The sequence below is a fragment of the Streptomyces sp. NPDC079167 genome (assembly GCF_040686735.1).
Lineage (GTDB): Bacteria > Actinomycetota > Actinomycetes > Streptomycetales > Streptomycetaceae > Streptomyces.
In genome coordinates, this window is the sequence record NZ_JBFBLO010000001.1 from 223154 (window position 1) to 333902 (window position 110749).

The 110749-nt window shown below is 71.1% G+C and carries 112 protein-coding genes, 1 tRNA gene and 1 pseudogene (2 of these 114 cut by a window edge); 69 read left to right on the forward strand and 45 right to left on the reverse strand.

Annotated features, from left to right (window positions below; all coding sequences use genetic code 11):
* On the forward strand, positions 1–447 hold the 3' portion of the coding sequence (locus AB0P41_RS01065) for a hypothetical protein (protein ID WP_365929289.1). 393 nt of this gene lie to the left of the window's left edge; the window shows 447 of its 840 coding nt (coding positions 394–840); the start codon falls outside the window, past its left edge; it ends in the stop codon at positions 445–447.
* Between the two features lie 63 nt (positions 448–510).
* Here AB0P41_RS01065 and AB0P41_RS01070 read toward each other — a convergent pair whose 3' ends face one another.
* Entirely contained in the window at positions 511–1290 is a 780-nt protein-coding gene (locus AB0P41_RS01070; RefSeq protein WP_365929291.1) for a maleylpyruvate isomerase family mycothiol-dependent enzyme, read from the reverse strand.
* A gap of 41 nt (positions 1291–1331) precedes the next feature.
* Entirely contained in the window at positions 1332–1883 is a 552-nt protein-coding gene (locus tag AB0P41_RS01075; RefSeq protein ID WP_365929293.1) for a hypothetical protein, read from the reverse strand.
* 140 nt (positions 1884–2023) lie between these two features.
* Here AB0P41_RS01075 and AB0P41_RS01080 point away from each other — a divergent pair, with 140 nt between their 5' ends.
* Positions 2024–2317: a hypothetical protein gene (locus AB0P41_RS01080; RefSeq protein WP_356707481.1), complete on the forward strand. Its 294-nt coding sequence runs from the start codon at positions 2024–2026 to the stop codon at positions 2315–2317.
* On the opposite strand, the gene AB0P41_RS01085 is transcribed toward AB0P41_RS01080, so the two are convergent.
* From AB0P41_RS01085 to AB0P41_RS01095, 3 genes are read right to left on the reverse strand one after another with little or no spacing between them, the layout of a single operon-like run.
* Entirely contained in the window at positions 2314–3402 is a 1089-nt protein-coding gene (locus tag AB0P41_RS01085; RefSeq protein WP_365929295.1) for a prenyltransferase, read from the reverse strand. The genes AB0P41_RS01080 and AB0P41_RS01085 overlap by 4 nt on opposite strands.
* Positions 3399–4130: a class I SAM-dependent methyltransferase gene (locus AB0P41_RS01090; protein ID WP_250287468.1), complete on the reverse strand. Its 732-nt coding sequence runs from the start codon at positions 4128–4130 to the stop codon at positions 3399–3401. The genes AB0P41_RS01085 and AB0P41_RS01090 overlap by 4 nt, the downstream gene beginning before the upstream one ends.
* Positions 4131–4182: 52 nt before the next feature.
* A complete protein-coding gene (locus AB0P41_RS01095) occupies positions 4183–5496 on the reverse strand; it encodes a glycosyltransferase family 4 protein (RefSeq protein ID WP_365929297.1) in 1314 nt (437 codons plus the stop codon).
* Positions 5497–5729: 233 nt separating this feature from the next.
* On the opposite strand from AB0P41_RS01095, the gene AB0P41_RS01100 reads away from it, so the two are divergent.
* Complete coding sequence (locus tag AB0P41_RS01100) at positions 5730–6335, forward strand: TetR family transcriptional regulator (RefSeq protein ID WP_365929299.1); 606 nt, start codon at positions 5730–5732, stop codon at positions 6333–6335.
* Between the two features lie 37 nt (positions 6336–6372).
* On the opposite strand, the gene AB0P41_RS01105 is transcribed toward AB0P41_RS01100, so the two are convergent.
* The 3 genes from AB0P41_RS01105 to AB0P41_RS01115 form a co-directional block, all read right to left on the reverse strand.
* On the reverse strand, positions 6373–8349 hold the full coding sequence (locus AB0P41_RS01105) for a GAF domain-containing protein (RefSeq protein WP_365929300.1): 1977 nt from the start codon (positions 8347–8349) through the stop codon (positions 6373–6375).
* 41 nt (positions 8350–8390) lie between these two features.
* The gene (locus AB0P41_RS01110) at positions 8391–9167 is read right to left on the reverse strand and encodes a 3-hydroxybutyrate dehydrogenase (protein ID WP_356707486.1); all 777 of its coding nucleotides are present in this window, start codon (positions 9165–9167) and stop codon (positions 8391–8393) included.
* A 141-nt stretch (positions 9168–9308) separates the two neighbouring features.
* Entirely contained in the window at positions 9309–9815 is a 507-nt protein-coding gene (locus AB0P41_RS01115) for a hypothetical protein (RefSeq protein ID WP_365929302.1), read from the reverse strand.
* A 271-nt stretch (positions 9816–10086) separates the two neighbouring features.
* Between AB0P41_RS01115 and AB0P41_RS01120 the strand changes: the two genes are divergently transcribed.
* From AB0P41_RS01120 to AB0P41_RS01140, 5 genes are read left to right on the forward strand one after another with little or no spacing between them, the layout of a single operon-like run.
* On the forward strand, positions 10087–11346 hold the full coding sequence (locus tag AB0P41_RS01120; protein WP_365929304.1) for a prenyltransferase/squalene oxidase repeat-containing protein: 1260 nt from the start codon (positions 10087–10089) through the stop codon (positions 11344–11346).
* Positions 11343–12023 (forward strand): SCO2322 family protein, encoded by a 681-nt coding sequence (locus AB0P41_RS01125; protein WP_365929307.1) that lies wholly within the window; start codon positions 11343–11345, stop codon positions 12021–12023. The genes AB0P41_RS01120 and AB0P41_RS01125 overlap by 4 nt, the downstream gene beginning before the upstream one ends.
* Positions 12020–13165 (forward strand): energy-coupling factor transporter transmembrane protein EcfT, encoded by a 1146-nt coding sequence (locus AB0P41_RS01130; RefSeq protein ID WP_356707490.1) that lies wholly within the window; start codon positions 12020–12022, stop codon positions 13163–13165. Before AB0P41_RS01125 ends, AB0P41_RS01130 begins: the two co-directional genes overlap by 4 nt.
* A complete protein-coding gene (locus tag AB0P41_RS01135; RefSeq protein ID WP_365929309.1) occupies positions 13162–14877 on the forward strand; it encodes an ATP-binding cassette domain-containing protein in 1716 nt (571 codons plus the stop codon). The genes AB0P41_RS01130 and AB0P41_RS01135 overlap by 4 nt, the downstream gene beginning before the upstream one ends.
* Positions 14874–15692, forward strand: coding sequence for an ECF transporter S component (locus tag AB0P41_RS01140; RefSeq protein WP_356707492.1), 819 nt, complete (start codon positions 14874–14876; stop codon positions 15690–15692). The genes AB0P41_RS01135 and AB0P41_RS01140 overlap by 4 nt, the downstream gene beginning before the upstream one ends.
* Positions 15693–15954: 262 nt before the next feature.
* On the opposite strand, the gene AB0P41_RS01145 is transcribed toward AB0P41_RS01140, so the two are convergent.
* Both AB0P41_RS01145 and AB0P41_RS01150 read right to left on the reverse strand, forming a co-directional pair.
* Entirely contained in the window at positions 15955–18000 is a 2046-nt protein-coding gene (locus AB0P41_RS01145) for a bifunctional glycosyltransferase 87/phosphatase PAP2 family protein (protein WP_356707493.1), read from the reverse strand.
* A 175-nt stretch (positions 18001–18175) separates the two neighbouring features.
* Complete coding sequence (locus tag AB0P41_RS01150; RefSeq protein WP_365929312.1) at positions 18176–19303, reverse strand: serpin family protein; 1128 nt, start codon at positions 19301–19303, stop codon at positions 18176–18178.
* A 28-nt stretch (positions 19304–19331) separates the two neighbouring features.
* Between AB0P41_RS01150 and AB0P41_RS01155 the strand changes: the two genes are divergently transcribed.
* A complete protein-coding gene (locus tag AB0P41_RS01155; RefSeq protein ID WP_356707495.1) occupies positions 19332–19808 on the forward strand; it encodes a GNAT family N-acetyltransferase in 477 nt (158 codons plus the stop codon).
* A gap of 17 nt (positions 19809–19825) precedes the next feature.
* Here the strand turns inward: AB0P41_RS01155 and AB0P41_RS01160 are convergent, their stop codons facing one another.
* On the reverse strand, positions 19826–21877 hold the full coding sequence (locus AB0P41_RS01160; RefSeq protein WP_365929314.1) for an MDR family MFS transporter: 2052 nt from the start codon (positions 21875–21877) through the stop codon (positions 19826–19828).
* A 132-nt stretch (positions 21878–22009) separates the two neighbouring features.
* Between AB0P41_RS01160 and AB0P41_RS01165 the strand changes: the two genes are divergently transcribed.
* Complete coding sequence (locus tag AB0P41_RS01165; RefSeq protein WP_365929316.1) at positions 22010–23011, forward strand: peptidoglycan-binding domain-containing protein; 1002 nt, start codon at positions 22010–22012, stop codon at positions 23009–23011.
* A gap of 184 nt (positions 23012–23195) precedes the next feature.
* Positions 23196–23861, forward strand: a complete 666-nt coding sequence (locus tag AB0P41_RS01170) for an HAD-IA family hydrolase (RefSeq protein WP_356707498.1) — start codon at positions 23196–23198, stop codon at positions 23859–23861.
* A 61-nt stretch (positions 23862–23922) separates the two neighbouring features.
* Here the strand turns inward: AB0P41_RS01170 and AB0P41_RS01175 are convergent, their stop codons facing one another.
* A complete protein-coding gene (locus AB0P41_RS01175; protein WP_356707499.1) occupies positions 23923–24657 on the reverse strand; it encodes an ABC transporter permease in 735 nt (244 codons plus the stop codon).
* A gap of 210 nt (positions 24658–24867) precedes the next feature.
* On the opposite strand from AB0P41_RS01175, the gene AB0P41_RS01180 reads away from it, so the two are divergent.
* The 4 genes from AB0P41_RS01180 (at position 24868) to AB0P41_RS01195 (ending at position 28716) form a co-directional block, all read left to right on the forward strand.
* Positions 24868–25512, forward strand: a complete 645-nt coding sequence (locus AB0P41_RS01180) for an HNH endonuclease family protein (RefSeq protein WP_356707500.1) — start codon at positions 24868–24870, stop codon at positions 25510–25512.
* A gap of 90 nt (positions 25513–25602) precedes the next feature.
* Complete coding sequence (locus tag AB0P41_RS01185) at positions 25603–27279, forward strand: alkaline phosphatase D family protein (protein ID WP_365929320.1); 1677 nt, start codon at positions 25603–25605, stop codon at positions 27277–27279.
* Positions 27280–27391: 112 nt separating this feature from the next.
* Entirely contained in the window at positions 27392–27850 is a 459-nt protein-coding gene (locus AB0P41_RS01190) for a DoxX family protein (protein ID WP_365929322.1), read from the forward strand.
* A gap of 206 nt (positions 27851–28056) precedes the next feature.
* Positions 28057–28716, forward strand: coding sequence for a VTT domain-containing protein (locus AB0P41_RS01195; protein ID WP_356707503.1), 660 nt, complete (start codon positions 28057–28059; stop codon positions 28714–28716).
* Between the two features lie 15 nt (positions 28717–28731).
* Here the strand turns inward: AB0P41_RS01195 and AB0P41_RS01200 are convergent, their stop codons facing one another.
* From AB0P41_RS01200 to AB0P41_RS01220, 5 genes are all read right to left on the reverse strand, one after another.
* Positions 28732–28953 carry a DUF2277 domain-containing protein gene (locus tag AB0P41_RS01200; protein WP_104785181.1) on the reverse strand — a complete coding sequence of 74 codons (222 nt, stop codon included), beginning with the start codon at positions 28951–28953 and terminating at the stop codon, positions 28732–28734.
* 42 nt (positions 28954–28995) lie between these two features.
* Complete coding sequence (locus AB0P41_RS01205) at positions 28996–30381, reverse strand: DUF1254 domain-containing protein (RefSeq protein ID WP_356707505.1); 1386 nt, start codon at positions 30379–30381, stop codon at positions 28996–28998.
* A 1-nt stretch (position 30382) separates the two neighbouring features.
* A complete protein-coding gene (locus AB0P41_RS01210; RefSeq protein WP_356707506.1) occupies positions 30383–30817 on the reverse strand; it encodes a hypothetical protein in 435 nt (144 codons plus the stop codon).
* 129 nt (positions 30818–30946) lie between these two features.
* Positions 30947–31291: a hypothetical protein gene (locus AB0P41_RS01215; RefSeq protein WP_365929324.1), complete on the reverse strand. Its 345-nt coding sequence runs from the start codon at positions 31289–31291 to the stop codon at positions 30947–30949.
* Positions 31292–31296: 5 nt separating this feature from the next.
* On the reverse strand, positions 31297–31512 hold the full coding sequence (locus tag AB0P41_RS01220) for a hypothetical protein (RefSeq protein WP_356707508.1): 216 nt from the start codon (positions 31510–31512) through the stop codon (positions 31297–31299).
* A gap of 238 nt (positions 31513–31750) precedes the next feature.
* On the opposite strand from AB0P41_RS01220, the gene AB0P41_RS01225 reads away from it, so the two are divergent.
* Both AB0P41_RS01225 and AB0P41_RS01230 read left to right on the forward strand, forming a co-directional pair.
* The gene (locus tag AB0P41_RS01225) at positions 31751–32314 is read left to right on the forward strand and encodes a flavoprotein (protein WP_365929326.1); all 564 of its coding nucleotides are present in this window, start codon (positions 31751–31753) and stop codon (positions 32312–32314) included.
* A 55-nt stretch (positions 32315–32369) separates the two neighbouring features.
* The gene (locus tag AB0P41_RS01230) at positions 32370–32915 is read left to right on the forward strand and encodes an MOSC domain-containing protein (RefSeq protein WP_356707510.1); all 546 of its coding nucleotides are present in this window, start codon (positions 32370–32372) and stop codon (positions 32913–32915) included.
* A gap of 12 nt (positions 32916–32927) precedes the next feature.
* Here the strand turns inward: AB0P41_RS01230 and AB0P41_RS01235 are convergent, their stop codons facing one another.
* Positions 32928–33404: a DUF6194 family protein gene (locus AB0P41_RS01235; protein WP_356707511.1), complete on the reverse strand. Its 477-nt coding sequence runs from the start codon at positions 33402–33404 to the stop codon at positions 32928–32930.
* A 63-nt stretch (positions 33405–33467) separates the two neighbouring features.
* Here AB0P41_RS01235 and AB0P41_RS01240 point away from each other — a divergent pair, with 63 nt between their 5' ends.
* Positions 33468–34193, forward strand: a complete 726-nt coding sequence (locus tag AB0P41_RS01240) for a MerR family transcriptional regulator (protein ID WP_356707512.1) — start codon at positions 33468–33470, stop codon at positions 34191–34193.
* Positions 34194–34286: 93 nt separating this feature from the next.
* On the opposite strand, the gene AB0P41_RS01245 is transcribed toward AB0P41_RS01240, so the two are convergent.
* Together AB0P41_RS01245 and AB0P41_RS01250 are read right to left on the reverse strand one after the other, a co-directional pair.
* Positions 34287–35573, reverse strand: a complete 1287-nt coding sequence (locus AB0P41_RS01245; protein WP_365929329.1) for an LAETG motif-containing sortase-dependent surface protein — start codon at positions 35571–35573, stop codon at positions 34287–34289.
* Positions 35574–36038: 465 nt separating this feature from the next.
* Positions 36039–36617, reverse strand: a complete 579-nt coding sequence (locus tag AB0P41_RS01250) for a dihydrofolate reductase family protein (protein ID WP_365929331.1) — start codon at positions 36615–36617, stop codon at positions 36039–36041.
* Between the two features lie 619 nt (positions 36618–37236).
* Between AB0P41_RS01250 and AB0P41_RS01255 the strand changes: the two genes are divergently transcribed.
* Together AB0P41_RS01255 and AB0P41_RS01260 are read left to right on the forward strand one after the other, a co-directional pair.
* Complete coding sequence (locus AB0P41_RS01255; protein WP_365929333.1) at positions 37237–37821, forward strand: hypothetical protein; 585 nt, start codon at positions 37237–37239, stop codon at positions 37819–37821.
* A gap of 264 nt (positions 37822–38085) precedes the next feature.
* Positions 38086–38457, forward strand: coding sequence for a hypothetical protein (locus AB0P41_RS01260; protein WP_365929334.1), 372 nt, complete (start codon positions 38086–38088; stop codon positions 38455–38457).
* A gap of 461 nt (positions 38458–38918) precedes the next feature.
* Here AB0P41_RS01260 and AB0P41_RS01265 read toward each other — a convergent pair whose 3' ends face one another.
* Positions 38919–39584 carry a YdcF family protein gene (locus AB0P41_RS01265; RefSeq protein WP_365929336.1) on the reverse strand — a complete coding sequence of 222 codons (666 nt, stop codon included), beginning with the start codon at positions 39582–39584 and terminating at the stop codon, positions 38919–38921.
* Positions 39581–40375 (reverse strand): GntR family transcriptional regulator, encoded by a 795-nt coding sequence (locus AB0P41_RS01270; protein WP_365929338.1) that lies wholly within the window; start codon positions 40373–40375, stop codon positions 39581–39583. Before AB0P41_RS01270 ends, AB0P41_RS01265 begins: the two co-directional genes overlap by 4 nt.
* A 158-nt stretch (positions 40376–40533) precedes the next feature.
* Between AB0P41_RS01270 and AB0P41_RS01275 the strand changes: the two genes are divergently transcribed.
* The 9 genes from AB0P41_RS01275 to AB0P41_RS01315 all read left to right on the forward strand — a co-directional run bounded on the left by AB0P41_RS01275 (position 40534) and on the right by AB0P41_RS01315 (position 46508).
* Positions 40534–40866 (forward strand): hypothetical protein, encoded by a 333-nt coding sequence (locus AB0P41_RS01275; RefSeq protein WP_030701162.1) that lies wholly within the window; start codon positions 40534–40536, stop codon positions 40864–40866.
* A 2-nt stretch (positions 40867–40868) separates the two neighbouring features.
* A complete protein-coding gene (locus AB0P41_RS01280; RefSeq protein ID WP_365929340.1) occupies positions 40869–42233 on the forward strand; it encodes an FtsK/SpoIIIE domain-containing protein in 1365 nt (454 codons plus the stop codon).
* 5 nt (positions 42234–42238) lie between these two features.
* The gene (locus AB0P41_RS01285; protein ID WP_030592913.1) at positions 42239–42916 is read left to right on the forward strand and encodes a DUF2637 domain-containing protein; all 678 of its coding nucleotides are present in this window, start codon (positions 42239–42241) and stop codon (positions 42914–42916) included.
* A gap of 20 nt (positions 42917–42936) precedes the next feature.
* Positions 42937–43125, forward strand: coding sequence for a mobile element transfer protein (locus tag AB0P41_RS01290; protein WP_365929342.1), 189 nt, complete (start codon positions 42937–42939; stop codon positions 43123–43125).
* Positions 43126–43140: 15 nt separating this feature from the next.
* Complete coding sequence (locus AB0P41_RS01295) at positions 43141–43473, forward strand: SpdD protein (protein ID WP_365929344.1); 333 nt, start codon at positions 43141–43143, stop codon at positions 43471–43473.
* A 92-nt stretch (positions 43474–43565) separates the two neighbouring features.
* A complete protein-coding gene (locus AB0P41_RS01300; protein WP_365929345.1) occupies positions 43566–43748 on the forward strand; it encodes a hypothetical protein in 183 nt (60 codons plus the stop codon).
* A 5-nt stretch (positions 43749–43753) separates the two neighbouring features.
* Positions 43754–45166 carry a replication initiator protein RepSA gene (repSA, locus tag AB0P41_RS01305; RefSeq protein ID WP_365929347.1) on the forward strand — a complete coding sequence of 471 codons (1413 nt, stop codon included), beginning with the start codon at positions 43754–43756 and terminating at the stop codon, positions 45164–45166.
* Entirely contained in the window at positions 45163–45351 is a 189-nt protein-coding gene (locus AB0P41_RS01310) for a helix-turn-helix domain-containing protein (RefSeq protein ID WP_093693932.1), read from the forward strand. The genes repSA and AB0P41_RS01310 overlap by 4 nt, the downstream gene beginning before the upstream one ends.
* Positions 45351–46508: a site-specific integrase gene (locus tag AB0P41_RS01315; protein WP_365929348.1), complete on the forward strand. Its 1158-nt coding sequence runs from the start codon at positions 45351–45353 to the stop codon at positions 46506–46508. Before AB0P41_RS01310 ends, AB0P41_RS01315 begins: the two co-directional genes overlap by 1 nt.
* Positions 46509–46576: 68 nt before the next feature.
* Here the strand turns inward: AB0P41_RS01315 and AB0P41_RS01320 are convergent.
* Positions 46577–46651 (reverse strand) — tRNA-Val (locus tag AB0P41_RS01320).
* A 206-nt stretch (positions 46652–46857) separates the two neighbouring features.
* Between AB0P41_RS01320 and AB0P41_RS01325 the strand changes: the two genes are divergently transcribed.
* The 4 genes from AB0P41_RS01325 (at position 46858) to AB0P41_RS01340 (ending at position 50062) form a co-directional block, all read left to right on the forward strand.
* Entirely contained in the window at positions 46858–47631 is a 774-nt protein-coding gene (locus AB0P41_RS01325; protein WP_365929351.1) for a DUF4097 family beta strand repeat-containing protein, read from the forward strand.
* Between the two features lie 70 nt (positions 47632–47701).
* Positions 47702–49069: a hypothetical protein gene (locus AB0P41_RS01330; RefSeq protein WP_365929353.1), complete on the forward strand. Its 1368-nt coding sequence runs from the start codon at positions 47702–47704 to the stop codon at positions 49067–49069.
* A gap of 177 nt (positions 49070–49246) precedes the next feature.
* Positions 49247–49831: a DUF4383 domain-containing protein gene (locus AB0P41_RS01335; RefSeq protein ID WP_356707520.1), complete on the forward strand. Its 585-nt coding sequence runs from the start codon at positions 49247–49249 to the stop codon at positions 49829–49831.
* 9 nt (positions 49832–49840) lie between these two features.
* A complete protein-coding gene (locus tag AB0P41_RS01340) occupies positions 49841–50062 on the forward strand; it encodes a zinc ribbon domain-containing protein (RefSeq protein ID WP_356707521.1) in 222 nt (73 codons plus the stop codon).
* Positions 50063–50098: 36 nt separating this feature from the next.
* Here the strand turns inward: AB0P41_RS01340 and AB0P41_RS01345 are convergent, their stop codons facing one another.
* The 4 genes from AB0P41_RS01345 to AB0P41_RS01360 are packed head-to-tail and all read right to left on the reverse strand — an operon-like array spanning position 50099 to position 55321.
* Complete coding sequence (locus AB0P41_RS01345) at positions 50099–50758, reverse strand: O-methyltransferase (RefSeq protein WP_365929355.1); 660 nt, start codon at positions 50756–50758, stop codon at positions 50099–50101.
* 56 nt (positions 50759–50814) lie between these two features.
* Positions 50815–51687, reverse strand: a complete 873-nt coding sequence (locus AB0P41_RS01350) for an HAD family hydrolase (RefSeq protein WP_365929357.1) — start codon at positions 51685–51687, stop codon at positions 50815–50817.
* Entirely contained in the window at positions 51684–54152 is a 2469-nt protein-coding gene (locus AB0P41_RS01355; RefSeq protein WP_365929359.1) for a phosphoribosyltransferase, read from the reverse strand. Before AB0P41_RS01355 ends, AB0P41_RS01350 begins: the two co-directional genes overlap by 4 nt.
* A gap of 8 nt (positions 54153–54160) precedes the next feature.
* Positions 54161–55321 carry an HpcH/HpaI aldolase/citrate lyase family protein gene (locus AB0P41_RS01360; protein ID WP_356707525.1) on the reverse strand — a complete coding sequence of 387 codons (1161 nt, stop codon included), beginning with the start codon at positions 55319–55321 and terminating at the stop codon, positions 54161–54163.
* Positions 55322–55533: 212 nt separating this feature from the next.
* Between AB0P41_RS01360 and AB0P41_RS01365 the strand changes: the two genes are divergently transcribed.
* Positions 55534–56448 (forward strand): TerD family protein, encoded by a 915-nt coding sequence (locus AB0P41_RS01365; RefSeq protein WP_365929361.1) that lies wholly within the window; start codon positions 55534–55536, stop codon positions 56446–56448.
* Positions 56449–56481: 33 nt separating this feature from the next.
* Here the strand turns inward: AB0P41_RS01365 and AB0P41_RS01370 are convergent, their stop codons facing one another.
* From AB0P41_RS01370 to AB0P41_RS01395, 6 genes are all read right to left on the reverse strand, one after another.
* A complete protein-coding gene (locus AB0P41_RS01370; protein ID WP_356707527.1) occupies positions 56482–57216 on the reverse strand; it encodes a Tellurium resistance in 735 nt (244 codons plus the stop codon).
* Between the two features lie 140 nt (positions 57217–57356).
* Complete coding sequence (locus AB0P41_RS01375) at positions 57357–58490, reverse strand: DUF475 domain-containing protein (protein WP_356707528.1); 1134 nt, start codon at positions 58488–58490, stop codon at positions 57357–57359.
* Between the two features lie 71 nt (positions 58491–58561).
* Positions 58562–59137, reverse strand: coding sequence for a TerD family protein (locus AB0P41_RS01380; protein ID WP_356707529.1), 576 nt, complete (start codon positions 59135–59137; stop codon positions 58562–58564).
* Between the two features lie 140 nt (positions 59138–59277).
* Complete coding sequence (locus AB0P41_RS01385; protein ID WP_356707530.1) at positions 59278–59853, reverse strand: TerD family protein; 576 nt, start codon at positions 59851–59853, stop codon at positions 59278–59280.
* Between the two features lie 194 nt (positions 59854–60047).
* On the reverse strand, positions 60048–60506 hold the full coding sequence (locus AB0P41_RS01390) for a peroxiredoxin (RefSeq protein ID WP_356707531.1): 459 nt from the start codon (positions 60504–60506) through the stop codon (positions 60048–60050).
* A gap of 166 nt (positions 60507–60672) precedes the next feature.
* Positions 60673–61110, reverse strand: a complete 438-nt coding sequence (locus AB0P41_RS01395) for a DUF3052 domain-containing protein (RefSeq protein ID WP_356707532.1) — start codon at positions 61108–61110, stop codon at positions 60673–60675.
* Positions 61111–61599: 489 nt separating this feature from the next.
* Here AB0P41_RS01395 and aceE point away from each other — a divergent pair, with 489 nt between their 5' ends.
* Entirely contained in the window at positions 61600–64341 is a 2742-nt protein-coding gene (aceE, locus tag AB0P41_RS01400) for a pyruvate dehydrogenase (acetyl-transferring), homodimeric type (RefSeq protein ID WP_356707533.1), read from the forward strand.
* A gap of 63 nt (positions 64342–64404) precedes the next feature.
* Here the strand turns inward: aceE and AB0P41_RS01405 are convergent, their stop codons facing one another.
* Both AB0P41_RS01405 and AB0P41_RS01410 read right to left on the reverse strand, forming a co-directional pair.
* A complete protein-coding gene (locus tag AB0P41_RS01405; RefSeq protein WP_356707534.1) occupies positions 64405–64833 on the reverse strand; it encodes a peptidase inhibitor family I36 protein in 429 nt (142 codons plus the stop codon).
* Between the two features lie 265 nt (positions 64834–65098).
* Entirely contained in the window at positions 65099–66709 is a 1611-nt protein-coding gene (locus AB0P41_RS01410) for an MFS transporter (protein ID WP_356707535.1), read from the reverse strand.
* 193 nt (positions 66710–66902) lie between these two features.
* Here AB0P41_RS01410 and AB0P41_RS01415 point away from each other — a divergent pair, with 193 nt between their 5' ends.
* From AB0P41_RS01415 to AB0P41_RS01445, 7 genes are all read left to right on the forward strand, one after another.
* Positions 66903–67517: a TetR family transcriptional regulator gene (locus AB0P41_RS01415; RefSeq protein ID WP_356707536.1), complete on the forward strand. Its 615-nt coding sequence runs from the start codon at positions 66903–66905 to the stop codon at positions 67515–67517.
* Between the two features lie 234 nt (positions 67518–67751).
* Positions 67752–68963 carry an alpha/beta hydrolase gene (locus AB0P41_RS01420; protein WP_365929365.1) on the forward strand — a complete coding sequence of 404 codons (1212 nt, stop codon included), beginning with the start codon at positions 67752–67754 and terminating at the stop codon, positions 68961–68963.
* Positions 68964–69080: 117 nt separating this feature from the next.
* Entirely contained in the window at positions 69081–70001 is a 921-nt protein-coding gene (locus tag AB0P41_RS01425) for a DUF4429 domain-containing protein (RefSeq protein ID WP_356707538.1), read from the forward strand.
* 107 nt (positions 70002–70108) lie between these two features.
* Positions 70109–71458: a sensor histidine kinase gene (locus AB0P41_RS01430; RefSeq protein ID WP_365929368.1), complete on the forward strand. Its 1350-nt coding sequence runs from the start codon at positions 70109–70111 to the stop codon at positions 71456–71458.
* Complete coding sequence (locus AB0P41_RS01435) at positions 71455–72135, forward strand: response regulator transcription factor (RefSeq protein ID WP_356707540.1); 681 nt, start codon at positions 71455–71457, stop codon at positions 72133–72135. Before AB0P41_RS01430 ends, AB0P41_RS01435 begins: the two co-directional genes overlap by 4 nt.
* 207 nt (positions 72136–72342) lie before the next feature.
* Entirely contained in the window at positions 72343–73386 is a 1044-nt protein-coding gene (locus AB0P41_RS01440; protein ID WP_365929370.1) for an alpha/beta hydrolase, read from the forward strand.
* A complete protein-coding gene (locus AB0P41_RS01445; RefSeq protein WP_356707542.1) occupies positions 73383–74591 on the forward strand; it encodes an acyltransferase in 1209 nt (402 codons plus the stop codon). The genes AB0P41_RS01440 and AB0P41_RS01445 overlap by 4 nt, the downstream gene beginning before the upstream one ends.
* Positions 74592–74615: 24 nt before the next feature.
* Here AB0P41_RS01445 and AB0P41_RS01450 read toward each other — a convergent pair whose 3' ends face one another.
* From AB0P41_RS01450 to AB0P41_RS01460, 3 genes are all read right to left on the reverse strand, one after another.
* On the reverse strand, positions 74616–75392 hold the full coding sequence (locus tag AB0P41_RS01450) for a glyoxalase (protein ID WP_365929373.1): 777 nt from the start codon (positions 75390–75392) through the stop codon (positions 74616–74618).
* Between the two features lie 180 nt (positions 75393–75572).
* On the reverse strand, positions 75573–76592 hold the full coding sequence (locus tag AB0P41_RS01455) for an aldo/keto reductase (RefSeq protein WP_356707544.1): 1020 nt from the start codon (positions 76590–76592) through the stop codon (positions 75573–75575).
* A 4-nt stretch (positions 76593–76596) separates the two neighbouring features.
* Complete coding sequence (locus tag AB0P41_RS01460; protein ID WP_356707545.1) at positions 76597–77058, reverse strand: MerR family transcriptional regulator; 462 nt, start codon at positions 77056–77058, stop codon at positions 76597–76599.
* An 87-nt stretch (positions 77059–77145) separates the two neighbouring features.
* On the opposite strand from AB0P41_RS01460, the gene AB0P41_RS01465 reads away from it, so the two are divergent.
* Complete coding sequence (locus tag AB0P41_RS01465; protein WP_365929376.1) at positions 77146–77973, forward strand: serine hydrolase domain-containing protein; 828 nt, start codon at positions 77146–77148, stop codon at positions 77971–77973.
* Between the two features lie 2 nt (positions 77974–77975).
* Here the strand turns inward: AB0P41_RS01465 and AB0P41_RS01470 are convergent.
* A pseudogene (locus AB0P41_RS01470) lies at positions 77976–78350 on the reverse strand (ATP-binding protein); the annotation flags it as partial.
* A gap of 116 nt (positions 78351–78466) precedes the next feature.
* On the opposite strand from AB0P41_RS01470, the gene AB0P41_RS01475 reads away from it, so the two are divergent.
* The 5 genes from AB0P41_RS01475 to AB0P41_RS01495 all read left to right on the forward strand — a co-directional run bounded on the left by AB0P41_RS01475 (position 78467) and on the right by AB0P41_RS01495 (position 83255).
* A complete protein-coding gene (locus tag AB0P41_RS01475; protein ID WP_365929378.1) occupies positions 78467–79315 on the forward strand; it encodes a helix-turn-helix transcriptional regulator in 849 nt (282 codons plus the stop codon).
* Positions 79275–79541: a DUF397 domain-containing protein gene (locus AB0P41_RS01480; protein WP_365929380.1), complete on the forward strand. Its 267-nt coding sequence runs from the start codon at positions 79275–79277 to the stop codon at positions 79539–79541. Before AB0P41_RS01475 ends, AB0P41_RS01480 begins: the two co-directional genes overlap by 41 nt.
* 3 nt (positions 79542–79544) lie before the next feature.
* A complete protein-coding gene (locus AB0P41_RS01485; protein WP_365929382.1) occupies positions 79545–80051 on the forward strand; it encodes an HAD domain-containing protein in 507 nt (168 codons plus the stop codon).
* Positions 80052–80652: 601 nt separating this feature from the next.
* Positions 80653–81426 (forward strand): ABC transporter ATP-binding protein, encoded by a 774-nt coding sequence (locus AB0P41_RS01490; protein ID WP_365929384.1) that lies wholly within the window; start codon positions 80653–80655, stop codon positions 81424–81426.
* The gene (locus tag AB0P41_RS01495; RefSeq protein WP_365929386.1) at positions 81411–83255 is read left to right on the forward strand and encodes a hypothetical protein; all 1845 of its coding nucleotides are present in this window, start codon (positions 81411–81413) and stop codon (positions 83253–83255) included. The genes AB0P41_RS01490 and AB0P41_RS01495 overlap by 16 nt, the downstream gene beginning before the upstream one ends.
* 216 nt (positions 83256–83471) lie before the next feature.
* Here the strand turns inward: AB0P41_RS01495 and AB0P41_RS01500 are convergent, their stop codons facing one another.
* Both AB0P41_RS01500 and sigJ read right to left on the reverse strand, forming a co-directional pair.
* Entirely contained in the window at positions 83472–83645 is a 174-nt protein-coding gene (locus AB0P41_RS01500) for a hypothetical protein (protein WP_365929388.1), read from the reverse strand.
* Positions 83646–83672: 27 nt separating this feature from the next.
* Entirely contained in the window at positions 83673–84572 is a 900-nt protein-coding gene (sigJ, locus tag AB0P41_RS01505) for an RNA polymerase sigma factor SigJ (protein ID WP_365929390.1), read from the reverse strand.
* Between the two features lie 100 nt (positions 84573–84672).
* Between sigJ and AB0P41_RS01510 the strand changes: the two genes are divergently transcribed.
* A complete protein-coding gene (locus tag AB0P41_RS01510) occupies positions 84673–85035 on the forward strand; it encodes a hypothetical protein (RefSeq protein WP_365929392.1) in 363 nt (120 codons plus the stop codon).
* Between the two features lie 21 nt (positions 85036–85056).
* On the opposite strand, the gene AB0P41_RS01515 is transcribed toward AB0P41_RS01510, so the two are convergent.
* Complete coding sequence (locus tag AB0P41_RS01515) at positions 85057–85635, reverse strand: 1,4-alpha-glucan branching protein (protein WP_356707553.1); 579 nt, start codon at positions 85633–85635, stop codon at positions 85057–85059.
* A 188-nt stretch (positions 85636–85823) separates the two neighbouring features.
* On the opposite strand from AB0P41_RS01515, the gene AB0P41_RS01520 reads away from it, so the two are divergent.
* Genes AB0P41_RS01520 through AB0P41_RS01530 form a run of 3 tightly spaced genes read left to right on the forward strand, consistent with a single transcriptional unit; the run spans position 85824 to position 89860 of the window.
* Positions 85824–88019 (forward strand): MMPL family transporter, encoded by a 2196-nt coding sequence (locus tag AB0P41_RS01520; RefSeq protein WP_365929394.1) that lies wholly within the window; start codon positions 85824–85826, stop codon positions 88017–88019.
* Between the two features lie 4 nt (positions 88020–88023).
* Positions 88024–89208 carry a sensor histidine kinase gene (locus AB0P41_RS01525; RefSeq protein WP_365929395.1) on the forward strand — a complete coding sequence of 395 codons (1185 nt, stop codon included), beginning with the start codon at positions 88024–88026 and terminating at the stop codon, positions 89206–89208.
* Position 89209: 1 nt separating this feature from the next.
* A complete protein-coding gene (locus tag AB0P41_RS01530; RefSeq protein WP_356707556.1) occupies positions 89210–89860 on the forward strand; it encodes a response regulator transcription factor in 651 nt (216 codons plus the stop codon).
* 2 nt (positions 89861–89862) lie between these two features.
* Here the strand turns inward: AB0P41_RS01530 and AB0P41_RS01535 are convergent, their stop codons facing one another.
* Complete coding sequence (locus tag AB0P41_RS01535; protein WP_356707557.1) at positions 89863–90534, reverse strand: pirin family protein; 672 nt, start codon at positions 90532–90534, stop codon at positions 89863–89865.
* A gap of 78 nt (positions 90535–90612) precedes the next feature.
* On the opposite strand from AB0P41_RS01535, the gene AB0P41_RS01540 reads away from it, so the two are divergent.
* From AB0P41_RS01540 to AB0P41_RS01580, 9 genes are all read left to right on the forward strand, one after another.
* Positions 90613–91812, forward strand: a complete 1200-nt coding sequence (locus AB0P41_RS01540) for a helix-turn-helix domain-containing protein (protein ID WP_365929398.1) — start codon at positions 90613–90615, stop codon at positions 91810–91812.
* A gap of 89 nt (positions 91813–91901) precedes the next feature.
* Complete coding sequence (locus AB0P41_RS01545) at positions 91902–92816, forward strand: ACP S-malonyltransferase (protein WP_356707559.1); 915 nt, start codon at positions 91902–91904, stop codon at positions 92814–92816.
* Positions 92817–92829: 13 nt separating this feature from the next.
* Complete coding sequence (locus AB0P41_RS01550; protein ID WP_356707560.1) at positions 92830–93861, forward strand: ketoacyl-ACP synthase III; 1032 nt, start codon at positions 92830–92832, stop codon at positions 93859–93861.
* 63 nt (positions 93862–93924) lie between these two features.
* Positions 93925–94173: an acyl carrier protein gene (locus AB0P41_RS01555; RefSeq protein WP_028439857.1), complete on the forward strand. Its 249-nt coding sequence runs from the start codon at positions 93925–93927 to the stop codon at positions 94171–94173.
* A gap of 79 nt (positions 94174–94252) precedes the next feature.
* Positions 94253–95515, forward strand: coding sequence for a beta-ketoacyl-ACP synthase II (gene fabF / locus AB0P41_RS01560; RefSeq protein ID WP_365929399.1), 1263 nt, complete (start codon positions 94253–94255; stop codon positions 95513–95515).
* Positions 95516–95792: 277 nt separating this feature from the next.
* Complete coding sequence (locus AB0P41_RS01565; protein ID WP_365929401.1) at positions 95793–96272, forward strand: hypothetical protein; 480 nt, start codon at positions 95793–95795, stop codon at positions 96270–96272.
* A gap of 70 nt (positions 96273–96342) precedes the next feature.
* Positions 96343–97773: a hypothetical protein gene (locus AB0P41_RS01570; RefSeq protein WP_365929403.1), complete on the forward strand. Its 1431-nt coding sequence runs from the start codon at positions 96343–96345 to the stop codon at positions 97771–97773.
* 12 nt (positions 97774–97785) lie between these two features.
* The gene (locus tag AB0P41_RS01575; protein WP_365929404.1) at positions 97786–98397 is read left to right on the forward strand and encodes a hypothetical protein; all 612 of its coding nucleotides are present in this window, start codon (positions 97786–97788) and stop codon (positions 98395–98397) included.
* Positions 98398–98418: 21 nt separating this feature from the next.
* Positions 98419–99264 carry a histidine kinase gene (locus tag AB0P41_RS01580; RefSeq protein WP_365929406.1) on the forward strand — a complete coding sequence of 282 codons (846 nt, stop codon included), beginning with the start codon at positions 98419–98421 and terminating at the stop codon, positions 99262–99264.
* Between the two features lie 240 nt (positions 99265–99504).
* Here AB0P41_RS01580 and AB0P41_RS01585 read toward each other — a convergent pair whose 3' ends face one another.
* Positions 99505–99999 (reverse strand): DUF3145 domain-containing protein, encoded by a 495-nt coding sequence (locus tag AB0P41_RS01585; protein ID WP_356707563.1) that lies wholly within the window; start codon positions 99997–99999, stop codon positions 99505–99507.
* 361 nt (positions 100000–100360) lie between these two features.
* Here AB0P41_RS01585 and AB0P41_RS01590 point away from each other — a divergent pair, with 361 nt between their 5' ends.
* The 3 genes from AB0P41_RS01590 (at position 100361) to AB0P41_RS01600 (ending at position 104315) form a co-directional block, all read left to right on the forward strand.
* A complete protein-coding gene (locus AB0P41_RS01590) occupies positions 100361–101257 on the forward strand; it encodes an SGNH/GDSL hydrolase family protein (protein ID WP_365929408.1) in 897 nt (298 codons plus the stop codon).
* Positions 101258–101268: 11 nt separating this feature from the next.
* Complete coding sequence (locus AB0P41_RS01595) at positions 101269–102261, forward strand: aldose epimerase family protein (RefSeq protein ID WP_365929410.1); 993 nt, start codon at positions 101269–101271, stop codon at positions 102259–102261.
* A 125-nt stretch (positions 102262–102386) separates the two neighbouring features.
* Positions 102387–104315: an FAD-dependent oxidoreductase gene (locus AB0P41_RS01600; protein ID WP_365929412.1), complete on the forward strand. Its 1929-nt coding sequence runs from the start codon at positions 102387–102389 to the stop codon at positions 104313–104315.
* Positions 104316–104354: 39 nt separating this feature from the next.
* On the opposite strand, the gene AB0P41_RS01605 is transcribed toward AB0P41_RS01600, so the two are convergent.
* Entirely contained in the window at positions 104355–105146 is a 792-nt protein-coding gene (locus AB0P41_RS01605) for an EI24 domain-containing protein (RefSeq protein WP_365929414.1), read from the reverse strand.
* A gap of 111 nt (positions 105147–105257) precedes the next feature.
* On the opposite strand from AB0P41_RS01605, the gene AB0P41_RS01610 reads away from it, so the two are divergent.
* The 5 genes from AB0P41_RS01610 to mmsA form a co-directional block, all read left to right on the forward strand.
* Entirely contained in the window at positions 105258–106412 is a 1155-nt protein-coding gene (locus AB0P41_RS01610; RefSeq protein ID WP_356707568.1) for a mandelate racemase/muconate lactonizing enzyme family protein, read from the forward strand.
* On the forward strand, positions 106409–107428 hold the full coding sequence (locus tag AB0P41_RS01615) for an alcohol dehydrogenase catalytic domain-containing protein (protein WP_365929416.1): 1020 nt from the start codon (positions 106409–106411) through the stop codon (positions 107426–107428). Before AB0P41_RS01610 ends, AB0P41_RS01615 begins: the two co-directional genes overlap by 4 nt.
* 111 nt (positions 107429–107539) lie before the next feature.
* On the forward strand, positions 107540–108523 hold the full coding sequence (locus AB0P41_RS01620) for a hypothetical protein (RefSeq protein WP_365929418.1): 984 nt from the start codon (positions 107540–107542) through the stop codon (positions 108521–108523).
* A gap of 131 nt (positions 108524–108654) precedes the next feature.
* Positions 108655–109764 (forward strand): multiple monosaccharide ABC transporter substrate-binding protein, encoded by a 1110-nt coding sequence (chvE, locus tag AB0P41_RS01625; protein WP_356707571.1) that lies wholly within the window; start codon positions 108655–108657, stop codon positions 109762–109764.
* 32 nt (positions 109765–109796) lie between these two features.
* Positions 109797–110749: the 5' portion of a multiple monosaccharide ABC transporter ATP-binding protein gene (gene mmsA / locus AB0P41_RS01630; protein WP_356707572.1), read on the forward strand. The gene runs 598 nt beyond the window's last position; the window shows 953 of its 1551 coding nt (coding positions 1–953); it begins with the start codon at positions 109797–109799; its stop codon lies beyond the right edge, outside the window.

Genomic DNA, 110749 nt, shown 5'->3' on the forward strand with positions numbered 1-110749 from the left:
GTTCCCGCGCTGCAGGCCCCCCTCCTGGGCGCTCCGCGCCCGGCGCAGGTGCAGCCGGCGTACGGCCAGCAGCCCGGCCAGGGCTACGGCTACCCCGGTGGCCAGCAGCCGTTCGGCGCGCAGCCGGGCCAGCCCCAGCCGTACGGCGCCCAGCCGGGGCAGCAGGGACAGCCCGCACAGCAGGGACAGCCGGAGCACCAGCAGCAGGCCGCGCAGCAGGCTCCGCAGGGTGGTGCGGCACCGGCCGGTGACTTCACCCCCTTCTGGTTCGCGGTTCCGGTGGCCCGCCCGCTGTACGGCGAGGACGGCTCCCCCAACCCGATCGCGGAGCTCGCGCCGGGTACGTGGTACCTCGCGGTCGAGCAGCGCGGCCCCGGGCTCATCGCCCAGACGCAGGACGGCCGTCGTGGCGTCCTCCAGGACACCACGGGCATCCAGCGCGGCTGAGCGGTCCGAGACGCGAGTGGCCCCCGCCCTTCCGGGTGGGGGCCACTCGCGTGTCCGGGCCTCTCAGCCGAAGGACGACCTCTCCAGCCAGAAGTCCAGCAGCCCCCGGTCCCCCAGGACCTCCAGTCCGCCCTCGTCCGGCTTCTGCCTGCGGTTGAACGCCAGCATCAGAGCGGTCAGCGGGCCGCGGAGGGCCACGGTCGCCTTCTCGTGGGCGTGGCGCCAGGTGAAGCCCTCCTCGCCGAATTCGATGAGCCACTCCGCGCCGGGGACATCCGTGGCGTGCAGGTGCAAGGACCGCCCTCCACCGCGCAGTTCGGCTGCTTCCGGGTCGCCCTGTGCCTGGGCGGAGGCGACGATCTGGAGCCACTCGGTGATCGTGTCGGCGGCCAGGCCGGGTGCGACCTCGACGGCCGTCCCCACGGCGAGGGCCGCGTCCGCGCCGTGGACGGCGGTCTCGTGGGCCATGCGCCGGGCCCAGAAGGCGGTCCGGCGCTCCCACCCCCAGGTCCAGACCTCGGTGTCGGGGCCCGCCTCGCGCAGGGCGTCCACGGTCGCGACGGCGCCCGCCGTCAGCCATTCCGCCAGAGTGGCCGGGTCGTCGCCGGCCGGCCCCGCGGCGTCCGGGACCTGGTCGTCGGGGATCGCGTCGGCGGCCCGGCTGCGGACGATCTCACCGGCCCAGCGGTGCGCGCCGCCGACGTGGACGACGAGTTCGCGCAGGTTCCAGTCGGGGCAGGTGGGGACGCGCAGGGTCAGGTCCGCGCCCCTGACCAGCGCGCCCAACCGGTCGGTCTGGGCGAGGATCTCGTCGCAGTAGCGCGCGTGCGTGAGGAGAGTCATCCGCGCACCCTATGCGGCGTACTGACGTCCGTTCGACTGGTTTATCCGCCCAGCTGTGAGGTCGACGGGACCTTGTTCTTCACCTCGGCGCCCGCGCTCTTCCCGGCGTCCTTGACGCTGTTGATGACACTCTCGAAGGCCCCCACGCCCGCCGCGTCGCCCTTGCCCATCTGCTTCGCCGCGTCCTTGAGCGAGTCGATCCCGGCGGTCAGCGGTGCGACGGCCTTCGACAGGAGCGGGTCGCCCTTGGCGTTGTCCGCGGCGGCCTTGAGCCGGTTGTACGCGAAGGCGCCCGCGACCCCCGCCTTGACCATGGTGACGGTCCGCCCGTCCGCGCCCTTCTTGAACTTGCCCGCCCTGTAAGGCTTCACGATCCACTGGTACGTGGCCCCTGCCGCGAGGCCCGCGTTGGCCACGAAGCGCGTCTTGGCCCACTTCTGTTTCTGCGCCGACGTCGTGGGGCTCGGACTCGCGGAGCTGCTGGCGGCCTGGCTGCCTCCGTCGTCGTCACCGCAGGCGGTGGTCCCCACCAGGACGGCGCAGGAGAGCAGCAGCGCCACGACGAGCCGGTGGAGCGGTGCGGAACGGGACACGGAGGGCCTCCCTGACCGGGTATGTCACGGTGAGTGACGCAGCTCGGCACTCCTCGTCAGGCTCGCCCGTACGGGAGCGGCCCGCCACCCGGCGCACGCCGTACGGGTTTCACTCTCGGTAAAGCGGCAATCCGGAGAACATGTCTCCCAGAACAGGCACAGGAAGCAGCACCGCAGCACGTGTCATAGCCGTCGTCGCGGACATCATGGCGTTCATCATCATTCTGTGGATCCTGATGTACCTGCTCGACGCCAACCGGGGCAACGACCTGGTCCAGTGGGTCCAGGACGCCGCACGCTGGCTCGCCGGCTGGTCGCACGACCTGTTCACCTTCGACGAGGCGTGGGCACGCGTCGTCACGGGTTACGGTCTGGCCGCCGTGGTCTACCTGTTCATCGGTCACGCCGTGGCGGGCCGGGTCCGCCGCTTCTAGAGGACGTCCCTCGTACGGCAGCAGTCCGGCTCCAGCCCCGCCGGCAGCCGTTCGCCGCTGAAGACCGCGGTGGTCGCCTCGTCCCCCCCGAGCGCGGCCACCGCCAGCAGCAGTGATCCGGCGGTCCAGGTGGTGAGTTCCTCCGGCCATATGGCCGGCTCGCCCTCGAAGACGTACCCCGTCCAGTAGAGGCCGCCCTCGGCCCGCAGGTGCTGGATCGACTGGAGAATTTCCAGGGCGCGGTCCGACTCCCCCGTCACCCAGAGCGCCAGGGCCAGTTCACAGCTCTCGCCGCCCGTCACCCACGGGTTGGGGAGCACACAGCGCACACCGAGTCCGGGGACGACGAAGGCGTCCCAGCCGTCCTCGATCCGCCGCGTCGCGTCGGTTCCGGTGACCGCGCCGCCGAGGACCGGGTAGTACCAGTCCATCGAGTAGCGGCTCTTGTCCAGGAAGCGCTCGGGGTGGCTGCGGATCGCATGGCCCAGGGCCCCGGCCGCCAGCTCCCAGTCCGGCTGGGCCTCCTCGCGCTGCTCCGCCAGTGCCAGTGCGCAGCGCAGCGCCTGGTACACGGAGGAGGAACCGGTCAGCAGGGCGTCGGTGACGGGGGTGCCGTCGGCCTCCCGCTTCCAGCCGATCTCCCCGCCGGGCTGCTGGAGCCGCAGCACGAACTCGACCGCGGCGAAGACCGTCGGCCACATCCGGTCGACGAACGCGTCGTCGCCGGTGGCGAGGTAGTGGTGCCAGACGCCGACGGCCACGTAGGCGCAGAAGTTGGTCTCGCGCCCCAGGTCGGTCGGCCTGCCGGGGTCGCCGTCGTGGTACGCGGCGTACCAGGAGCCGTCCTCGTTCTGGTGGCGGGCCAGCCACGCGTAGGCGCGGGCGGCGGCGTCGTGCTCACCGGCCGCGTCCAGCGCCATCGCGGCCTCGGTGTGGTCCCACGGGTCGAGGTGGTGGCCGCGGAACCAGGGCAGTGCCCCGTCCTCGCGCTGCACGGCGAGCAGGGCGGCCACGGTCTCGGCGGCCTGTCCGGCGGTGAGTACGCCCGGCAGGACGAGGTGTTCGGTCTGCTCCGGCGTGCTCACGCCTCGGCCTTCGGCAGGTGCGGCTTGGTCGCGTACGCGACGAAGCTCTTGCCGACGACCGGGTTGAGCAGCTGCTCGGCGACCCGGGTGGCCAGGGGCTTCTTCATGATGTCCCAGACCAGCAGCTTGTGGTAGGCGCGCACCGGCAGCGCCTTCTCGTTGTCCACGCCGAAGGCGCACTTCAGCCACCAGTAGGGGCTGTGCAGCGCGTGCGCGTGGTGGGTGCCGTAGGGCTTGAGCCCGGCCTCGCGGATCCTGCCGAGCAGCTCGTCGGCCTTGTAGATGCGGATGTGCCCGCCCTCGACCTCGTGGTACGCGTCGGAGAGCGTCCAGCAGACCTTCTCGGGGCCGTAGCGGGGCACGGTGATCGCGATCCGGCCGCCGGGCTTCAGCACCCGGACCATCTCGGCGAGGACACCCTTGTCGTCGGGGATGTGCTCCATGACCTCGGAGATGATGACGACGTCGAAGGAGGCGTCGGGGAACGGCAGGTTGAGCGCGTCGCCCTCCATCGCGGTGGCCGTCGCGCCCGCGGGTGCCTCACCGGCCTCCTTCATCGCGGCGAACCACTTCGCGACCTCGCGGATCTCCTCGCCGTTCTGGTCGAGGGCCACCACCTGGGCGCCGCGCCGGTAGCACTCGAAGGCGTGCCGGCCGGCGCCGCAGCCCAGATCGAGCACCCGGTCGCCGGCGGCGAGCGGGAAGCGGGTGAAGTCGACGGTCAGCACGGGGGCCTGCCTTCGAGGTCGGAGGTACGGATTCCGGGAGCCACGGGGGTCGTCACCTGCGGGCCCCCCGGGCTGCGATCGACTGACGGTACAGCTCCACGGTGCCCAGGGCGGCCTTGGCCCAGGTGAAGTTGGCCAGTACGCGGGCGCGGCCGGCCTCGCCGAGGCGGGCGCGCAGTTCGCGGTCGCCGAGGAGCCGGCCGAGGGCTGCGGCGAGTGCCCCCGGGTCGCCGGGCGGCACGGCGAGGCAGGTCTCCCCGTCGGGCCCGGTGACCTCCGGGATGGCGCCGCCGGTGGTGGCCACCAGCGGGGTCCCGGTGGCCATGGCCTCGGCGGCGGGCAGCGAGAAGCCCTCGTACAGGGAGGGGACGCAGGAGATCTGGGCGCTGCGGACCAGGTCGACGAGTTCGGCGTCGCTGATGCCCTTGACGAACTCGACGGCGTCCTGGAGCCCGTGGCGCGTGATGGCCTGGGCGACGGGGCCGCGTTCGGCGCGCTTGCCGACGACCACGAGGTGCGCCTGCGGGTTCTCGGTGCGGAGCTTGGCGAGGGCCTCCACGAGGTGGACGAGGCCCTTGAGCGGGACGTCGGCGCTGGAGGTGGTGACGATCCGTCCGGGGACCTCGGCGATCGAGGGGTCGGGCGACCAGAGGTCGGTGTCGGCCCCGATGTGCACGACCTGGATACGGTCCCGGCGCACCCCGAGGTGCTCCACGATCTCCTGCTGCGACGAGCCGGAGACGGTGAGGACGGACGGCAGGCGGCGCGCGACGCGCTTCTGCATGCGGGTGAAGCCGTACCAGCGGCGCACGGCGAGCCGGCGGCGCGCCGATCCGGCGGCGTCGAGGTCCAGCCGGCGGTCGACGGTGATCGGGTGGTGGATCGTGGTGACGAGGGGGGCGCCGATGTCGCCGAGCAGGCCGTAACCGAGCGTCTGGTTGTCGTGCACGACGTCGAAGTCCCCGCGCCTGGCGAGTAGGTGACGGCGTGCCCGCAGACTGAAGGTGAGCGGCTCGGGGAAGCCGCCGGTCCACATGGTGGCGACCTCGGCGACGTCGATCCAGTCGCGGTACTCGCCGCGTCCCGGGGTGCGGAACGGGTCGGGCTGGCGGTAGAGGTCGAGGCTCGGCAGCTCGGTGAGCGGGACACCCTCGTCGAGCACCGGATAGGGCTGGGCGCCGATGACTTCGACGCTGTGGCCGAGCCGGGCCAGCTCGCGGCCGAGGTGGCGGACGTAGACCCCTTGGCCCCCGCAGAAGGGGTTGCCCTTGTAAGTCAGGAGTGCGATGCGCAGTGGCCGGTCACTGTCGGTGCCCGACGTGTCGCCGCCCGCGAAGGGGCCCGTCTCTATGGCCTCAGCGGTCACACTCGGCCCCCTTCTCACTACGTTCGCCGGAGCGTAACCGGTCGCGCTAATCTAGAACAAGTTTCAGACTGGGTGGTTCAACCCGCACCGAATCTACCGGCAGGTAGCGTCGGCGTGACGGCCGCATCAGGTGATTCGCACCACGACTGCCACCCTGGCATGCTGTGCGCGCCCGGAAACAGACGCCCGGCCGGACAGGGAACCGGTTCTCCCTTTTTGGATGGGGACAGCAGATGACAGCGGAAGCCAGGCCCGCGGAGCCTCCCCTGACGGAACGCCAGGAGGCCCGCCGCCGGAGCATTCTGCAGGCCGGCGCCCAGCTCGCGGGGCGCGGCGGTTTCGAGGCCGTGCAGATGCGTGAGGTGGCGGACGCCGCCGGGGTCGCCCTGGGCACGCTGTACCGCTACTTCCCGTCCAAGGTCCATCTGCTGGTGGCGCTCATGCAGGACCAGCTCGGGCATCTGCACCACGCGCTCCGCAGACAGCCGCCCGCCGGGGACGACCCGGCCGAGCGGGTCGCGGCGGCCCTGATGCTGGCCTTCCGGGCACTCCAGCGCGAACCCCATCTGGCGGACGCCATGGTGCGGGCGCTGACCTTCGCGGACCGGGGGGTGAGCCCGGAGGTGGACGCCGTTTCCCGGCTGACGACGGCGATCGTCCTGGACGCGATGGGGGTCGAGGACCCCACGCAGGAACAGCTCTCCGTGGTGCGCGTCATCGAGCACACCTGGCACTCGGCGCTGATCACCTGGCTGTCGGGGCGGGAGTCGATCGCGCAGGTGAGGCGGGACATCGAGACGGTGTGCGGGCTGATCGGCCTTCCGGCGGACATCGGCTGAGCGGCCCTCATGGCGGGTGTCGCAGCCGGGGCCGGGCTCAGCCCTCCCGGCCGCCCGACAGGAGGTGCAGCCGCAGGGCGAGCTGGAGCTCCAGCGCGCGGTCGGGCTCGTTCCAGTCGCGGCCCAGCAGCACCTGGATCCGGTCGAGACGCTGCACCACCGTGTTCACATGGACGTGCAGTTCGTCCTTGGCCCTGATCAGGCTGCCGCCCGCGCCGAAGTAGGCGCGTAGCGTCCGTACGAGATGGGTGCCTCGCCGCTCGTCGTAGCGCAGCAGCGGGCCCAGGACCGCTGTCACGAAACCGTCCACGTCCTTCGCGTTGCCCAGGACCACGCTCAGGAAGCCGAGTTCGCCGACCCCGGCGCCCTCGCCCACGCGTCCCAGCACCCGCATGGCGCGCAGACAGCGGGCGGCCTCCGCGTAGGCGGCGGCGAGTTCGCGCGCACCGCGCGCCGGGCCCGTGCCGGCGACGGTGACGGGCTCCTGGACGAGGTGGCCGAGCTGCGTGGCCGCCGCGCGTGCGGCGGCGCCCGCCGGGGTGCCGTCGGCGTCGCAGTCGATCAGCAGCACGACCGTGCCCGCGTGTTCGGCGCTCACCCCGTGGATGTCGCCGCCGAACAGATACCGCATCGCGGCGCCGCCGAGTCTCTCCCTGGCGGACGCCTCGGCGACCAGCACCAGATGCGGCCGGTCCAGGTCGATGCCGAGTCTCCGGCCCCGCTCGGCCAGCCCGGCCGGATCGCGGTCCGGGTCGCCGAGCAGGTCGCTGATCAGCTCGCCCCGTATCCGGTTCTCGGTCTCGGCGACCGTGCGGCGCAGCAGCAGGAGCAGGCCGGTGACGACGGCGGCGCGTTCGAAGAGCCGCCGGTCGGAGTCGTCGAGCCGGTCCGGGCGGTGCAGGACCAGGCTGGCGAGGAGCTCCTGGCCGGCGAGCACGGCACAGATCCACCGGCCGTCGCGGTGCACGGCGCGCGCCCCGTGGCGGGACTCGTCCGCCGTGCCGGCGAGCCACCCGGCGTCCGGGCCGCCGGCGGCGAACCCGGTCCCGTCGGGCCGTACGGCGGCCAGCGGGCGCCCGCCAGGGTCGTGGATGGTGAGCGGGCTGTCGAGCAGTCCGGCGACGGACACGGCGACGTCCTTCACGTCACCGCCGCGCAGCACCAGGTCGGTGAGCCGGTCGTGGGCCTCCTCGGCCCGCCGCATGGCGGCCGAGTGCGCGCGTACGGCGGCGTTGGCCTCGGCCAGTTCCGCGTTGGCGCCGGCGAGTTCCGCGAGGGCGGTCCGGGTGTCGTCCAGGGCCCGGGCGGTGTCGATCGCGATCGCGGCGTGCGCGGCGAGCGAGCAGAGCAGGGCCACCTCGTCGGGACTGAAGACCCGCGCGGCCCGGTCGGCGGCGAAGAGCACCCCGATGACCTTTCCGGTGCCGCCCCGGCTGGAGCCGAGGAGCAGCGGGACGCCCAGGATCGCGACGAGACCTTCGTCCAGCACTCCGGCGTTGATGTTGCGGGTGTGGTGGAAGCGCTCGTCGCTGCGGTAGTCGGGGGTGGCGTACGGGCTGGCGGTCTGTGCGACCAGGCCGCCGAGCCCTTCGCCCAGTTCGAGCCGGAGCCGCTGGAAGAGCACGGACACCGATCCGTCGGTGACCCGCATGTAGGTGTCCCCGGCCTCCTCGTCGGGGAGCGTGAGATAGGCGGTGTCGGTGCCGAGCAGCATCCTGGCCCGCCGCACGATCGCCTTCAGCACATCGTCCAGGTCCCGGGAGGCGGCGAGGTCGCCGGCCGTGTCGAAGAGGGCGGTGAGCTGGAGCTCCCTGCGCCGGTGCTGGCGCAGGGCGCCCCTGATCCGCAGGGCGGCGGCGGCCGCCCGCTCCACCTCGGCCAGGTCGGCGGCGGGCACACCGGCGGCCCTCGCCTCCGAGGCGACGGCACCGAGCTCCTCGGCGGGCGCGTCGTCGGCCAGCAGGTCCAGGAGGCGCCCGAGGAGGGGCGCGGCGGAGGGGGGCGGTTCAGACATGGGCTGCCATCGTTCTTCCGGCTTCCGTGGGCGGTCGGGCGTCAGTTGGCGGTCCAGCCGCCGTCCATCGTGAGGGAGCTTCCGGTGATGTGCGCCGTGCCGGTCCCGCACAGCCACAGGACGGCCCCGGCCACGTCACCGGGCTCGATCAGCGACTTGAGGGCACTGCGTTCCAGCAGGACCCGGCCCACCACCTCCTGTTCGGAGACGCCGTGGCTGCGCGCCTGGTCCGCGATCTGGTCCTCGACCAGGGGGGTACGGACGTAACCGGGGCTGACGCAGTTGCTCGTCACGCCGTGCGGCGCCGCTTCGAGTGCGACCACTTTGCTGAGCCCCTCCAGTGCGTGCTTGGCCGAGACGTACGCCGACTTGTACGGGCTGGCGCGCAGCCCGTGCACGGACGAGATGTTGACCACGCGGCCCCAGCCGCGTTCGTACATGCCGGGGAGCGTGCGGCGCAAGATGCGGAACGGTGCCTCCACCATGACGCGGTGGATCAGCGCGAAGGTGTCCGGCGGGAACTCGTGCACCGGCGCCACGTGCTGCAGCCCCGCGTTGTTGACCACGATGTCCGCGTCGGCGGGCAGCCCGTCCACCGCCTCGGCCACGGAGAGGTCGGCCACCCAGGCCGTTCCGCCGATCCGTTCGGCCAGGCTCTCGGCGGCTTCGCCCGCCTTGTCCACCACGTGCACATGGGCTCCGGCGGCGGCGAGCGCCTCCGCGCAGGCCAGTCCGATGCCGCTCGCGGCCCCGGTGACGAGGGCGGTGCGTCCGGCGAGGGCGGGGGGATCGTGCTGGGGCGCCAGGGAAGTCTGCATGGGCGTCACCGTAAGGACGTCACCGCCCGCTTCCCATGGGCCTGGTCCACACACCCCTGGGCGGCCGCATGGTGGCGGCGTACGTGGGGAGGGTGGCGGACTCGGCGCGCACCGGCCCTTCGTGGTCGCCGGCGCCGGCTGTCAGGCCGGGTCCTCGTATGCGCCCCTGACCTTCTCCGGCATCCGGCAGTCGTCCTGGAGGGCGGTGAGGGACACGGTCCGTCCGGCGTTCTCACCGGCGTGGTACCGGGCGTACAGCTTCCAGCCCCGCTTGGCGAGGGTGCGGTAGGTGACGTCCCGCTCGGCATGGCTGGAGACGATCTCCCAGTCGTGCTGCCGCAGCCGCATCACCGTCGCCTCGAAGGCGCCTGCGGCGTCCGCCGCCGGCGCGTAACCCGTCCAGGGCGCGACGCACCCGTGCCAGTCGCCCTTCGGCAGCCGGGCCGTGGAGGTGTCGCCGGGCGGCAGGCCCGCGGCCTCGGCGAAGCCGGCTATCTCGTCGGCGACCGTCCGCGTGGTGAAGGAAGGAGTGGGATCCGGGGAAGGGGACGGGGCGCCCTCGCTGTCACTGATGAGCCCGCAGCCCGCGGTCAACGTCATGAATCCGGCCGCCACGGCGGCGACGGCCGCCGTCCTTCGTCTGCGCACTGGTGCTTCCCACCGGTCGTCCCAACCCCACGAGCACGCGCCCGTGTGACCCCCGCCGGAGTTTCGCACGGGGTCTGACCTGCTGGGAAGGCCCTTCGCGCCGGGAGTGCGGCTGTCCGCCCGGAGAGGTCGGGGGGCGCCCCGGTAGAGTGGGCGGATCGTCATCATGCCCGTACAGGGGGAAGCCGGTGCGAATCCGGCGCCGACCCTTCCCCGAGCGCTCGGCCAGCTCGAGCAGGGGAGAAACCCCATTCGAGAGGCCCAGTCCGCCATGTCCGTACGCCGCCGCGCGGCAGCGCTCGCGATCACCGCCGTGCTCTGTGGAGCGGCCGCCCCGGTGGCGGTCGCCGCGCCGAGTCCGACCCCGTCCCCCTCCACGCCTGACCTTCCGGCGGGGCTGTACGGCACCAAGGACCCGACGTACGACGGGGTGTGGCGCCAGTCGCTCGCCTTCCTCGCCCAGAAGATCGAGCTGGTCACGCCCGCCACGCAGTCGGTGGACTGGCTCGTCGGCCAGCAGTGCGACAGCGGGGCCTTCCCCTCCTACCGCGACGCGTCCGAGCCCTGCGACGCGAAGACGGTCGCGGACACCAACGCCACCGCGGCCGCGGTCCAGGCCCTGGTCGAGCTGGCCGCGCACCGTGAGGCCGTGGACAACGGCGTCAGCTGGCTGAAGTCCGTACAGAACGACGACGGCGGCTGGGGCTACAACCCGGGCAGCCCGAGCGACGCCAACTCCACCGGCGTCGTGGCCGGGGCGCTGGCGCGAGCCGGGGTGCCGCTCGCCGAGATCACCAAGAAGGGCGGCAAGTCGCCGTACACGGCGCTGCAGACCTTCGCGCTGCCCTGCGGGGGCGAGGACGGCGGGGCTTTCGCCTACCAGCCGGACAAGAAGGGTGAGCTCACCGCCAACGCGGACGCCACGGCGGCCGCGGTCCTCGGCGCGATGGGCAAGGGCATGGCCTCGGGAAACTACAACGCGGCGAAGGCACCCGTCTGCGTCGAGGGCTCGGATCTCACGCCCGAGCAGTCCGCGCAGAACGGCGCCTACTACCTGGCGAAGACCCTCGCCGGGTCGGGTCATCTGGACCTGCCGCCCATGCCGGGCGCCGAGGAGTCGGCGCCGCAGCCGGACTTCGGCAACACGGCCGACGCCGTCGTGGCGCTCTCGGCGGCCGGCCACAAGGACAAGGCGGCCGGAGCGGTCGCGTATCTGGAGAAGCACGCCCAGGACTGGGCGAAGGAGGGCGGCCCCGCCGCCACCGCCCAGCTGGTGCTCGCCGCCCACGCGACCGGCACCGACGCGCGTGACTTCGGCGGCGTCGACCTCGTGAAGCAGCTCAACGCGACGGGCCCCGCCCCCGCGGCGACCGCCGTGCCCTCGCCGACCGCGACGGCACCGGAGAAGCCGGCGGACACGAGCAGCGACGACGAGGGACTCGGCCTCTGGTGGATCATCGGCATCGGGCTCGCCTTCGGCGCCGGCATCGGCTTCCTGCTCAGCGGACGCCGGAAGAACCAGCAGCTGTGAGCCGCCCGCTGCGAACGGCGGCGGTGCTGCTCCTCGTCGGCGCCGTCCTGGCCGTGCTCGGCGCGGGGAACGCGCAGGCGGCCGGTTACCGCTACTGGTCGTTCTGGGAGAGCGACGGCGGGAAGAGCTGGACGTACGCCACCCAGGGGCCTTCCGTGGTCCGGCCGGACGACGGCGCGGTGCAGGGTTTCCGCTTCTCGGTGAGCGCGGATTCGCAGGACTCCGCGCAGCCGCGCCGCGCGCCCGATTTCGGAACCGTCTGCGCGGACACCCCGGCGAAGGACGGCCGTAAGCGGATCGCGCTGGTCATCGACCCGGGCACGGCGGCGGACGCGCCGGACGGCGAGAAGCCGCCCGCGCCGCGTACCGCCTGCGCCCAGGTCACGCCGGACGCGAGCACGGCCGAGGCCCTCGCCTCGGTGGCGAAGCCCCTGCGGTACGACAGCGCCGCGATGCTCTGTGCGATCTCGGGCTATCCGGAGTCCGGCTGCGGTGAACAGGTCGACGGGGGCTCCGGCGGGCCGGAGTCCAGCGTTCCGGCCACCGCGTCCACCTCCGGCGACGCGACGGCCGGTGGTTCCGACGGAGGCGGCCCGTCGGTCGGCGTGCTCACCGGCGTCGGCGCGGTCCTCGTCCTGGGTGTCGCCGCTGTGCTGCAGGCCCGCCGCCGCCGATGACCCGCTCCACCGGCCCGGCCCGGCTCCACCCTGCCCTGCGCGCCCCCGGGGCCGCCCGGGGCAACGCGCTGCCGGCCGGGGCCTGGTGGCTGTGGGCGCTCGGCCTCGCGACCGCCGCGTCCCGTACGACCAACCCGCTGCTGCTGGGGCTGCTGGTGGGCGTCGCCGGCTATGTGGTGGCGGCCCGCCGCACGGACGCGCCGTGGGCCCGTTCGTACGGGGCGTTCATCAAGCTGGGGCTGGCCGTCGTCGCCGTACGGCTGGTGTTCTCCGTCGTCCTCGGCTCCTCGGTGCCCGGCACGCATGACCTGTTCACGATGCCCGGGGTGCCGTTGCCCGACTGGGCGCAGGGGATCAGGATCGGCGGCCGGGTCACGGCGGAGCAGGTGGTGTTCGCGCTGTACGAGGGCGCGAAGCTGGCCACGCTGCTGATCTGTATCGGCGCGGCGAACTCGCTGGCCAACCCGGCCCGGCTGCTGAAGTCGCTGCCCGGCGCCCTGTACGAGGTGGGGGTCGCCGTCGTCGTGGCGATGACGTTCGCGCCGAACATGGTCGCCGACGTGGCGCGGCTGCGGACCGCCCGCAGGCTTCGCGGCCGTCCGACCGGCGGGGTCCGGGCCGTGCTCCAGATCGGGCTGCCGGTGCTGGAGGGGGCGCTGGAGCGTTCGGTGGCCGTCGCGGCGTCCATGGACGCGCGGGGGTACGGGCGCACCGCGCAGGTCCCGCCCGCCGTCCGCCGCACCACCCATGTGCTGACGCTCGGCGGGTTGCTGGGAGTGTGCGCGGGGACGTACGGGCTGCTGGCCGCCCAGGGCGCCGTGCACGGGCTGCCGTTGCTGCTGGCCGGGCTGCTCGCGGCGCTGGCCGGACTCAGGCTGGGCGGGCGCCGCTCGGTGCGTACCCGCTACCGGCCGGACCGCTGGGGCGTACGCGCCTGGCTCGTCGCCGCCTCGGGCGCGGCCGTCGCGGCGGTGATGATCCGGGCGGGCGCCGTCGCCCCGGACGCCCTGCGCCCGGGCGTCGTCCCGCTCACCGCGCCTGTACTCCCCCTGTGGCCGGCCGCCGCCGTGCTGATAGGGCTTCTGCCCGCCGTGGTGGCGCCGCTGCCCCCTTCCCCCTCGGACTCCAAGGAGCGCTCATGATCCGGTTCGAGAACGTCTCGGTGCGGTACGAGGGCGCGGAGCGCCCCACCCTGTCCGGGGTCGACCTCACCATTCCCGAGGGGGAACTGGTGCTGGCCGTCGGCCCTTCCGGTGTCGGCAAGTCGACACTGCTGGGTGCCGTGTCCGGTCTCGTGCCGCACTTCACGGGCGGGACGCTGACCGGCCGGGTCACCGTCGGAGGCCGGGACACCCGCACCCACAAGCCCCGTGAACTCGCCGACCTGGTGGGCACGGTGGGCCAGGATCCGCTCGCCCACTTCGTGACGGACACCGTCGAGGACGAGCTGGCGTACGGCATGGAGTCGCTGGGCCTCGCCCCGGACGTGATGCGCCGCCGCGTCGAGGAGACGCTGGATCTGCTGGGGCTGGCGGAGCTGCGCGACCGGCCGATCGCCACGCTCTCCGGGGGCCAGCGGCAGCGGGTCGCGATCGGCTCGGTCCTCACCCCGCACCCCAGGGTCCTCGTCCTCGACGAACCGACGTCCGCCCTGGACCCGGCGGCGGCCGAGGACGTGCTGGCGGTCCTCCAGCGGCTGGTGCACGACCTGGGCACCACGGTGCTGATGGCCGAGCACCGCCTGGAGCGTGTCGTGCAGTACGCCGACCAGGTCCTCCTGCTGCCCGCGCCCGGTGCCGCCCCGGTGATGGGCGCGCCCGCCGAGATCATGGCCCTCTCGCCCGTCCGGCCTCCCGTGGTCGCGCTGGGCCGGCTCGTGGGCTGGGAGCCGCTGCCGCTGTCGGTGCGCGACGCCCGGCGCCGCGCGGTGGACCTGCGGGAGCGGCTCGCCGAGGTGGAACCGCCGGCGCGCGAGACCCCGGCGGAGGCCGTGGTCGCCCCGCTCCCCGCTCCGTCCGCCGCCCGCGCCGGTCTCCTGGGCAGGCTGTTCGGCCGGCGTCCGGACGCGGCTCCCGCGGCGCCCCCGGTCCCCGGCCCCGTCGTCCGGGTCGAGGGGCTGGGGGTGCGGCACGGGCGGGTCCAGGCGCTGCGCGGGGTGACGCTGTCCGTCGCGCCGGGCGAGACCGTGGCCCTGATGGGCCGTAACGGCGCGGGTAAGTCGACCCTGCTGACGACCCTGGTCGGGATGACCGAGCCGACCACGGGGTCCGTCCTGGTCGGCGGCCTGCACCCGTCCCGTACGCCGCCGCGCGACATGGTGCGCCGGGTCGGGCTCGTTCCGCAGGAGCCGCGCGACCTGCTGTACGCGGACACGGTCGCCGCCGAGTGCGCGGCGGCCGACTCCGACGCGGGCGCGCCCGCGGGGAGCTGCCGGGCACTGGTCTCCGAGCTGCTGCCCGGGGTGCCCGACGACATCCATCCCCGTGATCTCTCGGAGGGCCAGCGGCTGGCGCTCGCCCTCGCCCTGGTGCTCACCGCCCGGCCCCCGCTCCTCCTCCTGGACGAGCCGACGCGGGGGCTGGACTACGCGGCGAAGGGGCGGCTCGTCGGCGTACTGCGCCGTTTGGCCGCCGAGGGCCACGCGATCATCCTGGCCACGCACGACGTGGAGCTGGCGGCGGAGCTGGCCGACCGGGTGGTGATCCTGGCCGACGGTGAGGCCGTCGCCGACGGTCCGACCCGGCAGGTCGTGGTCTCCTCGCCCGCGTTCGCCCCGCAGATCTCGAAGATCCTGGCGCCACGGGAGTGGCTGACGGTGTCGCAGGTACGCAGGGCTCTGGAGGGTCTCGCATGACGGCCCGGCCCGCCCGCCCGGTGCGGCTCGGTCCGCACGCCGTCGCCGCGCTCGTCCTGGTCAGCGCGGTCGGGCTCGTCGGGTTCGGCTGGCCGTTGCTGGCGGGGGCGGACTCCGGTCTCGCCCATGCGCAGGACGCGCCGTGGCTCTTCGCCGTCCTTCTGGTGCTGCTCGTCGGGGTGGTCCTCGCGACGATCGCGGACTCCGGTCTGGACGCGAAGGCCGTCGCGATGCTGGGCGTCCTCGCCGCGGTCGGTGCGGCGCTGCGCCCGCTGGGCGCGGGGACGGCCGGCCTGGAGCCCATGTTCTTCCTGATGGTGCTGAGCGGCCGGGTGCTGGGGCCGGGCTTCGGCTTCGTGCTGGGCTCGGTCACGATGTTCGCCTCGGCGCTGCTCACGGGCGGGGTCGGACCGTGGATGCCGTTCCAGATGCTGTCGATGGGCTGGTTCACCATGGGCGCGGGCCTGCTGCCGGGCCCGGACCGGCTGCGCGGCCGGGGCGAGCTGCTGATGCTGGCGGGGTACGGCTTCGCGGCGGCGTTCGCGTACGGCACGGTCATGAATCTCTACGGCTGGACGATCGTGCCGGGGCTCGGCTCGGGCATCTCCTTCGTCCCGGGCGACCCCCTCGCCGAGAACCTGGTCCGCTTCCTCGCCTACTGCACCGCCACCTCGATCGGCTGGGACCTGGGCCGCGCCGTCCTCACGGTCGTCCTGACGGTGACCATCGGTCCCACGCTGCTGAGAGCCCTGCGCCGGGCCACCCGCCGCGCCGCGTTCGACGCGCGGGCGGACTTCGAGGCGCTCCCCGACTGATCAGCCGGCCAGTGCGTGCTGCGCGGCGAGCCCGACGGGGGCGTTCGTGGCGCCGTACCCGTCGTATCCGCCGACGCGCGGACGACCTGATCCCCCGCTCGGCGCCGCCCGGCGCCGAGCCGTCCGAGTGGCGGGCCCGCTGCACCGGACGGACCCTGGGGGGACGCGGCGATCCACGCCGGAGGGGTGCGGGGCCGGCTCGGGAGGGCACCCCTGCGGGGCCCGGGAGGGCCGCCCCGCACCCCTTCGGCCCGTGCCGGTCCTAGGCTTTGCTGTCCGCCGGTTCGGGCGCCGGCTCCACGGCCGCGTCACCGGCCTCGCGGTCCGCCCGCCCGACCGCCCTGGGAACGACGGCCTGAAGCCGGCGTGGCCCCGACAGGGCGTACGTCAGCCCGAAGCCCGCGGCCACCACCGCTCCCCCGCCGACCGCGTCCAGCACCCAGTGGTTGCCCGTGGCGATGATCGCGGAGACCGTGAACAGCGGGTGCAGCAGCCCGAGGGCCTTCATCCACGCCTTCGGCGCGAGCAGGGCGATCACCACGCCGCACCACAGCGACCAGCCGAAGTGCAGGGACGGCATCGCCGCGTACTGGTTGGTCATCGCGGTCAGTGCCCCGAAGTCGGGGCTGTCGAGGTCCTGCACACCGTGGACCGTGTCGATGAAGCCGAGCCCCGGCATCAGACGGGGCGGTGCCAGGGGGTAGAGCCAGAAGCCGACGAGGGCGAGGACCGTGGCGAAGCCGATGGTGCTGCGGGCCCAGCGGTAGTCCGGGGGCCGGCGCACGTAGAGGACACCGAGGATCGCGAGCGGCACGATGAAGTGGAACGTCGAGTAGTAGTAGTCGAAGAAGTCCCGCAGCCAGGGGATGCCGACGACGGTGTGGTTGGCCCAGTGCTCGATGTCGATGTGCAGCCACTGCTCCGCGGAGTGGATCTGCCGGCCGTGTTCCTCGGCGGTGGAGCGCCCCGCGGTGGCCGCCAGCCTGACCTTCGCGTACGCGGAGTAGACGACCCTGATGAGCAGGAGCTCCAGCAGCAGGTTGGGGCGGCTGAGCACGCGCCGCCAGAACGGCAGCAGCGGCACCCACGCGTAGCGCGCCGGCACCGGTTTCGCGTAGTCCGTGGGGATCGGCCGCTGCCAGTGGGGCGAGGTACGGGACAGGAACGGCACGGCGCAGGCCGCGCCGAGCGCGGCGACGAGCAGCACGTTGTCCCGCACGGGCAGGACCACACCGACGTTCGGCAGCAGCATCTTCCCGGGCAGGGTGAGGACGAGCACCACGACCGCCGGCCAGACCAGCCGGTCGGAGGCCCTGGTGCCGGCCCGGCCGACGACGGCGAGCAGCACCCAGAGCAGCTGGTGCTGCCAGGCGGTGGGAGAGACGGCGACGGCGACGCAGCCGGTGATCGCGACGGCCAGGAGCAGCTGGCCGTCGCGGGCGTAGTGCGCCGCGCGGCGCAGTCCGACGAAGGCGACGGCGGCGGCGAGGAGGAGGAACAGGGCGATCTCGGACGGGCCCTGGAGCCCGAACCGCAGCAGCGCGCCGTGCAGCGACTGGTTCGCCAGGCTGTCCGGGCGGTCCCCGAGGCCGGCCCCCGCGAGATGGTGCACCCAGTACGCCCATGAGTCACGCGGCATCACCGCCCAGGCCAGCGCCGTGCAGACGGCGAAGGTGGCACCGCCGGTCGCGGCGGCCCTGCGTCTGCCGGTGAGCCAGAACAGGACGGCGAAGAGCAGGACGGCGGGCTGGAGGGCCGCGGCGACACCGGTGAGCACGCCGGGGAGGCGCTCACCGCGCACCGCGAAACAGGCGAGGAGCACCAGCAGGACCGGCAGGATGCTGGTCTGGCCCAGGTGCAGGGTGGTGCGGACGGGCAGCGACACCATCAGCAGGGTGATCGCGACGGGCGCCGCGAGGAACGCCGTACGCCTGCTCACCGGGGCGGGCAGGGCACGGACGGCGACGAATCCGAGCGCCACGACGAGCAGCAGCGAACCGAAGGTCCACACGACACCGAGGGCCTGCTGGGCGGAGACCGTCAGCGGCTTCAGCACCAGCCCGGCGAACGGCGTTCCCGTGAACCGGCCCGGGTCGTACAAGGACCCCGCGATGTGCAGGACCCCGGTCGCACCGGTCCAGGTCTCCAGGTCGGTGAGGCGTTCACCGGGCGGCCGCCGGAGCACCACCGCCACCTGCCGTACCGCCAGGGCACCGACGAGCAGCCAGAGGACGGCCCGCGCCGCAGCGGCCCTCGTCCCCGGATCCGCCGCCGCGTCCCCCCGCACACTGCGCTCCACATCTGTCACGCTGCGCCGACCCTCCCGTTTCCATGCACTGTCCCCTCGGCCCGGGTATGTGCGGATGAAGCCTCGCATTGCCCTAGGGGATAGACACCATCAACCCCCACTTAGCCTGACTGTCACCACTGATTTGCCGAAAGAATGCCCGATTCCGGCCTGGCCGGAGGCCCGCGTGCCCGGGTCAGCCCTCGTACTCGGGGATGTCCGCCTGCCAGCCCGCGAAGAGGGGGACGTCCGAGGAGCCGTCCAGGACGACGATCCCGAAGGGCCGGTCGAAGGCGATGTGCCGCACCGTCCGCGGTACGGCGCCGGCGGCCCGTGCCGCCACGACCGTGACCGCCGCGGCCTCGACGCCCTTCTCGGCGATCTTCACCACCGCTTCCTGGACCACGTCCGAGATGTGGAGGGGCACCGGCGACAGGCCTGAGAGGTCCGCCGCGGCGACGTCGGTCGCGAGGCGCACGCCGAGCGCCGGCAGCTGAGCGGTGATTCCGATCCTTGTCCGCAGGGTGAAGCGCGGCAGGGCCCAGGTCACCGCGTCCGCGTCCACCGGGTCCCGCGACGCCTCGGGCGCCCACGCCAGGGGCAGCACCCGGGCGGCGTCCTCGCCCGGCTCCCCGAGCACGAACCTGACCCGGGCCGGCGCCGGACCGCCCGGCTCCGCGCGGCAGCGCAGCTCGACGACGTACGCGCCCGATGTGGTCCACGCGTCCCCGCGCGGGACCGGGGCGTGCATCGTCGGCACGTGCACGCTCGTGCCCGCCGCGTCGGTGAAGGGGACCTCACGGGTGCGGGACATGGGGAACGGCAGCTCCCAGAGCGCCTTCAGGGCCAGCACGTTGACCAGGACGAGCGCGATGTCGCCGCCGGTGTCCAGCGGCAGCCGCTCGATCAGGCCGCCCGTCCGCTCGCAGACCCACGCGTCGATCTCCGCGGCGTCGACCGGGCCGAACCCGACGTCGGGCAGCGACGCCTCGTACTCCGGGCGGAGCGGCACGCTGTTCCACACCCGGGTCGCCACATTCAGCGCCTCGGTGCGCTCCCAGTCCCGCGCCGCCTCCGTCACCACGGCCGCGGCCTCGTGGTCCGCCACGCCGAGCAGGGTGCGCAGCTCGGCGGCCGTCTCCGTACGCGCCCCCGCGGCGACGGCCGTCAGGGCCAGCCACAGTCCGGCGGGCGAGCACACGAAGCCGCCCCCGCCGGGCCGCGCCAGCTCCCGTATCCACTGTTCCCCGAGCCGCTGGACGGCTGCCGTCCTGGTGGTGTCCCGCATGTTCGCTGCCTCCCGCGCGCAGTAATGGTTCGTCATCCCGTCCCACCCTGGACAGAATGTACGAATGACATGGACCGTGACCCCCGAACACTTCGGCAGCCCAGAGGCGACCCTGCTGCGGCGGGACTACTACGACGAGGTGGCGAGCCGCTACTGGGGCCGGCCGGCGACCACGGCGGAGATCGACGACGGGCTGCGGGACGACGGCGTCGACCGCCTGGCCCCGCCCACCGGGGAGTTCCTGGTGGGCCGGTACGAGAGCAAGCCGGCGAGCTGCGCGGGTCTGCGCCTGGTGGACGCGGCGACGGCGGAGCTGACCCGGGTGTACGTCAGGCCCGCCTTCCGCTCGACGGGCGGAGGCGGCCTGCTGCTCGCGGGCATCGAGAGCGCCGCGCGGGCGTACGGGGTGCGGCGGATCCGGCTCGACACCCGTGACGACCTGGTGGAGGCACGCGGGCTGTACGCGAAGCACGGTTACACGCAGATCCCGGCGTTCAACCAGGGCCCCTACGCGGAGCACTGGCTCGCCAAGGATCTCTGAGCCCCTCCGGCGGACCGTCAGCCCACCGAGTGGTCAGGGCGCGGTTCGGGCATGTGCGGCCGCTCCCTGCTGGACCCGCTCACCTCGGACGACAGTTCCGTCACCAGCCGGATCAGGTCGGTGGGCCGGTCCGGGCCCCACCAGTCGCCCAGGAGCTCGGCCAGGGACTCCTCGCGTGCCTGCGAGAGCTTGACCACGGCCTCCGCGCCCTTCTCGGTGAGCACCAGCTGCATGCCCTCGCGCCGGGCGTAACCGCTCCCCTCCACCTGGCGGGCGGCCGAGGTGATCACCCTCAGCGGCACGGGCGCGACCTCGGCCAGCCGGCCGGGCTCGACGGTGCCGTGGCGTCTGATGCGCAGCAGCAGCCAACTGGCGGCGGGCTGCAGGTCGTATCCGGCCTTCTCGGTGATCTTCTCGTAGATCTCCCGGCGCCCCTCACGCGTGGCGAGCACCGACAGGGCGCGGGCGCATTCGTCGTACGAGGAGCGCTGGACCGGGTTGGAGGCCAGGGTCTCGCTGGTGTCGGGCGCCGTCACCGATCCGCGCAGGGGTTCCTCCTTGAGGAACCAGGCGAAGACGAACGCGACGAGGACGACGGGGGCGGCGTAGAGGAAGACGTCGGTGATCGACGTCGAGTAGGCGCTCAGAACCGAGGGGCGCAGATCGGCCGGGAGCCGGCCGATGGCCCGGGGGTCGGCGGCCAGTGCCCCGGCGTCGACACCGGGCGGCAGGGAACGGCCGCTGAGCGCCTCCTCGAGTTTGCCGGAGAGCCGGTTGGTGAAGATGGTGCCGAACACGGCCACGCCGAAGGACGCTCCGATGGAGCGGAAGAAGGTGGCCCCCGAGGTGGCGACGCCGAGGTCCTCGTAGCCGACGGAGTTCTGCACGATCAGCACGAGCACCTGCATGACGAGGCCGAGCCCGGCACCGAAGACGAAGAAGCAGAGGCTCATCGTCCAGGTGGAACTGTTCTCGGAGAGGGTGTGGAGCAGCAGCAGGCCGACCACGGTGAGGGCGGTGCCGGCGATCGGGAAGACCTTCCAGCGGCCTGTGCGGCTGACGATCTGGCCGGAGCCTGTGGAGGTGATCAGCAGCCCGAGGACCATGGGCAGCATGTGCACACCGGACATGGTCGGGGTGATGCCGTGCACGACCTGGAGGAACGTCGGCAGGTAGGTCATGGCGCCGAACATGGCGAAGCCGATGACGAAGCTGATGACGGCGACGAGGGTGAAGGTCCGTTTCCGGAAGAGCTTCAGCGGCAGCACCGGTTCGGCCGCCCGCCGCTCGGCGGCGACGAACGCGACGAGCAGCACCACCGCGAGGACCGCGAGGACGATGATCTGCGGGGAGGTCCAGGCCCAGGTGGTCCCGCCGAGCGAGGCGACGAGGACCAGGCAGGTGGCGACGGAGGCGATGAGGAAGGTGCCCAGGTAGTCGATGGTGTGCTTGGTGCGGCGGACCGGGATGTGGAGGGCGCCGGCGATGACGAGCAGCGCGATGACGCCGATGGGCAGGTTGATGTAGAAGACCCAGCGCCAGCTGAGGTGCTCGGTGAAGAAGCCGCCGAGCAGCGGGCCCAGCACGCTGGTCACCCCGAACACCGCTCCGAACAGGCCCTGGTACTTGCCTCGCTCACGGGGGGTGACGATGTCGCCGACGATGGCCATCGACAGCACCATGAGTCCGCCGCCGCCGAGCCCCTGGAGGGCGCGGAAGCCGATCAGCTGCGGCATGTTCTGGGCCATGCCGCAGAGCGCGGAGCCCACGAGGAAGATGACGATGGCGGTCTGGAAGAGCTTCTTGCGCCCGTACTGGTCGCCGAGCTTGCCCCAGAGCGGGGTCGCCGCGGTCGCCGCCAGCATGTAGGCGGTCACCACCCATGACAGGTGGTCCAGGCCGCCCAGTTCGCTGACGATCGTGGGCAGGGCGGTGGACACGATGGTCTGATCGAGTGCGGCGAGCAGCATGCCGAGGAGCAGTGCGCCGATGGACACCAGGACGTTCCGCCGGGACCGCCCCCCGCCTTCCGCCAGGGGTGGCGGGCTCAACTGCTGGGCCATGAGCATCTCCTCGGGTCCGCTTCCCCCTATCCTGGCCGTTCTGTACCGTTATGGCCTGCCGAGCAGTGGTACGGGCGTTGGGCTTCCCTGTGGGTGCCTGCATAATCGCAGGCAGTTCGATGGGGAGGGGAACCCACAATGACCGGACCTGTGTGCCCGGAGTGCGGTGGCGAGCGGAGCGCGAGACCGGGGGCGGGGTGCGCCTGCGGAGCGCGTACGGCCGAGCGGGACGCCCGGTCGGCCGAGATCGCGGCGGCCGAGGACTTCGACCCGCTGCGGATCCGGCCGTACGTGACGCTGAGCAGCGACGACGCCCGTGACTCCGGCGCCCCGGCGGCGGAGACGACGATGCCGCTGTTCCTGGACGGCGTGGGGGACGACGCGGTGGGCGGGGCGCCGGGGGCCGGGGCCTCGCCGGGCGACGGGGCGACGGGGGTCGGGGTCTCGTCCGGCGCGGTCGCCCCGGACGAGACCCGTCGGCGTACGGCCGCCGCCTATGCGGGCGGCGGCCCCGACCCGGTGCAACCGCGCCGCCGGCGGCCGTTCGCCGTTGCCGCCGTGGGGGCGGCGGTGGCCGCGGTGGTGGGCACGGCCGCCTTCGCGAGCGGGCTGTTCGACGACGAGGACCGCCGGGACACGGCGTTGCCCGAGGTCACGACGAGCGCGCCGGCCATGAACGACGAGCCTGCCGCGTCGGTGTCGGAGTCCCCGTCCGCGTCACCCTCGGCCACGCCGTCCGGGTCGGCGTCGGCTTCACCCTCGGCGTCCGCCTCGCCGTCGGGGAGCCCGTCGCCGTCGCATTCGGCCGCCGCTTCGACGTCACCGTCGCCCTCCGTGTCCGCGACGAAGGCGCCCCCCGCCCCCACCACGGCCGCGGCTCCGCCGCCCGCCGAGGAGGCGTCCGGCGGCACGCTGCGGCGCGGTGACCGCGGCCCGGAGGTCACCGAGCTCCAGCGGCGGCTGCAGGAGATCTGGGTCTACCGGGGGCCGGACGACGGCGACTACTCGGAGCGGGTGGAGGACGCCGTCGCCGAGTTCCAGAGGTGGGCCTCGGTCGAGGACGACCCGTCGGGCGTCTACGGCCCGGAGACCCGCCGCGCCCTGGAGGAGCGGACGAGCGGCAACGGGCGCCGGTCCTGAGTCTCTCCCCGCGCGGGGGCGTTTCGGCGCACGATTGGCGTTTCGGGGCAGGTTTTTGTATCGTGGTGGAACAAAGTAGCCTCCGCTCGTTCTCCCTGACCGGCGGGCGGGGCTACTTGTTTTCCTCACCGCAATCTTCCTCACCGCAGCCACGAGCTGTTCCCCCGCGCTCTGGAGCATGCCGATGCCGGCCACCGTCCTCGAAGCCCGCGCCCTCCTGCTGGACATGGACGGCACCCTCGTGAACTCCGACGCGGTGGTGGAGCGCTGCTGGCGTCGCTGGGCGATCGCACAGGGGCTCGACCCCGAGGCGGCGCTCAAGGTGGTCCACGGCCGGCAGGGTTACGCCACGATGGCCGCCCTGCTCCCGGACCGCCCCATGGAGCAGAACTACGCGGAGAACCGGATCATGCTCGCCGAGGAGACCGCCGACACGGACGGGGTGGTGCCCATCGGCGGCGCCACCGCCTTCATGGAGTCGATCGCCGGCCTCCCCCACGCACTGGTGACCTCTGCCGACGAGGCGCTCGCCCAGGCCCGGATGACGGCCGCGGCGCTGCCGGTGCCGGAGACCCGCGTGACCGCCGAGATGGTCGGTGCCAGCAAGCCCGACCCCGAGGGCTTCCTCAAGGGCGCGGCCGAGCTGGGCTTCGACCCTGCGGACTGCGTCGTGTTCGAGGACTCCGAGGCCGGCATCGCGGCGGGCCGTGCGGCCGGCATGCGCGTCGTGGGCGTCGGCCCGCGCGCGGCGGCACTCTCCCCCGACGCCCATGTCGAGGATCTGACGCGGCTCCGCGTGGAGGCGGGCACGGACGGCTCGATCCGCCTGCACATCGAGGACTCCCTGTAGCCCCGCGCCCCTTGAGAACGGCCCCGCTCGGCACACAGCCCGGAGCGGGGCCGTTCTCGTCTCACTCCCGGTGCAGCACTCCCCGGGCGACGAGTTCCAGCACCAGCGCGACGGCGACCGCCTGCACCGCCATCAGCGCCACCAGGACGAAGAGCTGAACGGCGCCCGCCTCCACGGGTGAGGCGCCGCCCAGCAGCATGCCCACGAAGGCCCCGGGCAGGGTGACGAGCCCCACGGTCCGGGTCTGGTCCAGCCCCGGCAGCAGGGCGTCCGAAGCGGCGGGGCGGGCGATCTCCAGCCGGGCGTCCCGGTCGGTCAGCCCGAGCGCCATCCCCGCCTCCACCTCCCCGCGCCGCACCTCCAGCTCGTCCAGCGCGCGCCGCCCGCCGAGCACGGTCGCGGTGAGCGCGCCCCCGACGAGGATGCCGGTGACCGGGATCAGGACGATGCCCCGCGCCGGAAGGATCCCGGCGAGCAGCAGCGCCGTCACGACCGGCGCGACGCCCGCCGCGATCGGCACGGCGGCCCACCACCAGGTCCGGTTACGGGTGATCCGCCGGCCGGCGGTGCGCACCGCGACCGCGAACATCAGCGCCAGGAACCCGAGCAGGGGCCCCAGGGAGCGCACCACCCAGCCGATGAGCAGGGAGACGACGGCCAGCTGGACCGCGGCCCGGAGCCCGGCGACGGCGATCTCACGCGACCTGCCGAGCGAGGCCCACGCCGCGACGGCGGTGGCGCACACCAGGAGCACGGCGAGCGCGACACCGAGGGCAGGACCGACCGGAAGCAGCACGCGGCCACCCTAAGGGCCGCCGCCCCGTCAACCCGCGTACTCGAACAGCCTTCGGACGGGACGTCAGACCGACCGCCCTACCCCTTGATGTGACGTGCGCATGTCGTCACTCTGTTACCTGGCGACCACCCCACCGAAATTCGGCGCCGCCACGATGGTCCGGCTCGACAGGTCGCCCGCTCAACATCCCCCCACACCAAGGGAGTTCAGATGTCCGGTATCTACGCGCGTCGCATAGCCGTCGTCGCAGCCTCGGCCGCGCTCGCCGCCACCACGGGTCTGCTCACGGCCCCGACCGCCCAGGCCGCGATGCCCACCCCGGTCAGCGCCTCGACCGCCCGTACGTATCTGGGTCAGCTCACCGTCTCCACCGAGGGCTCCTCGTCCGGCTACAGCCGCGACAAGTTCCCCCACTGGATCACCCAGTCGGGAGCGTGCAACACCCGCGAGGTGGTGCTGAAGCGTGACGGCACCGGCGTCGTCCAGGACTCCTCCTGCGCAGCGACCAGCGGCAGTTGGTACTCCGAGTACGACGGCGCCACCTGGACCGCCGCGTCCGACCTGGACATCGACCACATGGTCCCCCTCGCCGAGGCCTGGCGCTCCGGGGCGAGCGGCTGGACCAACGCGGAACGCCAGTCCTTCGCCAACGACCTGTCCCGCCCGCAGCTCATCGCGGTCACCGACAACGTCAACCAGTCCAAGAGCGACCAGGACCCGGGTGAGTGGCTTCCGTCACGCACCGCCTACCGCTGCACCTACGCCCGCGCCTGGGTGCACGTGAAGCACTACTACGACCTCACCGTCGACTCCACCGAGAAGAGCGCCCTGCAGTCCGTCCTGAACGGCTGCTGACCCTCCCGCCCCCGGCGGAACCAACCCGCCCTCCTCCGTCGTTCCGTACCCTACGGAGCCATCGACGACGGCGACGCGAGGAGGGCACACATGGCCGGGCTACGCCTGGGACCGCTGCTGAGGTACGTCGACTGGGAGTCCGGCTCCCGGGCGACGGTCTGGGTGGAGGCGACCAGGCCCTGCACGGCGGAGGTCCGCTGCGCGGACGGGGCGGGCGGGGCCTCCCCCACCTTCGCCGTCCAGGGGCACCACTACGCCCTGGTGGTCGTGACGGGCCTCACCCCGGGCTCGACCACGCCGTACGAGGTGCTGCTCGACGGCCACCGCGTATGGCCGCCCGAGGACTCCCGCTTCCCGCCGAGCACCATCGGTACGCCCGCCGTGCACCGGCCGGACGACATGGATCCGGTCCGGGTCGCCTTCGGGTCCTGCCGATGGGCGGCCCCGCCCGCCCACGGGCACGACGCCATCGGCCCCGACGCCCTCGACGCGCTGGCCACCCGCCTCGCAGCCGACCCCGGCGCCGTACGCCCGGACGTCCTCCTGCTCCTCGGCGACCAGGTGTACGCGGACGAGACCTCGCAGGCCACACAGAGACGGCTCGCCGCCCGCCGGGATCTCGACGAGGCCCCCGGCGCGGAGGTCGCCGACTACGAGGAGTACACCCACCTCTACGACGAGTCCTGGCGCGACCCGGACGTGCGATGGCTGCTCTCCACGGTCCCCAGCTGCATGATCTTCGACGACCACGACGTCATCGACGACTGGAACACCAGCGCCGCCTGGGTCCAGGACATGCGCCGCACCCCGTGGTGGCACGAGCGCATCGTCAGCGGGCTGATGTCGTACTGGGTCTACCAGCACCTCGGCAACCTCTCCCCCGACGCCCTGGAGGCCGACCCGGTCTACGCGGCGGTGCGCGCCGCCCCGGACGGCACCGAGACCCTGCGCGACCACGCGGCGGCCGCTGACGCCGACCCCACGCGGACCCGCTGGAGCTACCGGCGTGTTTTCGGACGAGTACGGCTGCTGATGGTCGACACCCGGGCGGCCCGGTCCCTCGACGAGCGGCAGCGGTCGATGCTGCGCGAGGAGGAGGAGCGGTGGCTGCGCGAGGAGGTGCTCGCGGACCCCGGCGCGTACGACCATCTGCTGATCGGCACCTCTCTGCCGTGGCTGCTGCCGCCTCTCATACACGAGGCGGAGACGTGGAACGCCGCGCTGTGCCGAGGGGACCGCGGCGAGCGCTGGGCGCGCCGTGGGGAGAAGGTGCGCCGGGCCGGTGACCTGGAGCATTGGGCCGCGTTCCCGGAGTCGTTCCGCCGTCTGTCGGAGCTGCTGAGGGAGGCGGGCAGCGGACCGGACGCGCCTGCGACGGTATGCGTGCTCTCGGGCGATGTGCACCATGCGTACATCGCCGAGCCCCAGTGGCCCGGTTCCGCCCCGGACGGCACTCCCGCCGCTCACGTCCTGCAACTGACCTGCTCTCCCGTCCACAACTCCATCCCGGCGTACGTGCGCGCCGGCTTCCGTTTCGGCTGGAGCCGGGTGGGCCGGTGGCTCGGGCGCGCGCTGGCGCTCCACGGGCGGACGGGAGGCCCGCCGATGCCCTGGCGCAAGACCGGGGGGCCGTGGTTCGGCAATCAGCTGATGACCCTCACCCTGCACGGCCGGAAAGCGGCACTGACATTGGTTCAGGCCAGAGCCAGGCCCACGGGAGCACAGCTCGAGACCGTTCTGGAGCGCTCCCTGACCTCGAACGAATGACCAATTTTCAGCCACTCGACAGAATGTTGAACTTGCAAGCAATAGTGAGGTCACCCTAACCTGAGGGGCCCCGATCGGTTCACGTCCCCAGACCGAAGGAGCCCCACCCCCCATGTTCATATGTCTGAACCGGGCCCAGCCCTACGCCCTCGGCCTTTTCCGCATCGTCATCGGCTTCCTCTTCGCCTGCCACGGCGCCGCCTCGCTCTTCGGAGTCCTGGGCGGCTCCATGGGCGGCGGCACCGTCCCCGCCGGCACCTGGCCGGGCTGGTACGCCGCGGTGATCCAGCTCGTCGGCGGCATCCTGGTCGCGCTCGGCCTCGGCACCCGCGTCGCCGCGCTCGTCTCCTCCGGCTCCATGGCCTACGCGTACTTCAAGGTGCACCAGCCCGAGTCGCTGTTCCCCCTGCAGAACGGCGGCGAGGCCTCGGCCGTCTTCTGCTGGGCCTTCCTGCTGCTGGTCTTCACCGGCCCCGGCGCCATCGCCCTGGACCGGCTGTTCTCCTCGCGCGGCGGCTCCGCGAGCGAGAGCGAGCCCGCCCGCGAGAAGGCCCGGGCCGTCTCGGTCTGACCTCCACGCTCCCCGCACCCCGGCCCCCCTCCTCCCGAGGGGGGCCGGGGTCGTACGTGACCTGCGCGACATCGGCCGCCGAGCCGGTGAATACCAGGTGAACCGCGTGAACAGCAGGCGTACGCTGTACAGCTGGCCCTGCCGCTCCTGCCGCTCCCCTGCGACGTCGCGGCGTTGACACGGAACACGGGAACGGGGAGTAGAAAGTGCTCGAGAGTGTGGGTGCGCTGACCGGCAGCCCATGGATCTACGCGGTGGTCGCCCTCTCGGTTCTCCTGGACGTCTTCCTGCCCGTCCTCCCCAGCGGCGTCCTGGTGATTACCGCGGCCACCGCCGCGGCCGCGAGCACGACCACCGTCACCGCCGTGGCCGGGGAGGCCACCCGGCACGTGCCCTCGCTCCTCGTGCTGACCCTCTGCGCCGCCAGCGCCTCCGTCCTCGGCGACCTCGTCGCCTACCGCCTCGCCTGGCGCGGTGGTGCACGCCTGGACCGTGCCATCGCCCGGTCCCGCCGCCTCACCTCCGCGCAGGAACGCCTCGGCGCGGCGCTGAGCCGCGGCGGAGGGGCGCTGGTCGTCGTCGCCCGCTTCGCCCCGGCCGGCCGCTCCGTCGTCTCCCTGGGCGCGGGCGCCGCTCACCGCAAGGTGAAGGAGTTCCTGCCCTGGTCGGCCGTGGCCGGAGTGGCCTGGGCGGTCTACAGCGTGGGCCTCGGCTACTTCGGCGGCCAGTGGCTGGGCGCGGGATGGCTGGGCACGGCCGTCTCGGTCCTCGCCCTGTTCCTGGCGGGCGCACTCGCGGCGGTCGTCGTCCGGCGCCCCGCGCACACCTCACCCGCGCCCGTCGCGGGAGCCCCCGCCGGGACCTGACGGCCCGCGCGTCACTCAGACCCGGGCCGCGCCCCGTATCTCCAGGCCGTCCAGCAGCCGCTGGGTGGCCTCGGTGATCTCCTCGACGGCACGGTCGAAGACCTCCTGGTTGTGCGCGGCGGGCGCCCGGAAGCCCGAGACCTTGCGCACGTACTGCAGAGCGGCGGCTCTCATCTCCTCCTCGGTGGCCTCTTCGGGGATGGACGGTGGACGAAGCGTCTTGATGCTGCGGCACATGTCTCCAGTGTGCGACGCGCCACTGACAACGCGCCTGACGGCCTACGGACCCGGCGCGTCCCCGAGCCGCCGGAGCGCGGGGACGACGTAGCTCCCGTCGAGAACCGCCTGGCCGGGGAGGTGGAGCCGCAGCACCGGCCGGAAGGCGCCGGCCGGAAGCGGCAGCCAGTTCGCCGCGCCGGCCGCGTCCGCAGGCCGGTGCGCGGACAGGCGCAGCGTCAGCGACCCGTCGTCGCCGTGGACGATCCCGGGTGTCCGGTCCCCGATCACGTACCGGCCCGCGGCGTTCGTCACCAGGTGGCCCCCGGGGCTGTCGTACGCGGTCAGCGACCAGAACGCCCCGACCGGCGGCGGCTGCGCGAGGTGCAGCGCATAGCTGTGGGCCCCGTCGAGCGGGCGGCCCCGGGAGTCACGGGACGTGTGGGCGTACACCGCCTCGTACCCATGGGGCAGCCGGCGTCCCCGCCGGGCAGCCACCGCCCTGACCAGGTATGACGCCTCCCGGTCGGGAATCTTCCACTCCGGTGAGCGGAGCGTGCCGACGCCGAGGTGGTCCAGGTTGTAGTCGCGCAGGTGCGGAACCATCCGCCAGGCACCCGGGGCGCCGTCGGCCGGGACGGTGTGCGGGCGTGCCGTCTCCTCCACCCGCAGCCGTCCCAGCGCGAGCCCCCGCCGCAGCGCGCGTACGAGGCCGGGCCCGGCCGACACGTACGGCGAGAGGCCCTCCTCCAGGAGCCCCAGGGGCTGGAAGCGGTCCTGGTAGGCGCGATCGGCGGGGGCGGGCGGGAAGTCGGCCATCCAGACCCGGAGCTCCTCGAAGAACCGCAGCTCGCCCGGGACGCCGGACTCGGCCGCCGGGAGCCCGGTCCGGTGGGCGCGGTCGCCCAGATGCGTGAGCGTGAGCTCCTGCTGGAGCGCCCTGACCCGGGGCATGTCCTCCGGCCCGTCGCAGGCGAGGCGGCCGAGGACGGAGACGACGGAGGTGGGCGCGTCGATCACCCCCGACACCACATCGGGGACGGTGCCGGCCCAGCCGGGCGGCACGACCAGCCAGTCCCCCTCGTCCGTGCCGGTGGCCCGGGTGCCGATATAGGCGAAGGCGTTGCCCCAGGCGTCGACGAACTGGAGGACGTAGTACGCCCCGCCGGTGTCCGGGACGTGCAGCCTCACCGGCCCTCCGGAGAGGTCGAGCTGGGCGAGCGCGTCGACGAGGTCGGCCGGGGCGTACGGAGTGTGCGTGCCGGGCGTGGCGGGTCCGTCCGCGTGGGCGAAGTCGTTGAAGGGCGCGGGTGCCGGCGTCCCGCAGCCCTCCTGGAGACAGGCCTGGACGGCTGACAGCTGACGGACGAGCGGGGATCCGTAGACGTACGCGTCGGCGGCCAGCGCCGTGAGCGCGTCCGGCTCCAGGCCGCCTCGCGCCGGGTTCACGTCAGATGACCGGCTTCGCCCGGTGGGCGCACAGGGCCCAGATGACGAAGGTGTCGAGCGCGATGGAGATGATCGCCCACACCGGCTGGTACGGCAGCCAGATGAAGTTGGCGATCAGGTTCAGGGCCGCCAGCCCGATGCCCACGCCCCACGCCCAGGCCGCGCCCTTGAGGATGCTCCATCCGACGAGCGCCAGGACCACCCCGAGGATCAGGTGGATCCAGCCCCAGGCGGTGATGTCGAACTTGAACGTGTAATTGCTGATGCGCGTGTAGACGTCGTCGGAGGCGATGCCCGCGATTCCCTTGACGATGGCGAGGATGCCGTCGACGAGGAGCACGACCCCGGCGAACATCGCCCCGGTGGCCGCCCAGGGGCTGCCGGGGGCGGGGCCGGAGGGGCGCGAGGAGCCGGGGGCGGACGCTGACTGGGTCATGGGATTCCTCCACTCGACGGGCCGCACCGGAGCACGGTGGGCAGATCCGACCCTGTGCGACGGCCTCACCGGCCACGACCCGGACGCGCCCGTTGGGGTGACGGTCCTTCCCTGGGCCCGCCACCCCGGTCAGGGCGCTCCCACGGTCACGACCTGCCCCCGCGCGTCGACGGTGAGCACCACCCGCTCGACCTTGTTGGTCAGTGCCAGGACCGCCCAGACGGCGCCCCAGAGACAGCACGAGAAGACCGTCAGAAAGGCGTGCAGCACGTGGTTGACCGACTGGCCCCTCACCAGCACGGCCTGGCTTCCGGACCGCGACTCCACCCGCCATCCGGTGGCGACCCGGCGGCTCACCACCCAGTCCAGGATCAGGCCCCGCTGCGTGTCGTCGGGTGCGCCCGCGCTCGCCCCGTAGTAGCCGGGGGGCGGTTCGAGTGACGCCTCGTGCCGGTGTGCACCTCGACGCTTCACGGGACTCACCTCCAGGTTTCGAGGTCTCCGCCCCGCCACTCGATCAACTCCGGCTGGTCCAGGTCGATCTCCCCGGCCCCCTCGGCGAGGCCGGCCCGTCTGAGGAACGAGGCCACGTCACCACGCCCGTGCGCCAGCCCCACGATCTGTCCGCGCACGGTCACCCGTCGCCCACCGGTCGGTGAGGGCGGGTACACGATCACAGGCGGATGTCCGGACATGCCTCCACGGTCCCCCGTGCCTCGTCGCCTCGCATCCCGGAGCAGCCGGGAGCCGCCGGGGGCGGCCGGGAGCGGCCGGGGGCGGCCGGGAGCGGCCGGGGACCGGCCCGCTCGGCAGCAGCACCGCCTCATGCGCCAGGACCTCGGTGTCCGGACTGGGACACTGGCGTACGAGCGGCCGCCGGGTACGCCTGTACCGCCGGCCGGCAGGGCAGAGCGACGCAGGGCGGGGACAAGGGTGACAGCAGGCAGCCGCGGGGTGCTGGGAGTCGTGGGCACGGCCACCGACGGAGTGGAGACGCTGCGCACGGGGCTGGTCGAGCCGGCCGTCGCGCTGGGCTGGCAGGTGGCCGTGACGCTCACCCCGAACGCCGGGCGGTGGCTCAGGGCGAACGGTGAGTGGGACCGGCTGGAGTCGCTGACCGGCCTGCCGGTGCGGGACACGCCCCGCCTGCCCTCGGAGCCCCGCCCGCATCCGGTGGTGGACTGCTACGTCGTCGCGCCCGCGAGCGCGAACTACGTCGCCAAGCTCGCCACGGGTATCGCCGACAACCAGGCCCTGACGCAGGTGAGCGAGGCACTCGGCACGGCCGGCGTCCCGGTGGTGGTCTTTCCCCGGATCAACGCCGCGCACGCGCGGCACCCGGCGTGGGAGACCCACATCGCGACACTGCGCGGGGCAGGCGTCGAGCTGGTGTACGGGCCGGAGGTCTGGCCCCTGTACGAACCGCGGCAGGGCCCGGAGGTACGGGAGCTTCCGTGGGCGGCGATCCTGGAACGCCCGGCTGTGGGCCCGCGTTGACGCCGGGCCTCCTTAGGATGGCCCGGAGCACACGGGCCGACACGCGGGGTGGGACATGGCAGGCCGGGTCACAGCGGTGAGCAGCAACGGGACGTACTCCTTCAGCAAGCCCAACCGTTCCTCCGTCACCCTGCTCGCCGGTCTCGGTGTCGAGGGGGACGTCCACGCGGGCGAGACGATCCGCCACCAGTTCCGCATGACGTACGAGCCGGACCTTCCCAACCTGCGCCAGGTGCACCTGATGCACGAGGAGCTCTTCGACGAGCTCGCCCTCAGGGGTTACGCCGTAGCGGCGGGCCTGCTCGGCGAGAACATCACCACCCGCGACGTCGACCTGCTCGGGCTCCCGACGGGCACCCTGCTGCACCTCGGCGCGGAGGCGGTGGTGGAGCTGACGGGCCTGCGCAACCCGTGCGCGAAGATCAACGACTTCCGGCAGGGCCTGCTCGGCGAGATGTTCGCCATCGATCCGGTGTCGGGGGACTTCACGTTCAGGTCCGGCGTCATGGCCGTCGTCCGCCACGGCGGCCCGGTCCGCCCGTACGACGCGGTGGAGGTCGAGCTCCCGCCGGCCCCGCACCGCCCGCTGGAGCGCGTCTGAGGGTGTGCGCTGCTACGAGCTCGGCGCCGACCCGGTCCGTCGCTCGTGACGCGTACGTGCGAGGTGATGGGCTTCGCGCAGCAGCCGGCGCACCACTTCGTCGGTCCGCCTGCCCGGATCGACCACCGCGAGCCAGCCGACGGACCCGTAGACCGGGTGCGCGATCACGGTGTCGGTGACGCTCGGGTCGCCCTCAGGGGCCGGCTCGCGCGGCGCGTGGCCGGTCCAGTGCCTGAACGCCTCCTTCCCGGCGCCGATGTTGACGCGGAAGGTGCCCGGGCGGTCCAGGCGCGACGCCTCGTCGCCCGGGTAGTTCTTCGTCACGATCGTCGCGAAGGGCTGGGTCGCTTCCGGCGCGACGCCGTCGGGCGCGTAGGAGAAGAACGTGTCCCCCCAGCTGATCTCGGGCGTTCCGTCGCCGGGTGCCGGCCTGACGGCCAGCACCCCGCCGAGGCCCTCCACGAAGTCGGTGATCTCGTCGATGGTCATGTGCTCAAGCGTTTCATTAAGGTGCATGTGGAGGCTTTGGACGGGAATCCGGAGGAGTGACGGGTGGCAACCCTCAAGTCGTCGGCCATGCGCACGGTCGACGTCGCGCGACGGGCGGGGTACTCCGTCCAGCAGATCCGCAACCTCGAACGCGACGGCGTCCTGCCGCCGACGACGCGTACGGCCTCGGGCTACCGGCTCCACGGGGAGGCGCACGTCCGGTCGGCGCTGGCCTACCGGGCCCTCGCCGCCGCCACGGGCCCGGTCGAGGCCAAGCGGATCATGCGTACCGTGCACACACGCCCGGTCGGTGAGGCACTCGCGCTGCTCGACGCGGCCCACGCCCGGCTCGACCGGGAGCGTACGGATCTGGGGCTCGCCAGGGAGGCCGTGACGGCGATCTCCGCCGAACTGATCGAAGACGTACGCCCGTCGGACTCGATGGGCGTCTCGGAACTCGCCGCCGCCCTCGGAGTGCGCCCGTCCACGTTGCGGCACTGGGACGCGGAGGGCCTCGCCGTTCCGGACCGGGTCCCTCCGCGGGGGGCGCGACGGTACTCACCCGCGCAGACCCGGGACGCCCGTATCGTGCACCAACTACGCGGCGCCGGCTACCGGATCGACCCGCTGCGGGCCTTGATGCCGAGCCTGCGGCGCGGGCCCGGAAGGGAGGAGACCGAAGCCGCCCTGGCTGCCCGGGACGCGAGCATCGCGGCTCGCTCCCGCGCTCTTCTCGATGCCGCTGTGCCGGTCCGTTCGCTGCTGACGGCCCGTCAGGACGCGGGCTGAGCCGTGTCACCACAGAGGGTCCGGCACCGTTCGGTGCCGGACCCTCTGGTCAACGCGTGCGACGGGCGCCTGGCCGGCACCTCACCTCATGCGTCAGGAGTGCGAACCCGCCTTGCGACGGCGTACGACGAACACCGCGCCCGCACCGATCGCCAGGGCCGCGCCGCTCGCGAGCGCGAGCTGCGAGGTGGCGGAGGACGAGCCGGTGGCGGCGAGGCTGCCGCTCACGGGACTGGCCGACGCGCCGCTCTGCGGCTTGAGGCCCGAGGGCTTCGGCTTGGACGAGGGCTTGGCGTCCGGGACCTTGCCGGGGTTGCTGCCCGCGGCGGCGATCATGAACTCGTAGCCCTCGAGGTCCGGGCTTCCGCCGCAGGTGCCGTCGCCGTTCCAGTAGTCACCGGCGACGAAGGTGACGCCGTTGCCCGCCGGGGCCTCGGCGTCGACCGTGAGGCGCAGCTTGATGTCGGCGTGGGCGCCGGCCTTCAGCGGGCTGATCTTCTCGATGTAGTTCTCGTTGTCGACGTTCTTCCACGTCGAGGACGAGGCGGACGACCACTGCAGGTGCACCAGGTGGTCGAGGTCGTTGCGCCCGCTACGGTCGGTCGCGTGGGCGTAGACGAACGGGAACACCTCGTCCAGCGTCTTGTCGGTTCCGTTGGTCACGCGGAGCTTGAAGTTGACCTTCGTGCCGGCGACAACTGTGGACGGCAGTCCCGTGACGACGGTGGTGAGCTTGGGCTCGGGGACGCAGGTGTCGTCCTCCCCGCCACCCTCGCCGCCCTCGGCCTCCTCTTCCTTCGCCTTGGCGAGCGCCGCGTCGGCGGCGTTCTTGTCGGCGAGCGCCTGCTTCGTGACCTTCTGCGCCTCACCGATGGCCCGAGCCGCGGCGACCCGCTCGTCGTCGCACGCGGTGTCGGCCTCCACGGCCTTGGCGTCGGCGGCGGTCTTCGCCTCGTCGGCGGCCACGGCGGCGGCCTCCGCCTCGGTGACAGCGGCCGCCGCGGCGGCCTTGTCCTCGTCGGTGGCCGTGTCAGGAAGAGCCTCTACGGCCACCTTCGCGTCGACGACCGCTTGGTCGGCGGCGGTCTTCGCGGCGGCGGCCTCTGCTGCCGCCTCCTCGGCGGCCTTCGCGGCCAACGCGAGGGGAGAGTTCTCGTCCAGGGACTCCAGAAACGCCTTGGCGGCGTTCTCGGCCGCCAAGGCGTCGTCGTACGCCGCCTGCGCCGCGGCGGCGGCCTTTTCCAGCTCCGCGACGGACTGCTTCTTCTGCGTCTGCGCCGTCGGCTTGTCGTCGGCGAACGCGGGGGTGACCGACAGCAGGAGCGCAGGCGTGGTCACTGCGGCGGCAACAGCTGTGGCAAGTATCTGGCGGATCTTCACTAGAGCCCTTCGGGGTCCGAGAAAGAGAGAAGGGGTCGCAGCGGAATGGGACACACATACGCGACTTGAGGTGATCGTATGACCGGGAAGAGGGTTGGCCGTCACATTTTCTTCACCTGCTTACCGCCGCCACTCGCTCCGGGGCAGACAGAAAAGACGAATGGGTGCAGTTGCTTTCACCACCTGTGCTTTCGCTGTGAGGAAGGCCACATCACTTCTGAGGTACCACGGGACGGCGACCGGGCCGGCTACCTGACGCTGGTCTCCTCCCGCATCTCCGAGGCGTCACCGGCGTGGCAGCGCATCATCGCGGCCCTGGCCCACCGCGCCGAGCGGCGCGGAAACGCCGGACGCGACAGCTGACCGCCCTGCGCGGCCATCGGGTCCGATGCCCCGTGACGCACGCCGTCGTCGAACCCGCCAGGCCACGACAGCAAGCGTGCTGCCGGTCAGCGGCAACTGGCGTCAGACGTGCAGGGCGGGCCGGTAGACGAGCTCCTGGACACGGCCGTCGAGCGTCCGGTGCTCGATCAGTTCGAGGTCGAAGTCGGCCGCACCGTGGAAGACCGGGTCCAGCCCGGACTGCCCCGTGATCACGGGAAAGAGCGTGACCTGGAGGCGGTCGACCAGGCCGGCGGCCATCAGTGCCCGGTTCATCGACAGGCTTCCGTGGGACCGCAAGGGCACCTCGGACTCCTCCTTGAGCCGGGCGACGACATCGACGGCGTCGCCGCTCGCAACGGTCGCATCCGGCCAGTCGAGGGGCCCTTCCAGCGTGGACGACACCACCGTTGCCGGCAGACTCCTCATCTGTGTGACCCACGGGTCACGCACATCGGACTCCGGGCTGCTCGCCGCCAGCATCCGCGCGAACGCGCGATAGGTGTGGGCACCGAAGACCATGCGCTGCTCCTCGCGGTACAGACCGAGGCGGCGGTCGAGGAGTTCGGGGCCTTGCTTGCCCCAGTAGCCGGTCCAGTCACCGCCGGCGGCACCGAAACCGTCGAGGCTGGAAAAGACATCGAATGTGTAGGTGGCGGCCATGGCGCTCTCCTCGGCTGCGATGAGTCGCGTACATGGATGAAGACCGGAAACCACGGCGAAACTCATCGCTGCCGAAATCCTGGACGCTTGCGACATCCGCTTGGTGCGCCCCGTGCTCCGTCCGTCACGGACTCCCGGTGAAGCGGACGGACCAGGCACAGCCACTCAGGCTGTCGTGCGGAACCCGCCGGACCTCTCTGACCTGGCGATGATCATGACCTCGTCCGCGACAGCCCCGGCCGAGCGCGAGCGACGCGTCGGTGGGAGGTTACGGACAGCTACGCCCCCGAAAAGGGACCCGTAAGTGTCCCCAACTTCCCATCGACCGCCCGCCTCGCGCAACGGCTCGGCCGCGATCACGGAAATGGCCCCCGGTCCGACTGGACCAGAGGGCCCAAACAGGTTCTCACCTGCACATTCCTACGGTGGGCGCGGACGGTTTCGAACCGCCGACATCTGCTTTGTAAGTTCGGCCGGACAGCTCTCCCTCATGCTTGCGCCATGGGCATGAGCGCTGCTGGCGGCCGCCAGTTGCCGCCATGGTGCGCCATCGTTGATGTCAACTGCGGATGTCAGAGATCCCCCTCGATGCAGGCCTTGGGCACCGTACTATCCGGAGATGGAACCAGTTGTCACCGTGGCTGTGGTTGCGGGCAGCGCTTCGATCGCCGGGGCTGCCATTGCCGCCAGTTTTCAGTATGCGAGTAAAGCTAGAGAAGAAAAACGCCTCGCCCGCCTGGCGCAAATCGAAGCCGACACACGAATTGCCGACGCCTTTGCGACTTTGATGGGCAAGGCTCACGGGCGAGGCCAGACTCATCTCAGCGAGGCGGCATTGCCGATCCTTTTCGAGGGCGAGCTACTCGATGAGACTCGAAATGCCTTGACTCGAATAGTCACAGGCCAGAGCGAGCACAGAGCCGAGGCCCGGGCCGACCGTGCGCTCGATGTAGCAACTCTTCGAACCGTGGGAGTAGGCAAGGCCGATATGGATGCGGCAATCCAGGTGATCGCACAACTAGGCCTCAAACACTCCCTTCTGACGCGCCCCGCGTGGGTTGGACTTGAAGGGCGTAACGAATTTCAACCAGTACACGAATGTTCTGAGCTAGTAACGCGCCTCAAGCAATTCGAATCAGAGGAAATCATGCGTTTGCGGCGCAGCCGCTGGTCCCGCCTTCTCAGTTGGCTACGAGGCCGATAAAAGCGGAAGCGTTAAGCCGGTGGAGCGGGTTGGTCGTTCTACCGATTCTGGGTCGAGCACGATAAGAAGGACCTTACGCCGACTGGCAACTCGGGCAGGAAATGAGCTGACAGTGATTGCTAGGGCTGGTCGGGTCGGAACCCTTCCACCGCTCCGGGAGAGCGCTTCTGCTGAACTCTGGGATGCGACGACGCTTTCCCGGTAGTCTCCTGGTTCGGAGTGTGGTCCAGAGACGGAGTCAAAATGCCGAGTTGGATAGTGCCGATGGGGGCAGCGCTCCTTGGTGGGCTGAGCGGCGGCCTGTTGGCACCGTGGGCCAAGGCGAGGTTCGACCGCCGTCACGAACGGCACCAGGCGTTCGATCGAACGATAGCCGCAGTCAATGCGGTGCTGTACGCGTATACAGCCCCCACCGAGGTGTCCCGCGCTGAGCTTGGCAATAGCAGCTATGCACAGGATTTTCTTGACCAGCTACGCCCTCGGCGGATGGAGCGATTCTTCGACGCCACCTTCGCCATGCGGCAGGCGATTGCCGAACTGGAAGCCCACTACAAGGTGGTCTGGGATCCGGACCGATTCCAATTGGACCCGCAGGAGCTGGCCCGGCTGGTTGAACAGCTAAAACGGGCCAGGTAGCCCATCAACTCACCACTCACCCCGGCTCCCATCCCGTCCGCCTTCGACCCACACACCGTGGAGCAGTCGTGGTTCAGGGCGTCAAGGTGGAGCGCGCCACTGTACGAACGACCTTGACGCCCTGGGCCGCGACTGCTCGGCTCTGCCTGGGTCGAAGGTGGTCGGGATGGGAGCCCCCACGACGCTCGCCCCGCTCCGGCCGGCACTCGCGAACGGCGCCCCGTCCCATCCCGGAGTCTGAGCGCCCCCGCCGGAGGCATCCTCTTGAAGCCGCGGGCTTGGTTCTCGGTCTCATGCCCCACGGGCCTATCCACTGCGGGCGCGCGTCGGCGGCGGCAGCGCCGAGCGGGCCGAAGGCAGGAGCGCGGGCGCAGCCAGAGCCGGGAAGCGCGCCCGGCGGAGCGGAGCGCAGCCGGGTGCCTTGATGAGGTAGAGAAACCTGTAACAGCTCTCAGGCTCGGTCAAGAAGAGGGTGAATCCGTCGCGAGGAGTCGGCTGGTGAAACCGGCTTGGCGGAGGCGCTGGTACGCCTCGGATACGTCGGCAGGTACGGGCTGGCGGATCATGAATCCCTGATCGGGGTAGATCATCAGCCGTTGCAGTGCGCCGACCAGCATGTCGATCACCAGACGTGCGTCACCAATCGAGTTCACATACTCGTCCAGCGTCATGGGTGTCGAGGCGCTGACGATCTCAACTTCGGGCCACAGCTTGCGGGCCGTGGCGTATGCCCGCCGTTCCTCGTACGGCTTACTGATCAGGAGTACGGAGGCCACCTCAACGCCCTCCTTCTCCAACACATCCCGCGCGAAGCGGATGTTCTCACCTGTGTTGCGGGCCCTGGGCTCCACAAGGACAGCAGACCCGGGCACCCCCAGTTCGACTGCCCGCTCCCGGTAGTGGACAGCTTCACCCCGGGGCATCCGCTCCCTCGTCGTGGGACTCGTGGCCCCGGTGAAGAGGAGAAGCGGCACCAGCCCGCGCTTGTAGAGGTCTACCGACGTGTCGGCTACTCCGAGGTCATGGCTGCCGAGCCCAATGGCAACAGAGCAGGGCTTAAGGGCATGTCCCATCTGGTGATAGCTCCAGATGCCCCGGGCGTCTTCCCAGTCCTGCGTGGTGATCACTGAGGGCTTCCCTTGTCCGTCGCCGAGTCGGGCACCTGAAACTTGTACTCCCAGGCGAAGCGCGATGCCGCGTGTACCCCGATGGCGAACTCCACCACCGTGCCATCGGCTGTGTACGTCGTCCGGTGCAACTCGACGACGGGTTCTCCTGGGGGCAGTTGGAGGAGCTTCGCTTCGTCGGCCGTGGCCGTCCGAGCGAAGATCTGCTCCTTCATGTGGTCGATCTCGTAACCGGCGTCATAGAGCACCCGGAACCCTCCACCTCGGCCGGCCGGTCCAGGAGTCGGGTCAACGAGGCGGGTTCCTTCGACATGCTCGGGCCGGTAATAGCTGGTCAAGCAGTGGGTGGGCTGCTGACCCTCCTTCACAAGTCTGGCCCGCGCGTACACCTCAGCCCCTGCGGGCAACCCATGTGCTTCGGATGCGGCGAGGGGAGCCTCGACGAGGCTGACCGTCTGCGTCTGCTCGTTCCGGCGGTAGGCGCGACCACTTGCTACGCGGTCCGCAATGAACGCCACTTCGTCGCCATCGCGCCACTTGGCCTTGTCGTATCGATCGATACCGAGCCGCTTGAGCGGAACCCGCTGGCGTACGACCGTGCCGTGCCCTCGGGATGAAGTGACCAGGCCTTCGGCTTCGAGAGCCTTGTAGGCGGCGTGGACCGTGGACTTAGAGCCCTCACCAGCGTCAACCAGATCCCGAATATGCGGGAGCTGCGCGCCCGGACCATACTCACCCGCCTTGATCTGCTCGGCCAGCTTGTCTGCCAGCTCGCGCCACTTAGGCGTCATCCCGAACTCCTCTCGTCGGAGCCAAGTCAAACACAGTCCCAGGACTGTTGACAGTCCCGAGACTGCGGCCCATAGTCTTGCTTAGCGAATCGCAGTCCCAGGACAGCGAACGCCGAGGGTCCTCTTTGGGCTGCTCCACACGATTCAGGGAGTATCAGATGCCGTCCTTCAAGATCGACACTTCGACCGCTGTCGTGTTCGTGGCGACGCCTCCGACGCCGAAGCTCGTGAGCAAGCAGACCGGCGAGATCGCCATCGACCGGGAGACCGGCGCCCCGCTCGCGACGGTGGGCCTGCTCGTTGCGGACGAGGGTGAGGGCAACCTCTACCAGGTGACCGTGCCCAACACGGGCGTCCCGGAGAACCTGGCCCCCGGCACCCCGGTCACGGTCGTCGGCCTCAAGGCCCGCGACTGGGAGAACACCTTCAACGGCCAGACCCGGCACGGGATCAGCTTCCGCGCGGTCGCTGTGACCCCGCTGGGGGCCTGATCATGACGGACCTGTCCACGGTGATCGAGGTTGCGGGGGCCTTATCGGCCGCCGGTGGCCTCGGCTACGCCAAGGCCCGCTCCCCTCGGGTGTTCTGGTCGCTGGTTGGTGCCCCGGTCGCCCGGGTCCGGTTCTCGGTGACGTATCGGGCGACGATGGATGTGTGCGGGCTGACGGTCCAGCCGTCCCGCCTGCGGGCGTTCATGGTCCGCAACGTCGCCCGCCAGGAAGTCCAGCCCGTCCCCCCGCAGGTCCGCCGGGTCCGCTACTCCTCGACCGGGATGCGGGCGACGCTGCGCCTCCCGGCCGGTCTGGAGCCTGCAGACGTGTCCGCCGCATCGGAACGGCTCCGCCACGCCTGGGGCGTCCACTCCGTCCACGTGGTCGAGGTCAAGCCGGGGTTCGTGGAACTGCGGATGACCGGCTACGACGTCCTGCGCCGGGTCAAGATGCCCCGCCGACTCCCCCGCAACACCACCGCTGGCCCGCTCGTCGTCCCCGTCGCTCTGCGCGAGGACGGCACGGCATTCGTCCGGGACTACCAGAAGGTCCCGCACGCCCTGACGGTCGGCGCGAACCAGTCGGGCAAGTCGATGTATCAGCGCAACCTCATCTCCCAGCTAGCCAAGCTCCCGGTCGGCCTGGTCGGGATCGACTGCAAACGCGGGGTGGAACAGCGCGGCTACGCACCCCGCCTCTCCGCCCTCGCTATCACCCCGGACGAGGCTGACGGACTGCTGGAAGCCCTCGTCGGTGAGATGGAGGAGCGCTTCGACCTCCTCAGTTCCCACGGTGTCTCGGATCTGTGGGCTCTGCCCGCGAAGGTGCGGCCGGTGCCGCTGGTCGTCCTGGTCGATGAGGTCGCGGAGCTGTTCCTCGTCGCCGTGAAGAAGGACGAGGAGCGGCGGGACCGGATGGTGATGCGGATGATCCGGCTCGCGCAGATGGCCCGCGCCGTGGGGATCTTCCTGGAGGTGTGCGGGCAGCGCTTCGGCTCCGACCTCGGCAAGGGCGCCACCGCCCTGCGGGCCCAGCTCACCGGCCGTGTGGTGCACCGGGTCAACGACAAGCAGACTGCCGAAATGGCCCTCGGGGACATCGCCCCCGAAGCGGTCTTCGCCGCCACCACCATCCCCCCGGACCGTCCCGGCGTCGCGGTGGCCGGGGACTCCTCCGGCGGCTGGTCCCGCATCCGCACCCCCGCCATGACCCCCGCCCAAGCCGTGGCCGTCTGCCACGAGTACGCGCACCTCACCCCGCACCTCGCCGCTCTGGCACCCTTCCGGCCGGCCGTTTCCGCCGCCCCCACTCCGAGCCCGTCGCTCCTCAAGCCCGGCCTGGTGCGGATCCATCTCGAAGGAAGGTGATTCCCGTGCCCCGCATCCGCATCGACGCCGTGCTCGTCCAGGCCGTCATCGCCGGTGCCCTGTCCTTCGCGCACCTACATGACCTGGCCGAAGCGGCAGGGCAGGACGGCTGGAAAGCCTGGGCCTACCCGATCAGCGTCGACCTGCTCCTGGTCGCGGCCTGGCGGCGCATGCGCACCACCGCCGACAACCGCGCCGCCTGGGCCTGGTTCATCATCGCCCTCGCCGCCTCGCTCGGCGCGAACGTCGCCACCGCCGGACTCCTCGACCTCAACGACGTTCCTGCCTGGCTGCGCATCCTCGTTGCTGGCTGGCCCGCCCTCGCCTTCCTCGGCGGCACCCTCCTCGTTCACGCCCCCACCGCCGCGCCTGAGGCCGATCCCAAGCCCGCTCCGGTGCCTGCACCCCCGGTTGCTCCGGCTCCCGAACCGGCTGCGGACGTGACGGTGGAGCGGGCTCCCGAACCCGCCCCGGAACTCCCCGCGGCTTCATCCGGCGAGCCCGCTCCACCCTCGGCCCCGGCTCCGGCGGTGACGGTTCCTCCGGCTCTGCTCGACCATGCCCGGAAGCTCTCCGACGCTCACGAGGCCGCGACCGGTGCACGGATCGACGCGGCCACCCTGCGCGCCCGCCTCGGCGTCCCCGCACCCCTCGCCGACGCCATCACCACCCAACTCGCCTAAGCCACAAGGAGGTTCACGTCATGCCGCGTCCGAACCGCTTCACGAACGTAGTCCGCTTCGGCCCCGTTCAGGTCGGCACCTACTACGACGGCCGGGGCCGCACCAAGCACGTCGCCGCCTGCACCGCACCCCGCTGCGACTTCTCCGCCGACTACAACAGCCGCGCCGCCGCCGAACTCGCCGCCCGCACCCACCGCTGCAACCCCTGACAGGAGGCCCCACCCGTGTTCACCCCGAAGATCCCGCCCCCGGACACCGCACCCACCCCCGGAACGTCCCTCGTCCAGCCGCTCACCGGCCTGGTGCATCCTCCGGCCTGCACCTGCCACCACGCCCCGACCGTCCCGGCCCCGGTTCCGGCTGCTTCGCCCGCCCGGCCGGCCGTTCAGCTCACCCCGGGCTCGCTGCTCGTCGCCGCCGCTGGCGGGACCGCCATGGTCCTCGTCGTCGGCGCGGTCCTGGTCTCGATGCTCCTGGCCACCGCGATCACCGCCGCCTCGGTCGCCTTGTGCGCCGTGGTCCTGCGCTCGCTGCTCAACCGCCCGAACAACCGCTAACCGACCCCCGGGGCGGCCTCGGTCGCCAAACTTCCGCCGCCCCGGGCGCCCACCACTTCCAGATCCAACGGACCCGAAAGGGAAGACCCATCATGCCTCAGCACATCCGCCCCCGGCCGATCTGCGGCCACTGCGACGGCTTCCCCGCCGTCACCATCACCACCGGAACCCGCACCCCCAACGGGCAGCGCCAGACCATCACCGCCCACTGCCCCGCCTGCCGGGGCACCGGCCACACAACCACCGCTCGCGCCCACACCAGGATCGGGGCCTGAGCGCTATGACCACCGCTGCGACCGCGGCGGGCCTGGACCCGGCCACCCTGGGCGATCTGCTCCGGGTGGCCGGGTCTCCCGGCTTCGACCGCCTCACCGAACAACTCCGCCGCACCGGAGGCTGCTCCCAGCCCATCCACCTCACCGGTGCCACCAAGACCATCGACCGGGCAACCGGCACCCTGCTGCACCACTACTCCACGGACACCGAGCCCGGGGGCCGGTTACGGATCGCCTGCGGCAACCGCCGCGCCTCCCGCTGCCCCGCCTGCGCCTGGACCTACGCAGGCGACACCTACCACCTCATCCGCGCCGGACTCACCGGCGACCCCGACAAAGGCACCCCCACCACGATTCGGGATCACCCCCGGGTCTTCGCCACGCTGACGGCCCCGTCGTTCGGCCCGGTCCACAACCGGCCCAGCAACCGCACCTGCCGCTGCGGGACCCGGCACCCCGAGGACGCACCGGAGCTGGGCACGCCCCTCGACCCCAGCACCTACGACTACACGGGGGCGGTGCTGTGGAACAACCACGCATCCGACCTCTGGCGCTACTTCACGATCTACCTCCGCCGCGAAATCGCCCGCCGCGCCGGACTCACCCAGAAAGCCGCCCGCGAACAGTCCAAGGTGTCCTTCGGCAAGGTCGCGGAGTACCAGAAGCGCGGTGCTGTCCACTTCCACGCGGTCATCCGCTTCGACGGACCCGACGGCCCCGACACCCCTCCCCCGGCCTGGGCCACCCTCGACCTCCTGGACGACGCGATCCGCGCCGCCGCCGCCCGCGTCGAAGTGGTTGTGCCGGCCGTTTCGGAAGCCGGGATCACCCAGGGGTGGACGCTGCGGTGGGGCACGCAGCTCGACGTGCAGCCCATCGGCGCGTTCGGCAACGGCGAAGACCTCACCGAACAAGCCGTCGCCTCCTACGTCGCCAAGTACGCCACCAAAGCCGCCGAGACCACCGGCACCGTCGACCACCGGATCGGCAACAAAGAAGCCCTCGTGCTCCTCGACGTGCCCGAGCACCCCCGGCGGCTGATCGAAGCGTGCCTGGACCTGCACCACGCCTACCCGGAACGCAAGCTCCGCGACTGGGCCCACATGCTCGGCTTCCGCGGCCACTTCTCCACCAAATCCCGCGCCTACTCCACCACCCTCGGAGCCCTCCGCCAGACCCGCGCCGACTACCGCGCCGCCGAACAACGCGCCGCCCTCGGCCTCCCCGACCCCGACGACCACCCCGAAGCCACCACGCTCACGCTCGCCCACTGGGCCTACGCCGGAAACGGACACACCCCCGGCGAATCCTGGCTCGCCGCCAACATCCACCGCGACATCCAACACAACCGCGAAACCGCCCGCGAACACCGCGCCGAGCTGCAAGACCAACTCGCTCTGGAAGGAGCCGCATCGTGACGACCGCCACCGCCGAACTCCTCACCGTGCCCGAGGTCATGGCGCGGCTGAAGCTCGGACGCTCCACCGTCTACGACCTGATCCGCTCCCGCCGACTGACCTCCATCACCATCGGCCGGGCCCGGCGCATCCCCGCCGACGCCGTACGGGACTTCATCGTCAACGAGATCGAGGAAGCCGCCTGATGCCTCCCCAGCGCAAGCGCAACCCGAACGGCGCGGGCACCATCACCAAGCGCAAGGACGGTCGCTATCAAGCCGCGGTCTACGTCCTCCAGCCGGACGGCACCCGCGCCCGGAAGTTCGCCTACGGCAAGACCTGGGCCGAGTGCGACGCCAAGCGCCGTGACCTGCTCGCCAAGGTGGACCAGGGTGTACCCGTGCCTACGCGGTCGGCCAAGCTCTCCGAGTGGCTGCCCTACTGGCTGGAGAACATCATCAAGCCGCGCCGCAAGCGCACGACCTACGCGAAGTACGAGACGCACATCCGCCTCTACCTCGTGCCCATGCTCTGCTCGAAGCGCCTCGAATCGTTGAGCGTCGCTGACGTCCGGCGCTTCCTGGTCCGGCTGGAGCAGCAGACCACCGCAGCGACCGCCAAGGAGTCCCACCGCGTCCTGCGTACAGCGTTGACGGCTGCCTGCCGGGAGGAACTCGTCATGCGGAACGTGGCGACCCTCGTGGAGCCGCCCTCGGCAGAAGCGCGGGACCTCTCCCCCTGGTCGCTCGACGAGACCTTGACCTTCCTCACCGCCGCCAGGAAGGACCCGCTCTACGCGGCCTTCGTCCTCGCCATCGCGCTCGGCTTCCGCCGTGGGGAGATCGTCGGCCTTCGGTGGGAGAACGTGGACCTCGACAAGCGGGAGATCCGGGTCCGCACTCAGCGGCAGCGTGTCCGCGGTGAGGCATACGAGGACGATCCCAAGGGGCGTCGCAGGAAGCAGACGCTTCCCCTGCCTGCCCTGTGCGTCGCTCCGCTCCGCTGGGAACGTCTACGGCAAGCGGCCCTGCGTGAGGCTGCCGGTGATCAGTGGGAGGAGACGGGCTACGTCTTCACCACCCGATCCGGTCGGCCGATCGAGCCGCGCAACCTGTACCGCTCGTTCACCCGGGTTGCCGGAACTGCCGGGCTCCGTGTGATCCGGCTGCACGATGCCCGTCACGGCTGCGCGACGCTGCTGACCGCGGCCGGCGTCCCGCCCCGTGTCGTGATGGAGATCCTCGGGCACAGTCAGATCGCGGTCACGATGAACATCTATGCCCACGTCGTCCAGGACACGCAGCGCGAGGCCGTGAGTCACCTGGACCGCATGCTGAAGCGGCAGCGTCCCGACCGTGGGTGACCACGCCCGTTGATGTCAGAAGTAGATGTCAAAGGCCCCCACCCATGATCGGTTGGGGGCCTTTGTGCTGGTGGGCGCGGACGGTTTCGAACCGCCGACATCTGCTTTGTAAGAGCAGCGCTCTACCCCTGAGCTACGCACCCGTGGATGAGGCAACAGGTTACATGGCCCGCGCCCCCCGGCCGCAATCCGGTTCCTGGCGGGGTCCGGTCAGGGCCTGCGGACCGCGGGCCCGGCGTACGGGGGTTACCCCCACCCTCGAGACGGTAGCCGTCCGGATCGTCGCGGGGGTGGGCCCGTACATACGGTGGAGGCACATTCGCCGGCGCTCTCAGGGGGACCCGACACCATGACCATCCGTACACGACGCACCGACGCACTCGTGGCCACCGCAGGTACCGTGCTCCTCGTGGCCGCGCTCAGTGGCTGCGGGAGTGCGGATGCCGAGGACTCCGCCGCCGAGCACAAGTCGTTCGCGTTCAGCGGGGACGCGCTCACCATCGACGCCGAGAACTCGACCCTGGATCTCGTGCCGGCCGACGTGGAGCAGATCGAGGTCACCCGCCGGGTCGACGGGTGGGTCGTGCTGGGCAGTGGGCCGGATCCCGTGTGGAAGCTCGAGGGGGACGAGCTGAGGCTCCGGGTGAAGTGCCACGCGGTGATCAGCAACTGTGAGGCGCACCATGAGGTGAAGGTGCCCCGTGGGCTGGCCCTGACCGTGCAGGGGGACAACGGGAAGGTCACCGCGTCCGGCTTCAGTACCCCGCTCAAGATCACCGCCGACAACGGCGGCGTCGACGTGCGTGACATCTCCGGGCCGCTGGAGCTGGTCTCCGACAACGGCTCGGTCGCGGCTGAGCGGATCTCCGGGAGTTCCGTGATCGCCCGTTCGGACAACGGGGCGGTGCGGATCGGGTTCGCACGGGTCCCGGACCTGGTGGACACGGTGAGTGACAACGGGAGTATCTCCATCGATCTGCCGGCCGGGAAGAGTACGTACGCGGTGTCCGCCCAGGCCGACAACGGTGACGTGTCCGTCGACGTGCCTCGGAGCGAGAGCAGCAAGCACGTGGTGAGGGCGCGCAGCGACAACGGTGAAGTCACCGTCCGAAGTGCGAACTAACCGGCCCGTGCGTTCGTCCTAACTGGTGGGAGAATGAACCGGGCAGGGCGAATCGGCACGGGAGAGGGATGTGACGGCGACACACACGCAGCCGCAGGCGAAAGCGAGTGTTGGTTCCGCCGTCAGGGACGTCCTGGTGCTGATGCTGCTGCCGGTCCCGCTGGTCGCCACGGCGCTGCCCGGCGCCTTCGCGGGCGGGGGTACGCGCCGTTGGTTCGGGGGGCGCGGGGAGAATCAGCGCGCCGACGCGCAGGCGGCGAAGGACGCGGCGGCGGCCGCTTTCTACGAGCTGGACACCGCCCAGCGCGATCTGCGGATCTCGATCGAGACGATCACCGCCGTGGACAGTTCGCCCCGCGCCCGCAAGGCCGTGGACGACTTCGCGGCGCTGGGCCGGCGGATCGACGCGGTCAGCCACGAGTACATCACCGCGGTCGACGCCCATGACCTCGACCGGGACGATCTGGAGCCTTCCGCGGCGGCCGGTGCGCGGACCCAGCTGACCCGGGCCAAGGACGATCTCGTACGGGTGAAGGGTGAGCTCGACCGGTTCGCCCACGGGCTCGGGACGCTGCTCAGCAGCGCCGAGTCCCAGCTCGCGCGGCTCGCTCCCGCTGTGGAGCGGGGTCGCCAGGCATTGCTCGCCGCGAGTAACGCGCTGGACACGGTGCGCGCGTCAGGGCTGCGGGCGGACGATCTCGCGGCCCGGCTCGCGGCTCTCGCCCCGGAGCTGACCAAGCTCAACCAGGGCGCCGGACAGCACGGTGTGGCGGAGACCCTGCAGCGTGCGGACAAGGTGCTGCGGGACGCCGAAGCGATCCGGGCGGAGGCGGAGCAGCTTCCCGAGCGGGCCGCCGAGATCGACCGCAGGCTGGTGTCGCTGCGCACCCGGGCCCAGGCGCTGACCACGCGCGCCGGACAGGTCGAGCCGGTGCTCAGCGAGCTGCGGCGGCGTTTCTCGGCCGCCTGCTGGCAGGACCTGCAGCCGGTTCCCGAGCAGGCGGCGGTCAATGTCCGGCAGGCCGAGGCGAAGCTGGCGGAGGCCGCCGAGGCGCGGTCCGAGCAGCGCTGGCCGGATGCGACGTCCCGGCTGAGCACGGTCCGGGCGCTGCTCAACGCGACCGACGAGGCGGTGTCCGCCGCCGGGGACCGGCTGCGGCGGCTCGACGCGGTGGCGAAGAACCCGCAGGCGGAGATCGACCGCACCAGGTTCGCGATCCGGGACGCCCAGCGCCTCGCCATGGCCGGGCGCAACACGCCCGACCCGCGGCACGCCCGCCCGCTCGACGATGCCGTGGCCCGGCTGGAGCGGGCGATCGAAGGGCTGGACGGGCGCCACCCCGACTACTGGCACTTCCTCACGGAGACCGAGGCCGTGCGGCAGGCGGCGACCCGGGTGGTCTCCGCGATCCGCGAGGACCTGGGCGGCGGCACCTGAGCGCGCCGGAGGCGGCGGGTGCGCCGGGCAGAAGCTGAGTCCGGGCCCGGTGGCGCGAGCGCGCCGGAGGCGGCGGACAGGGCTGAGTTGTCGGCGGCGGTCCGCGGGTCGATCCTGGAGGTACGCAGCGGCTCCCGCTGAGGCGTCCCTGGCCGCACCCGGCCGAAGGAGGCCGTCATGGCCACGCACGTCCTGCATCCCACGCGCCGGCCCGGCAAGCCCGCCCGCCGCAAGGCGGTCCTCGACGATCACCTCCCCGTCGACCACCGCCTCAGCCGGGTCTACCGCATGGGGGCGGGCCTGATGGGCCTGCTGCTGGTGGCTTTCGGGATCCTGGGGCTCATCGACCGTATCGGCTTCTTCGACACCGGCGGCGACACGGTGGCGGGCCTCAACACCAACGGTGCGCTGAGCATCCTGTCCATCTGCGTCGGACTGCTGCTCTTCGTCGGCATGGTCATCGGCGGGAACTTCGCCTCGACGCTGAACATGGTCCTGGGCATCCTCTTCATACTCAGCGGGTTCGTGAATCTGGCCCTGCTGGACGGCGGCATGAACTTCCTGGCCTTCCGCATGCAGAACGTGCTGTTCAGCTTCGTGGTCGGGCTGCTGCTGATGATGTTCGGGATGTACGGAAGGGTCAGCGGCGGCCTGCCCCACGACAATCCGTACTGGCGTGCCCGCCACCCCGAGCAGGTCGCGAGGGAGGAGCGCCGCCCCCGCACGCCGATGCCCGAGGTAACGAAGGGGAAGAGGCTCTAATCTGGAGCCATGCCTCGTTACGAGTACCGCTGCCGCCCCTGCGGCGAGACGTTCGAACTCAGCCGCCCGATGGCCGAGTCGTCCGACCCCGCCTCCTGCCCCGCCGGGCACGAGGACACCGTGAAGCTGCTCTCCACCGTGGCGGTGGGCGGCGGTTCGGCTTCCTCCGCGCCCGCTGCGGCTCCCTCGGGCGGTGGCGGCGGCTGCTGCGGTGGGGGCTGCTGCGGCTGATCCGCCGCCTGAGCCGGGACCGGGGCGGCGGCCCCGCTACTTCTTGCGCGAGAGCGTCAGCCCGTCCGCGACCGTCAGCATGACGCTCTCCATCCGGTCGTCGGCGCGGACATGGTTGTTGAAGCCCCGGATGGCGGCCGCGGCCCCGGTCGCCAGCGGGTCGGTGACGCCTCCGTGGAAGAGCACGTTGTCGGTGACGACGAGCCCGCCGGGGCGGACGCGCGGGACCAGCTCCTCCCAGTACGCGATGTAGTTACCCTTGTCCGCGTCCAGGTACGCCATGTCGATGTGCGGCTCGGCCGGCATCGCGCGCAGGGTGTCCAGGGCGGGCGCGATCCGCAGGTCGATCAGGTCGGCGACACCGGCCTTCTCCCAGGCCTCGCGGCCGTACGCAGTCCACTCCTCGGAGATGTCGCAGGCGATCAGCACGCCGTCCGCGGGCAGCGCCCGGGCCATCGACAGGGCCGAGAAGCCCGTGAACGTGCCGACCTCCACGATGTGCCGGGCCCCCGTCAGCCTGACGAGGAAGGCGAGCAGCGGCCCCTGTTCCTGTGCGGACTGCATGCCGGCGTGGTCGGGCAGCTCGGCGTACGTGGTCTCCACGAGCTCGCGCTGCACCCCGTCCAGCGGAGGGTTGTGCGCCAGTGTGTACGCGTACAGCTCGTCGGTGATCTCGGTGCTGTTTCCCTGGGTCATGGGCGTCTCCTCGGGTCGGCGGCCCGGCCATCTTGCCGAAGATCGCCCGCGAGTGCTCAGTAATTCACTCGCAGGGGGTCGGCGGCGCGCAGGAAGCGGCGCAGGATCTCCTCGCCCGCGGCGCCGCCCCGCTCCCGGAGCACCTCGGTGTTGGGCGCGCCCCAGCCGCAGTCGGCCAGCTCGCCGTGGCCCGGGCGCCAGGCCCTGTCGGCGGCGAGCAGGAGGTCGGCGTCCAGGAGCGAGTCACCGGCGGCGAGCGTCAGCGTGGCACCGCTGCGGCGGGCCACCTCGTGCATCGCGGCACTCTTGGTGAGCGGCTTGGGGACGGCGTAGATCTTGCGGCCCTGGAGCGAGACGGTCCATCCCTTGGTGTCCGCCCAGGCGGACAGCTCCTTGACCCAGCCCTCGGGGAGGGCTCCGCGGTCGACGACGAGGTAGGCGAAGAGGTCCTCGGCGACCCGTTCCTTGAGCAGCCAGGAGGGGTCGCCCGCGGCCTGGAGGTGGGCACGGACCTCTCCGAGCGAGGCGCACTCGCCGGCGATCCGCCGGGCCACGTGGTCCTGCCAGTCCCGGTCGGAGACGCCGTCGACCAGGATGTGTCCGCCGTTGGCACAGATGGCGTACCGGGGGGCGGGCCCGGGCAGGTGGATGCGGCCGTACTGTTCCCGGGTCCTGGTGGTGGTCGGGACGAACACCGTGGTGCGCGCCAGCTGGTCGAGCAGTGCGGCGGCCGTCTCCGTCATGTAGCAGAGGGGGGCGCCGCCGTACACCTCGACGCAGAGCAGGCGGGGGGCCTGCTCGTCCGGCATGGTCAGCTGGAGGGAGGCCGCGGAGTAGATGAGGGTGCGGTCCAGGTCGCTGGCCACCAGGGTCACGGGGGCGCTCCCGCCCGTGTTCGCGTCGTCAGGCGTGGTCACGGTGTCGCTCACTTCGCCGTCACCGCCGTGCCGTCCGCTCCGGTGGCGCCGCGGGTGTACTTGGGGTGGATCAGCCCGACGCAGGTGTACGGGAGTTCCCCGACCTCCTCGACCGGGACCCCGCGCTGCTCGGCGAGCAGCCGTACGTGGTCGAGGTCGGCGCCGGCTCCCCGCTTGGCCAGGATCTTCCAGGGGACGCGGCGCAGCAGCACCCGGGTGGTCTCGCCGACGCCGGGCTTGACCAGGTTCACGTCGTGGATGCCGTACTCCTCGCTGATGCGTTCGACGGCGGCCCAGCCCTCCCAGGTGGGGGCGCGGTCCGCGGCGAGCAGCTCCTTCGCCTCGGCGTCCACCGCGTCGCCGACCTCGTCGAAGCGGGCGGCGACCGTGTCCAGGAAGAGGCCGGAGACGTCGGCACCGGCGAGCTCGCTGTAGAACTTCGCGCCGTGGAAGTCGTGCGGCCCGACCAGGTCGGAGCGCAGGACCGTACGGGAGATCAGCCCGGACACCGTGGAGTTGAGGCAGGCGGACGGGATGAGGAAGTCCTCGCGCGTGCCGTACGTCCGTACGCAGCCGCCTGGATCGGCCAGTACGGCGATCTCCGGGTCGAAGCCGCCGAACTCCTCCAGCGCGGCGGCCAGTTCGCGGGTGATGGCACCCTTCCCGGTCCAGCCGTCGACGAAGACGACGTCCGCCGGGTCGTGGTGGGCGGCCAGCCAGCGCAGCGCGTTGGCGTCGATGCCGCGGCCCCGGACGATGGAGACGGCGTAGTGCGGCAGGTCGAGACCGTGCCGGTGCTGGGCCCATCGGCGCATGAGGACCCCGACGGGGGTGCCGGCCCGGGCGAGGGAGACCAGGACGGGGCGGGGGCCCCTCTCGGCCAGGACGGTCTCGGTGACGGTGCCGACGGCCCGGGCGATACGGGCCGCCGAGGTCTCCAGGGCCGCCTTGAACAGCTCCTGGTACTGCGGGCTGGGCTGGTACTCGACGGGCAGCGACTCGGCGTAGTGCGCGCCGCCGCTCTGGATCGCCTCCTCGCGTTCCTCGGTGGGCGCCTCCAGGGCCGTGTCGGAGAGGTCCTGGAGCAGCCAGCCGACGTCGTCCGCCGCGTAGGAGGAGAAGGCGGGTCCCCGAAGGGGTTCGGGCAGCATGGCGGCTTCCTGCCTGTGTGAGGTCGGCACGTACGAGGGGACGACCGCGAGCACGACCTGGTCGGTGTGGCCCGCGAGCCGGGCCAGCAGTCCGTCCGGGGCGTGCAGGGCGGGGGTGTCGGCGGCGGAGTCGACGACCGCGACGACGGCGTCGAAGCCCGCGCCCGCGACGTTGTACGCGTACCGGTCGCCCGGTCCGTCCGCGGGGTCGTCGTGGGCGGGGAAGACGAGGCGGCTGCGTATGGCGTAGCCGGGGTCGTCGACGGCGAGGACGGGCGAGCGGGTGGTGGTGGAGTAGCGCACGTCGGCGGTGGTGGCGTCCTCCAGCGCGGTGGCGAGCCGCAGGGGCGCGTACATCAGCTCCTCGAAGCCGAGGACGAGCACCCTGCGGGCGTCGCCCACGGCGTCGGCGATCCGGGCGGCCATGCCCGGCAGAGCGGCTTCCAGAGCCGCGCGGTGGACGGGCGTGAAACCGTGGCGTCCGCCGTCGGGCACGCCGGCCGGCCAGTCCAAGGCGACGCGTACGGGGGCGGCCCGTGGTGCGGGGGGCTCGTCCGGCGCGTGTCCCGCTTCGTGCGCGGCCACCAGGTCCCGGCCCTTCTCCAGGACGCCGTCGGGCAGGCGCACGGTGCCCCGGGCGCGGGCCACCAGGTCGACGCGCGCACCGATCTCCTCGGCGAACTCGGCGAGCCGCCCCCGGTCGGCCTCGGAGCGCATGTCCACCAGGGCGACGATGACGTACCGGTCGCGGGGGTAGCGCGCATGGAGGGCCCGGACGGTGTTGAGCACGGTGTTGCCGGTGGAGAACTCGTCGTCGACCAGGACGAGCACGGAGCCCTCCGCCGGGGCGTGCAGCAGGTCGGGGTCCTCGGGCAGCAGCAGATGGGAGGTGGCGTGCGAGTGCGCCTCCTCGAAGCCGCCGGCCTGGGCGACACCGGCGACGGGGCGCCGGGTCGAGTGGAGGTAGGGCGCCACCCCGAGCCCGTCCGCGACGGCGTGGCCGAGGCCCGTCGCCGTCTCCGCGTAGCCGAGGACGACCGCGCGGCAGGCCTCCGCCTCCCCCAGCAGGTTCCGCACCCGCTCGCCGAGCTCGAAGCCCACGCCGTGGACGACGGACGGCCGTTGCGGCACGTGCTTGCCCAGGACGTTCGACACCAGCAGATGGGCCCGCTTCGGATTGCGGCGCAGGGCGAGGCCCAGCAGCTCCCTGAGCTCCCCGTCGCCGACGAGCTCGACCCCGAGCCGCTCCGCGACCCAGTTACCCGACCACTCCACGTCCACTGCCTCTTCCCGTGTCTGCTCGTCCGCTCGCCCGTACCCGTCCATGCGCGCGCTCAGGCCGTCACGCCGGCGGCCAGGAGCTCCACGAAGCCGATGTCCTCGCGGGCCACGCCGAAGACCTCGGCCCGCAGCAGGGTCCGCTCGGCCCAGGCGCGGTGGGGCTTCACTTCGTTCATCTTGTTCGTGTACGCGGAGCGCAGCACTCCGCCGCCGCCCCGCTCCGGCCGCAGGATGTCCTGCGCGTCGCTGTACTCCTCGTGGCTGACGACCGACAGCGCGTGCACGGGCAGGACGTGCGAGGGATGGATGCAGGTCTTGCCGAGCAGGCCGTTGGCCCGGTCCAGCTCGATCTCACGCAGCAGCCCGTCGAGGTCGTGCTCGATGAGCGCGGTGCGCAGCTCCTCGGCCTGGCCCATGAAGGGGCTGCGGCGCAGCTGGGGCTTGAACATCCGCTCCTGGAGCCGGAAGTACTCCCAGACTGGCCCGGTGATGGTGAAGCCCGTGCCGTCCGACCGGCCCAGCACGTTGACGACGTCGCCGATGACGGCGCCGACGATCTGGACGTCGTACGCCGTCATGTCGGGAGCCCGGCGCAGACCGTAGGCGGAGCAGAAGTCGGTGACGCCGAGCCGCAGCGCCAGGACCCGGTCGCGGTACTTGTCGACGGTGCGGGAGATTCCCCGCAGGGTCTCGCCCCTGGTCTCCAGGTGCAGCAGCTCGGGGGATTCGAGGACGGGCATCGCGAAAAGCCGGTGCCCACCGCTCGCTTCGGCCGCGGTGAGTGCCTCCAGGAAGAGCTCGCCCCGCTCCTCCGTAAATTTCGGAAGTACGAATCCGGACAACAATCGGACGGAGCTGCCGAGCCGCCGTACGAGGTCGGAGATCTGCTCCGGCTCGCGGATCCTGATGAAGAGCAGCGGCACATCGGCGTCCCGCGCCTCGAGGTCGGCGAACTGCTGGACCAGATTGGCCTCGGCGCCGACCACCTCGGCGTCGTCGATGGAATCCTCCAGGCAGAGCACCATGGAGACCACTCCCTGGCCACCCTGCTTGATCACGTCGTCGGCCAGCCTGGGCCGGGTCGCGGGGCTGTAGAGCGTGGCTCCGAGTGCCGTGGACAGCAGGCGGGAGGAGGAATCCGAGTCGAATTCGCAGGGCTCCCTGAAGAACAGCTTGTCCCGGACAGCGGGCGAGATATGCCCGAAATGACGCATGTGATTCCCCCGTACTGCCTGTTGGACCGGATAAACGTACGGCCGGTAATAGTACGTTCGGAGAGGTGTCGCCGGTTCCCCGCCCTTATGAACTTCAGGTGTCCCCGGCGTATCTCACACCCCGCGCGGCGCGCCTGCGTGCCCCTCGCGAACCCTGCCTGGCCTACTGGTTCGTACCCCCGCGTTGTCCGGACACCACCCCAGCAGGCAGGATGACCGCCATGACGCACGCGATGCTGAAGGGCTCGAACGTCCCTCTCGACGCCATGGCCGTACGGGCCGTGCTGCGATGGACCCCCGGCGCCGGGGTCCCTGATGTGGATGCCTCCGCCCTGCTGATCGGCCCCTCCGGGCAAGTGCGTTCCGACGAGGACTTCGTCTTCTACAACCAGCCGCGGCACCCGTCGGGCCTTGTGCGCCGCCTGCCCAAGCGCAGCGGCCCCGAAGGGCTCACGGACACGATCGAGGCGGACCTGTCCGCGCTCGACCCCTCGGTGGACCAGGTGGTCATCGCCGCGTCCTGCGACGAAGAGGCGTTCGAACGTGTGACGGACCTGCGGATATCGCTGTACGACGCGGCGTCCGCCGACGGTGATCCGCTCGCGGTGTTCGATGTGCGTGCGGAGACCGGTGAGGAGACCGCCATCATCTGCGGCGAGCTGTACCGGCGCGGCGACAGCTGGAAGTTCCGGGCGGTGGGCCAGGGATACCCGACGGGTCTCGTCGGGCTGGCGACCGCCTTCGGGATCTCGGTGGACGAGGCGGAGGCCGCCTCCGAGCCGGGCCCGGCGGCCGTGCCCAGCACCCCCGAGGTGTCCGCACCGGAGGCCACCGCGCCCTCTCCCGATTCCCAGGCCACGGTCCAGCACCAGCAGCCGGCGTACGGCTACCCGCAGCCGTCCGTGGCGCCTCAGCCCGGGTACGGCTACCCGCAGCCTCCCGCAGCTGCCCCTCAGCCCGCCTACGGCTACCCGCAGCCCGCCCCGGCGCAGCCGGCCTACGGCTACCCGCAGCCCGCCCCGGCGCAGCCGGCCTACGGCTACCCGCAGCCCGCCGCGGCGGCGGCGCACGCCCCGGACCCGAATTTCGTGCTCCCCCCGCAGGGTCCGCAGTTCCTCCGGTCGTGAACCGGAAGGGCGGCCGCCCTTCACGGTGCGCACTCAGGCCCGCGTCTTGTAGCCGCGTCCCCACTGCATGCCGAAGCCGTACATCCGGTCCAGCTCCGACTGGAAGCCGTAGACGAACTTCACCTCGCGGCGCACGATCAGCTCGCCCTTGACGTTCTCCACCGTGAACACCGCGCAGGAACGTGCCTGCGGGGCCCGTTCGTCCAGCTCGATCTCGATGCGCGGGCCGTTGCCCGGGTAGAGCGTCACCTTGGCGTGCGTACGGTCGAAGGCCGGGGTCTGGTCGTAGATGTACACGAAGAACAGCAGGCGCTTGAGCTCGTCGCGCTTGTCGAGGTTCACGTAGACGGTCTCGCCGGACGGCGCACCGAAGCGGTCGTCGCCGCTGAGCCTGATGTACGGCGCCACGTTCAGGTCGCCGATGAGGTTGCCCAAGGGCTGAACAACGCCCTTGGTGCCGTCCGCCAGTTCGTACATGCAGCCCAGGTCCAGGTCGACGTTGACCATGCCCTGGGTGTGCGCCTGGACGACGTCGGGCTTGAAGAGTTTCAGCGGACGCAGCAGCCGGCCGCTCTGCCGCGACCTTCCGCCGAAGTCCGATGTACGCATCCGCCACGACAGGTTGACGCGCAGGTTGCCCGAGAGGGCACCCTGCTTGTTCAGCGAGACCGTGGCGTTGCGCTTGGAGAGCACGATCGAGTTCGTCGCGGAGTTACCCGACTCGAACTGCGCGGCCCGCCGCGGAAACAGGCCGTCCCAGAAGGCCATCCCAACCCCCCTATGTATCGGTGGTAATGCGCGACCCCCGCACGTCACTGCGGGGCGGCCGCCGGGCCGGGTCCGGGTGTTCCCGGAGAACCGCCGCCGTGGCCGCCCCGCAGAGAGAGCGTTCCTCAATCCTTACCGGGTCACACCCCGGAGGACACTTCCACCTTGGAATCGCCGCCCGCCGCCGCGATCGCCTTGTTGCGCCGCACCGAGGACAGGAAGGACCAGCCGATCAGGATGACCCCGACGGAACCGGTGATGAGCTCGTTGATCTCGTACTGGATGGTGACGAGCAGGATGACCGCCAGCGCGCCGATCGCGTAGTGCGCTCCGTGCTCCAGGTAGACGTAGTCGTCCAGGGTGCCCTGGCGGACCAGGTAGACGGTGAGCGAACGGACGTACATGGCGCCGATACCGAGGCCGAGGGCCATCAGGACGATCTCGTTGGTGATGGCGAAGGCGCCGATGACACCGTCGAACGAGAAGGACGCGTCGAGGACCTCGAGGTAGAGGAACATGAAGAACGCGGCCTTGCCGGCCAGGACCACCGCGGAGGGGGACTTGCCGGACTTCCTGGCCTCTTCCTCGGCCTCGTGCTCGCGCTCCTCCTCCTCCTCGAGCTTGTTCTCGAAGAAGCCGGAGAGACCGCCGACCACGAGGTAGGTGATCAGACCGGCGATGCCGGAGAGCATGACGGTCTCCGCCTTGTCGGCGTGGCCGCCACCGTGCTGGTGCGCGTGGGTCGCGACGGTCATGGCCGCGATCAGCAGGACGATCAGCGCGACACAGACCGACAGCATGTCGACCTTGCCGAGCTTGGCGAGCGGACGCTCGATCCAGCGCAGCCACTGGATGTCACGGTCCTCGAAGATGAAGTCGAGGAAGATCATGAGCAGGAACATTCCACCGAAGGCGGCGATGGACGGATGGGCGTCCGTCACCAGTTCCTTGTACCTGTCAGGGTCGTTGAAGGACAGGTCGATGGCCTCGATGGGCCCCAGCTGAGCGCTGATGGCCACGATCACGACGGGGAAGACCAGCCGCATACCGAAGACCGCGATGAGCACACCGATGGTGAGGAAGATCTTCTGCCAGAAGGCACTCATCTTCTTCAGGATTCCGGCGTTGATCACCGCGTTGTCGAAGGACAGCGAGATCTCCAGGACCGACAGGATCGCAACGACGCCGAATGCCTGCCACCCCCCGTAGAACACCGCTGCGACCAGGCCGAGCGCGGTAACCGCGAACGACCAGCCGAAGGTTTTCAGAAGCACTGGCTACCCCATCGTGTATGTAACGGGTCTCCCCCGGTTGAGTACGGGGCTCCCCCGCGCCGTGCGCGGCTTTACGAAACGTTGACCCCGAAGTCTAGAGCGATGCCTCGCAGCCCTGACGCGTACCCCTGTCCGACTGCACGGAATTTCCACTCGCCGCCGTAGCGGTAGAGCTCACCGAAGATCATCGCCGTCTCCGTCGACGCGTCCTCGCTGAGGTCGTACCGCGCCAGCTCCTGGCCGTCCGCCTGGTTCACCACGCGGATGAAGGCATTGGCCACCTGACCGAATGTCTGCCCGCGATTGTCGGCTTCATGGATCGAGACCGGGAAAAGAATCTTGTCGCAGTGCGCCGGCACCTGCGTGAGGTTGACGATGACGGACTCGTCGTCGCCGTCGCCCTCCCCCGTGAGGTTGTCGCCGGTGTGCTCGACGGAGCCGTCGGGGCTGGTGAGGTTGTTGTAGAACACGAACCACTCGTCGCCGAGGACCCGGCCCGACTGGCACAGCAGTGCGCTGGCGTCGAGGTCGAAGTCGGCTCCCGTCGTGGATCGTGCGTCCCAGCCGAGCCCGATCAGCACCTGGGTGAGATCGGGTGCGGCCTTGGAGAGGGAGACATTGCCTCCCTTGGCGAGCGTGACGCCCATGGTGTGTCCTCCCCGAGTCGATGGACGGTCTTCCGGGCCCGGCGGACGCGGAGCGCCCTGCCGAGCACGTCCGGCGCCGCACAGGGTGCGACGCCGGACGCGATGGAGCTGCGGGTGTCCGGGGGCTCCCCCGGACCGGCTCAGACGTTGACGCCGAAGTCCTGCGCGATGCCGCGCAGACCCGAGGCGTACCCCTGGCCGATGGCACGGAACTTCCACTCCGCGCCGTTGCGGTAGAGCTCGCCGAAGACCATGGCGGTCTCCGTCGAGGCGTCCTCGCTCAGGTCGTAGCGGGCGAGCTCGGTGTTGTCGGCCTGGTTCACCACGCGGATGTACGCGTTGCGCACCTGGCCGAAGCTCTGCTGACGACTCTCGGCCTCGTAGATCGAGACCGGGAAGACGATCTTGTCGACGTCGGCCGGGACGGAGGCGAGGTTGACCTTGATGACCTCGTCGTCGCCCTCGCCCTCACCGGTGGTGTTGTCACCGGTGTGCTCGACCGAGCCGTCGGGGCTCTTGAGGTTGTTGAAGAAGACGAAATTCCCGTCGCTGCCGACCTTGCCCTCGGCGTTCGTCAGCAGCGCGCTGGCGTCGAGGTCGAAGTCACCGCCGGTGGTCGTCCGGGCATCCCAGCCCAGACCCACGATGACCGCGGTCAGGTTCGGCGCGGCCTTGGTCAGCGAGACGTTGCCGCCCTTGCTGAGGCTGACTCCCACGAGTCCTCCAAAAGTTTTGAGAGGGCCGGCAGACACCAGCGCCCCCGTCGTGCGTTGGCATCGGATCAACGATTGGATCCTAGTGACCGGTTCCCGGCCAAAACAGGCTTTTGGCCGGTCGCGGCCAGGAGATCCCCGGATCAGGCGGGTCGCAAACCCCGGATCCCGTACAAGCCCTGTCAGGCCGGGCCGGATCAGATCGAGTCGAGTGCCTTGATGTAGTCGTTCAGGTCGCGCGCGTCCGGCAGGCCGTTGACGACGGTCCAGCGAACGACGCCCTCCTTGTCGATGATGAAGGTGCCGCGCACCGCGCAGCCCTTGTCCTCGTCGAAGACGCCGTACGCCCGCGAGGTCTCCCCGTGCGGCCAGAAGTCCGAGAGCAGCGGGTACTCGAGGCCCTCCTGCTCGGCGAAGACGCGCAGGGTGTGCATCGAGTCGTTGGAGACGGCGAGCAGCTGCGTGTCGTCGTTCTCGAACCTGGGCAGCTCGTCGCGGAGCGCGCACAGCTCCCCCGTGCAGACACCGGTGAAGGCGAAGGGGTAGAAGAGCAGCACCACGTTCTTCTCACCACGGAAATCAGAGAGCTTCACGGTGCGCCCGTGGTTGTCCTTCAGCTCGAAATCCGGAGCCTTCGTGCCGACCTCGATCGCCATGTACAACGCATCCCTTCACGAACGTCACACTTCCCCGGCCTGAGCCGTCCGGGTGACACCCACCCTACGCAGCGTCCACCGCGAGAACCGGGCAGGTCCGCACCGGCGCGTACGAAGACCCCCGGCGGCGCGGTGCCGTCGGGGGTCTCGGGTGGTGAAAGAGCCCTCAGCGCTTGGCCGGAGCCCCCTTGGGGGTGACCAGACGGCTGCCCGTCCAGTCCTTGCCCGCGCTGATGCTCTTGGTCTGGGCGAGACCAGCTGTCTGGGCAGCCTCGTTGATGTCGCTCGGTTCGACGTATCCGTCGCGGCCGGTCTTGGGCGTCAGCAGCCAGACCGCCCCACCGTCCTCGATCAGACCAATGGCATCCACCAGCGCGTCCGTAAGGTCGCCGTCCTCGTCACGGAACCAGAGCAGGACGACGTCAGCGACGTCGTCGTACTCCTCGTCGACGAGTTCCTGGCCGATTGTGGCCTCAATGCCCTCACGGAGCTCCTGCTCGACGTCGTCGTCGTAGCCGATCTCCTGGACCACCTGTCCGGGTTCGAACCCAAGCCTCGCGGCCATGTTGGTCCGTTCCTCCGCGTGGTCCGCGGTCGCGCTCACGGGTTGCCTCCTGATCATGTTTCGGAAAATGCTTCAGCCACGCGCGTGCGCGGGGCATTGGCCGTAGTCCACACGGGCTCGGCGAATCGCGCAAGTACCCGGCGTCCGAGACCGCCTAAACGGTGACGTTCCCTGCCACGTCGCCGCAACTACCGGCATCTCTCCTGCGGGGCCCGAATTGGTGTCCGGGCCCTTTGTGGACCTGTCGTCCTTCCTCAGCTTATGCCGTTTCGCCCCGCCATTCGGATTCGAACGGGCTTTGGGAACGCTTGGCCGGGTTGGGCGTATGGTTGCGGTTTGGGCAGGACTGCTCTCGCGCTGCTGGTACAGGTGCCCGGACCCGGCGTCCTGGAACCTCGTGTTACCCCACAGTAGAGATGACGTCCAGCTCCTCGCGGTACACGATGGAGGCGGCGTACAGCAGCCGCCCGGGGGTACGTTCCCCGCATACAGGCCCCGAAGAGCACCACCGAACAGCGAAGGAACAGCGTGGCTTCCGGATCCGATCGCAACCCGATCATCATTGGCGGCCTTCCGAGCCAGGTCCCGGACTTCGATCCTGAAGAGACCCAGGAATGGCTCGACTCCCTCGACGCCGCCGTCGACGAGCGCGGCCGTGAGCGGGCCCGCTATCTGATGCTCCGGCTCATCGAGCGCGCGCGCGAGAAGCGCGTGGCCGTGCCCGAGATGCGCAGCACCGACTACATCAACACGATCGCCACGAAGGACGAGCCGTTCTTCCCGGGCGACGAGGAGATCGAGCGCAAGGTCCTCAACGCGACCCGGTGGAACGCCGCGGTGATGGTCTCCCGCGCGCAGCGTCCCGGGATCGGTGTCGGCGGCCACATCGCCACGTTCGCCTCCTCCGCCTCGCTGTACGACGTGGGCTTCAACCACTTCTTCCGCGGCAAGGACGACGGTCTGGGCGGTGACCAGATCTTCTTCCAGGGACACGCGTCCCCGGGCATCTACGCCCGCGCCTTCCTGCTCGACCGGCTGAGCGAGGCCCAGCTCGACGGGTTCCGCCAGGAGAAGTCGAAGGCGGGCCACGCGCTCTCCAGCTACCCGCACCCGCGGTCGATGCCGGACTTCTGGGAGTTCCCGACCGTCTCGATGGGTCTCGGCCCGCTCGGTGCGATCTACCAGGCCCGGATGAACCGCTACATGGAGGCGCGCGGAATCGCCGACACCTCCAAGTCGCACGTCTGGGCCTATCTCGGCGACGGCGAGATGGACGAGCCCGAGTCGCTCGGCCAGCTCTCCATCGCCGCCCGTGAGGGGCTGGACAACCTCACCTTCGTGGTGAACTGCAACCTGCAGCGCCTCGACGGCCCGGTGCGCGGCAACGGCAAGATCATCCAGGAGCTGGAGTCGCAGTTCCGCGGTGCCGGCTGGAACGTCATCAAGCTGGTCTGGGACCGCACCTGGGACCCGCTGCTCGCGCAGGACCGCACGGGCATCCTGGTCAACAAGCTGAACACCACCCCGGACGGCCAGTTCCAGACGTACGCGACCGAGACCGGGGCGTACATCCGTGACCACTTCTTCGGTGACGACCCGCGGCTGCGGGACATGGTCAAGGACATGTCCGACGAGCAGATCCTGCACCTGGGCCGCGGCGGTCACGACCACCGCAAGGTCTACGCGGCGTACTCGGCGGCCAAGGCCCACAAGGGCCAGCCGACCGTGATCCTGGCGCAGACGGTCAAGGGCTGGACGCTCGGACCGAACTTCGAGGGCCGCAACGCGACCCACCAGATGAAGAAGCTCACGGCGGACGACCTGAAGCGCTTCCGTGACCGCCTGCACATCCCGATCGCGGACAAGCAGCTGGAGGACGGCAACCCGCCGTACTACCACCCGGGCCGCGACTCGGAGGAGATCCAGTACATGCACGACCGCCGCCAGGGTCTGGGCGGTTACGTCCCGACGCGTGTGGTGCGGGCGAAGCCGCTTCCTCTCCCTGACGACAAGGCGTACGCGACCGCGAAGAAGGGCTCCGGTCAGCAGTCGATCGCCACGACCATGGCGTTCGTCCGTGTGCTGAAGGACCTCATGCGGGACAAGGAGATCGGCAAGCGCTTCGTACTGATCGCGCCCGACGAGTACCGCACCTTCGGCATGGACGCGTTCTTCCCGAGCGCGAAGATCTACAACCCGCTCGGTCAGCAGTACGAGTCCGTGGACCGTGAGCTCCTCCTCGCGTACAAGGAGTCGCCGACCGGTCAGATGCTGCACGACGGCATCTCCGAGGCCGGCTGCACGGCCTCGCTGATCGCCGCGGGTTCGGCGTACGCCACGCACGGCGAGCCGCTGATCCCGGTGTACGTCTTCTACTCGATGTTCGGTTTCCAGCGGACCGGTGACCAGTTCTGGCAGATGGCCGACCAGCTCTCGCGCGGATTCGTCCTGGGCGCGACCGCCGGCCGTACGACGCTGACCGGCGAGGGCCTTCAGCACGCGGACGGCCACTCGCAGCTGCTCGCCTCGACGAACCCGGCCTGTGTCTCCTACGACCCGGCGTTCGGGTACGAGATCGCGCACATCGTCAAGGACGGTCTGCGCCGGATGTACGGCGGGGCCCCCGACGAGAACGAGGACGTCTTCTACTACCTCACCGTCTACAACGAGCCGATCCAGCACCCCGCCGAGCCCGCCGATGTGGATGTCGAGGGCATCCTCAAGGGCGTGCACCGCTACCGTGCCGGCGAGCGGGGCGAGATCCCGGCCCAGATCATGGCGTCCGGCGTGGCCGTCCCGTGGGCGGTCGAGGCCCAGCGGATCCTCGCGGACGAGTGGAACGTGAAGGCGGACGTCTGGTCGGCGACCTCATGGAACGAGCTGCGCCGTGAGGCCGTGGAGGTGGAGCGCCACAACCTGCTCCACCCGGAGGAGGAGCAGCGCGTCCCGTACGTGACGCGGAAGCTCTCCGGCTCCGAGGGCCCGTTCGTGGCGGTCTCGGACTGGATGCGCTCCGTACCCGACCAGATCGCGCGCTGGGTCCCCGGCGCCTACCAGTCGCTGGGCGCGGACGGTTTCGGCTTCGCCGACACCCGGGGGGCGGCCCGCCGCTTCTTCCACATCGACGCGCAGTCGATCGTGCTCGCGGTGCTGACGGAGTTGGCCAAGGAAGGCAAGGTCGACCGCTCGGCGCTGAAGACGGCGCTGGACCGCTACGAGCTGCTGGACGTGGCTGCCGCGGGCCCCGGCCCGGAGGGCGGCGACGCGTAAGGAACCACGGTTCCGGAAGAAGGGCGGCGGAGCTTCACGGCTCCGCCGCCCTTCGGCGTCCGCTCAGCTCTCCCAGATCTTGAAGGCCCGGACCGCGTACGGCGACCGGGGTACCCAGGTGCCGCCGCCCGGGTACGTCTCGAACTCGCCGGTCTCCGCGCACTCGGCCGACTGGTAGGTGGTGACGGGCCGCCCGGTGCGGTTGACGAGCGCCTGGGCGTGGCCTCCGGACGGCAGGGGGACACAGCTCTCGATGTCCACGGTGGACAGCTCGTGGACCTGCCTGGTCCCGGTGAAGTCCGACTTCGCCCAGAGGCAGAGCTGTCCCGCGCCGCACGGCGCGAGCCCTGCCGGGGCGGACTGCGGGGCGCTGCGGGAGCGCTCCTGTCCGGCGGGCCCCTGGTGGGCGGCCGGCGCGGCGCCGGAGGACATGGCCGTTGCCGGGACGAGTGCGGTGGCCGCCAGGGCGGCGGCGAGGACGGTCTTGCGCATGATGGATCAACCCCCGTGGTCGAGTGCCGCGCCGGCCGAGGTGTGCCCGAGGGGGCGGACCTCTGCCGACGCGGCGCCGGCGAACCGGGCGGCTCGCCATGCCCGCACTCTGACCTGCGGAAGGACGGACCGGGAAGGGGTCGGGCGGCGGACCACCCTGATAGGCGACAGCCCCGCCGGAACCGTCCGGCGGGGCTGTCGGGTGCGCTGTGTTGACGCCCGGTGCCCAGGCGTCACCCGGGGCGGGCCGGGGTTCCGCGACGGGTCAGATGTGGCCCGCGCCCACTCCGGCCTCGGCGTTCTCGCCCCGCTTGGTGAGCATGGCGACCAGGGCGGCCACCACCGCGACGATGCCGGCGACCATGAAGGCCGAGCTCATGCCCGACACGAACGTGTCATGGGCGACGTCCGTGATCTTCGCCGCCACCTCCGGCGGGGTGCCGGGCGCGACCGGCGGCATACCGACCTTGATGGCCGCGGACGCCTGGTCCAGCTGCGCCGGGTCGGCCGGCGGGAGTTCCGCGGCCTTCCAGTTGTCGCCGAGCTTCGCGTCGACCTGGGCGGCCATGACGGCGCCCAGGACGGCCGTACCCAGGCTTCCGCCGACCTGCATGCCGGCCTGCTGGAGCCCGCCCGCGACACCGGAGAGCTCCATCGGGGCGTTGCCCACGATGACCTCGGTGGCGCCGACCATGACCGGCGCGAGACCGAATCCGAGCAGCGCGAACCAGAGCGACATGGTCAGCGTGCCGGTGCCGATGCTCAGCTGGGACATCCCGAACATGGCGACCGCGACGGACACCATGCCGCCGACCAGCGGCACACGCGGGCCGAACCTGGTGATCGCGGCGCCGGCGAGCGGTGAGCCGACGATCATCATTCCGGTCAGCGGCAGCAGGTGCAGACCGCTGTCGACGGGGCTCATGCCATGGACGTTCTGCAGGTAGAAGGTGACGAAGAACAGGCCGCCCATGAATGCGAAGGCCATCAGCACCATCAGGACCACACCGGCCGACAGCGGCACGGAGCGGAACATGGCCAGCGGGATCAGCGGCTCCCTGACCTTCGTCTGGGCGAACGCGAACGCGGCGAACAGGACGACGGCGGCGACGAGGAAGCCGACGGTCTTCGGGTCGCCCCAGCCCCACTCGGAGCCCTTGATCAGCGACCAGATCAGGCAGAACATCGCCAGCGACAGCAGCACGATGCCGCCGATGTCGAAGGACCTGGGCGCGTTCTCGGCGCGGTGGTCCTTGAGGATCACCAGACCGAAGACGAGCGCGAGCACACCGACCGGCACGTTGATGAAGAAGACGGACTGCCAGTTGACGTGCTCCACGAGCACACCGCCGAGGATGGGGCCGCCCGCGGTCGAGGCGCCGATCACCATGCCCCAGATGCCGATCGCCATGTTCAGCTTCTCGGCGGGGAAGGTGGCGCGCAGCAGGCCGAGCGCCGCCGGCATCAGCAGTGCGCCGAAGAGACCCTGGAGCACCCGGAAGACGATCACCAGGGTCACGCCCTGGGAGAGGCCGATGGCCGCCGACGCGGCGGCGAAGCCCGCGATGCCGATGAGGAACGTCTGCCGGTGGCCGAAGCGGTCACCGAGCTTGCCCGCGGTGATCAGCGAGACCGCGAGGGCGAGCATGTAGCCGTTGGTGATCCACTGGACGTCGGCGAGCGAGGCGCCGAGGTCCTGCTGGATGGCGGGGTTGGCGATCGCGACGATCGTGCCGTCGAGCGCCACCATCATCACGCCGATGGCGACGGCGAACAGCGTCAGCCACGGGTGGCCGCGCAGCCCTTTCACCGGTGCGGGGACAAGGGCGTCTTCAGGCTCCCGCGGCGCCTTGTCGACAGTGGTCTGACTAGTCATACGCAGGACGTTATGTCAGCTACTGACAGTTGACCAACCAATTCACGAGACGGTAACTGTCATGTAGCTCACAGGTAGGCTGAGCAGGTAAAAGCAGGGAAAAGAGGTCCGGCACGTGACACGCAGGCAGACTTCCGGGGTTCCCGTGCCGGGGGCTCCGACCGGGGTTCCCGTGCCGGGGGCTCCGACGGGATTGCGCGAACGCAGGAAGCGGCGCACCCGCGAGGCCCTGCTGCACACCGCCCTCAGGCTCTTCACCGCACAGGGCTACGACCGGACGACGGTCGACGAGATCGCCGGCGCCGTCGACGTCTCGCAGCGCACCTTCTTCCGTTACTTCGCCAACAAGGAGGCCGTCGCCTTCGCCGTCCAGGAGGCAGTGGACGCGCGCTTCCTCGCGGAGCTGCGTCAACGTCCCGCCGCCGAGTCCCCTTTCGAGGCAATGCGGCGAGCGGCCCTGGACGCCTGGGTAGCCATCGCCGAGGCCGATGACGACGTCACGGTCGAACTCCAGATGCGTGCCTACCGGGTGATCGAGTCGACCCCCGTCCTGCACGCCGCCCACATGCGCCGCCACATCGGCCTGGAGCAGCAGACCGCCCTGCTGATCGCGGAGCGTGAGGGTGTCGACCCGGAGGCGGATCCGCGCCCGCGGGTGGCCGTCGCCGCGTTCTCCGGGGTGATGCGGATGACCGGACAGCTGTGGGGCCGCCGGAGGGACGCCGGGGTGGAGGTGCTGCGGGAGCTGACCGAACTCCACCTGGACCAGCTCGGACCTGCTCTCTCCGGGAACTGGCGCGCCGCGTAAGCACGCTTACGCGAACCGCACAACTGTGCCGCACCCCTCACCGCTCCCGCATGGCCGAAGTCACAAGGTCCCCGCCCCGCGGGCCGATTCGCGTACGCGACGGGCTTCAGCGGCGTCGGATCGTGGGTCCGGTGCTCACGGAGCGTAAGAGACGGACGGTCAATTCCCCGCGGTCGAGTGATCCGTGTCACCCCTGCGACGACGTCACACGCGCGTCTCCTAGGGTGGGGCGCAGTGACTTCCTTCGACTCCTCCCCCACTCTCACCGCGTGGCGCGCTCTGCTCGCCGTCGCGGTCGTGTTCGTGATGCTGGCGACCACCGGCTGGACCGCCGTGCGTCATCAGCACTCGTCAGCGCCGCGCGAGACGGCGCTCGCGTCCTGGGCGAAGGACCGCATAGCGGGTCACGCCCTCCCGGACGTGAGTGCTCCGGCCTACCGGCTGGCGCACTTCTTCGCGACGCTCACGGCGGGCCAGCAGGTCGCCCTGGCCGACAAGTACCCGCTGGTGGTGGGAAATCTCGACGGCGCCCCGGTCACCCTGCGCTACCGGGCCAACCGGCACGCACTGGCGCAGGCGGAATCGGCCGAGGAAGAGCGGGCACAGGACACACGTCTCTCACCGGACGGGCGCCATCAGTCCGCGCTCCGGCTCGAACGTTTCCGGTCCATGCTCTCCGGTGACCGGCAGTTCCTCGCCTTCGACCCGTCGGGCCGCGGCAGGGCGGCCGAGGTCCTCGGCGATCTCGACCGGGCCGAGCGGATCTCCGTCGTCGTCCCGGGGGTCGACACGAATCTCCTGACGCTGGAGCGCACCGGCGTCAAGAAGAACGCGGCGCCCGTCGGCATGGCGCAGTCGCTGTACGCCGCGGAGCGCTCGGCGCGTCCCGGTTCGCGTACGGCGGTCATCGCGTGGGCCGACTACACGGCGCCCGTGGGGATCGGCATGGACTCCGCGCTGGGCGGGCTCGCGACGGAGGGGGCCGAGCGGCTGAACGGCCTCCTGGACGCGTTGCCCGGCGCGTCGGACGTCTCGCTGTTCTGCCACAGCTACGGCTCCGTGCTGTGCGGCGTGGCGGCGGACGAGCTGCCGTCCAGGGTGTCCGACATCGCGGTGGCCGGCAGCCCCGGGATGCGGGCGGACAACGCCGAGGCCCTGCACACGGAGGCGAGGGTCTGGGCGATGCGGGACAGCGACGACTGGATCGCGGATGTGCCGAACATGGCGTTCGGCGGGCTCGGACACGGCGCCGACCCGGTCGATCCCGCCTTCGGAGCGCGGATCGTGTCGGCGAACGGCGCGATCGGGCACAGCGGCTATTTCGAGCCGGGCACGGAGAGTCTCGACAACTTCGCCGCGATCGGCGTCGGGGCCTACGATTCGGTCAGCTGTGCGAGCACTGACGGAGCGTGCCACCGGGAGATTTCCGGCGATTCAGAGGCCTGACGCGCGTAGAAAGACGTCTGACGCGCGTAGAGAACGGCGAACGGCCTGTCTGCCTGGGCGCGATTCTGCCTGTACCGAAGGGGGACGTGCGGGCCTGTGCCACATACGATGAGGCACATGGGTGATGTGCTGGCCGGAATTCATGCCACCTGGGAGTTCGACACCGACTCCGTGCTCATCCGCTTCGAACGGGGGATCCGCGCGCCGAAGCTCTTCCAGAGCCTGCGTGAACGCCGCATTCCGTACGCGGCGTTGTCTTCGGTGACGCTGACCCCCGGCAAGCGGGGCACGGTGGTCCTGCGCGCGGTGCCGAGACCAGGTGCCGATCCGCTGCTCGCGGCCGCGGCCGGGCAGCTCAAGGAGGGGAACGACCCCTACCGCCTGGTGCTGCCCGCCGAACGCGAGACGATCGCCGAGTACTACGCCGACGAGCTGCGCGCCCTGCTCGGATCCGAGGCGGCCCTGCCGGCCGAACGCTTCATGGTGACGGCACCCGAGGCGCCCATGCACTTCAAGGCGTACGACGGCCGGGCCGGCTTCGACGGCTCCCTGGTCTCCTTCCGGTGGTTCTGGACGGGGGCGTCGAGCGCCAAGTGGAAGGCGGGCGACCAGACGTTCCCCGTCGCGGAGCTGGGCGGGATCGAGTGGCGTTCGCCCGAGGCCTTCGAGGGGTATCTCCGGCTGCTGCCACGCGGCACTGCGGCGGACTCCGACGCGGACGGCCCCGGACCGGACCCGGTGCCCGGCGGGCAGACGCCCGTCCGCGCCCAGCCGGACCAGGACCCCGCCGCCGTGGTGTTCGGTCTGGGCTACGGGCCGGTGCACGAGTCGCTGCCCTTCGCGGCGGCGGTCCTGGAGTCCGTCCGCCGGACCCAGTCGGTGCCGGTCGCGACCGCGCCGGTCCCGGTGGGCGGCGCGCGGCGCGACCCCGCGGACATCGCGGAACGGATACGCCACCTCGGGGACCTGCACCAGGCGGGCCTGGTCACGGACGCGGAGTACAGCGCGAAGAAGGCGGAACTCCTCGCGGAGCTGTGAGACGGGCCGCCGGTCCCGTCCCCTACCCGGGTACGGGACCGGCGGCCCGCGGTCCACCCTCCGGTATGACGCCGCCCGGCACACTCCGCGCCTACTCTGACCCGATCATGCCCCCATCTCCCACCGGGCCCCCGCCCGCCGACGGTCTGCTGAGCGCCGCCCGCCGCAATCTGCGCGAGCTCGCCCACGGGCTGTCCCACGCGTCCCACCCGCCGACCCCCCTGTTCGCCGACTCCCCCAGGCGTTGGCTGCGGCTGCTGCCGTACGCGGTCGTGCTCGCCCTCACCGCCGCCCTCGTCCCCGTCACGATCAACGTGCTGACCAGCGACTACGGGGTAGGCGGCGGAGTCGCCGGCGCCCTGGCCGTCGGTCAGGCCGCGCCTCTGCTGATGCTGGCGCACCGGCCGCTGCAGGCCTGGTGGATCGTCTTCGCCGCCGACGTGGTGGGCGCCCTGGTGCTGCTGGCGCGGCCGGACCAGCAGGGCACCATCTGGCCGTGGACCCCGCCGGCCATCGTCGGCTACCTCTTCGTCCTGCTCTTCCTGGGACTGCGCGAGAGCCGGCGCACCTCCATCGGCGTCTGGCTGATGACGGGCGCGGCCGGGCTCCTGCTGCATCTGGTGGCGCCCGCGCGCAGCGACGGCGGCGCCCTCCTGCTGTTCATCCTCGGCGGGGTGGTGCTGGTGATCGGGGCGGCGGTACGCGAGCGGAGCGAGGCCCAGCGCCGGCTCGTCGAGCAGGAGACGATCAGCGAGGCCGAGCGGGCGCAGCGCACGCTGCTGGAGGAGCGCACCCGGATCGCCCGGGAGCTCCATGACGTGGTCGCGCACCACATGTCGGTGATCACGGTGCAGGCCGACTCGGCGCCGTACCGGGTCGGCGGGCTCTCCGAGGAGGCGCGGGCGGAGTTCGCCTCGATCGCGGCCGGGGCCCGGGAGTCGCTGGCCGAGATGCGCCGGCTGCTGTCGGTCCTGCGCAGCGACGGCAGCCGGGGCGAGCTCGCCCCGCAGCCCGGACTCGACCGGGTGCAGCAACTGGTGGAGGCGACCGTACGGGCGGGGCTCCCGGCCGAGCTGTCCATGGCGGCGGACGTGCGGGAGGCGGTGGAGCGGGGCGGGGTTCCGCAGACGGTGGACCTGTCGGCGTACCGCATCGTGCAGGAGGCGCTGGCCAATGTGGTGCGGCACGCGCCGGGTGCGCGGACCCGGGTGTCGGTCACGGCGCGCGACGGCCATCTGACGGTGCTGGTCGTGAACGAGGAGGGGCGGAAGCCGGGTTCGCCGCTGGAGACGTCGGGGACGGGGCACGGGCTGGTCGGTATGCGGGAACGCGTACGGTTGACCGGCGGCACACTCGACACCGGTCCCCTGCCGGACGGGGGCTTCCGGGTGGCCGCACGGCTCCCGCTGCCACCGCATCGGCCGCCCTCTGCATCCGTGACTCCGGAGGAATCGTGACCATCCGCGTGATCATCGTCGACGACCAGGCCATGGTGCGGGCCGGGTTCGCCGCGCTGCTGGCGGCGCAGAGCGATATCGACGTGGTGGGCGAGGCCCCGGACGGGCGCCAGGGCGTCCAGGTCAGCAGGTCGGTACACCCGGACGTCGTCCTGATGGACGTCAGGATGCCGGAGATGGACGGACTGGCCGCCGCCCGCGAGCTGCTGAGCCCGCCGATGGGGGTGGTGCACCGGCCGAAGGTCCTGATGCTCACCACCTTCGACGTCGACGACTACGTGTACGAGGCGCTGCGCGCCGGTGCGTCCGGGTTCCTCCTGAAGGACGCCCCGCCGGCGGACCTGATCTCGGCGGTGCGGGTCGTGGCCGCGGGGGACGCGCTTCTCGCGCCGTCCGTGACGCGGCGGCTCATCGCGGACTTCGCACGTCAGCGCCCGGCACCGCCGTCCGGCGGTCCGGCGCTGCGGCTGAACGGCCTGACGCCGCGTGAGACGGAGGTCCTGGAGCTGATCGCCCGGGGCCTGTCGAACCAGGAGATCGCGGCGCGGCTGGTGCTGGCCGAGCAGACGGTGAAGACGCACATCGGCAAGGTGCTGGCGAAGCTCGGCCTCCGGGACCGGGCGCAGGCCGTGATCTTCGCGTACGAGTCGGGGCTGGTGGCTCCGGGCGAGGGGTAGCGGCCACGCCCTGCCCTGCGCCAGGCAGGGCGTGGCCGCTCCCACCCGCTGACCCCCTGCCCGACGTGGGGCTTTCCCCCCGTACGCCCCCTACCCCGGTAGCACCGGACAGTTGGCTCCCCGGTGTGACGCCCTGTCACCCACCGCCTTCCTACCTTCCTCTCCGGCACACCGCACGGTGTGCCGGAACCGGAAGGGGAGGGCACGATGCGCCGATTCGCGAGGACGCTGGCCGCGGTCGCACTGGCGACCACCGTGGTGGCGGGGACGGCCGGCTGGGCGTCCGGGAACACCCAGCGGGCGGTGACGGGGCCGCCGCCCGGCAGCGCCTCGTGGCGTGCCGACGACGTGCTGGGCCGGGAGCTGCCGGACCCGGGCCGCGCGACTCCCGGGCAGGTGCGGGCGTTCTTCCGTGGGTTGAGCGCGGCCGAGCAGCAGGTGCTGCTGGAGCGGCATCCCTCGGTCGTCGGCAATCTGGACGGGGCGCCGCTGGAGCTCCGCTACCGCGCCAACGCCCTTGCCCTGCGCGCCTCCGACGACGACCGGTACGCCGGGCTCGCCGCGTCCGGCCGGCAGATCCTCGCCTTCGACCCCCGCGGTCGCGGCCAGGTCGCCGAGGTGTTCGGGAATTTGCGGTCCGCACGGCATGTGTCCGTCGTGGTGCCCGGGTCGGACATCGACGCGGGGACCTTCGACCGGCGCGGCGACGTGTACGGCACCCCGGCGGGCATGGCCAAGTCCCTTTACGCCGGGACGGGCCGGGGCAGTGCCGTGATCGCCTGGGCCGGTTACACGACCCCGGTCGGCGTCGGCCTGGACGCCGCGACGGGCGGCCTGGCCGAGGCGGGGGCGGAGCGGCTGACCCGGTTCACGGCGGGTCTCGCGGCCGACGGTCTGCCCGCGCCCGTCGTGTTCTGCCACAGCTACGGCTCGGTGGTGTGCGGGCTGGCGGCCTCCGGGCTCGGCGCCACGGACCTGGTGGTGCTGGGCTCCCCCGGGATGCGCGCGGACGACGTGGCCGGTCTGCACACCACCGCCGAGGTGTGGGCGGCCAAGGACGACACCGACTGGATCGACGACGTACCGCATGTCCGGGTGGCGGGTCTCGGCCACGGCGCCGACCCGGCCGACGAGGAGTTCGGTGCACGACGGGTGCCCGCGGAGGACGCCGAGGGCCACACCGGTTACTTCGCCCCCGGCACGGACTCGCTCGCCGCCTTCACCGCCATCGCCGAGGGGGTCTCCCGATGAGCGCCCGGCAGCTGGTCTCCCGGATCGACGCGAGCACCCCCGCCCACCGCGACCGCGCGGTCGACGGGCTGCGCGCCCTGGCACTGATGGCCGTACCGGCCGGTCACTGGCTGCTCGGCGGGTTCGGCCTGGACAGCGAGGGCGGCCTGCACAACGCCAGCCCGCTCTCCACGTTCGCCGTGTTCTCCCCGGTGAGCTGGGTGCTCCAGATGCTCGGCGTGTTCTTCCTGGTCGGTGGCTACGCCTCCGTCCTCTCCTACCACCGCCGTCCGTCCACCACCGGCGCGTGGCTGCGCGGCCGGATGGTCCGGCTGGGCAGGCCCGTGCTCGGTGTGACCGCCGTGTGGGCTCTGATGATCCCGGTGCTGTACGCCGCCGGCGTCCCCGAGGACACCTTGCGTACGGGGGCGAAGCTGGTGATCCAGCCGCTCTGGTTCGTCGGGGTGTACGCCGTGGTCACGGCGTTGACGCCGTACTGCGTACGAATGGCCCGACGGCTCGGCGGCTGGGCGGCCGCCCCGTTGATCGGCTCGGTCGCCGCGGTCGACTTCCTGCGCTACGGGCCGTACGCGGACGCCGTGCCGTCCTGGCTGAGTCTGCTGAACATCCTGCCCGGCTGGCTCTTCGCGTATCAGCTCGGCGTCTCCTGGGGCGAGGGCCGGCTCTCCCGGCGGGGCGCCCGGCTCCTGCTCGTCGGCGGCACCGCCCTGTTCGCCGTGCTGCTGCTCGCCTTCCACTACCCGGCCTCGATGGTCGGCGTACCCGGCGAGGCCCGGACCAATTCGCATCCGCCGTCGCTGCTGGTCCTCGCGCTGGCCTCGGCGCAGAGCGGTGCGGCGGTCCTGCTGCACGGCCGGATCGGCCGGGCGCTGCGCCGCCCCGCATTGTGGGCGCCCGTGGTGATCATCAACCTGTCGGCGATGACGATCCTGTGCTGGCACCAGACGGCGATGCTGGCCGCCGCCGTCCCGGCCTCCTTCGCCGGCGCCGTGCCCGGGCTGACCACGGACCCGGACTCGATCGGCTGGATCCTGGCCCGGCTGGCGTGGATACCCCTGTTCGCGGCCCTGCTCGTCGGGATCTCCCGGTACGCCCGCAGGTTCGAGGCGCCCTGGCAGACCACCGGCCGGACCGCGACCGCCCGCCGGGCAGCGGCCGGGCTGCTCGCGGCAGGCTTCGCGGTCTTCGCGCTCCGGCTGGCGTGAGGACGCCGGACCGCCGGCCGCCGTTCAGTCGGCAGAGGTGTCGAGGGTGGCCGGCTCCCCCGTCAGCCACTCCTCCAGGCGTTCGGCGTTGCGCAGTTCGCCCTCGACCTGCCGCCGTTCCGCCTCGGTGAGCCGGATCGTCCCCAGCTCCCGGAGCCACTCCTCGGTCTCGCCCGGCTCGTCCAGGGCGGTCGCGAGCTCCACGAGGACCGCCAGGGCCAGCGCCCGCTCGACGTCCCGCGCCTGTGGTCCGTGCCTGCGGAGCCCCGACCTGACCGCCCGGAAGGCGGCACGGTCGTCGTTCTTGAACTCGCGGAGGATCCGGGCGTTGTCAAGGGTCTTCGCGAGCCCCTGCAGCTTCCGTGAACCGCCGTACTCCAGCTCCGCAGGTTCGTCTCGCTGGATGAAGATCAGGGAGTTGCCGGACGGGTCGACGAGCGTGAAGCGGCTCTGCCCCGGGCGGAAGCGCGTGATCCGAGGACGCCCGGAGACCGGCACCTTGCCGTAGGCGGCACGCAGGCCCCGGGTGAAGGCGGCGTGGTACGGCGCGACGGCGTCGACGAGGACCAGGCAGCCCCCGCCGTCCTGCCGGTCCGGATCGTAGCCCTTCGGCGGCCTGCCGAAGTGCACATCGATCCCGCCCCGGCGCAGGGCGAGATAGAGGTACGGCTTCGTCTGCCGGTAGGTGACCTCGAAACCGAGGGCCTGGTAGAAGTCCAGCGTCTCCTGCACCGCCGAGCACGGCAGCAGGGGCACGGTCGTCTCGTTCGCGTACGTCGTCTCGGGCACGGTGTCCGGCACGGTTCCCCCACGGCTCTCGGGCTCGCCTCGGCACCCGGCCTCCTGCGCGCGGCAGCAGGCCGGGACCTCGAACGTACGCGTCGACGCCCAACTAATCAAACTTAACTAGTGGGAGACGACCCCCGCGGGGAACACCGGCAGGCGCCCCGGCGTGGTGTCTGCCGGGGCGCCCGATACCGCCTACTCCCGTGCGGTGGCGGTGTTGCTCATGTCCGGGTAGCGGTCCCCGGCGACCTGCCCCGCGATGGGCTCCAGCTGCTCCAGCTCCTGCTCGGTCAGCGTGAGCCGGGTCGCCGCCACGTTCTCCAGCAGGCGGCTGCGCTTACGCGTACCGGGGATCGGGACCACGGTCAGCTCGTGCACCTGCGCGCGCTGCTGGACCCAGGCCAGGGCGACCTGCGCGGCCGTCACACCGTGCGCCGCAGCGATCTTGTGCACCGGCTCCAGCAGCGCGGCGTTGGTCTTCGCGTTCTCCCCGGTGAAGCGCGGCTGGTGCTTACGGAAGTCGTCCTCCCCCAGGTCCTTGGACGCGTCCGCGAACGCCCCGGTCAGGAAGCCGCGGCCGAGCGGCGAGTACGGCACGAGGGCCACCCCGAGCTCGACGGCCGCGGGCACGGCACTGCGCTCCACGTCCCGGCTGAAGAGCGACCACTCGGACTGGAGGGCCGCGATCGGATGCACGGCATGCGCCTCGCGGAGCTCGTCCCCGGTCACCTCGCTCAGCCCGAGCTGCTTGACCTTGCCCTGCTGGACGAGCTCGGCCATCGCGCCCACCGATTCGGCGAGCGGGACGAGCGGGTCGCGGCGGTGCATGTAGTACAGGTCGATGACCTCGGTGCCCAGCCGGCGCAGACTGGCCTCCACGGCCTGGCGGATGTACGCCGGCTCGTTGCGCACACCCCGGTAGTGCGGGTCGTCGTCCCTCCGCTCGATGGCGAACTTGGTCGCCAGCGTGATCTCGTCGCGGTGCGCGCCGACGAACGGCGCGAGGAACGTCTCGTTCGCACCGCTCCCGTAGATGTCCGCGGTGTCGAAGAGGGTGACGCCGACCTCCAGCGCAGCCTCCAGGGTGTCCCGGGCGCCCGCCTCGTCAGTGGCCCCGTAGAACTCGCTGATCCCCATGCAGCCGAGCCCCTGCACACCGACCTGCGGGCCCCCGTCGGCAAGCTGTACGGTCGCGATCTTTCCGGTCTCACTCATGTCGTCAGGCCCTTTCCGCTTCCGACGCCGCGCGGGCGCCACCGTAGAAGTCGATCTTGAAGTCGAGCACGGCGAGCGTCCCCTGGAGTTCCGCGATCCGCGTCTTCACGTCGCGCCGGGTCGCTTCCAGCAACTCCTGCCGCTCGGCGAAGGTGTGGTCGCCCTCCCTGAGCAGTTCGGCGTACCGGACCATGTCGGCGACCGGCATCCCGGTCAGCCTCAGCTTGCCGACGAAGGTCAGCCAGTCCAGGTCGCGGTTGCTGAAGCGGCGCTGGCCCGTGTGGGAGCGGTCGACGTGCGGCATCAGCCCGATCCGCTCGTACCAGCGCAACGTGTGGGCGGTGAGCCCGCAGAAGGCGACGACCTCGCTGATGGTGTAGTGGTCCTGCCCATCGGGGCGTGGATGCGCCTTCGGGGCGGAAGCGAGGGTGCCCGGCCGTACGGAACTGCTCTCCATCACCGTCATGACCTCCACGCTAGAACGTTGGAGTGCACTCCAAGCAAGCGTCATCGGGTCGCGATCCCGGATTCGGCTCCCGTTAGGCTCATACGCATGCAGAGCCTGGCGATGATCGAGAACTGGCCCGTCCCCACCGCGGCAGCCGCCGTCGTCACCTCGGACGGCACGCTCCTGGGTACCCATGGTCCCACTGCGCACCGCTTCCCGCTGGCCTCGGTGACCAAGCCGCTGGCGGCCTACGCGGCGCTGGTGGCCTACGAGGAGGGCGCCGTCGAGCTCGACGAACCGGCCGGCCCCGAGGGCTCGACCGTCCGCCACCTCCTCGCGCACACCAGCGGCCTCGCCTTCGACGAGCACCGGGTCACCGCACCTCCCGGCACCCGCAGGCTGTACTCCAACGCCGGCTTCGAGGTGCTCGGCGACCACATCGCGAAGGCCACGGACATCCCGTTCGCCGAGTACGCCCGCCAGGCGGTCCTGGAACCCCTGGGCATGACGTCGACAACCCTGGAGGGCTCCCCGGCCAAGGACGGCGTCTCGACCCTGGACGACCTCGTGCGCTTCGCGGCGGAGGTGCAGGCCCCGCGCCTCCTCGACCCGCGTACGGTCCTGGAGGCGCAGACCGTCGTACACCCCGGCCTCAAGGGCGTGCTCCCCGGTTACGGTCACCAGAACCCCAACGACTGGGGGCTCGGCTTCGAGATCCGCGACTCCAAGTCGCCGCACTGGACCGGGCTTTCCTCCTCCCCCGCCACCTTCGGCCACTTCGGCCAGTCCGGCACGTTCCTCTGGATCGACCCGGCGGCGGGCGCGGCCTGCGTCGCACTGACGGACCGGGCCTTCGGACCGTGGGCGGCCGAGGTCTGGACGCCGTTCACCGATGCGGTGCTCGCGGAGCTCGCCGTCTCCGCCCCCCGCTGAGCGCACTCGAACCACACCGTCTTCCCGCACCCGTCGCGGCGCTCCTCCACGCCCCACTTGTCGGCGACGGCATCCACCAGGAGCAGCCCCCGCCCGCCCTCGTCGAGCAGCTCCCCGGCGACGGCGCGGGGCAGCCGGGGGCACGCGTCGGCGACCTCGACGCGCAGGACCCCGTCGGGGAGCAGGAAGATGAAGACCTGGCAGCGACGGCCGGGAACGTGCCGTACGACGTTGGCGATCAGCTCGGTGAGCGCGAGCTCCGCCGCGTCCGCCACGTCGAGCAGGGCCCAGCGGGCGAGGTAGAGCCGCAGGATGCGGCGGAGATGACGGGCCGAGTGCGCGCCCATCGCGAGATCGGCACGGTAGACCGCTTCCATGTCACCGGTCCGGGTGCCGGATACGTGATTCATGTCACCAGGATGCAGTGTCGTGATTACTCTCGGCTACGAAATCAACCGAACGCCGCCAGGCGTTGGAGCGAGAGGCATCCTCCATGGCTCACGTGCAGTCCCTCGACCCGAGCGCTTCCCCGTTGGACTTCTACGGCTGGGAGCTGCGCCGCCGACGGGAGGCCGCCGGTCTCAAGCAGGGCCAGCTCGGCGAGATCATCTTCTGTACGGGCTCGCTGATCGGCCAGATCGAGACGACGAAGAAGATCCCGACCCGCGACTTCTCGGAACGCCTGGACGCGGCGCTGGGCACGGACGGAGTCTTCTCACGGCTGATCGGGCTGGTCCTGCGGAGCCAACTGCCGACGTGGTTCCAGCCGTACGCGGAGATGGAGGCGCGGGCGACGTACATCTCCACGTATCAGGCCCAGTTGGTGTACGGGCTGCTGCAGACGGAGGAGTACGCGCGGGCGGTCCTGGCCACCGGCATGCCCTACGACCTGGAGGGCCTGGTCGCGGCCCGGATGGAACGCCAGCGGATCCTGGAGCGGGAACAGCCGCCGCTGGCCTGGGCGATCCTGGACGAGGCGGTGCTGCACCGGCCGATCGGCGGGACCGAGGTCATGCGGGGCCAACTCGCCCGCTTGTTGGAGTTCACGAGGCACCGGTGGATGCGGGTCCAGGTGTTGCCGTTCTCAGCCGGTGAACACTCAAGCCTGGCAGGGTCGTTCAATGCCCTGCGCTTTAACGATGACCCGGACATCATCTACACGGAGGACCTCATCTCGGGCCACATGACCGCCAACCCCGAGACCATCAGAGAGGCCATGCGCCGTTACGCTCACTTGCAGGCCGCGGCCCTCTCCATCGAGGACTCGGCGGCATTGATCGCCCGTGTGATGGAGGAGCGTTATGGCAACCGACCCGAACCTGAAGAGCACGCCGTGGCGTAAGTCCAGCTACAGCGGCAGCACCGGTGGCGACTGCGTCGAGTGCACCACCACCGGCGGCGCCGCCTGGCGGAAGTCCTCGTACAGCGGGAACACCGGCGGTGATTGCGTGGAGGTCGCCGACGGCTGCTCCGCCTCCGTCCCCGTCCGCGACAGCAAGAGCCCCGCCGGCCCCGTGATCGTCATGAGCACAGCCGCCTGGCAGACCTTCGTGGACGGGCTTCGCTGACGCGTGACCGGTGCACCGCTGCCCGTCCTCTTCCTCGATGTCGACGGCCCGCTGATCCCCTTCGGCGCCTCACGTGAACAACTCCCGGACGGTTACCCGACCTTCGGGAAGGCGGGACCGAATCCGCTGATCGCCAGGATCGATCCTGCCCACGGACGCCGTCTGGCGGCGCTGCCGTGCGAGCTGGTGTGGGCCACGACGTGGATGTCCGACGCGAACGAGTGCGTCGCGCCGTGGCTCGGTCTGCCCGAACTCCCCGTGGTGACCTGGCCGGAGCCGTCCGACGAGGGCGGAACGCCCGGGCTCCACTGGAAGACTCCGGCCCTGGTCCGGTGGGCCGCCGGGCGCCCGTTCGCATGGGTCGACGACGAAATCACGGAGGCCGACCGCGCCTGGGTGGAAGCACACCACCCCGGACGGGCACTCCTCCACCGCGTCGAGGCCTGGCGCGGTCTCACCGACGCGGACTTCGCCGTCCTGGACGCATGGCTGAGGTCCGGGCTCGGATAGGTTCGGCCGCTATGCGATCACACTGTTACGACATGGACTTCCGGGACCGGGCCGGGAAGACCCGCACCTGAGGCCCGGCCCTCCTCTGGAACTGGTGCGCCATGCTGATGCTGCCGTACGACGCCGACACGGGCGAGGACGGCAACTACCGCGCAAGGGAACGCAACGGCCGGGTAAGTGGCCGTGCTCGGGAGCTCCGTACCGGTCTCGGTCGTCGGCGGATCAATCCTGGCGCAGGAGTTCGTGGATGACCTGGTCAGTCCCGTCGTCCCGCCGCGCGAGCGACCCCTCAGCGCGGCCACGGGGAAATTCGAGTGTTCGTTCCGCAGCGGGGCGGGTTCGACCTGGCTACGCCCGGCAGCCGGCCCCCCGGTCATGTCCGGTGCAAGGTGGAGCTTTTCTCACGGATCGAGTGGCCAGGCGGGTTCTGAGCACGTTGCGGACGGCGACGTCGGGGCCGCCCAAGCAGATATCTTCGCTTGATCGACAGCAGGTTGAGGCCTCCGGGTGGGCCATGCGGTATCCGGCCCGGAACGCATACGGACAAAGAGACGAGTTTTTGACTGTGGGGATCGAGTCAGCCACAGGCGCCCCGCCGCCCGTGGAAAATGACCAGCAAGCGGCATTCGAGCTCATCGGGCTGCACAAGGAGTTCGGCGAGTACGCGGCGGTCAGGCACTGTCATCTCACGGTGGGGGCCGGTTCGTTCTACGGGTTGGTCGGGCCGAACGGCGCGGGGAAGACCACGGCGCTGTCCATAGCCGTCGGCCTGCTGCGTCCCGACGAGGGACAGGCCCGTGTCTTCGGCGTCGACGTCTGGGCGGAGCCGGAGCGCGCCAAGCAGCTCATGGGCGTACTCCCTGACGGTCTCGCGATGCCCGAGCAGCTGACCGGGCGGGAACTGCTCACCTACCTGGGCCGGCTCAGGGGGTTGGACAAGGAAACGGTCGGTGCGCGGGTGGACGAACTGCTCACCGTCCTGGAGCTGAACGGGGATGTCGAGCGAACGCTCGTCATCGACTACTCCACCGGCATGCGCAAGAAGATCGGCCTGGCCACCGCGCTGCTGCACGGTCCACGCCTGCTCGTCCTGGACGAGCCGTTCGAAGCCGTCGACCCTGTCTCCGCCGCGATGATCAAGCGCATACTCAAGCGGTTCGTGGCCTCGGGCGGATCGGTGCTGCTGTCCAGCCATGTGATGCCCCTCGTGGAGCAGCTCTGCGACACCGTGGCGGTCATGGACAGGGGACAGGTCGTGGCGGAAGGCCCGGTGGAGCGGGTGCGCGGGGGCAAGACACTGGAGGAGACTTTCGTCGAACTCGTCGGCCGTGACGCCGTGAACGGGGAGGAGGGGCTGTCGTGGCTGTCGCGCTGATCCAGATGAAGCTCGCCCTCATACGGCGAGACCTCACCGGGCCACGCTCCAGCTGGGTCTTCGGCGGCGCGCTGGCCGGTCTCGTCCTGGCGGCGGGCACCCTCACCATGGCGACGGTACGGGCCGAGGACCCAGGCACCGTACGGGACCTGCTGGCCGTCGTGTTCGCCATCTGGGCACTCGGCTGGATGCTCGGGCCCGCCTACTCAGGGCAGCCGGTGCTGCGCGCGGAGCAGTTCGCGCTCCAGCCGGTCCCACGCCGTCGGCTGGCACTCGGGCTGCTGGGCTCCGCGTTCGTCGCGGTGACCACCGTGGTCTCCCTGCTGGCGTTCTGTGCGCTGCCGGTGTTCGGGCTGCGGCTCGGCACGGTGTCCGCCCTGGTGGCCGTGCCTGGGATGCTGCTCCAGCTCGCCCTGGTCGTTCTGCTGTCCCGGCTGATGGGCAGGCTGTTCGGCGCGCTGGCCCGCTCGCGGACGGGCGCCACGGTCAGCGGGGTGCTCAGCGGTGCCATGCTGGTGGCCAGCTCCTCCGGCTGGATCGTGTTCATCGCGCTCGACTCCGTCCTGGCGACGGGCTTCTCCCGGGCCTTCTCCACGACCGTGCAGGCCCTGCCCTCAGGCTGGGCCGTTGTCGCCGTCGAGGCCGCCGGGCGCCGCGACTGGCTGCTGACGGCGCTGCCGCTGGCCGGTCTCGCCGGACTGGTGGGGCTTCTGTGGTTGGTCTGGAGCCGCTCGCTCGGCCCCGCCCGCTGGGCCAGGTCGACCGTGCGCGGCTCGACGGCCGACCGCGCGGAACCGCGCGGCTGGGCGGAGAAGAGCGATACGGGTGCGGTGTACGTCAAGGAGCTGCGGACCTGGACCCGGGATCCGCAACGGCTCCAGTCGCTGATCGCGCCTCCGGTCTTCGCGGTGCTGAGCTGCCTGGTGCCGCTGGCCTTCGGCTCGACGGCGTTCCTGCCGTTCCTCGGCGCGGTCACCGCCCTGATGGGCGCGGCGACCTCCGCCAACCTGTACGGCCAGGACGGCACCGCACTCTGGCTGACACTGCTCACACCGGGCAGCGAGCGGGCGGACGTGCGCGGCCGGCAACTGGCCTGGCTGGTCCTCTTCACGCCGATGGCCCTCGTGCTGACGGCCGTAGGCATCGCCCTGGCCGACCAGCCCGGACTGGCGCCCTGGGCGGCGACCGCGACGTTCGCCGTCCTTGGCGGCGGCGCGGGCCTGGTCCCGCTGACCGGACTTACCCGACTGGCCCCCGGCCCCGACCCGCGAGCCGTGAAGAACACGGCGACGGACCACTCCGACGCGGCCGCCCAGGCGTTCGTGACGCTCTTCCTGGCGCTGCTGACGGCTGCACCCGCTCTGGCCATGGTGGCGGCGGGGCACCTGCTGGGCAGCCCTTCGCTGCTGTGGGCCGGCGTGCCGGCGGGCGCCGCCACCGGCTTCGTGGCGTACCTGCTGCTCGGCCGCGTGGCGAGCGGGGTACTGGCCAGGCGCGGACCGGAACTGTTGGACCTGATGCGGACGGGCAAGGCACAGCAGGACAAGTCCGGCGGCTCGGAGACGTCGTTCGTCAAGGCGATGCCCAGGCACCGTCGGCAACTGCTGTGGACCAGTTTCTTCGTGGGCTGCATCGCGGTGTTCCCGCAGGCGCTGGTGCCCACGGTGATGAAGCTGTCGGGCGATGTCGCCCCCCTGTGGTTCCTGGCACTGCACCTGCGCACCGAGTGGCAGTGGCCGGTGATCTACGCCATGTTCGCCATCGGGGTGTTCGGCTTCGCGGTGGCCGGCCGGATCGTGCTCACCGAACTGCGCGCGGCACGCCGCTGACTCACGAACGGGGAAGGGGCGCAGCACGCGGCCGGGCCACGCGGTGGACCGTTCCTCCAGGGCTGCCTTGCCCTGTGCGGTCCGGATCGCGCGACATCAGTGGCTCGATCTGGTCCCACCTCGCGTCAGTACGCACCGACCGGACGGAAGCGCCCGGTAAACGCCGTGCGTGCCGGTCGGGCTGCGCTCGGGGCAGAGTCATATCCCCGCGTGAACCTAGCCGCTGCAGGTCCCGTTGACGATCTTCTTGCTGGACCACTCACCGGCGCACACCTTGAACTCCACGCTGTTGTACTCGGTGAGGTTCTTGTTCTTGTAGCGATACCAGTCCGCGCCGACGGTGTGCCAGTGGTGATGAAACCGCGAAGAATCAGTAAGTGACATGAGCATGGGCAGAACGTGGAGGGGGGGCAGAACTCAGTCTCCCCGCCCCCACGGCCGCAGCTTCTCCGGGTTGCGGACCACCCAGATCCGGGTGACACGGCCGTCGGTCACCTCGAACGAGGCCACGGTCATGACGGCGCCTCCACGCCGGGCCACGAGGCCCGGTGCTCCGTTGACCGACCGTTCGACGAGTTCGAGCCCCGGAGCCTTGTCGGCGACGGCGACCATGTACTGGGCGATGCGCGCACCGCCTTCGACCGGGCGCAGGACCGTGCCCACCATGCCCCCGCCGTCGGCCGTCATCACGGCGGCCGGGTCCAGAAGATCGACGAGGGCCGCGATGTTCTTGGTCTCCCACGCCTCCTTCACCTGCCGCACCGCGTCGGCCTGCCCCGACCCCGGCTCGGGTGTCCGCGCGTCACGCACCCGCCGCCGGGCGGAGGCCGCGAGCTGTTTGCAGGCCGCGGGGGTCCGGTCGAGGATGCCGGCGATCTCGGCGAAGGGGTACCGGAAGACGTCGTGCAGGACGAACGCCACCCGCTCGGCCGGGGTCATCGACTCCAGGACGACGAGGAAGGCCATCGTCACCGATTCGTCCAGGACCAGCTGGTCGGCCGGGTCGGCGCCGGGACCGTTGTCCCATTCGGCGAGGGTGGGCAGCGGGTCGGGCAGCCACGCCCCGACGTAGCGTTCACGCCGGGCGCGTGCCGAGCCGAGCACGTCCAGGCAGATGCGGCCGGTCACCGTCGTCAGCCAGGCCCCGGGTGACACGATCTCGTCCCGCCGGCTTCGCGGCAGCGCGTACCAGCGTGCGTAGGCCTCCTGCACCGCGTCCTCGGACTCGGCCAGCGAGCCGAGCAACCGGTAGGCGACGTTCATCAGTTGGCGCCGTTCACCGGCTGCCTCGTCGGCGTTCGTCCCCGCCGCCCCCATGGTCCCGGCCCCCTCGCCTTACCTTTCGCGGGCCCGCGTCGTCGGGCTGGTGAGACCTTACCGATCTACTGCCCTCGGGGCGGGAAAAGGGGACCGATCCATGACGACCCAGGCGACGGCACAGCACCGCTTCTCGTTTCTGCGGATCGCGATCACCCTGCAGACCCTGACCATCTTCCTCCAGGCGGTCTCCGCCGGACTGCTGCTGACCGCGTCCTACGGGGAGACGCTGCACAGCGTCGGGGCCCGCGTGATGTACGGGGCGTCGATGCTGTACGTGATCGCGGCGGTGCTCGCGTGGAGGCCGGGCGGCGGCTCGCCCCGGCCCGTGTGGCACGCGTCCGGCTTCCTGGTCCTCGCCTCGGTCCAGGTCGTGGTCGGCATCGCGCACATCCCCTCGGTCCATCTCCCGCTGGGCGTTCTGATGTTCGGGCTGAGCGTGCTGGCGCTGGCCCGGCGCTGACGTCCGGGCCCGCGCCGCCTCTCACGACTGCGCGACGGTCACGACCACACCCCGTACCGCCGTGCCGTCCGGCTGGGTCCATCCGGCGACGACGCCCGCGAGCGACGCCTGCTCGGCCTCCGCCGGCCGCAGGACACGGTTGACCCGGACGTCCTGCCCGTCGTCGGGGCCGGCTCCGTGCACGGTGACGGTCGGGTCGGGGGTGTCGCTCCGGGTCAGGTGCTGCGGCATCGCGTCACCGCGCAGGAGTGCGCGCGACTGCGCCGTCACGACCGGGTCGTGGACACCGTCGTAGACCCACCGGGTGCCGAGCACCCCGTGCTCGGCGGTGCCGATCAGCGCCTCGCCGGGGCCGTCCTCCAGTGGCTCACCCCGGTAGCTCAGCGGGACCATGTAGGCCACGGGCTCCGGTGCGGCGGTGTCCACCACGACCATGAACTCGATCCCGACCGCGCCGTCCGGGTCGTCCAACCGGAAACCACCGGCCCTGGCCAGCTCCGGCCCCCCGGTGCCGCCCACGTACCAGTCCTGCCTGGGCAGCCAGTCGGTGAGCAGCTCCAGCTTGGTGGGCGACATGGTGGTGGCGTGGATGACGGCCATGCGGGCTCTCCTTCAGCGTGCAAGACGAAGGTCGTTGGGAAGATGCGGACGGTCCAGCCCCCTGAATCGGGCCGATTCCTGTCCGTAAGTTCCCAGTGACGCCCGGCCCTTGTCCACCGGGTGGTGGACGGCGGAGTCGGTCGGGTGGTCGTTTCGGGAGTGGGGGGCCTCCGGCCAGGCTTTCCGGTATGAGACAACTACCTGTACGCATGGCCCGATGGAGCGCCCGGCACGCCGGGCGGGCGATCGCCGGCTGGTTCGCGTTCGTCGTCCTGTGCCTCGTGGCCGGCATCGCGGTGGGTACCAACGAGGCGACCACCGAGGACTTCTGGGTCGGTGAGGCCGGACGCGCCGAGGCGATGGCCACCGAGGGCGGCCTGGAGCGCTCCCCCACCGAGCGGATCATGATCCGGGCCCGTTCGGGTTCCCTGGACATGACCGCGGCCCGCGCGGCGGCCCAGGACGTGACCGCGCGGATGCGGGACCTGCCCGAGGTGGAGAGCGTGGCCGCTCCCGTCAGCTCGCGGGACGGGGAAGTCCTGCTGGTCTCGGTGGTCCTGAACGGACCCGAACTGGAGGGGAAGAAGAACGTCGTACCGCTCCTGGAGCAGACGGCGGCGGTCGGCGCGGACCACCCGGACCTGGTGGTGGAGGAGACCGGGTCCCCGGCCATCAGCAAGGGCGTCAACGACCAGCGCGGTGAGGACCTGGCGCTCTCCGAGCGCATCAGCCTGCCCGTCACCGTCGTCACCCTGCTGCTCGTGTTCGGCTCGGTGATCATGGCGGGTGTGCCGTTGCTGCTGGCGCTCTCCTCGATCGCCGCGGCGATCGGGCTGTCCATGGTCGCGTCGCACGTCATGCCCGACTCCGGGGTCGGCATGAACCTCATCCTGCTCATCGGCCTGGCGGTGGGCGTCGACTACACGCTCTTCTACCTGAAGCGTGAGCGTGAGGAACGGGCCCGCGCGGGCGGGCTGCTGAGCTCCGAGGCGCTGGTGGAGCTGGCGGCGGCGACAGCGGGCCGGGCCATCGTGGTGTCGGGTCTCGCCGTGATCGGCTCCACGGCCACCCTGTACCTGGCCACGGACGTCATCTTCTCGTCGCTGGCGACCGGGACCATCCTCGTCGTGGCCGTCGCCGTGGCCAGCTCGCTCACCGTGCTCCCCGCGCTGCTGGTGAAGATCGGCCACCGCACCGAACGCCGCGCCGCCCGCCGGGCGAGGTGCGGCAAGCCGGGCCGGGCCGGTAAGCCGGAGACCGGACGGGTGTTCGGCGCCCTGCTGCGCCCCGCCCGGACCCGGCCCGCCCTCACCCTGTGCCTGTCGGTCCTCGTCATGCTCGGCCTGGCGGCTCCCGCGCTCGGTCTGAAGCTCGTCGATCCGGGCAAGGACACCTTCTCCCGCGACATCCCGGCCATGCAGGTCTACGACCGGCTGACCAGGAGCTTCCCGGAGCTCTTCGTCACCCACGAGGTCGTCACCCGCTCGGCCCCGGAGCGGGCCACGGAGGTGAAGCGGGCGCTGGCGGACCTCGGCCGGCGCGCCCAGGCCGATCCGCTGTTCGCCAGGAGGACCGAACCGACGGTACGTACGTCCGCCGACGGCCGGATCAGCGTGCTGGAACTCTCGGTCCCCCACCCCGCGCCCTCCGCCGAGGCGATCGAGTCGCTCGAACACCTCCGTCAGGACCACATCCCCGCGACCGTCGGCCGGCTCTCAGGCGTGGAGACGGGGGTGAGCGGCGACGTGGCACGCGGCCAGGACTACGTGGCACACGAGAGCGGCAAGCTGCCGCTGATCCTCGGGTTCCTGCTGCTGATGACCTTCCTGATGACCGTGTGGGCGTTCCGCTCGGTGGTGATCGGCGCCATCGGCGTCGTGCTCAACATGCTGTCCGCCGGTGCCTCGCTCGGCATGCTCGTCCTGGTCTTCCAGGGGACGTGGGCGGAGGGCCTGCTGGCCTTCGACTCCCTCGGGGCGATCGCGTCGAGGGTGCCGCTGTTCCTCGTGGTGATCCTCTTCGGCCTGTCGATGGACTACCAGGTGTTCGTGGTCAGCCGGATCCAGGAGGCCAGGCAGAACGGCATGTCCGCCCGTGAAGCGGTGCTGGAGGGCATCAACCGGTCGGCCAAGGTGGTGACCAGCGCGGCGATCGTGATGGTGACCGTGTTCGGCGCGTTCGTGGCCCTGCACCTCACCGAGATGAAGCAGATGGGCTTCTGCCTGGCCGTGGCCGTGCTGCTGGACGCCGTGGTCATCCGGCTCATGGTCCTGCCGTCGGTGCTGCTGCTCCTCGGTGAACGCGCCTGGTGGCCGTCCCGCTCCGGTCGGCGGGGCGAGCGGGCCGAGGTCCCTGCCGCCGGGCTGCCCGCGGAAGTAGGCTGACGCGGTGAAGCAACGGCCGCAGCCCGACAGCGAGTTGACCGTACCGTCGCTGCACCGGTGGAACGCCGTGTTCTGGGTGCTGCTGGGCGTGGTCCCGCCGGCCATCGCGGTCGCCAACGCGCCCGGCACGACGAGGTGTCCGGTGCTGGCGCTGCTGGCCGTGCTCGCCCTGTCGTACGGCGCGGTGGGGCTGTTCCCCGGCAGCCCCGTCCTGCGTCCCCGCCCTTACCTGTACGTGCTCGTCGTGGGCCTGGGCGCGATGTCGTACCTGCTGGACGGCAGCGCGGCGCTCTTCGTGGTGACGCTGCCGCACTTCTGGATCTACACCGTGAGCGCGCGGGCCGCGATCGCCCTCAGCGGGATCGCCGCGGCGGGGGTCGTGGCCGGCAACGTCGTACGCCAGGGCTGGGACGGGGAGTTCTTCACCGGCAACGTGATCTTCACGGTCATCGGCTACGCGGCCGGCGTGCTGATCGGGCTGGGCGTACGCCGCCTCACCGAGGACGCCGACGCGCGGGCCGCCCGGCTGAGGGCCGAACTGGAGGACACCCGGCTCCGGCTGGTCGAGGCGCACCGGCGCCAGGGGGCGGCGGACGAGCGGGAACGTCTCGCGCGGGAGATCCACGACACGCTCGCCCAGGGCTTCGCGTCCATCATCGTGCTCGCGGAGGCCGCCAGGTCCGGCCTGGAGACCGACCCGGGCCGGAGCGGGAAGCAACTGCTCGCGATCGAGAACACCGCCCGCGAGAACCTCGCCGAGGCACGCGTCCTCGTCGGTTCCGCCCCGCGCGGCGTTGTCGCCGCCGGCTCGGTGGCGGACACCCTGCGGCGGACCCTGGACCGCTTCACCGAGGACACCGGGATCGGCGTCGCCTCCGAACTGCCGGACGTCGACTGCGACCAGCAGACCCGGATCGCCCTCCTGCGCTGCACCCAGGAGTCGCTCGCCAACATCCGCAAGCACGCGGCGGCCTCCGCCGTGGAGGTGGTCCTCACCCAGCAGCCGTACGGGGTGGAGCTGGAGATCACCGACGACGGCCGCGGCTTCGTGGCCGAGGACTCCCGCGGCTTCGGGCTGCACGGCATGCGCAAGCGGCTGGCCGAGCTCGGCGGTGAGCTCACCGTCACCAGCTCGGTCGGCGACGGCACGCGCGTCCTGGCCATGATTCCCACCGACGGACAGGACTGAGATGACACAAGGGACGGCGGGGAAGAGGGTCCGGATCATCGTGGCGGACGACCACACGGTGATGCGCGCCGGGGTCGTGGCCCTGCTGGCCGACGAGCCCACCATCGAGATCGTCGGCGAGGCGGAGGACGGCCGGGCGGCCGTCGGGCTCGTCGAACGGATGGAGCCCGACGTGGCGCTGATGGACCTGCGGATGCCCGTCCTCGACGGGACGAGCGCCACCGAGGAGATCGTCGCCGGCGCCGCCCGGACCCGGGTGCTGATCCTGACCACGTACGACACCGACGCGGAGATCGAGCGCGCCGTCGAGGCCGGTGCCGTCGGCTACCTGCTGAAGGACGCCACCCGGGAGCAGCTGGTGGACGCGGTCCACTCCGCGTCCCGGGGCGAGACGGTGCTGGCTCCGCGTGTCGCGGCGCGGCTGGTGGCCCGGATGCGGATGCCGGCCCCGGTGGCGCTGACGAGACGGGAGGTCGATGTGCTGGGAGCGGTGGCGGACGGGCTCTCCAACGTGGAGATCGGCCGCCGGCTGGTCATCACGGAGGCGACGGTGAAGACGCATCTGCTGCGGGTCTTCGCCAAGCTCGACGTCGGCGACCGTACGCACGCGGTGGTCAAGGCGCTGGAACTGGGGCTGCTGGCGCGGCCGTGACCTCACACCTCGGCGAGCTCCCAGAGCAGTGCCTCGGCGGGTTCCAGCGCCTCCAGCTCCAGCCCCCGGGACGCCGTGATCCGGGCCGAGTCGCCCGGTCCGAGCTCCTCGCCCGCGAGGAGCACACGGCCCCGTACGACGTGGACGTAGACGCCCGCCGCGTCGGGCACGGCGGTCCGCTCGCCCTCGGACTGCCGTCGCACATGGAGCATGGCGCCCGCCTCGGGGAGGGCGTAGGGGGTGGAGTCGGCGATCCCGGCGACGTGCGTGTAGGAGGGCTCGCCGCCGGCCCGCAGCGGGGCCAGCCACATCTGGATGAACGTCAGCGGGTGTTCGCCGTCGTTGCGCTCGACATGCCGCACCCCGGCGGCCGAGCTGAGGTGCTGGACGTCCCCGGGCCGTACGACGGTGGCGTGCGAGGCCGAGTCGCGGTGGGTCAGTTCGCCCTCCACCACCCAGGTGACGATCTCGGTGTGGCTGTGCGGGTGCTCGTCGAAGCCGGCGCCCGGGGCGAGACGCTCCTCGTTGCAGGCCAGGACCGGCCCGAAGCGCAGGTTGTCCGGGTCGTAGAACCGCCCGAAGGAGAAGGCGTGCAGCGTCTCGATGCCCGCGGAGTCGCCCGTGGCCGGGTCCCCGCCGCGGAACCGGTCCCCGGAGCGGCGTACGTACATCACGCCACCAAGGTAGCCCCGCCGGCCGGTCTTCCGCCCCGCCCCTCCGGGCACCTGTCCCGATAAGGCAGTCTTGTGTGCGTGCCCCGACCCGATCCTGAGCAGCCCGCCTCGCATGACCCCCATCTCCACGCCGCGACCCTGAAACGCCTGGAGCAGTCCTCCGGCCGGCTGGCCGCGAACGCCATCGCCCGCATGGACGAGACGCTGCCGTGGTACCGGGCGATGCCACCGGAGAACCGGTCCTGGATCGGCCTGGTCGCCCAGGCCGGTATCGCCGCGTTCACCGAGTGGTTCCGGCATCCGGAGACGCCTCAGGCGATCTCGACCGATGTGTTCGGCACGGCTCCGCGCGAGCTGACGCGGGCGATCACCCTGCGGCAGACCGTGGAGATGGTGCGTACGACGATCGAGGTCATGGAGACCGCGATCGAGGAGGTCGCGGCGCCCGGCGACGAGTCGGTGCTCCGTGAGGCGCTGCTCGTCTACGCCCGCGAGATCGCCTTCGCGACCGCGCAGGTCTACGCGCAGGCCGCCGAGGCCCGCGGCGCGTGGGACGCCCGCCTGGAGTCGCTCGTGGTGAACGCGGTGCTGTCCGGCGAGGCGGACGAGGGTGCCGTGTCCCGGGCCGCCGCGCTCGGCTGGAACTCCCCCGAGCATGTGTGTGTGGTCCTCGGCACCGCCCCCGAGGGCGACAGCGAGCTCACCGTGGAGGCGATCCGGCGGGCGGCCAGGCACGCGAAGCTCCAGGTCCTGACCGGGGTCCTCGGGCACCGTCTGGTGGTGATTGCCGGGGGCAGCGACAACCCGCTGAACGTCGCGAAGTCGCTGATCGGGCCGTATGCGGCCGGTCCCGTCGTCGCCGGCCCCGTGGTCCCCGACCTCCTCGCGGCCACCCGGTCCGCGCAGGCCGCGGCCGCCGGTCTCAAAGCCTGCTCGGCGTGGCAGGACGCTCCGAGGCCCGTCCTGTCGGACGATCTCCTTCCTGAGCGTGCGATGGCGGGAGACCCCGCCGCGCGCGATCAGCTGGTGGAGGAGATCTACAGACCGCTCGAAGAAGCGGGTTCGGCACTTCTGGAGACGCTGAGTGTGTATCTGGAGCAGGCGAGCAGTCTGGAGGGCGCGGCACGGATGCTGTTCGTGCACCCCAATACCGTGCGCTACCGGCTGCGACGTGTGACCGACGTCACCGGCTGGTCGCCCTCCGACGTCCGTTCCGCGTTCACGCTGCGGATCGCCCTCATCCTGGGGCGCTTGGCCGCCGGGGACGCCCAGTCCTAGACTTTTGTCGAACTTCAACAATTCCCCTGACGGTTCTTCGTCCCTGTCCCCACGGGCCTCCGGGGCCGTCCACAAGAGAGAGTGTGAGGGTGCTCGTACTCGTCGCTCCCGGCCAAGGCGCTCAGACGCCCGGCTTCCTGACTCCCTGGCTCGATCTCCCCGGTGCCGCCGACCGCATCGCGGGATGGTCCGACGCCATCGGGCTCGACCTTGCCCACTACGGCACGAAGGCCGACGCGGACGAGATCCGCGACACGGCGGTGGCCCAGCCGCTGCTGGTCGCCGCGGGTCTCCTCTCCGCGGCCGCCCTGGACGCCTCCCCCGGTGTCGTCGCCGGACACAGCGTCGGTGAGATCACCGCCGCCGCGCTGGCCGGTGTCATCGACGACGAGGCGGCGCTCCGTTTCGTACGCACCCGGGGTCTCGGCATGGCCGAGGCCGCCGCGGTGACCGAGACCGGCATGGCCGCGCTCCTCGGCGGGGACCCGGACGTCACGGTCCCGCATCTGGAGAAGCTGGGGCTCACCCCGGCCAACGTCAACGGCGGCGGGCAGATCGTGGCCGCCGGCACCGCGGCTCAGATCGCCGCGCTGGCCGAGGACAAGCCCGAGGGCGTACGCCGCGTGGTGCCGCTCAAGGTCGCCGGCGCGTTCCACACGCACCACATGGCTCCGGCCGTGGAGAAGCTGCGTGAGGCCGCCACCGCCCTGACGGTCACCGACCCGAAGATCACGTACGTGTCGAACGCCGACGGGAAGACGGTCGCCACCGGCGACGAGGTCATCTCGCGGCTCGTCGGCCAGGTCGCCAACCCGGTCCGCTGGGACCTGTGCATGGAGACCTTCGCCGAGCTCGGTGTCACCGCCCTCATCGAGGCGGCGCCCGGTGGGACCCTGGTCGGGCTCGCCAAGCGCGCGCTGCCCGGTGTGCGGACCCTCGCGCTCAAGACCCCCGACGACCTCGACGCGGCCCGCGCGCTCATCTCCGAGCACGCAGGCGCCTAAGGAGCCCGAGAGCATGTCGAAGATCAAGCCCAGCAAGGGCGCCCCGTACGCACGGATCATGGGTGTGGGCGGCTACCGTCCGACCCGTGTCGTGCCCAACGAGGTGATCCTCGAGACGATCGACTCGTCCGACGAGTGGATCCGCTCCCGCTCCGGTATCGCCACCCGCCACTGGGCCTCCGACGAGGAGACCGTGTCGATGATGTCCGTGGAGGCGTCCGGCAAGGCGATCGCGGACGCCGGTATCGATCCCGGGCAGATCGGCGGAGTCATCGTCTCCACCGTCTCGCACTTCAAGCAGACCCCCGCCGTCGCGACCGACATCGCGCACAGGATCGGTGCGGGCAAGCCCGCCGCCTTCGACATCTCGGCCGGCTGCGCGGGCTTCGGCTACGGCCTCACGCTCGCCAAGGGCATGATCGTCGAGGGCTCGGCAGAGTACGTACTTGTCATCGGCGTCGAGCGGCTCAGCGACCTCACCGACCTGGAGGACCGCGCGACGGCCTTCCTGTTCGGCGACGGCGCGGGCGCGGTCGTGGTCGGCCCGTCCCAGGAGCCGGCCATCGGCCCCACCGTCTGGGGCTCCGAGGGCGACAAGTCCGAGACGATCAAGCAGACCGTGGCGTGGAACGACTTCCACATCGGCGACGTCTCGAACCTGCCGCTCAACGAGCGGGGCGAGGTCAAGTTCCCGGCCATCACGCAGGAGGGCCAGGCGGTCTTCCGCTGGGCCGTCTTCGAGATGGCGAAGGTCGCCCAGCAGGCGCTGGAAGCGGCCGGGATCTCCCCGGAGGACCTGGATGTCTTCATTCCGCACCAGGCAAACATGCGGATCATCGACTCGATGGTGAAGACGCTCAAGCTGCCGGAGCACGTCACGGTCGCCCGTGACGTGGAAACCACCGGCAACACGTCGGCCGCCTCGATTCCGCTCGCGATGGAGCGGCTTCTGGCGACCGGTCAGGCCAAGAGCGGCGACACGGCGCTCATCATCGGCTTCGGGGCGGGTCTCGTCTACGCCGCGACGGTCGTTACCCTCCCCTAGGCACACCGGACCTTTCGGTCCGCTCGCCCGAACCCTGCAGAAACATATCGAAGGAGCGCCAACATGGCCGCCACTCAGGAAGAGATCGTCACCGGTCTCGCCGAGATCGTCAACGAGATCGCCGGTATCCCGGTCGAGGACGTCCAGCTGGACAAGTCCTTCACCGACGACCTGGACGTCGACTCGCTGTCCATGGTCGAGGTCGTCGTCGCCGCCGAAGAGCGCTTCGACGTCAAGATCCCCGACGAGGACGTCAAGAACCTCAAGACGGTCGGCGACGCCGCCGAGTACATCCTGAAGCACCAGGGCTGATCCCAGCCCGTCCCGTGTGTCGCCACCCGGCGGTGGCGCCGCTGATTCACGACCCTCTACACGTGGAGAAGATTTTCCAGTGAGCCCGACCAATCGCACTGTGGTCGTCACCGGTATCGGCGCAACCACTCCGCTGGGTGGCGACTCCGCATCGACCTGGGAAGGTCTGATGGCCGGCCGTTCCGGCGTCAAGCCTCTCGAGGGCGAACGTTTCGCCGAACTGCCCGTCCGGATCGCCGCCCTCGCGGCCGTCGATCCCGGCGAGGTACTGCCCCGACCGCTCGCCCGCAAGCTGGACCGCTCGGCGCAGTTCGCGCTGATCGCCGCCCGCGAGGCGTGGGCGGACGCCGGCTTCACCGGCAAGGCCGGTGAGGACGAGAAGATCCAGCCCGAGCGTCTGGGTTCGGTCGTCGCCTCCGGTATCGGTGGCGTGATCACCCTGCTCGACCAGTACGACGTGCTGAAGGAGAAGGGCGTACGCCGCGTCTCCCCGCACACCGTTCCCATGCTCATGCCCAACGGCCCGGCCGCCAACGTCGGCCTGGAGGTCAACGCCCAGGCGGGTGTCCACACCCCGGTCTCCGCCTGCGCGTCGGGCGCCGAGGCCATCGGGTACGCCGTCGAGATGATCCGCACCGGCCGTGCCGATGTGGTCGTCGCCGGTGGTACCGAGGCGGCCATCCACCCGCTGCCGATCGCGGCCTTCGCCAACATGATGGCGATGTCCAAGAGCAACGACGAGCCCGAGAAGGCCTCGCGTCCGTACGACACGGGGCGTGACGGCTTCGTCCTCGGTGAGGGCGCCGGCGTCGTGATCCTGGAGTCCGCGGAGCACGCTGCCGCGCGTGGCGCCAAGGTCTACTGCGAGGTGCTCGGCCAGGGTCTGTCCGCGGACGCCCACCACATCGCGCAGCCCGAGCCCACCGGGCGCGGGATCGCCGCCGCGATGCAGAACCTGCTGGACTCCACGGATCTCAAGCCGTCGGAGGTCGTCCACCTCAACGCGCACGCCACGTCCACGCCGCAGGGTGACGTCGCGGAGATCAAGGCGCTGCGTGCGGTACTGGGCGACGACCTGGACCACGTCGCGATCTCCGCCACGAAGTCCATGACGGGTCACCTGCTGGGTGGCGCGGGCGGCATCGAGACCGTGGCGACGGTCCTGGCGCTGCACCACCGGATGGCCCCGCCCACGATCAACGTCGACGACCTCGACGAGGCGGTCGACGCGGACGTCGTACGCGGTGAGCCGCGCGCGCTGCCGGAGGGGTCGATCGCCGCGATCAACAACTCGTTCGGTTTCGGCGGCCACAACGTGGTGCTGGCCTTCCGCTCGGTCTGACCGGCTGATCCCGCCGCGAGGCCCGCTTCCCCCTGCTGGGGGGAGGCGGGCCTCGCGCATGTGTGCGGGCCGGTGGGGCGGGCTGCCGCCAGGGAGAACCGGACGGCTGCCGGCTCCCCGGAGCCCCGCCTCTTTTCCCCTAATTCCATTCATATCCGTAATTCCGCTGATATCGGAATGCGCATAGCAGCGGGAACCGGGGGAACTTCGCGCGTCATCGGTTCCGATGCCTCAGGAGTCATCGCCAGGGCTCACCTGTAGAATGTGACGCAAATTCGTGGTCATCGGCATCGGGGGTCGATACGGAATGGGCTTCGACGAGGAATGGGCCGCGCTGCGGACCGCAGCGGCCGAACGGGCCTCCACGGGCATGCGGTTGAACGGCCTCCCCGAGGAGGGTCCGGCTCCGGGGTACGGCCCTGGCGGTACGTCGTCACTCGCGTCGACCGCGTCCGAGAAGAACGCCGCCGCCGGGGTCATCGAGAACGAGCTGCTGAAGAGCACGAAGAAGGCGGGTGACCACGCGGACGAGTCCAACACCGCCGCGATCACCGCTTTCGGCGGGTGGGCGACCGCGACCGCCCTGAAAAAGGTGCAGACCACCTGGGACGGGCAGGTCAAGACGCTCCTCGGCCGACTGAGTCGCGAGCGTGACGGTCTCAGGAACACAGCCACCACCCTGAAGAGCGTCGATATCAACCGTCGGGACGGGATCGACGGCATCAGGCTGCCCTCGGCGATGGACGGTTACCAGTGAACACCCATCACCCGTCGCGCCATTTCGAGATGTTCCAAACGGACCGGGCATGCTGACCTACGGCGAAGTCATGACGACCGATTTCGCAAAGCTCTCGGCCGCGGCCGACAAGTGGAAGTCGATGGCGGAGGAATTCGCCAAGGTCGAGAAGCGATACCGTGACAGCGTCCAGAAAGTCACACTCGGTGACTCCTGGCGTGGAGAAAGCGCGGACGCAGCCTTCCTGAATTTCGCGGCGACCCGGTATGAGTACCAGGCCGCCCAGACACAGGCCAAGGCGACCGCGACGCTCCTGTTGAACGCGTACACGCAGTTCGTTGAACTGAAAGACCGTCTGGAGAAGGCCCGGGCCGATGCCGTCAAGGCCGGTATGCGGGTTTCCGAGCAGGGCAATGTGGCCTTCGACTACGAGCGTGCCACCGAGAGCGAGCGCGACGCCCTCCGTCACGATCCGGACTACGCCAAGAGTGTCCGGGACAGCGAGCAGTCGTGGGCCGAGTACATCAAGTCCTGTGTGAAGCTCGTCAACGAGGCCGACAAGGACTTCCAGAAGGACCTCGAAGCCGTGGTCAAGGACGCCGGCGGCGGCAAGAACGACGGCACAACGGGCGGCTTCAACGGCAACGCCGACAAGATCGCGACGGCTGACGACCAGCAGAAGCAGGACCGCATGCAGCTCGCTTCGCTGGCCATGCGCGACGGCGAGACGCTCGACGACTACATCCAGCGCCTCCAGAAGGACGGCGTCGAGAAGATCACGGGCAGCAAGCGGCTCGCGGAGCTCTTCGCCGCCGTCCAGAAGGGCACGATCACCGCTTCCGCGTTCGCCGCGGCCGTCGGCGGCAGTGCGGGCGGCGCGTTCAAGCTGTTCAAGTACCTCAAGCAGGGCAAGGACGTCACCGCGCCCGGCACCTTCCTCTCCACCTTCATCAACAACCGCATGGCCGGAGCCGTGCCCGGAAGCCTGTTGAGCAAGGTGCCGCCCGGCATGGTCACCGCCCTCACCGGGTCCGACGAGGCCGCGATGTTCGGCGGCTTCATGCGCAACGGCTCCTTCTTCATGCCGAGCGCGGCGGAGGCCAACCTCGCCAAAGTGGCGCAGAACGGCGGTCTCGCGAACGCCGCGAAGGCCGCAGGTTGGATCCGGGGCGCGGGTGTCGTCGGCGGTGTCGCGGCCACCGCCTACGGGGTGGCGAACCTGGCCACGTACGACACGGACATGATCAAGGCTGATCCCGCGAAGTTCGCCAGCGATCTCAGCGGCACGGCGTTCAGCGCTTCGATGACCGCGCTGACCGTGGCACCGAACCCGGTCACGGCCGGTCTGGCGGTCGGCACCGGCCTCGTGTACGCGGGCTGTCTGGTCTGGGACAACCACGAGGCCATCGGTGACGGGATCGAGAAGGCCGGGGAATGGGTGGGCGACAAGGCCTCGGACGTCGGGGACGGGATCGCCGACGGCGCGAAGAAGCTAGGTAGCGCCCTCAACCCGTTCGACTAGCGAGGGAAAGATATGCACACGACGATCAGCCCATTCACACTGGCCCAGTGGTCGGAGAAACAGCCGGTCGGGCGCAAGAAGTTCGGCTGGCGGGGTACGTCCCCCGATTTCGGCGATATCCAGGTGGTGTACCCGGCGGGCAGGGACGTGCCCAACGCGATGACCACAGAGGTGCGCGGCGGCCTGATCCCCACGGCCGTCTTCGAGATCCGCGGTGCACACGCGGAGGTCGTCTCGATGCCGACCCTCAACCGTTCGACGCTCCGCGTCGGGGACGGACTCGTGCGGATGAGCCGAAGCCAGTGGGCGCCCACACACGAGGGCCGGGCCCTCCGCATGACGTACCTGGGCGACACGTACAGGCTCAAGGCGATCAACCGCCGGGCGTATGCGCTGTCCAGGCAAGCCGACGCCGAGGACCCCGGTTGTTCCGTCACCGTCCACCAGGGGGGCATGGGGAGCGGCCGGAGGATGACCGTGCAGGCGGCGGGCCGGGTCCTGCCCGCCGACATCACACTCGCGGTCCTCTTCACCGGGGTCGACCGGTCCGTGCTGACGCGGCGGGGAGCGGTCCGGGCGGGCTTCTCGCGAATCTTCAACTTCTGGGCCGAGGCCCAGGCCTGAGCCACTACCGAGTGAGTGAGTATGCCTTCGTTCGACATTTCACGGTCCCGCTTCAGGCTGGCCGACGGGCATGTGATCGTGCTCTCCGAGCTGGCGGCGGGGAACCCGTCACCGGACGAGTTCACAGAGGCCCGTGAGCAGTTGCTGGACTGCGGCCTCATCAACAGCGAGGGCAGGCTCTCGCCCTTGCTGCTGCCGCTGATGAAGACGGTCCTCGCGCCGGGGGTAATCATCACGCTGGAGGCGGCCGGCCGGCAGGGCAAGCTGCACCACGGCATGTTCATCGGTGACGAGCACGTTGTCGTGCACGAGGCGTGGCCGGGCTCGGCCGAGGCGGAGTACTCCTGCGTCGAGCCGAAGATGCTGGTGTGGAAGCTCGCCGAGATGGTGAACCTCCAGCAGTCCTCGGTGGTCCGTGAGGCGGCCGTCCCCGTCGTCGAGACGACCATCCGCGCCGTCGAGGCGGGGCTCTCGGTCCTGGAGGGGCAGCGGCCCGTCCGGTCCGCCGTCGAGGAGCGCGAGGCGGTCCACCGTGCCCTGGCGGCGAGCGGCGGCCCTGGTGAGCCGTCACTGACGCTCCTCACCGACCTGATCTCCGAGCTGCGTTCGAGCTGGCGGCTGACCTCTGCCTGGCAGGCCCGTGCCGAGGGCGGGGAGGGGACGGAGGCCCGCGGCTTCGCCGTATGGGACTGCGGCCCCCTCGGCTACTGGCTGCGAGAGCTGCCCACCGAACCGGTGCCCGAGGCGCGGGTCACCCCGAGCTCTTCGTTCAGGCTCGTCCGCGTGGACGCCCGGGCGGTCTGGACACGGATCACGACGCTCCTGCCCGACACGAACGAGCTCCGGAATGCCGCCGGACGGCGGTGAGCCGCCTACAGAGCGTGTCTCTTTGACGGACTGATCAGGCGACTTGCCCGACGAGCTCGGGTCCTTTCAAACCGCGCACAAACGCCTGATCAGGGAAAGTCCGCCCGGGGCTCCCCGCCCCGGGCGCGCCGGAGTGAGGGGCTCGTGGATCGCATGGCGGTCACTAGGGCCTCCCGGCGAAGGCGGACAAACGTTTCCGCACTCTCTGCCCCGAGGGGCCAGGGCCGGGGCTGCGCCCCGCTACACCACCTGGTGCAGCCAGCGCACCGGCGCGCCCTCGCCGGCGTGGCGGAAGGACTCCAGTTCGTCGTCCCACGGCTTGCCGAGGAGCTTGGCGACCTCGGCCTCCAGGTCCGTCTCGCCGTTCAGGGAGCGCGCCAGGGCCGCCCGCAGCCGGTCCTCCGGGACCAGGATGTCGCCGTGCATGCCGGTCACGGCGTGGAAGATGCCGAGACCCGGCGTGGAGCTGTAGCGCTCGCCCTCCGCCGTGGGGCACGGCTCCGCCGTCACCTCGAAGCGCAGCAGGTCCCAGCCGCGGAGGGCCGAGGCCAACTCCGACGCCGTGCCCGCCCGGCCCTTCCAGGAGAATTCGGACCGCCAGGTGTTGGGGGCGGCCGGCTGTCTGGTCCAGTCCAGCTGGACCCTCCCACCGAGTACGCCCGCCACCGCCCATTCGACGTGCGGGCACAGCGCGCGCGGTGCGGAGTGAACGTAAAGGACTCCACGTGTCGTCACCGGGACCTCCAGTGTGGGACGAGGTTCGCCTTCACCAGCGGCCTCGCGCCCGTACCGTCTCTTCCCGGCCGGTCCCCGAGGTTGTCATCAGTAAACAGCATCGGGAGTGAATCTCCAGAAAAGGGACAGTATGTGACGTGAGATAACTTACCGGACCCGCCGATTCGTCCGCGGGCCGGTCGGGCGCCACTGGTTCGACGGGGAAAAGCTACCGTGCGCCGGAGTCGGGTGTGTGACGTACCGTCGGTCCCGGGCCCATGATTCGCTCCGCATTCACCCGCGAGGGCGCGAGGGCCCCCACCTGGGGCTGCCCGGGTGTGCCAGGGGCACAATCACCCGTGTGACCGAAGGGACAGCAGGGATGCCTGAGCGTTCGCCACGCCGCCGTGGCCGCGGCGCCGCGGCCACTCTGGCGGCGGTCGCGCTCGTCGGTGCGGCCGCCCTCACGGGCTGCTCCTCCGACGGGGGCACGGAGGCACCGGGCGCCCGGAGCCCCTCGCCGACGCCGGCGTGGGACGCGAGCCCCGCCTCCGTCGCGGCCGTCGGGGATTCCATCACCCGGGGCTTCGACGCCTGCTCGGTGCTGGCCGACTGTCCCGAGGTGTCCTGGGCGACCGGGACCGACAGCGGGGTGCGCAGCCTCGCCGTACGTCTCCTCGGGGCGTCGAAGGCGGCCTCGCACAGCTGGAACCACGCGGTGTCGGGTGCCAGGATCGCGCAGCTGCGGGAGCAGATGGCCCTGGCGGCGAAGGAGAAGCCGGGGCTGGTCACGGTGATGATCGGCGCGAACGACGCCTGCCGGGACTCGGTGCGGCTGATGACCCCGGTGGCCGACTTCCGGGCCTCCTTCGAGGCGTCGATGCGGCAGTTGCGGGCCTCGGCCCCGAAGTCGCAGGTGTACGTGTCGAGCGTGCCGGATCTCAAGCGGCTCTGGTCCACCGGGCGGGAGAACCCGCTGGGCAAGCAGATCTGGAAGCTGGGCATCTGCCGGTCGATGCTGGGCGACGCGGACGACATGGGGGCGGCGGCCGTCGCGCGGCGCGACGCGGTGCTGGAGCGGGTCGTCGCGTACAACGACGCGCTGCGGGACGTCTGCGCGCGGGACGAGCTCTGCCGTTACGACGGCGGCGCGGTCTTCGACTACCGCTTCACCGGTGCGCAGCTCAGCGAGTGGGACTGGTTCCACCCGGGCCGCGACGGCCAGGCGAGACTGGCAGAAATCGCTTACCGCGAGGTCACGGCGGCCGGTCGGCCTTAAGGTTGTTGATCATGACTACGGGTGCGGCGGTACAGAGCGAAGACTTCTCCACGCGCGACGACGGCACGCCCGTCCGGCGCTGGACCCTGGAACGCGGGGGCACGCGGGTGCGCGTGCTGACGTACGGCGCCGTGGTGCAGTCCGTCGTGGTGCCCGGGCGGGACGGCACGCGGGCCGAGGTGGCCCTGGGGCTGCCGGACGTCAAGGCGTACGAGACGCACTCGGGCCCCTACTTCGGCGCCACCGTCGGGCGGTACGCGAACCGGATCGCGGGCGGCTCCTTCGTCCTCGACGGGCGGACTCACCGGGTGACACCGAACGAGGGCCGCAACACCCTGCACGGCGGTGAGCGCGGTTTCGACAAGCGGGTGTGGGACGCCGAGGAGGTGCCGGACGGTGTGCGGCTCTCCCTGGTCTCCGAGGACGGCGACGAGGGCTTCCCGGGGCGGCTGGCGGTCTCGGTGACGTACACCCTGGACGAGGACGGCGTGCTGCGGATCGCCTACCGGGCGACGACGGACACGCCGACCGTGGTGAACCTGACGAACCACACGTACTGGAACCTGGCCGGGGCGGACAGCGGGAGCGCGCTCGGGCACGAACTGCGGCTCGCGGCCGGGCGGATCACCCCGGGGGACGAGGAGTCGATCCCCACGGGCGAGCTGTCGCCGGTGGAGGGGACCAGGTTCGACTTCCGGGAGCCGAGGCCGGTGGGTCCCGGCTACGACACCAATTACGTGCTGGACGAGACCGGCGGGGAACCGGTCGCCGAGCTGTACGACCCGGCGTCCGGCCGCCTGCTGACGGTGCGTACGACGGAGCCGGGGCTCCAGCTGTACACCGGCGACCACATCGACGACGGTCCGTTCGGGGCGTGCGCGGGGATCGCACTGGAGACGCAGCACTTCCCCGACTCGCCGAACCACCCGGACTTCCCGAGCACGGTGCTGCGGCCGGGCGAGGAGTTCGTCTCCACGACGGTGTACGGGTTCTCCGTGCGCTGAGCCTCAACTCCCGCTGGGCCGCCCCGGGTCAACACCGGTCGACCAAGATCACCACCGGGTGAATCAGCGCGGTGGGCGCGCGTCCGCGAGGGTCCTGGCGGGTCTCGCACAGCAGGGTGATCGACATGACCTCACCCGTTGATGAATCGTCATCCTCCCTGCCGTCCCGCCGTGCCGTGATCGCGGGCGCCACCGCCGGTGCCGCGGCCCTCGCCGTGACCGGCGCCGCCGCGTCCGCGGCGGCGCCCCGGACCACGGCCGCCGCGCCGGGAGCGGCGCCCGGATCCGACCGGGAAGCCGCTCTCCTCGTCGCCCGCGCCATCCTCGTCCGCGACGAGAACGACAAGGACCTGATCCCCGGTTACCGCGAGGTCCTGCTGGGCAAGGGCCTGCCCCGCACCCGTGCCGCCCGGAAGAAGGTGCTGGTCGTCGGCGCGGGGCCGGCCGGTCTCACCGCGGCGCGGCTGCTGCACGAAGCCGGTCACGACGTCACCGTGATCGAGGCCAACGGCAACCGTGTCGGCGGCCGGATCAAGACCTTCCGGGCCGGCGGCCACGAGCAGTCGAAGCCGCCCTTCGCCGATCCGAAGCAGTACGCCGAGGCCGGCGCCATGCGCATCCCGGACAGTCACCCGCTGGTCACCGGCCTGATGGCCCGTCTCGGGCTGAAGACCCGGCGCTTCCACCTGGTCGACGTGGACACCGAAGGGCGCCCCGCCAACCGCACCTGGATCCATGTCAACGGCGTCCGCGTCCGCCGCGCCGACTACGCCGCGAAGCCGCAGGCGGTCAACCGCTCCTTCGGGGTCCCCGCGGCCTACGAGAACACCCCCGCATCGAAGATCGTGCGGGACGCCTTCGCCCCCGTGCGCGCGGAGATCGAGGGCAAGGAGGGCAGCGCCCTGGTCGAGGGCTGGGCGACCGTGCTCCAGCGGTACGGGCACTGGTCGATGTACCGGTACATGACCGAGGTGGCCAAGCTCGACGAGCGCACGATCGACCTCATCGGCACCGTCGAGAACATGACCTCGCGGCTCCATCTCGCCTTCCTGCACAGCTTCATCGGGGCCTCGCTGATCAGCCCCGCGACCTCCTTCTTCGAGCTGCCCGACGGCACCGCGACCCTCGCCGACGCGATGTACGCGCAGGTGAAGAAGCTGGTGCACCTGGACCGCCGGGCCACCAGGATCACCCACGGCAAGGACGGGGTGAGCGTGGAGACGGTCTCCGAGGGGCGGGACGGCCCCGTCGTCCGGGAGACCTTCACCGGCGACAAGGCCATCGTCACGGTGCCCTTCTCCGGTCTGCGGCACGTCCGGATGACGCCCGCGCTCTCGTACGGCAAGCGGCGCGCGATCACCGAGGTCCACTACGACGCGGCGACCAAGGTGCTGCTCGAATTCAGCCGCCGCTGGTGGGAGTTCGACGAGGCGGACTGGAAGCGCGAGCTGGGAGCGGTGCGGCCGGGGCTGTACGAGGAGTACCGGGCGGGGAAGGCCCCGGCCGACGGCTCGCTGCTGGGGGCGCACCCCTCCGTGCCGCGCGGCCACATCCCTCCCAACCAGCGGGTGCACTACGCGGCCTGCCGGTCCACCGCCCGGGACCAGCCCGAGGCGGCCCACGTCATCGGCGGCGGCTCGGTGACCGACAACGCCAACCGGTTCATGTACCAGCCCTCGCACCGGGTCGAGGGCAGCGAGGGCGGGGTCCTGCTCGCCTCGTACAGCTGGGCCGACGACGCCCTGAAGTGGGACTCGCTGGACGACGACGAGCGCTATCCGCACACCCTGGGAGGCGTTCAGGACGTGTACGGGCAGCGGATCGAGGTCTTCTACACGGGCGTCGGCCGCACCCAGTCCTGGATGCGTGACCCGTACGCGTACGGCGAGGCGTCCGTGCTGCTGCCCGGGCAGCACACCGAGCTGTTCCCGGACGTGCGGACCCCGGAGGGCCCGCTGCACTTCGCCGGCTGCCACACGTCCATCAAGCCGGCCTGGATCGAGGGCGCTCTGGAGTCCGCGGTCAGGACGGCGCTGGAGGTCCACGGCGCCTGACCGGTGCGGGCCCCCGGACCGGCCGGTCCGGGGGCCTCCTCAGTCCTTGTGGAGGGTGTACGGCGACGAAGGGGCCGGCTCCGCAACGGGCGAGGGCGGGGCCGTGAGCTCGCGGGCCAGCAGCGTGGCCCCCGCGACGGCGCCCGGCATGAGCAGCACCGCGACGAACGGGACGACGAAGGCGAGCGCGAGCGGGACGCCGAAGCCCAGGACCATCATGCGGCGGGTGCGCAGCAGCGCGAGGCGGTCCTTCAGGACCATGCCGCGGCGCTGGAGGGCGACGGCGGTGAGCTCCTCGGAGAGGAAGTACCCGGTGACGCAGAAACCGAGGACGGGGACCACGGTCTGCCCGATGACGGGGATGAACCCGAGGGCGAAGAGCACCACCCCGTACAGCGCGACGCGCACCAGGATCCGGACGGAGTCGCGGGCGGAGATCCAGAGTTCACGCCAGAGCGGCAGGCCCGACCCGGGCACCTCGCCGCCCTCGCTGCGGTCGACCTCCTCGGAGAGCGACTCGTAGAACGGCTGGCCCACCAGCAGGGTCGCCGCGGTGAAGGTGATCACCGCGAGGAAGATCCCGAAGGCGAAGACCAGGACGGTCAGGGTGTTGCGCAGGAGTCCCAGCCAGGGCGAGGACCAGTCGTCGGCGAACGGGGTGGCCCAGCCGACGAAGTCGTCGGCGCCGTAACCGAGTCCGACCAGCGCGCCCGCGTAGACGACGAGGGTGACCAGCGCGGGGAGCAGGCCGAAGCCGAACCACCTGCCGTGTCCGAGGACCCAGCGCTGCCCCTTGATCAAGTACCCGAAACCCGCCCCGAGATCACTCATGGCGTCAGCCTACGTGTGCAAACCATTGACACGTGCCCTGGCCCGTCATTACCGTCACGCCAGCATTTCGAACGAGTGACGAAATACCGAACACGTTGAGAGGCATCCCTCGTGCGCATCACCGGAATCAGTACGCATGTCGTCGGCACGCCGTGGCGCAACCTCACCTACGTCCAGGTCCACACCGACGAGGGTCTCACCGGGGTCGGCGAGACCCGGATGCTGGGCCGCACCGACGCACTGCTCGGCTATCTGCGTGAGGCGTCGGTCAACCACATCGAAGGGAGCGACCCGTTCGCGGTCGAGGACCTCGTCAAGCGCATGAAGTACGGCGACTACGGGCGCGCCGGCGAGATCGTGATGTCCGGCATCGCGGTCATCGAGATGGCCTGCTGGGACATCAAGGGCAAGGCGCTCGGCGTCCCGGTGTGGCAGCTGCTGGGCGGGAAGGTCACCGACCGGGTCAAGGCGTACGCCAACGGCTGGTACACCACCGAGCGCACTCCGGAGGCGTACCACAAGGCGGCACAGGGAGTCGTCGAGCGCGGTTACCGTGCCCTGAAGATCGACCCCTTCGGCACGGGACACTTCGAGCTCGGTCAGGAGGAGACGCGTTACGCCGTGTCCCTCATCGAGGCCGTGCGGGACGCCATCGGGCCCGACACCGAGCTGATGCTGGAGATGCACGGGCGGTTCAGCCCCTCGACGGCGGTGCGGATCGCCCGCGAGATGGCGCCGTTCACGCCGGCCTGGCTGGAGGAGCCGGTGCCGCCGGAGAACCTCAAGGCGCTGAGCAAGGTCGCGGAGAAGGTCGACATGCCGATCGCGACCGGTGAACGCATCCACGACCGGATCGAGTTCCGCGAACTCTTCGAGTCACAGGCCGTCGACATCATCCAGCCGGACGTCGGCCACATCGGCGGCATCCTGGAGACCCGCAAGCTCGCGGCGACCGCGGAGACCCACTACATGCTGATCGCCCCGCACAACGTGGGCGGTTCGGTGCTGACCGCGGCGAGCCTCCAGGTGGCCGGCTGCACCCCCAACTTCAAGATCCTCGAACACTTCAACGACTTCGCGGACGCCGACATCAAGAAGGTCGTCAAGGGCGCCCCGACGGTCGACCCGGCCACCGGCTGCTTCGAGCTCTCCGACGCCCCCGGGCTCGGCGTGGAGCTGGACGTGGACGCGGCGGCCGAATTCCCGCAGCAGCAGGCACGGTTCGACCTGTGGGCGGACGGCTGGGAGAAGAGGCAGCCCAAGTGACCTCTCTCTCGCGGTCGTTGACCGTCGAGCGGCCCGGCAGCCACACGCTGGCCGAGGGGCCGCTCCCCGAGCCGGGCCCCGGCGAGGTCAGGGTGCGGGTCGCCGCGGCCGGGATCTGCATGAGCGACCGCGAGGTGTACGACGGCCACCGCGATCCCGCCTATGTGCGCTATCCCGTGGTGCCGGGTCACGAGTGGTCGGGGACGGTCGACGCGGTCGGCGAGGGCGTCGACCCCGCGCTGACCGGACGGCGTACGGTCGCCGAGGGCTTCCGGGCCTGCGGGCGCTGCGAGCGGTGCCGGTACGGGGAGACCTCCCTGTGCACGGCGGGGTACGACGAGACGGGGTTCACCCGGCCCGGCGCCTTTGCCGACCACCTGGTGGTCCCGGCGCGGCTGCTGCACCCGCTGGCCGACGACGCCGATCTGCGCGCGGCGGCGCTGCTGGAGCCCGCCGCGGTGATCGCCGCGGCGGTACGGGCCGGGGCGCCCGAGCCGGGTGAGCGGATCGCCGTCCTGGGGGCGGGCACGCTCGGGCTGCTCGCGGTGCAGCTGCTGGCCGCGGTCTCGCCCGCGGAGCTCACCGTGATCGACCCGAGGAAGGGGCGGGCCGCGCAGGCCCTGGACTTCGGGGCGAGCGAGGCACGGGTGCCCGAGGAGGCCGAGGAGGTGCGCGGCCGCTACGACCTGGTCGTGGAGACGGCCGGGGCGCCGTCCACCGCCGCCGACGCGTGCCTGCTGGCGCGGCGCGGCGGGCGGGTGGTGCTGACGGGGATGTTCACCCCGGGCGCGGTGGGCATCGACCCGGTGCACCTGTCGCTGAGCCAGCTCACCGTGCGCAGCGTCTTCGGCGCGCCCTCGTCGGCCTGGTCCTACGCGGTGCGGGCCTTCACGGCCGGGCTGCTCGATCCGGCGCCGCTGATCACCCACGAGTTCCCGCTGGAGCGGTTCGCCGAGGCGGTCGCGCTCGTGGGGTCCGGGGATCCGGAGACCGGGAAGGTGCTGCTGCGGCCGTGACGGGCCCGCCCTGACCCGTGCGCCGGCACGGCGGTGTCCTGACCGCCTCCGTGCCGGCGCACACCCAAAGACCCGAATGTCGTCCGAAATACCGAACATGAAGGACCAGTCGTGAACGACGCCCCTGTCTCTTCCCCCGGTGCCGCCGGGGCCCGCCGTCCCGGTGACGCCGCGCTCACCGCGCTCGGTCTCGGCCCGGCGCCGCTGTCCCCGGCCGACGCCTCCCCGCACTCCTTCCCCGACGGCGGGAGCTGGCGCACCGAGGTGCCGTCCGTGGAGGGCCCGGAGGCCCTCGGTGTCGTACTCAAGGAGTCCGCGACGCTCGACGTCCCGGTCCACCGCATCAGCCAGGGCAGTGGCATCTGGATGCTGACCGACGCGGAGATCACCGAGATGGTGGAGGGCTGCGCCGAACGGGACATCGAGCTCTGCCTGTTCACCGGCCCGCGCGGCACCTGGGACACCGGCGCGTCCGTGCGTACGGACTCCGGCGGCGCCGGGCTGCGCTCCCGGGGGCACGACGCCCTGGCCGGCTGCGTGGAGGACGCCCTGCGTGCGGCGGCACTGGGCGTCAAGTGCCTCCTCGTGGCCGACGAGGGCGTGCTGTGGACCCTGCACCGGCTGCGTGCGCAAGGTGTCCTGCCCGCCGACACCACCTTCAAGGTGTCGGCGCTCATCGGCCCGGTGAACCCGGCGTCGTACGCCGTGTTCGAGCAGCTCGGCGCGGACTCCATCAACATCCCTTCGGACCTGACGCTGGCCCAGTTCACCGAGATCCGCCGGGTCTCCCGGGCGCCGATGGACCTCTACATCGAGGCCCCGGACGACCTGGGCGGCTATGTGCGGATGTACGAGGTCGCCGAGCTGATCCGGCGCGGGGCGCCGCTGTACCTGAAGTTCGGCCTCTCCAAGGCGCCGGGGATCTATCCCTACGGCCGGCACCTGCGCGAGCTGGCGCTGTCGACCGCGAAGGAGCGGGTGCGGCGCGGCCGGCTCGCGCTGGATCTGCTGGCGCGGCACGGGGCGGACGGGGAGATGGCCGCGCCCGGCAGCCGGCTGCCGGGCCCGCTCAACCGCTTCGAGATCTCGTCATAACGCTTCGGAAACACTCTCCCCAAAAAGAGACACAGCCGCGCACAATCCCACAACACCTGTTCTCGGTCGATCGCCCTCAGCCTTCCGGCACCACCGGGCCGAGCACTGACCCCACATCAAGGATGATGACTATGCGCAACCGCAGAGCCGCACTTGCCGCCATAGCCTCCGCCGCCTCCCTCGCACTCACTCTGACCGCCTGCGGCCAGAGCGGCGAGGGCGGCAGCGAGGAGAAGAAGGGCGGCGCCGAAGGTGCCACCATCGGCATCGCGATGCCGACCAAGTCCTCCGAGCGCTGGATCTCCGACGGCGCCAACGTCGAGAAGGAACTGAAGGGCAAGGGTTACAAGACCAAGCTGGTCTACGGCGAGGACGACCCGGACCAGCAGGTCTCGCAGATCGAGAACATGATCACGCAGGGCGTGGACGCCCTGATCGTCGCCGCGATCGACAACAAGTCCCTCAACAACGTGCTGCAGCAGGCCAAGGACGCCGACATCCCGGTGATCTCCTACGACCGGCTGATCCTCGGCACGGAGAACGTCGACTACTACGCCTCGTTCGACAACGAGAAGGTCGGCGAGCTGCAGGGCACGTACATCGTGGACAAGCTCGGCCTGGAGGACGGCAAGAAGGGCCCCTTCAACATCGAGCTGTTCGCCGGTTCCAACGACGACAACAACACCAAGTACTTTTTCCAGGGCGCGATGAACGTCCTCAAGCCGTACGTGGACAAGGGCGAGCTGGTCGTCAGGTCCAAGCAGACCGCCCTGAACCAGGTCACCACCCTGCGCTGGGACGGCGGCACCGCGCAGAAGCGCATGGACGACCTGCTGACGTCCAGCTACCGCTCCACCCGGGTCGACGCCGTGCTCTCGCCGTACGACGGCATCTCCATCGGCATCCTCTCCGCCCTCAAGTCGGACGGTTACGGCTCCAAGTCCAAGCCCATGCCGGTCGTCACGGGTCAGGACGCGGAGCTCGCCTCCGTGAAGTCGATCATCGCCGGTGAGCAGACCCAGACCGTCTACAAGGACCTGCGCAAGCTCGCCAAGGTCGCCTCGAACATGGTCGAGGCCTCCCTGAACGACAAGAAGCCCGAGGTCAACGACACCAAGTCCTACGACAACGGTGTCAAGGTCGTCCCCGCCTACCTGCTGCAGCCGGTCAGCGTCGACAAGGCCAACTACAAGGAAGCCCTCATCGACGACGGTTACTACACCGAGAACGACCTCAAGTAACCGGGACCCCTCAAGGATTGGAAGGCAAGACCATGGCGGGACCCGTCCTGGAAATGCGCTCGATCGTCAAGACCTTTCCCGGTGTCAAAGCGCTTTCGGACGTCACACTGACAGTCCGTCAGGGCGAGGTCCACGCCATCTGCGGCGAGAACGGCGCCGGCAAGTCGACCTTGATGAAGGTGCTCTCGGGAGTCCATCCGCACGGCAGCTACGAGGGGGACATCCTCTTCGACGGCGAGGCCTGCCGGTTCAAGGACATCCGGGCGAGCGAAGAGCACGGCATCGTGATCATCCACCAGGAGCTGGCGCTGGTGCCGTACCTCTCGATCGCGGAGAACATCTTCCTCGGCAACGAGCACGCCAAGCGCGGACTGATCAACTGGAACGACACCCTCAGGCACGCCGGCGAACTCCTGCGCCGGGTCGGCCTCGACGAGCACCCCGAGACCCGCGTCGCCGACATCGGCGTGGGCAAGCAGCAGCTGGTGGAGATCGCCAAGGCGCTCTCCAAGAAGGTGAAGCTGCTCATCCTCGACGAGCCGACGGCGGCGCTCAACGACGAGGACAGCGGCAAGCTCCTCACCCTGATCCTCTCCCTCAAGGAACAGGGCATGACCTCGATCATCATCTCGCACAAGCTGAACGAGATCCGGCGGGTCGCCGACTCGGTCACGATCATCCGCGACGGGCGCTCCATCGAGACGCTCGACGTGAAGGACGCGGAGACGACCGAGGACAGGATCATCAGCGGGATGGTCGGCCGCGACCTGGAGAACCGCTTCCCGGAGCGCACCCCGCACCACCCGGAGGAGGGAAGCGCTCCCGCCCTGGAGATCCGCAACTGGACCGTGCACCACCCCATCGACCAGCAGCGCAAGGTCGTCGACGACGTGTCCATCACGGTGCGGCGCGGCGAGATCGTCGGTATCGCCGGGCTCATGGGCGCCGGACGCACCGAGCTGGCGATGAGCGTCTTCGGCCGCTC

What these genes read in the sequence shown, in the direction of transcription:
- AB0P41_RS01070 (WP_365929291.1), bottom strand. Translation starts at nt 1,290, where the DNA reads ATGACTCTCCTCACGCACGCGCGCTACTGCGACGAGATCCTCGCCCAG.
- AB0P41_RS01080 (WP_356707481.1), top strand. Translation starts at nt 2,024, where the DNA reads ATGTCTCCCAGAACAGGCACAGGAAGCAGCACCGCAGCACGTGTCATA.
- AB0P41_RS01100 (WP_365929299.1), top strand. Translation starts at nt 5,730, where the DNA reads ATGACAGCGGAAGCCAGGCCCGCGGAGCCTCCCCTGACGGAACGCCAG.
- AB0P41_RS01105 (WP_365929300.1), bottom strand. Translation starts at nt 8,349, where the DNA reads ATGTCTGAACCGCCCCCCTCCGCCGCGCCCCTCCTCGGGCGCCTCCTG.
- AB0P41_RS01110 (WP_356707486.1), bottom strand. Translation starts at nt 9,167, where the DNA reads ATGCAGACTTCCCTGGCGCCCCAGCACGATCCCCCCGCCCTCGCCGGA.
- AB0P41_RS01120 (WP_365929304.1), top strand. Translation starts at nt 10,087, where the DNA reads ATGTCCGTACGCCGCCGCGCGGCAGCGCTCGCGATCACCGCCGTGCTC.
- AB0P41_RS01130 (WP_356707490.1), top strand. Translation starts at nt 12,020, where the DNA reads ATGACCCGCTCCACCGGCCCGGCCCGGCTCCACCCTGCCCTGCGCGCC.
- AB0P41_RS01135 (WP_365929309.1), top strand. Translation starts at nt 13,162, where the DNA reads ATGATCCGGTTCGAGAACGTCTCGGTGCGGTACGAGGGCGCGGAGCGC.
- AB0P41_RS01140 (WP_356707492.1), top strand. Translation starts at nt 14,874, where the DNA reads ATGACGGCCCGGCCCGCCCGCCCGGTGCGGCTCGGTCCGCACGCCGTC.
- AB0P41_RS01150 (WP_365929312.1), bottom strand. Translation starts at nt 19,303, where the DNA reads ATGACGAACCATTACTGCGCGCGGGAGGCAGCGAACATGCGGGACACC.
- AB0P41_RS01155 (WP_356707495.1), top strand. Translation starts at nt 19,332, where the DNA reads ATGACATGGACCGTGACCCCCGAACACTTCGGCAGCCCAGAGGCGACC.
- AB0P41_RS01160 (WP_365929314.1), bottom strand. Translation starts at nt 21,877, where the DNA reads ATGCTCATGGCCCAGCAGTTGAGCCCGCCACCCCTGGCGGAAGGCGGG.
- AB0P41_RS01165 (WP_365929316.1), top strand. Translation starts at nt 22,010, where the DNA reads ATGACCGGACCTGTGTGCCCGGAGTGCGGTGGCGAGCGGAGCGCGAGA.
- AB0P41_RS01170 (WP_356707498.1), top strand. Translation starts at nt 23,196, where the DNA reads ATGCCGGCCACCGTCCTCGAAGCCCGCGCCCTCCTGCTGGACATGGAC.
- AB0P41_RS01180 (WP_356707500.1), top strand. Translation starts at nt 24,868, where the DNA reads ATGTCCGGTATCTACGCGCGTCGCATAGCCGTCGTCGCAGCCTCGGCC.
- AB0P41_RS01185 (WP_365929320.1), top strand. Translation starts at nt 25,603, where the DNA reads ATGGCCGGGCTACGCCTGGGACCGCTGCTGAGGTACGTCGACTGGGAG.
- AB0P41_RS01190 (WP_365929322.1), top strand. Translation starts at nt 27,392, where the DNA reads ATGTTCATATGTCTGAACCGGGCCCAGCCCTACGCCCTCGGCCTTTTC.
- AB0P41_RS01200 (WP_104785181.1), bottom strand. Translation starts at nt 28,953, where the DNA reads ATGTGCCGCAGCATCAAGACGCTTCGTCCACCGTCCATCCCCGAAGAG.
- AB0P41_RS01210 (WP_356707506.1), bottom strand. Translation starts at nt 30,817, where the DNA reads ATGACCCAGTCAGCGTCCGCCCCCGGCTCCTCGCGCCCCTCCGGCCCC.
- AB0P41_RS01220 (WP_356707508.1), bottom strand. Translation starts at nt 31,512, where the DNA reads ATGTCCGGACATCCGCCTGTGATCGTGTACCCGCCCTCACCGACCGGT.
- AB0P41_RS01230 (WP_356707510.1), top strand. Translation starts at nt 32,370, where the DNA reads ATGGCAGGCCGGGTCACAGCGGTGAGCAGCAACGGGACGTACTCCTTC.
- AB0P41_RS01235 (WP_356707511.1), bottom strand. Translation starts at nt 33,404, where the DNA reads ATGACCATCGACGAGATCACCGACTTCGTGGAGGGCCTCGGCGGGGTG.
- AB0P41_RS01250 (WP_365929331.1), bottom strand. Translation starts at nt 36,617, where the DNA reads ATGGCCGCCACCTACACATTCGATGTCTTTTCCAGCCTCGACGGTTTC.
- AB0P41_RS01255 (WP_365929333.1), top strand. Translation starts at nt 37,237, where the DNA reads ATGGAACCAGTTGTCACCGTGGCTGTGGTTGCGGGCAGCGCTTCGATC.
- AB0P41_RS01260 (WP_365929334.1), top strand. Translation starts at nt 38,086, where the DNA reads ATGGGGGCAGCGCTCCTTGGTGGGCTGAGCGGCGGCCTGTTGGCACCG.
- AB0P41_RS01270 (WP_365929338.1), bottom strand. Translation starts at nt 40,375, where the DNA reads ATGACGCCTAAGTGGCGCGAGCTGGCAGACAAGCTGGCCGAGCAGATC.
- AB0P41_RS01275 (WP_030701162.1), top strand. Translation starts at nt 40,534, where the DNA reads ATGCCGTCCTTCAAGATCGACACTTCGACCGCTGTCGTGTTCGTGGCG.
- AB0P41_RS01280 (WP_365929340.1), top strand. Translation starts at nt 40,869, where the DNA reads ATGACGGACCTGTCCACGGTGATCGAGGTTGCGGGGGCCTTATCGGCC.
- AB0P41_RS01290 (WP_365929342.1), top strand. Translation starts at nt 42,937, where the DNA reads ATGCCGCGTCCGAACCGCTTCACGAACGTAGTCCGCTTCGGCCCCGTT.
- AB0P41_RS01300 (WP_365929345.1), top strand. Translation starts at nt 43,566, where the DNA reads ATGCCTCAGCACATCCGCCCCCGGCCGATCTGCGGCCACTGCGACGGC.
- repSA (WP_365929347.1), top strand. Translation starts at nt 43,754, where the DNA reads ATGACCACCGCTGCGACCGCGGCGGGCCTGGACCCGGCCACCCTGGGC.
- AB0P41_RS01315 (WP_365929348.1), top strand. Translation starts at nt 45,351, where the DNA reads ATGCCTCCCCAGCGCAAGCGCAACCCGAACGGCGCGGGCACCATCACC.
- AB0P41_RS01325 (WP_365929351.1), top strand. Translation starts at nt 46,858, where the DNA reads ATGACCATCCGTACACGACGCACCGACGCACTCGTGGCCACCGCAGGT.
- AB0P41_RS01335 (WP_356707520.1), top strand. Translation starts at nt 49,247, where the DNA reads ATGGCCACGCACGTCCTGCATCCCACGCGCCGGCCCGGCAAGCCCGCC.
- AB0P41_RS01340 (WP_356707521.1), top strand. Translation starts at nt 49,841, where the DNA reads ATGCCTCGTTACGAGTACCGCTGCCGCCCCTGCGGCGAGACGTTCGAA.
- AB0P41_RS01345 (WP_365929355.1), bottom strand. Translation starts at nt 50,758, where the DNA reads ATGACCCAGGGAAACAGCACCGAGATCACCGACGAGCTGTACGCGTAC.
- AB0P41_RS01355 (WP_365929359.1), bottom strand. Translation starts at nt 54,152, where the DNA reads ATGGACGGGTACGGGCGAGCGGACGAGCAGACACGGGAAGAGGCAGTG.
- AB0P41_RS01360 (WP_356707525.1), bottom strand. Translation starts at nt 55,321, where the DNA reads ATGCGTCATTTCGGGCATATCTCGCCCGCTGTCCGGGACAAGCTGTTC.
- AB0P41_RS01365 (WP_365929361.1), top strand. Translation starts at nt 55,534, where the DNA reads ATGACCGCCATGACGCACGCGATGCTGAAGGGCTCGAACGTCCCTCTC.
- AB0P41_RS01370 (WP_356707527.1), bottom strand. Translation starts at nt 57,216, where the DNA reads ATGGCCTTCTGGGACGGCCTGTTTCCGCGGCGGGCCGCGCAGTTCGAG.
- AB0P41_RS01380 (WP_356707529.1), bottom strand. Translation starts at nt 59,137, where the DNA reads ATGGGCGTCACGCTCGCCAAGGGAGGCAATGTCTCCCTCTCCAAGGCC.
- AB0P41_RS01390 (WP_356707531.1), bottom strand. Translation starts at nt 60,506, where the DNA reads ATGGCGATCGAGGTCGGCACGAAGGCTCCGGATTTCGAGCTGAAGGAC.
- AB0P41_RS01405 (WP_356707534.1), bottom strand. Translation starts at nt 64,833, where the DNA reads ATGCGCAAGACCGTCCTCGCCGCCGCCCTGGCGGCCACCGCACTCGTC.
- AB0P41_RS01410 (WP_356707535.1), bottom strand. Translation starts at nt 66,709, where the DNA reads ATGACTAGTCAGACCACTGTCGACAAGGCGCCGCGGGAGCCTGAAGAC.
- AB0P41_RS01425 (WP_356707538.1), top strand. Translation starts at nt 69,081, where the DNA reads ATGGGTGATGTGCTGGCCGGAATTCATGCCACCTGGGAGTTCGACACC.
- AB0P41_RS01430 (WP_365929368.1), top strand. Translation starts at nt 70,109, where the DNA reads ATGCCCCCATCTCCCACCGGGCCCCCGCCCGCCGACGGTCTGCTGAGC.
- AB0P41_RS01440 (WP_365929370.1), top strand. Translation starts at nt 72,343, where the DNA reads ATGCGCCGATTCGCGAGGACGCTGGCCGCGGTCGCACTGGCGACCACC.
- AB0P41_RS01445 (WP_356707542.1), top strand. Translation starts at nt 73,383, where the DNA reads ATGAGCGCCCGGCAGCTGGTCTCCCGGATCGACGCGAGCACCCCCGCC.
- AB0P41_RS01455 (WP_356707544.1), bottom strand. Translation starts at nt 76,592, where the DNA reads ATGAGTGAGACCGGAAAGATCGCGACCGTACAGCTTGCCGACGGGGGC.
- AB0P41_RS01460 (WP_356707545.1), bottom strand. Translation starts at nt 77,058, where the DNA reads ATGACGGTGATGGAGAGCAGTTCCGTACGGCCGGGCACCCTCGCTTCC.
- AB0P41_RS01465 (WP_365929376.1), top strand. Translation starts at nt 77,146, where the DNA reads ATGCAGAGCCTGGCGATGATCGAGAACTGGCCCGTCCCCACCGCGGCA.
- AB0P41_RS01475 (WP_365929378.1), top strand. Translation starts at nt 78,467, where the DNA reads ATGGCTCACGTGCAGTCCCTCGACCCGAGCGCTTCCCCGTTGGACTTC.
- AB0P41_RS01480 (WP_365929380.1), top strand. Translation starts at nt 79,275, where the DNA reads ATGGCAACCGACCCGAACCTGAAGAGCACGCCGTGGCGTAAGTCCAGC.
- AB0P41_RS01500 (WP_365929388.1), bottom strand. Translation starts at nt 83,645, where the DNA reads ATGCTCATGTCACTTACTGATTCTTCGCGGTTTCATCACCACTGGCAC.
- sigJ (WP_365929390.1), bottom strand. Translation starts at nt 84,572, where the DNA reads ATGGGGGCGGCGGGGACGAACGCCGACGAGGCAGCCGGTGAACGGCGC.
- AB0P41_RS01510 (WP_365929392.1), top strand. Translation starts at nt 84,673, where the DNA reads ATGACGACCCAGGCGACGGCACAGCACCGCTTCTCGTTTCTGCGGATC.
- AB0P41_RS01515 (WP_356707553.1), bottom strand. Translation starts at nt 85,635, where the DNA reads ATGGCCGTCATCCACGCCACCACCATGTCGCCCACCAAGCTGGAGCTG.
- AB0P41_RS01520 (WP_365929394.1), top strand. Translation starts at nt 85,824, where the DNA reads ATGAGACAACTACCTGTACGCATGGCCCGATGGAGCGCCCGGCACGCC.
- AB0P41_RS01530 (WP_356707556.1), top strand. Translation starts at nt 89,210, where the DNA reads ATGACACAAGGGACGGCGGGGAAGAGGGTCCGGATCATCGTGGCGGAC.
- AB0P41_RS01550 (WP_356707560.1), top strand. Translation starts at nt 92,830, where the DNA reads ATGTCGAAGATCAAGCCCAGCAAGGGCGCCCCGTACGCACGGATCATG.
- AB0P41_RS01555 (WP_028439857.1), top strand. Translation starts at nt 93,925, where the DNA reads ATGGCCGCCACTCAGGAAGAGATCGTCACCGGTCTCGCCGAGATCGTC.
- AB0P41_RS01570 (WP_365929403.1), top strand. Translation starts at nt 96,343, where the DNA reads ATGACGACCGATTTCGCAAAGCTCTCGGCCGCGGCCGACAAGTGGAAG.
- AB0P41_RS01575 (WP_365929404.1), top strand. Translation starts at nt 97,786, where the DNA reads ATGCACACGACGATCAGCCCATTCACACTGGCCCAGTGGTCGGAGAAA.
- AB0P41_RS01580 (WP_365929406.1), top strand. Translation starts at nt 98,419, where the DNA reads ATGCCTTCGTTCGACATTTCACGGTCCCGCTTCAGGCTGGCCGACGGG.
- AB0P41_RS01590 (WP_365929408.1), top strand. Translation starts at nt 100,361, where the DNA reads ATGCCTGAGCGTTCGCCACGCCGCCGTGGCCGCGGCGCCGCGGCCACT.
- AB0P41_RS01595 (WP_365929410.1), top strand. Translation starts at nt 101,269, where the DNA reads ATGACTACGGGTGCGGCGGTACAGAGCGAAGACTTCTCCACGCGCGAC.
- AB0P41_RS01600 (WP_365929412.1), top strand. Translation starts at nt 102,387, where the DNA reads ATGACCTCACCCGTTGATGAATCGTCATCCTCCCTGCCGTCCCGCCGT.
- AB0P41_RS01605 (WP_365929414.1), bottom strand. Translation starts at nt 105,146, where the DNA reads ATGAGTGATCTCGGGGCGGGTTTCGGGTACTTGATCAAGGGGCAGCGC.
- chvE (WP_356707571.1), top strand. Translation starts at nt 108,655, where the DNA reads ATGCGCAACCGCAGAGCCGCACTTGCCGCCATAGCCTCCGCCGCCTCC.